Here is a 115,343-nt window from a genome sequence, read left to right on the forward strand (position 1 = left end):
ATCTTTTTCAATAATATCGTTTGCTTGTTTAATGACATAACTTAATGCCGTATCAACTACATCAGTTGATGTTAACCCGTAGTGTACCCATTTACGCTCTTCACCTAATGTCTCTGATACTTGTCTTGTAAATGCAACGACATCGTGTCGTGTTTCTTCCTCAATTTCTTTTGCGCGGTTAACATCAACCTTTGCATTCTGACGAATTTTCAATACATCTTCAGCAGGTATATCTCCTAATTTACTCCAAGCTTCACATGCTAGTATTTCTACTTCTAACCAAGCTTCATAGCGATTTTGATCCGTCCAAATATTTGACATTTCTTCTCTAGAATAACGTTCTATCATTAAAATAAGCTCCTATCTTGCGTAAGTTTTAGTTCACAAACTCCAAAACATGTACATTCTATCAAAAAATACAATTAAAGTTCGTGTTTATTCTTGTCACTATTAGTTTAACAGAATTGATCATAAATGTATAAGTCTTTTCTATCTTCTTTATAGAAATTTTAACACGTTTTATCAAAAGCCGTGCATAAAAACCTTATTCTCCTCAAGATTTATCATTTTATATTAATTTGCGATTATATGATAAAAAAATCGTTGACCTGAGATTTCTATCTCTGCCAACGATTACATTTATATATCTAACACTAAGTATCTGTTTTAAACGATTATTCTATTAATTTTCCAACAAATTGAATTTCTTGCCTGTATACTTCATATTTACCATCTTTATTTTCTTTATAAATTGGTTTTTCAAAGCGTTTAATAGGCATATATCCAGCATCTCGCATACGTTGCAAACAAGCTTGTATCGTTTCGTTTTCTTCTACTTTAAACTTTTGCTGCTTTTTCATATACTTTCCACTTTATCTGGATCATATTGTTTAAGTTTCTTGCTACGCACACCTTTAACCCAAAAACCACCGTGAATTGTTCTTGGTTCATATGCGATGATAAACGCTTTTTCATCAATTTGCTTAATGGTTTCTATCAATTTCAGCTCAAAACGTCTTGGTGTTAAAATTTGTAAAATTAACCTCGTACCATCTCTACCATAAGCAGTATTATGTGTAACACCATAACCTAAATCCCTCAATTGCTTTGGTAAATCTAATTCATATTCAGATGAAGTAACATTCACAACTGTATAGCCAAGCGCTAATTTCTCTTCAATTTTCATTCCTACAATAATACCGATTGAAAACCCAAATGCATATGCAAAGACATTTTGAATTTGATCTAAACTAGACATAACCATTCCCAAACCGATAACGTATACTAAAACTTCTAAGAAACTTACCACTGCTGCAACATAACGATAACCTTTGAGTGTTAAAATCGTTCTCATTGTCAAACAAGTTACATAAGCAACATTAATAATAAAAATAGCTAAAACCATTAACCATGGATTAGAAGTAATTACTGACATGTTCATTTCCCTTTCTTTCTCATTAAATTCAAATTATTTTATCAGTAACTTATTATTTTGTCACTAAAATCATTCGAAATCTGTTTGATTTTTCGGCCATGTATATCTTGTGTAAGCTAATTCTCTTTTATGTGCATTTTTAATATAATGATTTTCTATGATAGCTTTTGCTTCTTTTGGCACTTCTTTTCCTTCTAAATAATCATCTATACGAGCATAACTAACACCAAGTGCATCTTCATCTGGTAATTGTGGTTTGTTTTCTTCTAAATCAGCAGTTGGTACTTTTTCATATAAATGTGCTGGAGCATCTAAATATGCTAAGATTTGTCGCCCTTGACGTTTATTCAAACCAAATAACGGTGCGATATCTGCTGCACCATCGCCATATTTTGTAAAAAATCCAGTCAAGTTTTCCGCTGAGTGATCAGTACCCACAACAATTCCTTGTTGATTGGATGCAATCGAAAATTGTGCTTTCATACGTTCACGCGCTTTTTCATTCCCTTTTTGGAAATCCGTCAACACAATTCCAGATTCTTTTAGCGATTCTACACTTTGATCTACTGAAGGTTTAATGTTGACTGTAATTGTTCGATCCGGTTGTATAAACTTCAAAGCATCTTCAACTTCATCGGCATCTCTTTGTTCGCCATATGGTAATTTAACTGCAATAAATTGACAATCAATATCTTTTTCTTTTAATTCATTTATCGCAATTTGACATAGCTTGCCAGCTAAAGTCGAATCTTGCCCACCTGAAATACCTAAAACCAATGATTTAATAAATGAATGAGATTGGATATAATTTTTAATAAATTGAATAATATTACGCGTTTCTAATTTGCTATCAATGCTGGGCTTGACTTTCATTTCTCTTACGATAATATCTTGAATTTCACTCATTTTCTTCTTCCATCTCCTTCACATGTTCTGCCACTTCAAATATACGTTTATGTTTATTTTCCCAACATTCTGTACTTAAATCAACTGGGTACTCCTGAGGATTAAGATGACGCTTGTTCTCATCCCATAAGTACGAAAGACTTTTAGTCAAATAGTTTTGTGCTTCCTTTTCATTTGGTAAATCATAAACGAGTTCACCTTCTTTAAAAATATCATGGTGTAACGGCTTGGCTATAAAGGATTTTATAAATTTCATCTTATACGTATGTACAGGATGGAACAATTTAAGCGGAGACTCATCATAAGGATCTTCATGCGCTAACGTGATATAGTCTCCCTCAGCTTTGTTTGTTTTCTTATTAATAATACGATAGACGTTTTTCTTTCCTGGTGTAGTTACCTTTTCTGCATTGTTTGATAGCTTTATTCGGTCTACATAATTGCCTGAAGCATCTTCTACTGCCACAAGTTTGTATACTGCACCTAAGGCAGGCTGATCGTAACCAGTAATTAATTTAGTACCAACACCCCATGAATCAACCTTTGCACCTTGCGATTTCAAGCTTGTAATCGTTTGTTCATCTAAATCATTTGATGCAATAATTTTAGTTTCAGTAAATCCTGCATCATCTAACATGCGACGTGCTTCTTTTGATAAATAAGCGATATCACCAGAATCTAAACGTATACCAACAAAGTTAATTTCATCACCAAGCTCTTTAGCAACTTTTATCGCTGTTGGTACACCAGATTTCAAAGTATGAAAAGTATCAACTAAGAACACGCAATCTTTATGGCGTTCTGCATATTTTTTAAATGCAATATATTCATCACCATAAGTTTGAACCATTGCATGCGCATGCGTTCCTGATACTGGTATGCCAAAAAGTTTTCCAGCGCGCACATTACTCGTTGAATCAAATCCACCAATATATGCTGCTCTTGCACCCCACAAAGCAGCATCTGCTTCTTGTCCACGTCTTGTTCCAAATTCCATTAATGTGTCATTTGGCGCTACTTGTTTTATTCTACTTGCTTTCGTAGTAATTAGCGTGTGAAAATTCACGATATTTAACAACATCGTTTCAATTAATTGTGCTTGGATAAGTGGTGCTTCTACGCTTAATAAAGGTTCATTACCAAAACATAATTCTCCTTCTTGCATAGAACGAATATTACCAGTAAATTTCATATCTTTTAAATATTCTAAAAAGTCTTCTTGATAACCAATGGATTTTAAATATTTAATATCCGATTCTGAAAAATGAAAGTTATTGATATAAGCAATCACTCGTTTCAATCCATTAAACACTGCATATCCGCTGTTGAAAGGCATATTTCTAAAATATAAATCAAATACAGCATTTCTTTCATGAATCCCGTCATTCCAATAACTCTCCGCCATATTTATTTGATATAAATCATTTTGTAATACTAATGTATCATCCTCAAATTGGTACACCGCTATCTCTCCTATCGGCTTTTTCATTAGTTTAACACAAAAAATTAAACGTTTATATCTGAAATGAATTTATCCATATTACTTCAAACATAACGCATCATAATATTAAATATAATTTTGTTATATAATTATTATTTAGTTAGTAGTAAATTCAAAATAGTAGCGACAAAATCATGACAATTCTATAATTAAACATTAAAAATAGAAAAAATACCGTATAATGTGTGCGAGGTGTTTTATATGTTAAATGAAGCTAAATCATTTATTCAAACAATGTATAAAGAATTAAATTATAACGAAAATACTATTTTAAAACGAATTAATCAGATAGAAACACAAATAAACTTAACTGGTACGTATAAACATACTAACGAGGAACTTGTATATGGTGCTAAGATGGCTTGGAGAAATTCAAATCGTTGTATAGGCCGTGCATTCTGGGACTCATTAACCGTCAATGATGCAAGACATATCCAGACTGAACAAGAATTTATAGATGCAATAGAAAATCATATTCAATTCGCTACAAATGGAGGAAAAATAAAACCATGTATCACTATTTTTGATGCTCAACATCCTCCAAAAATATATAATAATCAACTTATCAGATATGCAGGTTATGAAGACGTAGGTGACCCTTCCGAACTAAAAATCACCCAATTAGCCGAACATTTAGGTTGGCAAGGCAAACATACAGATTTTGACATTTTACCTTTAATTTATAAAATTCCTGGTGAATCGTTAAAGTTTTACAATTATCAACCTGAAATGATAAAAGAAGTGCCTATTACCCATGATCATTTTCCAAAATTAGAAAAGCTTGGGCTAAAATGGTATGCCGTACCAATTATATCTAACATGGACTTAAAAATTGGTGGAATCACATATCCAACCGCGCCGTTCAACGGCTGGTACATGGTAAATGAAATTGCGGTGCGAAATTTTACTGATTCATATCGCTACAATTTACTAGAAACCGTTGCAGAAGCTTTTGAATTTGATACACTAAAGAATAATTCTTTTAACAAAGATAGAACCTTAGTCGAATTGAATTATGCAGTATATCATTCTTTTAAAAATGAAGGCGTATCAATGGTTGATCATCTAACTGCGTCAAAACAATTTGAAAGATTTGAAAAAAACGAACGGAAAAATGGAAGAGATGTAACCGGAAAATGGTCTTGGTTAGCACCATCTTTATCTCCAACTTTAGTATCTAATTACCATCATGGGTATAAAAATGAGATGAAAGAACCGAATTTCTTTTATAAAAAACAATCATCTGTTTCTGGGTGTCCTTTCCATTAATTTTTAACACATATATACAAGGGGTAACGTCACATGAAATTATATTATTTAGGTCCAAAAGGAACATTTTCATATTTAGCGGCAAAACAATATCTATCAGAATCTGAGTTCGAATATACGTCTAAATCTAATTTGTATGAAGTCGTTACTGCTGTCTCAGAAGATAATCATAGTATTGCTGTCGTGCCTATCGAAAATTCAATTGAAGGTACAATCAATATTGTTGCCGATGCCTTAACACAACAAAATATTTATGCACAGGGAGAAATACATTTAGATATACAATTTGCTTTATATGGCCCTGAAAATGCAACAGTCAATGATATATCAAAAGTTTATTCAATAAGCCCAGCAATTAGTCAAACGAACCAATATATACAACAACATAAGTTCACATATGATTATGTAGATAGCACGATACAAAGTTTAGAAAAAATAACCAACCAAGTGGGTGCAATCGCACCTTTAGGTAGTGGGGAAACTTATGGCTTTCAACCTATAGAACAAAACATTCAAGACTTCCCTCACAATGTCACACGTTTTTTAGTCGTAAGTAACCAGCCACAACATTCGGACAATGCTAGTGACACAATGTTACTCATTACACCACAATTTGATAAACCAGGCTTACTTGCAAGTATTTTAAACACTTTTGTGCTTTTTAACATCAACTTATCTTGGATTGAGTCTAGACCTTTAAAAACACAGCTGGGCATGTATCATTTTTTCGTCCAAGCAGATACTGGTTTAACAGAAGCGTTATCGAAAGTCATTAAAATCTTGAACACTTTAGATTTTCAAGTTACAATCATTGGATCTTTCAATAAGTTAAATCACGATTAATCAGAAAGTAAAATTCAAAAACTTATCATGATATGATACTTCAAAAATAATAGAGCCTGAGACATTTAATTGTCTCAGGCTCTATGACGCTTTGATTTATTTTAATGGTAATGGTTTGGTAATATCTATACCTAATACTGGTGGTACTAAGAAATAAACTACTAACACAATAACAATAATACTCAACAGGTTAACCCAAAATCCAACTGACGCCATTTTTTTAATGCTAATCCTTCCAGTTCCAAATACAATAGCATTTGGTGGTGTGCCAACTGGTAACATATAAGCACAATTAGCGGCCATAGCAGCAGGTACCATGAGTAGTAGCGGATGTACATTAACTGCAACAGAAAGTGTTGCAAGTATAGGTAAAATCATAGTCGCAGTAGCTGTATTCGAAGTTATTTCTGTTAAAAACAACACAAATATTGTTATGACAAGAACGATAATTAATGGACTAACGCCTTCAATCAACTTTAATTGTTCACCTAACCATTTCGCTAAGCCACTCTCTGAGATACCTTTAGCAAGTGCCAAACCTCCACCAAACAAAATGAGTACGCCCCATGGCAAGTCTTTGGCAACATTCCAATCAATAATTCGCGTATGTTGTTCTTTATTTTTAGCCGGTATTAAAAATAATAATACAGCTATAAACATGGCTATTGTACCGTCTGCCACTTCTGAGGTGAACGACCAATTTTTCAATAAGAATTCTCTACTAATCCATAACAAACTTGCTAATATAAAAATTGCTTGTACCACTTTTTCTTCGTATTTCATCTTTCCTAATTCATCTAATTTTTTCCTAATTAAGTTCTGACCGCCTGGCAGTTCTTTCATATCATGTTTAAATGCAACATAACGTAGATATAACCATACTAAAATCAATAGTACAATTACTGTAGGTACGCCAATGACCATCCATTTAGCAAAGCTTATTTCCTCACCAAATGCAGATTGATATTGGCCTTTAAGGATAATAAGTGGAGGCGTTCCGATCAAAGTTCCTAAACCACCAATGGTTCCTGCATACCCAATGGCTAACACTAGCGATTGTTCAAATTTACTGATGCTTGTAGCATTCATTTCTTCCCCTTTTAAATCATTTGCTTCTTTAATAATCGCTAAACCTATCGGTATCATAATCATCACAGCTGCAGTATTAGAAACAAACATAGATAAGAATCCTGTCGCTATCATAAAACCTAATAAAATCTTTCCAGTACTTGTACCTAGAATACTAATGATTGTTAAGGCAACACGTGTATGTAAATTCCATCTTTCCATAGCAATAGCTAATATAAATCCACCTAAAAATAGAAAAATAATATCATTACCATATTGAGCAGATACTTCTTCTGGGCTAAGTACATGTCCAACAGGCAATAAAATTAATGGCAACAAACTAGTTGCAGCAATTGGTATTGCTTCAGTAATCCACCAAATAGCGATCCAAATAGTAATCGCTAATACAAAAACGCCTTTATACGATAAATTTTCAGGTTCAAAAGTTAACAATGTCAAAATAAATAGTAGTGGCCCTAAAATCAACCCTGTAAGCTGTCCTGCATTATAAGATTTATTTTTTTTAGAAAAAAATGTTAAATACTGCGAACGCCTATATTCCCCTTTGTTTATATTATTCATAATGATTCCCCCCGATTTCAATTATTTTCTGAATCTTCTTACTTTATTACTCTTTAACATAATATAATTTCTATTAAATTACAATATGTTTTATATTGTGTTTTAATTCAGAACTACTAAAATAAAGAATCATTATTTTATATTTATTTTTTTAACGCTTATATTTTCCTGATTTGAGAGATACAAATCTTCTATATCTTTTAAATAAAGTCTTTGCTGCTTATTGTCATAATAATTCTGTGCTATAAATATATTGTTGTGTTTTACGTTATTATAGCTTTGCACTCGAATGGCATCTTTAGACATATGACCTATAAAATGATTATGATAAATATTTAAATTACTTCCAGATTGCGTTGGTCTTGCTTTACCTGTAAGATCTTGTGCATTTTTTCCATCTTTCACTGCTAAAAATCGAATCCCTCCTCCACAATTTTTAAATATATTATCATGGATAAAAGTATCTTTTGATTTTAAAGGTGTCAGTGCGTATTGGTTGATACCTTCAAATGTATTAAAACGAATGTGTATATTTTCGTAAAATTGATTAAACCTACTCGCATGAGATCCAATTGCTCTATTCCAAGCACCCATCGTTGGTGTCTTTGAATTTCCAAAATAACAATTTTCAATTATTACATTTTTAGTTATCGTACCATCCGTGGCACCAAATTTTGGGAAAGCGCCTTTTACTTGTATATCAATTTGTACCGCTTCTGAAAATAACCTTTCTCCTTTATCGTCTTTAAATCCTAAAAATTCGCAACCATTTATATATAGGCCATTAATGCCGCATGCATCTATTGCATGACCTCCAACAACATCTTTAAATGTTACGCCTAAAATTTGAATATTTTGAGCATGCCCCATGCACATTGCTGTATTGTTATATGGATACTCATAACCATTCATATCCAATGTTCCACCAGCAATGCAGATTTCACTATTACCTTCATATCCATAATAAGATTTCAGCCATCTACCATTTTTCAATAAAGTATCTTTGCCTACTCTTTTTAATACTGCTTCGTCGTCCATTATCAAAGTAGTTGAATCATATATTACCAACGGTCTACGAATATGATACTCTCCCTTGGGAATATAAATTGTTATGTTTTTATGTTTTCTAGCGTATTTTAACGCTTTTTGAATCGCGCGTGTATCTGCCCATCTATGCTTACCTTTTAGGCCGAACTGCATTGCATTAATTATCATTAGTAATTCTTCCTCCTCACTTAATACTTTATAATAAACTAATAGTTCGTTTTTCAAACGCTTTAAATGCACCTTTAATGATTTATGTACTTAGTATATAATAACTATAATCTTAATTTTGGGAGTGTTACATTAGATGAAAAATAGCGCGCTTATTATTGTTGACTATTCAAATGATTTTGTTACTGATAATGGTAAATTAACTTGTGGCCTTCCAGGTCAACAAATTGAAAGTTATATTGTTGAAAGAATTGAAGTATATAATAAGAAACAGGCTAATATCTTTTTTCTTATGGATTTACATTATGAAGAAAATAGCTATCATCCAGAAAACAATCTTTTTCCACCTCATAATATAATTGATACCACTGGAAGAGAACTTTATGGTAAAGTAAATGATATTTATCAAAATATCTTATTTAATGATCATGTGCATTATTTAGATAAAACACGTTATGATTCATTTTGTGGTACGCCCTTAGACATTATGTTACGTGAACGCAACATTACGCATTTAGAAATTGTTGGTGTATGTACAGATATTTGCGTGCTGCACACCGCAATCTCTGCTTACAATTTGGGATATGCTATTTCAATTTCTCATAAGGGTGTCGCTTCTTTTAATCCAACAGGGCATCAATGGGCATTAGATCATTTTAAAAATTCATTAGGTGCTGAAGTAGAATAACAATAGAAAATCATGATAAAATAAAATTAAATAAAAAATTAAGGAGAATTAAAACATGGCAAAAACTTATATTTTCGGTCATAAAAATCCAGATACAGATGCAATCTCATCAGCTATTATTATGGCAGATTTTGAACAACAAACAGGAAATACAGACGCAACACCTTATCGTTTAGGCGAAGTAGGACCTGAAACTCAATACGCATTAAATCATTTTAATGTAGACACACCAGAATTACTTAGTGATGATTTAAATAATCAAAATGTTATCTTAGTTGACCATAATGAATTCCAACAAAGTGCTGATACAATTGATAAGTCATCAATTCAACATGTCGTTGACCATCATAGAATTTCAAACTTTGAAACTGCAGGACCATTATATTACCGTGCTGAGCCAGTAGGTTGTACTGCAACAATCTTATACAAAATGTACAAAGAACGTGGTTTTGAAATCAAACCTGAAATTGCTGGTTTAATGATTTCTGCTATCATTTCAGATAGCTTACTATTTAAATCACCAACTTGTACACAAGAAGATATTGACGCTGCTGAAGCTTTAAAATCAATTGCAGATGTTGACTTAGAATCTTATGGTTTAGAAATGTTAAAAGCAGGTGCTTCAACAACTGACAAAACTGCATCTGAGCTATTAAATATGGATGCAAAATCATTTAATATGGGTGACTATATTACACGTATCGGTCAAGTTAATACCGTAGATATTGATGAAGTTTTCCAACGTCAAGAAGAGTTAGAAAAAGCAATGTTAGAAGTAAGTACAAATGAAAAATATGATTTATTTGTACTGCTTGTAACTGATATCATCAACAGTGATTCTAAAATTTTAGTTGTTGGTGCTGAAAAAGATAAAGTAGGCAACGCATTCAACGTTAAACTAGACAATAATACTGCATTTTTACCAGGTGTTGTATCTCGTAAAAAACAAGTTGTACCACAAATTACAGAAGCTTTAAGCTAATCTCATACTTTATCAATATATATAACGCTATATAGTAAAAACTTAAATAGTTTACTATATAGAAAAACTGGGACATAATAATAATTATGTTCCAGTTTTTTTATCCATCTTTTTAAACTATCTAAATCATCAATATACTAGGAGGAATAATATTTGAATTCAATAGAACAATCTTTCCACAATAGTAAACAATATTTTAATACTCATGAAACCAAATCACTTAAATTTAGAAAAAAACAACTCAAACAGTTAAGTAAGAGTATTAAAAATTACGAAAATGACTTACTTGAAGCTTTTCAAAAAGATTTAGGTAAAAATAAAGTAGAAGCCTACGCAACTGAGATTGGCTTTACATTAAAAAATATTAAATCAGCTCGTAAAGAACTAAAAAATTGGGCCAAAACCAAACAAGTCAATACACCCTTATTTATGTTTCCTACCAAAAGTTACATTATGAAAGAACCTTATGGCACAGTGCTAATTATTGGACCTTTTAATTATCCATTCCAATTGTTAATAGAACCGTTGATTGGTGCAATTGCTGCAGGGAACACTATAATACTAAAACCCTCTGAATTCACACCGAATGTATCTGATGTCATACAGCAAATCATTTCCGACGCCTTTGATCCTGAGTATATTAATATCATTCAAGGAAATGCTGATACAACTCAGTCTTTACTTCATTTACCTTTTGATTATATTTTCTTCACAGGTAGTGAGCAAGTTGGACGCATCGTATATAGCGCTGCAAGCAAAAACTTAACGCCTGTAACTTTAGAATTAGGTGGAAAGTCACCTGCAATCATTGACGAAAGTGCAAATATTAAAGTTGCAAGTGAACGTATTTGTTTTGGTAAGTTTACAAATGCTGGACAAACTTGTGTTGCACCGGATTACTTACTGGTAAATCGTAAAGTAAAAGATGAGCTCATCAGTGCATTAAAAAAGACAATAACTGAATTTTATGGTACAAATATTCAAGATAGTCCAGACTTTGGACGTATTGTAAACAAAAAACATTATCACCGTTTAAATGAATTGTTAAATATTCATCACCCTGAGATTACTTTTGGTGGTCAAACTGATATTGATGAAAATTTTATTGCACCTACTATCTTAGACGGTACTACTTTCGATTCAAAAATTATGGAAAATGAAATTTTCGGACCAATTTTACCTATTATAGCTTACGATGATTTTGACGAAGCAATTGATTTAATACGTACTAAACCTAAACCACTTAGCCTTTATTTATTTAGTGAAGATGAAAACAGTTCAGAGAGAATACTAAATGAATTATCCTTTGGTGGTGGTGCAATCAATGATACCTTAATGCATTTAGCAAACCCTAATTTACCTTTTGGTGGCGTTGGTGCTTCTGGTATAGGAAAATACCATGGAAAATATTCTTTTGATACTTTTAGTCATGATAAATCATATATTTTTAAATCTACAAGGTTGGAATCAAGCCTATTGTTCCCTCCTTACAAGGGAAAATTTAAATATATTAAAGCATTCTTCAACAAATAATATTTTAATATAGTAAATCCCGAAAACTAAGCTAAGTTTTCGGGATTTTTATCATTTATTTTATTTTAAAAACTGAACACAAACACCTTCTGGTGCATTTTTATGGTCATCTGCTTTCTCTAATTTTCCAGTAACTTTGTCTCTCTTAAATACAACAACTTCATAATCACCCTCTTGATGGGCGCAAACTAAGAAGTCATCTGATTCAGTAATATTAAAATCACGAGGAAATGCCCCTCCACTTACCACTATATCTACGAGTGAAATTGTTGAGCCATTGTCTCCAAGTTTGAAGATAGCAATACTATCATGTCCTCTATTACTAATATATAAGAACTTTTGATCGTGAGATAATCTTACTGCAGCTAACTTGGTTGCACCTTCAAAATTTTCGGGTATTGTTGCATGGCGCTCAATTTCTGAGAATTCACCATTTTCGTATTCCATAACACTTACAATATTTGATAATTCGTGTACAACATAAGCGATTTTCCCATTTTCATGGAAAGCAATATGCCGTGGTCCATCTCCTGGCTCAAAGTCATATACTGCATATTCACTGTATCCATTATCTCCAAATTCATACGTTACAATCTTATCTGTCCCTAAATCCATAGCCACCACATATTTTTCATCTGGTGTTATACCAAGGTAATGGACATGAGGTTGTTCTTGTCTTTCTAAAGGACCTGTTGGGTAATCATGTGTTAACTCTTGAATTAAACGAATAACTTCACCAGTAGTCGGATTCGCTTCATAAATACGAGCCAGTCCTGCACCATAAACTGCTTCAAAAATGTATTTTCCATTTGGCGAAACTGAAACATAACATCCGCTACCTTTTGTTGAAGCTAAACATTTATTAATAAGGCTAATTTTGCCATCTTGGTCTATTTTAAAACTTGCGATACCACAGTCTTCGCCTTCACGTGTGACAGCATATAAAAATGAGTCATGCTGATTCACGTATGTTGATGCTTCTAATTCATAACCTGTTTCTACCTCAACAATCGTTCCTGTTTGTTCATCTAATTCGAAACGGTAAATGCCCTTCCCCTCTTTTTTCGTATATGAACCGATATATCCTACTGTAGTCATGTAAACCCCTCCATATAATGATACTTTCATTTTAATAAATATTAATGCTAAATGACAATATAATGGTTTTAGTGCTAATACGCGTTTATACATCATCTCATTGTAACCTATATGACAAAAATAACTTTTACTTTTATTAAACTAATTTATCTTAATTAAACATATCATTTTCTAGCTTTCACTTTAATTATTATCTGCTTTCTTTTATAAATCAGGTCAGTTTTCAGACGTTACGCTAACATTTTATTAAATATTGAAAAATAACTTGCAATAATACGAACAAGTGTTCTATTATTGAATTGAGGTGATTAGATGCTTTCAAATGAATATAATAATAAAGAAACTGATTATAGAAAAATACCTAGAGAAAAATTAAATCCTAATATTCCACAAGGCCGCGGAATGGTTAAGTGGGCACCATTTGCAACGTTACCCGAACAATTTGAGGCAGTACAACAACATATCATTGATCAAAATAAAATTGACCGTCCTATTTTATCAGACGATCAATTAAATGAACTTAATATTCAACTACATCAAGCACTACATGCAAATATACCAGTGGATATCGAATATTATAAGAATGGTTGGCTAGAATATATCACATTGGAAATTAAAAATATTGATATGCTTCATATGAATTTGGAGGGATATCCACTTGCTACTTCAAACACAATAAAATTATCGCATTTTGATATCACAAACATAAACCTAAAGCATCAGCCAACATCGTACTAAAAGTCAGTTATTGCACACATGTCATTCGCAGTCTTTCGACTGCATATACCTCCGTAGCATCTGCTTTCGGCAGCTCTTTTACTTTGGTTCGCAGTCTTTCGACTGCATATGCCTCCGTAGCATCTGCTTTCGGCAGCTCTTTTACTTTGGTTCGCAGTCTTCCGACTGCATAAGCCTCCGTAGCATCTGCTTTCGGCAGTTCTTTTACTTTGGTTCGCAGTCTTTCGACTGCATATGCCTCCGTAGCATCTGCTTTCAGCAGTTCTTTTACTTTGGTTCGCAGTCTTTCGACTGCATATGCCTCCGTAGCATCTGCTTTCAGCAGTTCTTTTACTTTGGTTCGCAGTCTTTCGACTGCATATGCCTCCGTAGCATCTGCTTTCAGCAGTTCTTTTACTTTGGTTCGCAGTCTTTCGACTGCATAAGCCTCCGTAGTATCTGCTTTCGGCAGATGAACGGAGGCTAAAAAAAAATAGAACACTTAAAAGTGTTCTATCAATTACTTAATTATTAGATTCGATGTCTGAAACGATTTCTTTTGTTTTATTTTCGATATCTTCAAAGTCTTTTTTGAAGATATAAGCGAATACAACAGCACCTATTCCTGCTGCTAACGATACAGTAAGAATTGTACCGAATACAAATTTAAATAAACCTTTAATAAAATTCCACATTCTGTTTCACCTCAATAATTTATTAACATGTCTAACAATTATGATAGCATACTTAAAGACATCAATAAATATATACCCTTTTTCAAATAAATTATTCTAAGGATTCATAATATAAAATTACATTATAAATATACTAAATAACCATTATAACTTAAATAGTTTGAAAAGAATTGGAATTTAATAACCATTTGAAGTAAACATGATACTACTATAAAATAATCATTAGATATTAATTACCCCACCAAGTTGATAGAGCATCTCTTAATTGTCCATAGTAATTTAACATAATCATCACCTCATTCAACTAAATTAAGATTTAGTTTTAAAAGTTAATTTTATGATAACTTCCACAGAACAGTAATACAATTAACATGACGTTACAATGAGATAACATTATTGTAAGGTTACACTTAACATAGGAGTTTTTTTATGCAAAAAGTACAATCAGATATTTTAACGCACCGAGGATCACATTTTGATTTAGGCGTCAAAACTGCTAAATGGATGCAGCAAACACCAATGCTAAAAAATAGAGAAAAAGAATGGAAAAAACGCATGCCTAGATTTGATATAAATATTAAAGAAACATATGAAATTTTCCAAATATATGCCCCACAAATTTGGGAAGAAATAAAAGGTATGCAAGAAGTTTTGAATCTCCCTACCAAACAAATGATATTAAACTTCGGACATTACCGTTTTACACCATTAAAAAATAGCGGTTGCACTGTCTTTTTAGGAAATGATTACATGGTACGCAATTACGACTACCATCCTGCCACTTATGATGGACGATATTTATTATTTCAACCAAATGATGGTGGTTTAGCACAGGTTGGGCCAACTTCGCGTGTAACTGGAAGAATGGATGGAATGAACGAAGCTGGACTGTCTATGGGTTACAATTTCATGCACCGTAAACATCCTGGAGACGGTTTTGTATGTTATATGATAGGTAGAATTATTCTACAGTATTGTAAAACTGTACCAGAAGCAATACAACTATTAAAGGAAATCCCACATAGAAGTTCATTTAGCTACATTGTTATGGATAAAAATCTAGATCATGCAATTATTGAAGTTACACCCCGTTCAATTAACGTGCGCTATGACCAAACTTGTACGAATCACTTTAAATTATTAACACATGAAAATAGAAATTATACAGCAGAATCAGAGGCGCGTTTAGAACGGCTTATTAAACATAAACCAGCACACCTAAATAAAGCAGAAGCTTTTAAATTATTTAATAACCCTCAATATAACATTTATAGCAAGCTTTTTAGAAGTTGGTCAGGAACAATACATACGAGTATGTATGAACCACAGACTTTAACTGCATATATTGCAATCGGTGAAAATAAACATCCGACCAAAATAAACTTTGCAAACTGGCTTAATGGACAAGCTTTATCTACAGACACACTTTTTGGTCAATTAGATACCGAATTAACCTTTGCAACTTATTAGACTATACAAAAGGAGTGAAACAGAGAACTAATTTTATTAAAAAGATTTTATTGTCTCTCTCCTAGCAATGATGATTAAAATCGAAAAAAGTACAAAATGAGTACCTGGGCTGAATCTTATACATAAGGCTCACTAACAATATGAAAAAATCTGGGACGAGTCAATGATGTCCCAGATTCTATAAAAGTAATTAATCAATCACTATATCTCCGTCAGTGGTATATAACTCTAAAATATTATCCCCATTTCCTATTTTTTGATTCACAAAATGCTTATTGTTAACTTTTTCATCTCCATGAAATGGATATAACTTTAGAAGTGTATTTTTCGGCGCCGCTTTATAACTAATATTAATATCACCTTTTTTAGCAGAAGCCTTAAAATTTGAATCGATTTCTGTATTAGATAAGTTTATGCTTCCATTATTTACTAATAACACAGACGCTTGGATAAGAGTATTTTCACTATTTATTCTGGCATTTTCAGTTTTAATATTAGCATTATTTATTTCACTATTTTTAAACGTTATAGCTGAATTTAGTCCTTTATACCTTAACTTTTCAAACTTAGATTCATTTACAAACACCTTACCTCCATTTTTATGCTTTTTTGAAAAATCTGCATCATTTACATTTAATTGTTTAACCGTTATAGTGTTATATTTACTTGAAACATGCAGTTTATTTAATTTTTCTTCAGGTAAAGTGATAATTAAGTTATCCTCAAAGTTTCTAAAAGGATTGTAATTTAAACCATAATGGTTTTCTAGTTTTTCAGTCTCTTTCACTTTCAACGTTTTATCATGATTGCTAATATCAAGATTTCTTTTACCTTTATATCTCACTGACGTTTTATCTCCAGCTTTAATTAAAACTTTACAATTTTCAGTTAAAACATCTAAATTTTTAATATCTTTAGAATCTAATACTTTATTAACACTATTTAATTTTTCATTTTGCTTTTCAAAACCGAACCATGTAACACTTCCTAAAAGAAAGCACGTTATAAATAAAGTTAATCCACCTAAAAATAACCGCTTCATAAATCTACACTTCCTTTAATTGTTCGGATATTCCATCTTAAGTATTTTAAAATTAAACGATAAACAAGTTGAGCTAGTTTAGCTATAATTACAAATAAAACAATACCTAACCCTGTAAAAGAAAAAGCAAAAAAATAATTACTTATCGCAAGACTAATCATATGATTCAATAATCCATGAACAATTAACAATATAGGGCTAATAGTTAAGAAAAACGCAACGAGTAATAAGCCACACATAAATACAGCTAGTATTACCATAGGTATCAAAATAATAATTAATGACAAAATCCCCATACCTAGAGAAGCCATTATTGCTCTGACAATATTTTTAGTATTTGGTCTATACTCGGCAGATACAATAGCATTTTTTGCCATTATCTGTTTACCAATCTGCTTTGGCGATTCTAAAGCTCCAATGATTTGGTATTCATTTTTCCCATTGTTTTCTTGTTCAAAAAAATACTGCTCATATTCATACATCACTTTATCTCGTTCGTTTCGAGGTAGGTTTTCTAATTCTTGTTCTAACGCATTTAAAAATGTGATTTTATCCAAGTTATCTACCGCCATTCAAATTGTAAGATTTCATCGATTTCTATTTCAATTCAAAACATGGCAAACCGATAAGGCATGTCATTACCAAATTTAATAATACTAATTTCAACGCTCTAATTTCATCATTTCTATGTATAACAAACACTTTAATATATTCATCATCTAAATGTTGCGTTAAGATTATTAAGTAAACATAATCTAACATATCAAAGATTCAATGATTAAATATAATAAATTTAATGTTTAAATATTATTAGTTAAAAACTAATATCAAAAAGTTATGTAATCCAATGTTGTTTTACACTATTCATACTAAATTAATATAGCATAATCATTTAGTATTTTCATTTAAAACAAATATTAAAACTTATTACTTTTCTAAGTATTAAAAATTTTCTTTCATTAAAAATTGTTGCTATAATAATAGCTAATAAATTAAAGGGGGAAAAATAATGACAAGTTTAGAAACTTATTTCAAAAACAGTCAGCCACTTGATCAGTACATTGAGGATATGACTGAAAACCAAGAAAATTTACTTACAATTTATAAATCATTCTCACTTCCTCAAGATGATGAACGTCTTGAAAAAATCAAATCTTTACCTTACAGCAAAGTACTTGTAATAACAGAAGATTGGTGCGGAGATGCTATGATGAATCTTCCTATTCTAAAACATATTAGTGAAGCATTACACTTGGAAGTCAGAGTATTCCATCGCGATGAAAATACTGATTTAATAGATCAATACTTAACAAATGGCACGGCTAGATCTATTCCAATATTTGTCTTTCTAAATGATGATTTTGAACAACAAACTGTTTGGGGCCCTCGTGCTAGACAAGTCCAAAACTTTGTAGATGACACGCGCTCAAAATTACCTGGAAAAGACGACCCTACATTTAAAGATAAATCAGCAGAAACACACACAATTATTGCAAATCGTTACAAAACAGACTCACAAATGTGGAAACATGTTTACGATTCAATCTTAGATAAATTAATCACTAAATAATTAAACACGTATGAATTGGATGAGCTTTACTACAATTCATACGTGTTTTTATTGAAGTTTAATTTCTACTATTAAATATCTTTTTTAGATGCATAGAATAGATTAATAATAAATAAAATAACAATTGAAGCTGAGGTAATAAACCATTGCCAATTACTGAATGTATAATCTCCAGAAGTCGTTTTCGATGTTAAATAACTAAATGGAATATATTTTAATGAGTCTTGTATGTTATCTCCAATTTTTGGAATCATTGGTAAGAAAGGCTCTGCAAAAGGCACAATCAATACTAAGAAAATTCCTAATGTGAAAATAAGCGCTGTTTTAGGCACTACTAATGCAAATAAATATAATAGTAATCCAAAGAATAAATGGAACATTAGGAAAAACCATAGTAATTCAAAAATTTTATCCATTTTAATATTTTTACCATCTACAATACCTTGAACAATTAAAACAAATGCAACAAGAATAGCTGTTATTAATATAGCAATTAGTATAATAGAAACAACTTTTGCAACAACATAACCCACACGACTCGATGTTTTATTCATATATAATTGAATCGTACCTTGAGAAATATCACGTGTAATTGTTTTAATTACAAAAAGTAGACCCATAATAGAAAAGAACCAACTACCAATTGAAAGTAATGTATTACCATTCATTTCATCAGATTGTTGAACAAATAAAATTGTAAATCCAATCATTGGTAAAATCGTCAATAATAATGCTAAGTAAGTTAAAGGACTTTTAAATATACTAATCAAGTCATATTTTACGAGTTGTATACTGTTCATTATTGGCCACCTTTCTGATTGATATTAAAGTACGTATCACGTAACGAACTTTTACGTGTTTCAATAAATTCAGGGAAAATTTCTTTACTTGCTAACCCTCGTAATATGTCTTTATAGCTTTTTTGAGCCTTTAATATAACTTCTCCTGTTTCTTTTTGAGACTGTATAACATCAAAATGTTCATTTAAATAAGCTAATCCTGCCTCAAAGTCACCTGCTTCAAGATTCAATACCGTAGAATCTGTTGGAGCACCTTCTTTCATATCAACATCTTGTACAAATGTTCCATCTCTTAAAAAGACTGCTCTATCACAAATTAACTCTATGTCTTCAAGTTTATGACTTGAAATCAGGATTTTCATATCTAGTTCTTGAACAAGTGATTGTATCGTTTTTAAAACATCAATTGAACCGTCAGGATCCATTCCATTTGTTGGTTCATCTAAAATTAAATATTTGGGCTTATTCATTAAAGACACTGCAATAGCTAACTTTTGTTTCATACCCATTGAATATTTTTTAATTTTCTTTTTTATATAACCGCGCATTCCAAATGCATCGATAATTTGATCAGCATACTTTTTATCAAATCCTTTTCCTAACACATTTGCAAAAAGCTTCAAGTTATATAAGCCAGATTTATTATCGTATAATTTAGGATGCTCAATTAAATAACCTACGTTTTCTTTATTACTTAGTTGAACTTCACCTTTATAATTTACAATGTTGCCATTCATCACTTTCATTAAAGTGGTTTTACCCACTCCATTTTTACCTATTAAACCAACAATTTGACTATGGCCAAAATCAAAATCAATATGGTCTAATACATTATTACTACCATATGTTTTAGTAATTTGTTTTAACTGCATAATGCGCCTCCTTTAATGTTAATTTAGCTTTCTATATTGAATGATATAATTTATTCCTAAAAATATAACACTTAGTGACAAAAAGCCATAGTTAAAGAAATTTTTAAAATATTTTAAATGTTCAAAGTCATAATCAAATAGTAATGAACAACCAATAATGATAATTGCAATGACAAACGGTAAGAAAAATAACATCCCTAGCACATAAGGAATAAATGAAATATATTCTGCCTTTTGTTCTGTATAACGCTTAAAGCCTAATGGTATGGCAAAGAAGTTGATGGCAATATAAGAAAATGGCAATGTGAAGTTAATGTTAATTGTATTATTTGTATAGTTATCATTGGAAATACCATATAAAGATAAAATGCCTGCACCAATAAAAGTAAATACCAAAACAGTTATATAGTTCGCATTTAATAAAGATAATTTAGAAACCGGTAAACTAGCAAAAAAGTCGTAGGATTGTTTGTGTCCTAACTTTTTATTAAATCGAAAAACATGTCCTGAATCTAAAACTGAAATAACTACCAGTACCATAACAAGTGCAGAATAAATCACTTTATTCATCAAGGTGTCATGATTCAAAATTAATTGTAAAGGCGAAATAACAAGTAAAACTGCATATAAAACAATCGTCCATTTACGTAACTTAAGGTTTCGAATAAGTAAATTTTTCATCTTATACCTCCCGCGTTGTTAATTATTAGAAAGGTCCTAAACATTCTTTTGGGTACCTTTTTCGAGGTAAACCATTAAGTCTTCAATTGTTGGACTAGTGATTGCAACGGCGTTCCCAAATATTTCATAAAACACATTGGCTTGAGTTGTTAGTGCAGTATAACCCGTTTTATTACTTTCAAAGTATTGAGTTAATTGCCTTAACTCTTCATCAATTTGATCGGAATCACCTTTGACAATTTTAAACTGATTTAAAAGTTTATCTAAAAAATCATTCAAAATAACTTCTCCATCTTTAATATAGACTAAATAATCAGCAATTTTTTCCAAATCAGAAATAATATGCGTTGATAAAAAAACAGTCTTTTTCTCATCAATAAGTTCTTTTTGAATGATATCTAAAACTTCATTTCTAACAATAGGATCTAGGCCTGAAGTAGGTTCATCTAAAATAAATAATTCCGCTTGATGGCTAAATGCGATTGCAATAGATAACTTCATCTTCATTCCTGTAGAAAATGTTTTAATCTTTTTATTAAAAGGTAAACCAAACAACTCAACATAATATTTAAAAATATCATGACTCCAATAACTATAAAATGGCGCAATATAACTTTCTGTTTTCTTTATTGTCCATTTATCATTAAGATATAACTCAGAATAAATAAAACCAATTTTATCTTTTATTGCTACAGCATTATTTTTCATTTTTTGGTTAAAAACGAATATTTCACCATCATTAGGTTCAATTAAATCCATGATTAACCTGATAATTGTCGTTTTACCAACACCATTTGCTCCGATAAAACCAGTTACAAATCCTTGAGGGACTTTAAATGAAATATCATTTAATTGAAATTCTTTAAAATGATAATTAATGTTTTTCAATTCTATTGCATTCATTCGTCGTCCTCCTCATAAATCAACGCTAATATTTCTTGTAACTCTGATAAAGTCATCCCAATGGTCTTGGCTTCTTTACTCATTGATTTAGCTAAGGATTCTATAACTATAAATTGTTTTTCTTTTAAAATTGAACTGTCCTGCTCCTTCACAAATGTACCTTTTCCTCTTATAGTAAAAACAAAACCATCTTTTTCTAAATCTTCGTAGGCACGCTTTGTGGTGATTACACTGACACTTAAATCCTGTGCTAATTCTCTCATTGAAGGCAAATGTTCTCCAGGAGCAACGTATCCTTTTAAAATGTTCTCTTTTACTTGTTGTTTGATTTGCTCATAAATCGGCCTTTCACTACTATTTTTTAAAAGTATTTTCATTAACGTCCTCCCCTATAACTGTATATACACAATATATACACACTTGTAAAGTCAAAATTTCATTTTAAATAAAAATTTACAGTGATTGAAAATTTTGTTTTAAATATTAAAACCAATAACTATATCGTTTAAAATAAAAAAGGCTAACCCACATAAAAAATGGGTAGCCTTACTCTTAGTAAGAAAGAAATTGTTGTCTCTATCTTACTATTTATTTCCTTTTATGATTTTGGTTATTTCTTTTGCGTCTATCATTACTTCTATTTATAAATGCACAAATCATAAACATAATTGCTGCAATTAATAATTTTATACCTGAATTTTCATGTCCAGTAGCTTGTAAATAATAACCAACGACAAACAATACAATAGCAATAACCACAAATATTTTTGTTAAATGCTTCACTATACTCACCTCAAATAATTATATTGTATCAAAATTCACTCGCAATTTCTAAAACTCATTCGTACTATTTCTATTTAAATTTATTATTTTATTAATTTCCATTACACACAATAGAATATATTGTTTGCAGTTTACACTTGGCGGTGCTAAAATATAATTGTATCCACGAATTATACTACACAACCCCAAGTCTGCGCTATCAGACTTGGGGTTTTTTGTGTAAGGCCACCTATTTGTCTTTCCACTTATCTTCTAACCAAACACGGAATACAACAAGTAAGCCACCTGTTATTAAAGTTACTAATATTTCTTGCCACCACGTAATCATACTACACCCCCCACAAAAAAAGTACCATGTAGGATTTTGATGGCCTATCTATATTCTAACACAAAACAGAACACTTGTTCGTATAAAATGACCTTGAATTTATTTTTTTCTTATAAAATGTTTGCAACGCTTTAATTTTGACTGATTTCAAGATAATATAGTTATATCATTTAAAAAGTAAAGAGAGGTTAACAAACTATGAATCCTTTAGCTTTAGATTTAAACGAACAACTATCTAAATCCAATCCAGAAATTGCAGATATGCTTTCTGATTTAGGCAAATTAATGTATTATCCAAAAGGCATTTTATCACAATCTGCAGAAGCAAAAGCTACTAAGTATAATGCCACAATTGGTATGGCAACATATAAAGATAGTAAAATGTATGCTGAAACGTTAAATGATATGTTCAATCATTTAGAACCAAATGACATCTTTCCGTACGCACCTCCTCAAGGTTTAGAAGCACTTCGCGATTTATGGCAACAAAAAATGTTGAAAGACAATCCTGATTTAACTGCAAATCACATGACAAGACCTATTGTTACGAATGCATTGACACACGGTCTATCTATTGTGGGAGATATGTTTGTTGATAGCGGAGACACAATTTTACTACCATCACATAATTGGGGTAACTATAAATTAGTATATAGTACAAGACATAGTGCTGAAATTGAAACATATGATATCTTCGATGAGCATGGACATTTTACCACTGAACAACTTGTTCATACTTTAGAACAATATAACAAAGATAAAGTTATTTTAATCCTAAATTATCCTAATAACCCAACTGGCTATACGCCTACTAAAGATGAAGTAGCCGTTATTGTCGATGCTATCAAATCACTTGCAGAGCGTGGCACTAATGTTATTGCATTAATAGACGACGCTTACTATGGTTTATTCTATGAAGATGTTTACACGCAATCTCTATTTACTGCATTAACAAATTTACATTTGCCTAATTTATTACCTATCCGCTTAGATGGAGCTACTAAAGAATTCTTTGCATGGGGGTTACGTGTTGGATTTATTAGTTTTGGTGTGAACGATCCTATTACAAAACAAGTCTTAGAAGCCAAAGTAAAAGGGTTAATTAGAAGTAATATTTCTAGTGGACCAATGCCTTCTCAAAGTGCAGTTAAATATGTACTTGAAAACCATGATCAATTTGACAAAGAGATTCAAAAGAATATAGTTACATTAAATGCAAGATACCAAACTACAAAATCTGTTGTTTATGACGAAAAATATTCAACATATTGGCAACCCTATGATTTTAACTCTGGATACTTTATGGCGCTTAAAGTTAAAAATGTTAATCCAGAACAGTTACGTAAGCATTTAATCGAAAATTATTCTATCGGGGTAATTGCATTAAATGGTTCTGACATTAGAATTGCTTTTAGTTGTGTAGAAAAAGATGATATCCCTCATGTCTTTGATTCAATAGCTAAAGCCATTTCTGATTTACAAAATGTATAAAAAAGTCACTGGGACATAAAGTTCTTGGCCAAGTAAAAAAGGGCAATTTCTATTGAAATCATATAGAAATTGCCCTTCTCAATATTGTGTTAATTATAGTTAGCTCATTGAGCTACTACCTGGTTTGATATAGAGCCTTGTTTTTTAAAGTTTTTTAATGTGGAATTACATGTGAATGAGTTGTATTCTAGCGAGACGCTTGGGGGAACAGTATAAGCTGAAGATCACAGGATGAAGCTGCCCCCCTAAGAAAGCGAGTCAACAATACGAAATACTGAAGAATAAAGAAGCACGCAGATGGATTAAATTATATCATTAAATCATCTGTGTGCTATTTTTCTAGGATTTATATATCAGTATCTCTTTAATTTATTGTTGTTGTTTTAAAACACGAGACATTTCTTCAATTTTACCAGCATGTAAAGGAATATGAATGGCATTTAATACCAACAATTCGTCTAACGTATTACAACCTGCAATGGTTTCAGTTAATTCTGCTTGTAGTTCTTCATCTGAAATTTTTTGAGCACGCTCTGGTAAGGTTTGTAAATCGTTCAAGATTTCATCTATTTTTGGTACTGTTTCATCTCCCCAATTTTCTGGTGAGGATCCATAACCAAATAAACGTGTGTATTTCTCTACATCTACTGTATTTTTATCATATAAAGATAATGCAGATTCAAATATAGTTAAAACATGACCATATTGCCAATGTATTGTATTTGGGAATAAATCAATTTTATCGTCCAATACTTGATCATTACTCCAATTATCATAACCTGAAATTAAATAATTAACACCCATATCAATAACATCATATACTGATTTCTTTGTCATAATTTAATCCCCTCCACTCTTCAAATATCGTGCAACTTAAATATAATGTGGCTATAAAAACGTACATCCACTCTCTACCCTTTTATTTAATACTTATTCACATAAGTAAAATTATTATAAACAATGTATATTTTAATTATTAATATCTAATCCATCGATTCAAAATTTAGATATAATTTATAATCAAAAAGCATACACTGACACCTTTGTATTATCACTAGTAAATCTCCAGTTTAATAACACGTTTGTTTTGCTTTAACTTATACTATGATATATGAAAAAGACGTTTCTCAAAAAATTTGTTTAAATGAGAAACGTCCATGAGTATCTTCTATAAAGTTTGTTTTTAATTTTTATATTATTTCGTCATATCAACCAACTAAACATGGATGTGATAAATATTTTACATCATGCCTGGCATGCCACCCATACCTGGTTGTGGTTCATTGTTATTTTCTTCAGGAATATTAGCAACAACTGCTTCTGTTGTTAAGAACATAGCTGCAACACTTGCTGCGTGTTGAAGTGATGATCGTGTTACTTTAGTTGGATCTACAATACCAGCTTCAAGCATATTCACCCATTCATTAGTAGCAGCATTAAAGCCAACGCCTACTTCTGAATTTTTAAGTCTTTCAACTATAATTGAGCCTTCTAAGCCAGCATTTTCTGCTATCTGACGTACAGGTGCTTCTAGAGCTTTTAAGACGATATTAACCCCTGTAGCTACGTCGCCTTCAGCTTCAATTTTTGATACTTCATCAAAAATGTTCATAAATGCTGTACCACCGCCTGCTACAATTCCTTCTTCAACGGCAGCTCTTGTAGAGTTTAAAGCATCTTCAATACGTAATTTACGCTCTTTTAACTCTGTTTCACTTGCTGCACCAACTTTAATTACTGCAACACCGCCTGCTAATTTCGCTAAGCGTTCCTGTAATTTTTCTCTATCAAAATCAGAATCAGTTTCATCAATTTGTGCTTTGATTTGACTTACTCTTGCATCGATATTGTTTTGATCACCATCACCATCGACAACTGTAGTATTGTCTTTAGTAATTTCAGCTTTATTAGCAGTACCAAGCATATCAATTGTTGCATCTTTAAGTTCTAAGCCTAAATCGTCAGTAATCACTTGTGCACCTGTTAAAATTGCTAAATCTTCTAACATTGCTTTGCGACGATCACCAAATCCAGGCGCTTTTACTGCAACTGCTGTAAACGTGCCACGCATACGGTTTAATACTATATTTGTTAATGCATCGCCTTCAACATCGTCAGCTACTATTAAAATTGGACGATTAGCTTGAACTACTTGTTCCAATAACGGTAAAATATCTTGGAAAGATGAAATCTTTTTATCTGTAATTAAAATATATGGTCTTTCTAACTCTGCAACCATTTTATCTGAATCTGTGACCATATATGGAGATTGATAACCTCTGTCGAATTGCATACCTTCTACAACTTCTAATTCGGTATTAAAGCCACTTGATTCTTCAATTGTAATCACACCATCATTTCCAACTTTTTCCATTGCTTCAGAAATATATTTACCAATTTCTTCATCAGCTGCTGAAATAGAACCAACTTGTGCTATTTCATTTTTATTATCTACATTTTGTGAAATTTCATGTAAAGCTTCAATCGCTACTTCTACAGCTTTGTCAATACCTTGACGTAGTCCAACTGGGTTAGCACCGCTTGTAACATTTTTCAAACCTTCTTGAATCATTGCTTGTGCTAATACAGTAGCTGTAGTTGTACCGTCTCCAGCAATTTCATTTGTCTTGTTCGCTACTTCTTGTACTAATTTAGCACCCATATTTTCATAAGGATCTTCTAATTCAATTTCTTTTGCAATTGTTACACCGTCATTAGTAATTAATGGTGAAGTGTATTCTTTATCTAATACAACATTACGTCCTTTAGGACCAATTGTAACTTTGACAGCATTTGCTAATTTATCTACACCTCTTAGCATAGATTGACGTGCATCTTCAGAGAACTTTAAATCTTTAGCCATATTTCTTAACCTCCATGTTGTTAGTATATTTTATCGTAGTTATAATTTTTATTATTCAATAATTGCTAAAATATCATCTTCGTTTAGAATTAAATATGTTTCGTCCCCACGTTTAACTTCTGTGCCAGCGTATTGTTGAAAAACAACGTTATCGCCTTCATTCACTTCAGGAGCAACTCGAGAACCATCTTTTAAAATACGTCCTGCACCTACTGCAATTATCGTACCTTCATTTGACTTCTCTTTAGCGCTATCTGTTAATACAATACCACTTTTTGTTGTTTGCTCTTGTTCTATTTTTTGAATAATTACTCGGTTACCTAATGGTTTTAACATTGATTGTTCCTCCTTAGAATTGGAAATCTTTAGCACTTTATTACCTTGAGTGCTAATCTATTTTCTATAATAATCAAAGTTGGTCAATATTTCAAGTTAAAACCATCGTTGTATATTTTGTGTATGAACATAATTTACGCTAAAATAAGATATAAACTATTTTTGGAGGTTCATTATGTCTCGTTTGTGGGTATCCATATTGACATTAGTTATTTATGGTCTAGCACAATATGGTGTTTTATTTTTACATATGGCTGGTTTTTTCAGCAATTTAAGTGGTAAATCGTTAATGTTTACCAATATTTATACACAAGTGATTTTATTTATAATTGCATCCATCATTATCATTATAATCAATAATTTCATTGCTAATCCAACACAATTAGAACAACAAACAAAAGAGAAGAAACGCTACGCAATACTATGGGCACTCGTTGGATATGTTAGTGTTATGGTTTATCAAATCATTGCTAATTTAATTAATATGTTTGTATTAGGTGGACCGCAATCAAGTCCAAATACAGAAAGGTTAATGAAAGTCGCTCAAGATATACCTGTCTTCATTATTTTAATTTCAATTGTAGGCCCAATTCTTGAAGAATATGTGTTTAGAAAAGTTATCTTTGGTGAGTTATATCAACTTATGAAAGGTAATAAGACCCTAAAATTCATTGTAGCTTCGGTAGTAAGTTCTATTATATTTAGTGCTGCACACGGTGACCCAGCTTTCTTCATCATTTACTTTGGTATGGGAATGATTTTTTCAGGATTATATGCATTTACTAAGCGCATATGGGTTCCTATTGCTGTACATATGATGCAAAATGGTTTTGTAGTAATTATTCAAGTTTTAATTGGACCAGAAAAAATAAAAGAGTTACAAGAAACTACTTCATTTATTTTTAATCTTATTGTTTAACTAACATTTTATTATAAAATAAGAAAATAGTTACATTCTCAAAATAAAGGGTTAATCCATCTTATGAAATGGATTAACCCTTTTTATATTTTAGTTATTCATTATTTTTGTTTTTACGATGAACAAAGTAACCAACTACGACACCTACAAAGATAATAAAAATAGCTGTTATTAAAGCAAATAATATACGTTCAAATTTTATATCAATAGTATTTTTTGAATCTTTTTCTGCAGTTTCAGTCATTTCTTCATCGCCACTAGAGTGATACTCATATTTACCTGTAGCACTTTCCGTTTTGGGATTTTTCAAATCTGGCATAGAACCAATTTCACCTGTAATCAAAGCTAAAACTTGATTATCTAAATTTTTATAATAATCCTGCGATTTTAATGGGTTAAAATACTGAAATTTAAAATAATTCGTTCCTTTCTGTAACTCATTTAAAAAAGCATTATCATCAAATCGTTGTGGTCTTAATATGGATAAAATTTCTCTATTAGAAATTTTTTCTTCACCATTGTTTAATTGTTTTACTTGGTTTACAACAAAAGGATTATATTTAAATGAACCGGTAGACATTTGGTTAAATCTATTTAAAATTTGACGGTCACTTTTTGTATGCGTCGACGCTTGATTTGTATCTTCTTTAACTGCTAAATCTCCATAATTAAAATCACTTTGATATTTATTTGATTGTGCATTTTCACTTGACCCTTTTAAGTTCGGACGCGCAGAATATGATGGTTTGATTAGTTTTGTTGGTTGATACGCATCTCCATTACCACTCTCATGATTTCCATTACTTGGTGTATTGGGATAATGAGAGTTTGACGGTGGTGTCAAATTAGGTCGGTCAGGCTTTGTCGGTGTTCCTGTACCTCCATTTGAACCGGTTGTATTTCCATCGTTGGGTTTATCTGGTTTTGGCGATGAACCTCCATCTTCATTTGGTCGGTCAGGCTTTGTCGGTGTTCCTGTACCTCCATTTGAACCGGATGTATTTCCATCATTGGGTTTGTCTAGTTTTGGTGATGAACCTCCACCTTCATTTGGTCGGTCAGGCTTTGTCGGTGTTCCTGTACCTCCATTTGAACCGGATGTATTTCCATCACTGGGTTTGTCTGGTTTTGGCGATGAACCTCCACCTTCATTTGGTCGGTCAGGCTTTGTCGATGTTCCTGTACCTCCATTTGAACCGGATGTATTTCCATCACTAGGTTTGTCTGGTTTTGGCGATGAACCTCCACCTTCATTTGGTCGGTCAGGCTTTGTCGATGTTCCTGTACCTCCATTTGAACCGGATGTATTTCCATCACTAGGTTTGTCTGGTTTTGGCGATGAACCTCCACCTTCATTTGTATCAGGCGTGTCTCCTTCACTTGGTTCATCTGGTTTTAAAGATGTATCTTCATCTTTATCAGGTTGGTCAGGTTTTGATGTTTCTCCTGTATCACCGTCTTCATTTGTATCAGACGTGTCCCCTTCGCTTGGTTCATCTGGTTTTGAAGGTGATTCTTCATCTTTATTGGGTTTGTCTGGTTTTGATGTTTCTCCTGTATCACCGTCTCCATTTGTATCAGAAGTGTCTCCTTCGCTTGGTTCATCTGGTTTTGAAGATGTATCTTCATCTTTATCAGGTTGGTCAGGTTTTGATGTTTCTCCTGTATCACCGTCTTCATTTGTATCAGAAGTGTCTCCTTCGCTTGGTTCATCTGGTTTTGAAGGTGATTCTTCATCTTTATTCGGTTGGTCAGGTTTTGATGTTTCTCCTGTATCACCGTCTTCATTTGTATCAGAAGTGTCTCCTTCGCTTGGTTCATCTGGTTTTGAAGATGTATCTTCATCTTTATCAGGTTGGTCAGATTTTGCCGTCTCTTCTGTACCACCCTCTTCATTTGTATCAGATATGTCTCCTTCACTTGGATTGTCGGGTTGAATGTGTGTATCACTTCCATCATTGTTAGAAGCATTATCATTCAATGAATCATAGTTTTCATCTGATTTTAAATTATCATCTGTCAATTCATTTTTTATTATATTATTATTTTCAACGTTAGAGACAGAATTTTCTTTATCGTCTACGTTATAAAGGTTGGAAATTGAAGGTGCAAAATATGAACGTCTCAATTCATCAGTTTCAGCAAATTTATTCTTTGTGCCAGTCGATGTGTTATTATTTTGATCTTCAACAGCTTGAATTGGTTTAGATATTAAAGAGGCACTTATTGCAAAAGCGAAGCCAGAGATTAATACTTTATTCATTTTATACCCTTTCATTTTCTCACCTCCATATTAGTAATCCTTGCATTCATTATAATTATATTAGAAAGCTCACTTTTTTTCATTAAATAGATGGTTATTGAAAGGAAAAAGTAATAAATCTGAAATTTTTTGTAAAAACCCTATTTACAAACTCAGGTATAATTATTATACTAGATATATATTTTGAATTAATAAAGGAGCTACTATAATGGGAATTTTCTCTAAAAAATCAAAAGATTTAGATGCATTTCAAAATGCAATCGAAACAAGACGTACAATTTATAGTTTAGATAAAGAAATTTCAATTTCTGATAAAGAAGTTGAAAATATAATTGAACATGCAGTTAAACATGTACCATCTTCATTTAACTCTCAATCTACACGTATTGTTTTATTGTTAAATGATAACCATGATAAATTTTGGGAAATTACAAAAGAAGCACTGAAAAATACAATGGGACCTGATCGTGATTTCCAACCGACTGCTGATAAAATTGATAATTTTAAACATTCATATGGAACAATTTTATATTTTGAAGACGAAGAAGTCATCGAAGGCTTACAAAATCAAATGCCTAATTACGCAGAAAATTTTGCAATTTGGTCTAATCAGACAAACGCAATGCATCAATTCGCTATTTGGACAGCACTAAGCACTGAAGGTATTGGGGCTTCATTACAGCATTATAACCCACTTGTAGATGTAGCTGTTTCTGAAGCTTTTGATATTCCAAAAACATGGAAACTGATGGCACAAATGCCTTTCGGTAATATTCGTGAAGCAGCTAATGAAAAAGAATTTAATGATATAAGCAAACGATTCCTTATAAAAAAATAAAAGATTAAATATATGGAATGACATGTTATTATACATTCACCATCAAAAACGTGGACAAAAATGCATTCCTTTTCTATCAATGTTAGTATGATTGCCAAAATATGAGGCTTAGACTTCTGTGTCTTCGCCTCTTTTTTTCATATCTAGATATAATACAATTTATCATATTTTGAATTTTCTAAATATATTTAGTATATTTAGTCTAATACTAATTTAAGGGGTGAAATTGATGAATATAGAAATCTTTCAACTTAAAATTGAACCAGCAAATGTTTCTTTTAATGAAGCAACCATTAAAAATTGGTTCTCTAATTATGTGACGACTGACACAGATGTTGTTGTATTGCCAGAAATGTGGAACAACGGATATGCCTTACCCCAATTGAACAAACTAGCAGATCAACAATTATCACGAAGTTTTGAGTTCATTTCAAAATTAGCTATTCAGTATCAAGTAGATATTGTAGCAGGCTCTGTATCTAATATCATGAAAGAAAGTGTATATAACACTGCCTTTGCAGTATCTAAGCAAGGCTATTTAATCAATAGTTACGATAAGGTACATCTTGTACCAATGTTAGATGAACCACTCTTTATGAGTCCAGGCAATGCTGTTCCTGAACCATTTACACTTTCTAACGGAGTAAAAATTGCTCAAATTATTTGTTATGACTTGCGTTTCCCTGAGATACTACGTTATCCAGCACGTAAAGGTGCAGAAATCGCATTTTATGTAGCACAGTGGCCAAGTGTTAGATTAGACCATTGGATAGCATTATTAAAAGCACGTGCGATAGAAAATGATATGTTTGTCGTCGGTTGTAATACCTGTGGTGACGATGGTAAAACTGAGTATGCTGGTAACTCAATAATTATTAATCCAAATGGTGAAATTATAGATCAACTCAATGATAAAGAAGGAAGATTAAATTGTTCGTTAAATTTAGATGAGGTTTCTAAACAACGTGAAGCAATACCTGTATTTAAAAATTTGAGACCTCATCTTTATAAATAAACATAAAAAACCGTGAGCTTGGGAGGGACTCACGGTTTTTTGTAACTTATTATTAAGGGAATGTTTTATACAGTTATTTCTCTATCTATTTTTGGGGATGTTATTAATTATGAAAAAAATTAGTGAATTTACCGATTAAAATGATAAATTGAATGATGTTTCCGATAGCTTACATGTTTAAATTTTAAATTGTCTCTGTTATAGACAATGTTAAAATAGATTTGATTTGAGACTGGGAAAGGTCTACAAATACAAATTTAAGGGATTTGCTTAACGTATTAAGCGAGTTGTGTACTAATTTAGTACTATTTTACGAAACCACTAGCTATTACTGAAAAGGTTCTTGTCACAACATCAGCCTCCTCTTATCCGTATTCAAAGAAATGAAACCAACAACTAAACTTGTAACTCCAATAACTATACGAAGATACAGTCACAATTTAGTAAAGTCAATTAGACTCCTGCTCAAAAGCCTAATTAACAACATCATTTAAACGGTTAAGTCTAAATAATTTTATCACTTCTTTGTGATACAAGTATATTAAACCATGAATTTTTGAAATTGCGTTTAATAATTCCTAACTCGTTATATTTCATACTTATTTGTTAAGAATTATATGTTAAAATTAAAAAGATAAGAAATACAAACAGTTAGGAATACAAAACATACACTTAAGCAATGAGACGCCTAAAATATAATTAAAATTGTATAATACGGGTGAGGAGAGAATAGCCATGTTAAGGGGAATTGATAACAAAATTGAAAACTTAGCACGATATCTGCAACAAAGAAATAATCTTGATCATCTTGAATTCCTAAAACTCCGTTTAGGCATGCAAGTTTTTGTTAGCAATCTTGCGAAAACTATTGTAGTTTATGGCATTTCTATCCTTTGCCATATATTTTTATACACTCTAACTGTACACTTATCATATTACTTGATTAGACAATATGCACACGGTGCACATGCAAAGTCATCGCTTTCGTGCCATATTCAAAACATTGTCTTATTTGTTTTACTACCTTGGTTTATTGGGTATATAGAAGTGGACATTATCCTAATATATATGCTTGCTTTGTTAGGTTTTATCATTTTAGTTATTTATGCACCTTCAGCAACTAAAAAACAACCTATCCCTTTAAAACTTAGAAAAGGTAAAAAAATCAAAACAATTGTTGTAACTTTATTATTATTGTTTGTTTCACTAATCTTAAAGGAGCCGTATTCACAATTTGTGCTTTTAGGCATTACACTTATTGCGTTTGCCCAACTCCCAATATTTTTTCCAAAGGAGGATGTTTAAATATGCATATTTTTGAATCTATTATAAACTTATTCGTTAAATTCTTTAGTGTTTTAGGAGCAGTTTCAGGTGGTAAAGTTTGCAGTGCTTTTTTTGATGAGCCAGAAGTTCCAAAAGAAATAACAGATTTATACAAATAATCTATTCATTAGAAAGAGTGTATAAGTATGGTAGTTTTTAATTCGGTAGTACTAGCATCAATTCAAGCAGTACTATTATTTTTTAATATTAAGACTTTAACAAGTATCAAATATGGTTTTAGGGATTATATCGCAATGATTTGCATTATAATCCCTTCAACTGTTCTTTATTACTTTTTCAATGAAAAAGCGACCATTTTTTTATTAGTAGCTATCGTTATATTTATGTATAAAAGGAAACAAACCATTGGTGTCGTGGCAGCATTAATCAGTTTTTTCATCTTATATATGGCTAATTTTATTTCTATTTGGTTAGCTACTCAATTAATAGAAGTTATCACATTAAATTATATTTTCAGCTCATTCTATGCAGTGAGTTTTATCATAATTGCAATAAGTTTAGGATACATAATAAAATATTTTTTCATAAAAATGTCAACTTCATTTTTATCATTAAATAAAATATATCTTTCAATTGTATGTTTATTTTTACTCACAGTTTTACTGTTAATTTATTTTTATTTGCCAAATTCAATTTTGTCTTTTTCAGATATTAAATTTGTAGTAATCATGTATGCTGTGGTTATCATTACTACGGCTATTTTAATCATTACTATTTCCTTCAGCATTATACGTCAAATCCAATATAAACGTAATATTAAAGAAATAGAAAATTATTATAAATATACGTTACAAATTGAAAAGATTAATAATGAGATGCGTAAGTTTCGACATGATTATGTTAATATCCTTTCAACATTATCTGATTATATTCGAGAAAATGATATGGAAGGTTTACGCAAGTATTTCAATGAAGAAATCATACCTATGCAAGATAATATGCAAATGAAAACACTTAAAATTAATGGTATTGAAAATTTAAAAGTCCGTGAAATTAAAGGTTTAATCACAACTAAAATATTACAAGCTCAAGAAAAAAATATAAGATTAAGTATTGAAGTTCCAGAGCCAATTGAAAAAATTGATATGCCCATTATCAATTTGAGTAGAATTATTGGTATTTTATTAGATAATGCTATAGAAGCTTCAGAAAAAATAGAGGATGATCCTCTAATTCGCATTGCTTTTATCAAAAATGAAGACGATTCAGTTATGTTTATCATCATGAACAAATGTAAGCCTGATATGCCTAGAGTACATACTTTATTCCAAGAAAATTATTCAACAAAAGGAAAAAATCGTGGTTTAGGATTATCTAACTTAAAAGAAATAACCGATGCAACTTCCAATGTTTTATTAGATACAACTATAGACAATAACTACTTTATTCAAAAAGTAGAAATATTAAATTCTAATTCATAAGGATGTGTAAATATGAAAATATTCATTTGTGAAGATGATGTAAGACAACGTGAAAATATAGTTTCTATTATCAATAATTACATCATGATAGAAGAAAAACCAATGGAAATTGAAGTAGCTACGTCAGATCCTTATGAGGTATTGGAACGTGCAAAGGAACTTAAAGATATTGGTTGTTATTTTCTTGATATACAATTAGAGGCCGATATTAACGGTATTAAATTAGCAAGTGAGATTAGAAAATATGATCCTGTGAGCAATATCATATTTGTCACAAGTCATAGTGAGCTCACTTATTTAACCTTTGTATATAAAGTTGCTGCTATGGATTTCATCTTCAAAGATGATCCTGACGAATTAAAATCCAGAGTGATCGATTGCCTCGAAACTTCAGAAACTCGATTGAAATTACTTTCAAAAGAAAGCACGGTTGAAACAATCGAACTTAAACGCGGCAGCAATTCTATTTATGTACAATACGATGATGTCATGTTCTTTGAATCATCTTCGAATTCGCATCGTTTGATTGCTCACTTGGACAATAGGCAAATTGAATTTTATGGTAATTTAAAAGAAATTGATAATTTAGACGAGCGTTTTTTCAGATGTCATAATAGTTTTGTTGTCAATAGACACAATATTGAATCCATTGATTCTAAGTCACGTATTGTTTATTTCAAAAATAATGAACACTGCTATGCTTCTGTACGTAATGTTAAAAAAATTTAATACATAAACTAAAAGGCTGAGACTACAAAAATGTCTCAGCCTTTTAACATCACTCTTCAATTTATTGTGTGAAACTCATATATGCGTTCAGCTTAAATCAACCTTCAACACCCATTCAACCTTAATCACCTTAACTTGAGAGAATTATTGAAGTCCTTCCCTTTCTTTTTAATAATCAAGTAACACTTGAACTTCATCTAAAGTAGGTATACTCTCAATAGCGCCATATTTTGTAGTAACTTTTGCAGCAACGATGTTACTAAATTGAAGCATAGTTCCACCTTCTCGTTTTAATGCTTCTATCGGATTGATAATATCAGATGCTGCTAATCTATTAATTAATGCACCTATAAAAGCATCACCGGCACCAGTCGTATCTATTGCTTTCACTTTATAACCACCATGACTAAGCACGGTACCATCTTTGAAATGAATTTCAGCACCTTCTTTACCCTTAGTGTATATAACAGCTTCTACACTACCTTGGAATAACCAAGCGATTGCTTCTTTTTCATCTTTTTTTCCAGTGACGAATGACAATTCTTCGTCTGAAATTTTAAGTATATGTGCTGATGGCAAGAATTCACGAATTGCATTTTTACATTCCGCTTCACTTGGCCATAATGGCAACCGTACGTTAGGATCAAATATAATCGTACCATTTGCTGATTTCACTTTATTTATTAACGATTTATGCGCTTGTTTCATTGGACTATCTACGAGATCAACAGAACAAAAATGTAACATATCATTTTCTGTTACAGTTATTGCATCTATATTGCTAGGTTGATATAACATATCTGCTGATGGTTTACGATAAAATGAAAAATCTCGTTCTCCTTCTTTGGTTAAACTTACAAATGCTAAAGTTGTGTTCGCTTCATCTGTTCGTCGGATATAGTTTGTAGACACACCAATATTACTTATTGTTTCTACAATTAAATCACCAAAAGCATCGTTTCCTAACTGAGTGATCATAGCTGCTTGACCACCTAATTTTGTGGTTGTACAAGCAACGTTACAAGGTGCGCCGCCTACTTGTCTTGTAAACCCTTCTACGTCTTTTAATTTTGAGTCTTTTTGATTAGGAATAAAATCGATAAGTGCTTCGCCGATTGCAAGTAAACGTTTCATTTATTGTCCACCCTTTATATCATATTTTGTGAAATTGAGAAAGGCTTGCCCAGATTCAGTAGAAGCTTTAAATCCTATCGCATCATCATCTGTAAAAATTCTTGAAGTCATTACACGCTCACCATCATTACAAAATAATTCAATGCTAGATGTATCAACGAACATTTGTAATTGTGATAAAGGTGTATCCAAATAAGTGCTACGTGTTTTACCTTCTACTGGTTCTGGTAATGCGCCACTTTCACTACGATCTAATGTAATTTTTTTATTTTTTGTATTATAAGCGATGCGCAAAGATTGTGATTTTGAGGCTCTTATTTCAAAATATATTTCAGTAGCTTCGTTTTCCAAGATATCAATAATCAATTCAAATTGTTTACCTTCATATGGTTTTAAGAATCGCGTAAATTTATTAGCGTAACCTAATGCTGTTTCTTTATTCGTTCTTAATTGTTGAAGTGCTTTAATAGGACGTTGTTTTAAATTGCCTTGTTCAATTGTCAAAATACGCGGAATTGTTAAACAATGCGCCCAACCATCTGAATCTGTAGGATAGGTCACTTCTGGTAAACCCATCCAACCAATGAGTATTCTGTCGCCAAATTCATCTGTAAAAGTTTGAGGCGCATAAAAATCAAAACCATAATCTAATTCATGAAAATCACCATGATCCATAACAAGGTGATCTATGTCGTATTGCCCCATAATATAACCAGATTGGTAAATATTCCTAAATTTTTCACCCTCCGATTCAATACCTTGTGGACAAAATAACAGTAAATCGAAGCCATCTAAATTAAAATAATCTGGGCATTCCCACATAAAACCAAACGCCTCAAGCTTTGTTTTTATTTCTCCTTGAAATGTCCAGTTCACAATGTCTGTTGATTGGTATTGAAGTATTCTTCCATATCCTTCTTCATTTTGTGCAGCAATGACTGCATAGTAAATTCCATCTTTAACAAACACTTTAGGATCTCTAAAATGTTGTGTATATCCTGACGGCGGTGCTGCTATTACTGCTTTTGGAAATTTTTGAACCTCGCCATTATCGAGTACTTTAGCTATATGTTGTGTCGACTTTCTATTCCAATTTTCATCTCTATGATTTCCTGTATACATATAATACAAGTTATTGTGATATGTAAATGCGCTGCCGCTATAAACACCATGACTATCATTTTTTGTATCTGGTTTTAGTGAAATCCCTTGATCTTCAAAATTTATTAAATCTTTACTTTTATATGTATACCAATATTTCAAACCATGGACTGCTCCTAAAGGAAACCACTGGTGTGAGATGTAGTATTCTCCTTTATAATAAATTAGACCGTTAGGATCATTTAAGAGTCCTGTTTTAGGCTGTATATGAAATAATTGTCTATATTTAGATTGATTCACAAGCTCAGTTAATTCATCCATTACTTCTTGATCAATATCTTCGTAACGCTGATAACGTTCATCTCTTGTCCATTCACTCACTTTATTTCCTCCTATTATTTACTACTACTTTACGGATATTGTCCATCTCAATTCAACTCAGCATAACATTTATGCATCATTTGTTTTTATTTCATTCCTATTTAATTAGATTTGTCTTTTTATCGATTCAAAGCGCTATGGCTTCTCTTCTTCAATATCATTACACCTTGTATGATGTTTAATCAATATATGATTCCTATGACTAAGACCACATCAGATCAACAATGCTTAACATAAGTTCTGTTTCATCAACATTCATCCCTATAAATAGTTTCTAACTTAATATTAATATTAGTATAGCTTTATTAAATGCCTTAATTTAACTTTTCGCACATTATTTTGACATCATAAATGTTCATATAGACTGTAATTGAAATGATATTCTATCATCTGACAGACAATTCGCTTTGATATGTAAATCATTTTTACTATCTCTTCCAATCAATCTACTTGGCACTGTAAACATCCTCTATTTTATCATATTGTAATCCCTTTAAATACTATTAAAATCAAAGTCAACTTGCTTTATAAACACTTTTAACAATTGACAACTTTATGAATAACACTTTCAAAAAATCATCAATATACTTTGTTAGTTTTAAGAAAATTTATAAATAGTTCAACTCGGACTAACCTCGTTTAACCTTACAACGCGTGTAACTAAATGAGAAATTTTTATAGAACTAAATAAAGTCCGAAACATAAAATATGTCTCGGACTTTTTTTCTGTAGTCAGCCTTTAACGAAGTGAAATCACTTCATATAGCATTGTGTTTTATCTTATTCAGATATTCAAATTTAGTTTTATATCACTAAGCTTTCTGAACAGTGATTGTCCAAGAAGCATCATCAAGTTGTTCATAATTAGTAACTGGGTAACCTTCTTCAGCTGCCCAATTTGGAATTGCTTCAGTTGCTTGGGTACAATCAAAATCAATTTTTAATTCGTCCCCGTTCTCTAAAGTAGTCATTTTCTTCTGTGCTTCAATCAAAGGAAAAGGACAAACCATACCTACTGTACCTAATTCATATACCATAATGAAATCCTCCTAAAAATTAAAATTTACGTCGTCTGTGTTTGTGTAGAAACTTTTTGCGTTGTAGATTTTTGAGCTTTTTTCATTGGTTTGATAAATATGAAGTAACTCATAAACCAAGCACCTAATATCATTGATGCAAGCGCGATCCAACCTTTCCAAGACATTGTAGCTGTTTCAACTAAACCATTTCCGATAGAGCAACCGCCTGCTACTGATGCACCAAATCCCATACATACGCCACCAATAACACTATTGCGGATTGTTTTTTTATCTGGTAATCTCCACTTAAATTCTCTAGCACCTTTTGCTGCAATATAAGAACCAGCAAAGATACCTAAAACAAGAAAGACACCCCAATCTAATAGTTGGACATCACCAGTTACAAAGAATTGAACAATGTTTGCAGATGGTGTTGTAATGCCTAAACCGTACATTCTACCAGTAGATTCACTCACTGGCCAAGCCAATAATGCAATGAGTCCAACTGCAATAGCTGCAACAAATGGATGGTATTTTTTTCAAATAAATAATAGCGAATTCCTGTAAATTTTTGTTTTAACTTTGGTACGGCAATTTTGGGTTTTGGTTTGCGTAGTGTTTTTACAACAAATATGAGCGTTATCATTGTTAATAAAGTGACCCAAATCCATGTCGGAATACCTGTAGTTTGAGCCATACTTGTATTTACATTAGTAGGTTTATTGATACCGTCCATTAAAGGTAATAATAAACCAAATTTAGTAGCAGCTGATGTAAATGCATATGCAATAAGTGCTATCCAACTACCAATTAATCCTTCTCCTGCTCTATACCATGTGCCAGTTGCACAACCGCCTGCTAATATAATGCCAATACCAAAAATAAATGAGCCAATAACCGTACCTATGATTGGATATGTGGACTCTGGTATTTGCACTAATCCTGTTGAAGTTAAAACGAGTAGTCCGATACTTTGAACGGATATTGCTATTAATAAGGCATAAAACATTTTATTACTTTTTTGGATATACATATCCCTAAATCCACCAGCAAGACAAAACCGTGTACGTTGCATGACAAACCCCAAAAGTCCGCCTACGATTAAGCCACTGATTACTAACCACGTCATAACATTACCTCTTTTCCGATGAAATTAATATGAATTATCATATTAGATTTACAGTGAAATTTCAACCTTTCTGTTTTAAGTCTTATGAAAAGAAGTGCTATGAAAACTTGCTAGTAAAAAAACTTTGCATAGACAACTAAACATCAAAAATGTTTGCATCTATACAAAGTTAATATTAAAAATTATTATTTATTACTGTAATTTTTCATAAAGAAAAGTAAAGATTGTAGTTCAATCCCTAAATCAATATGATGAACTTGAACATCTGATGGCGTATAAACACGTGTTGGTGTAAAATTTAAAATCCCTTTAATGCCAGCTTCAACTAATGTATCTGCAACTTGTTGTGCTGCATTTTCAGGCGTTGTTAATATCACGACATCAATTTGCTCTTGCTTTAAGACATCGGTAATTTTCGAAAATGGGCTTACAACCACATTGCCTATTTGTGTTCCTATCACATCATCTCGTATATCGAACGCCTCTGTAATAGTCATTTCATCATGAATAGAAAAATTATATGTTAGTAATGCTTTACCTAGGTTCCCTACACCTACGATGGCTATTTTAATTTCATCATTTTCACTTATTTCATTTTTAAAAAAATGTAACAAGCTATCAATATTATAACCATACCCTTTTTTGCCTAATTCACCAAAATAAGAAAAATCACGACGAATTGTTGCAGAATCAATGTTCAAACCTTCACTAATTGTTTTAGAATTAACTCTGTCTATCCCTTTAGATTTCAAAGTATTGACGAATCTATAATATAACGGTAACCGTTTTAACGTGGCACGAGGAATCTTTTCGCTTTGGTTAGCCAAGATCTTGTCCTCCTATACTATAATGTCTAATTAATCTTATAATTACTACAACATTATACATTAATACATTATAAAAATAAACACTGGTAGTTTTAACAACACGCAGAATACGGTAGAATGATAATGAATAGAGAGGTGCAAAATCGGATGATATTATTACAATTAAATGACATTACTAAATCATTCGACGGAGAAGATATTTTTAACAATGTAGATTTTGAAGTGAAAACTGGTGAACGTATTGGTATCGTAGGACGTAACGGTGCTGGTAAATCTACATTAATGAAAATTATTGCTGGCGTCGAAGGTTATGATAGTGGACATGTTTCAAAAAGTAAAAATTTAAAACTTGGTTATTTAACACAACAAATGACACTCAACACAAACCAAACTGTGATTGAAGAAATGTCTAAACCTTTTGAAAATATGAAAAAGCTAGAAGCTGAAATGAAAAAAGAAACAGATTGGTTAGCACAACATGCAAATGCATATGATACAGACGAATATAAAAGTCATATCGATCGTTATGAATATTTATCCAATGAATTCGAACAACAGGATGGATATCAATATGAAAGTAAAATAAAAACCGTGCTCCATGGACTGAATTTTACTGAAGCGGATTTCAATCGCCCTATTAATGATTTTAGTGGTGGTCAAAAAACTAGGCTTTCATTAGCCCAAATGTTATTAAGTGAACCTGATTTATTATTACTTGATGAACCTACTAACCATTTGGATATGGAAACAACACAATGGTTAGAAAGTTATTTAAACTATTTTAAAGGTGCTATTGTTATCATTAGCCATGACAGATATTTTTTAGATAAAATAGTCAATCAAATCTATGATGTAGCCCTTGGCGATGTGCAACATTATATAGGTAATTATAAACAATTTATTGAAAAAAGAGATAAGTATTATGAAAAACGCATGCAAGAATATGAACGTCAACAAGATGAGATTAAACGCTTAGAAACTTTTGTTGAGAAAAATATAGCAAGGGCTTCAACTACTGGTATGGCAAAAAGCCGTAGAAAAATGCTTGAAAAAATGGAAAGAATCAATAAACCAATGATTGATGCCAAAAGTGCTAATATCCAATTTGACTTTGATAGAAATACAGGAAATGATGTTTTCCATATCAAAGATTTAGATATTGGATATGAGCAGCCAGTTACCAAAGGTATCAATATTGAAGTGACTAAAGGAGACCATATCGCCATTATTGGGCCTAACGGTATCGGAAAATCGACTTTAATCAAAACAATTGCAGGTATTCAACCGAAATTGAACGGAGAAATCACTACTGGTGCAAATTTAAAAATCGGTTACTATGATCAAAAACAAGCTGAATTCAAATCTAGTAAAACAATACTAGATTATCTGTGGGACCAATACCCTTCAATGAATGAAAAAGATATTCGCGCAGTACTCGGCCGATTTTTATTTGTACAAGAAGATGTTAAAAAAATCATTAATGACCTTTCTGGTGGTGAAAAAGCTAGATTGCAATTAGCTTTATTAATGCTTGAGCGTAACAATGTACTTATCTTAGATGAACCTACAAATCATCTCGATATAGATTCAAAAGAAATGTTAGAGCAAGCATTGGATCATTTTGAAGGTACGATTTTATTTGTTTCTCACGATCGTTATTTTATAAATCAACTTGCAAACAAAGTTTATGATTTGGACATTCATGGTGGCACAATGTATTTAGGAAATTATCAATATTTTATTGAGAAAAAAGAAGAAAATGAAGCAATTCAAGCTAAAAAGGAAAATGAAACTTCACATCAAACAAAACCAATAGAATCACAAAATGATCATTATACTGATCAAAAACTTCAAAAACGTGAACAACGCCAAATTGAACGACAAATTGATGAATGCGAAACTAAAATAGATAACTTTGAAACTAAAATCAATGAAATCAATGAAATGCTAACTCTGCCAGATATATACAGTGATCCAGAGGAAGCAAAGCGTTTAGCTAAAGAGAAAGAAAATAGCGAACAAGCATTAGAACAAGTTATGTCAGAATGGGCAGAATTACAAGAAAAGTTAATTTAAAGCATATTTGAACTAAAAGTACGAAAATGAAAAATTCATTTTTCGTACTTTTTTATTAACTTTTTACACATTAACTATTCACAACTTTAACCCTATCATCAAAGCTATCCACAGAGTTATCCTAGTTATACACAGGTAAAATGTTACTTTTTCGCCAATGAATATTCAGAAAACAATGTATGTCCACACATTTGCCCACGACTTATCAACAAGTTATACACTAATTGTTGATAAGTACGCACGTTCTCTATTGACATCTATAAATATTTAACTTAAATAGCGATTTGTATATCAATTTATTTCATGACATAATAAAGCATATTAATTTAGTATGAGGTGAAACTTATGTATCCTATTCTTTGGTTCCTAATCGCTTTAATAATTGGAACAACTCTTTTATTTATTATCACAACAATCATTGCCAATAAAAAGTTAATACATGATATCAAACCTTTATGGTCCTTAAGAAAGCCTTTAGAATCTTTTGTACGACCAAATCACAGGTATAGTTATCAATTCGATACATATAAACACCAGTTTGATGAAACAAATCTGATAGATGATAAAACTTACGCAGACTTGAATTTAAAAGCCCTTTTCGACAGCATGAACTTTAATTTTACTACTATTGGTGAGATGCGTTTATATGCAACTTTAAGGAAAATGTTCACCATTCATAATCAGATGTTAATTCAAAAATTTAAAAATGACGAACTTTTTCGACTAAAGATATCGACCCACCTTGCTAAAATCGGTAAAGCGATTTATCCAACGTTCCCTGATCAACTAACTACAGTGAAACGCAATCATCTGTATATGTTGACTACATATTTACCGTTAGTCTTTTTACTATTTGCATTTTTAAAACCTGAAATCGGTATTCTTTTAACTATACTTGTTGCTATATTTAATATGATTTTAAGTGGCGTACTCAAAAGGACATTTGATCAAGACTTAAATTCATTATTTTATACATCAAATGTTATTAAAAAGGCTTATGCAATTCACAAAATAGATGGTGCGCCTACCATTGATGTTGACTTTAGTCATTTTAAAGTTGCTCGTAGGCTAAGTGGTCTATTGGGAAGAGTTAATACAGCAGAAGATTCTATGATATTTGTATTCTTATTAAAAGCAATATTTATGTTGGACTACCATATCTTCCATTTAATACAACATAGCTTTAAAAAATATGAAGCTGAAGTTATGGCGTGTTATGAATATATAGGAAGTATAGACAATCACTATGCAATAGCATTGTGGAGAGAAACATTAACACAATATGCATTGCCTCAAGCAAGTAATGATGATTCAGTAGAATTTGAAGCACTTACACACCCACTGCTTGTCGATGCTATTTCTAATGATTTAGTAATTAATAGTCATATATTATTAACTGGTTCGAACGCGTCAGGCAAGTCAACATTTATGAAAGCAATCGCCTTAAATCTTTTACTAGCTCAAACGATAAATACAGTTACAGCAAAGTACTTTAAATATAAACCTGGCTTAATTTTCACCTCCATGGTGAACCAAGATGATATCTTGTCTGGCGATAGTTATTTTATGACAGAAATCAAATCTATTAAACGATTATTTGATTTAAAAACAGAGGATAAAATTTATTGCTTCATTGATGAAATATTTAAAGGGACTAATACAACAGAACGAATTGCCGCTTCTGAATCCGTGTTAAATTATTTAGGCAATAGCCAAAATTACGAAATCATAGCTGCGACCCATGATATTGAATTAGCTACATTATTAGAATATCAGTACAAAAACTTTCACTTTAACGAAACCATTTATGAAAATGAGATTGCTTTTGATTTTAAAATTAAACCTGGCAAAGCAGATACAAGAAATGCAATTGAATTATTAAGAATCTTAAAATTTCCTAATCAAGTATATACACGTGCTAAAACATCCTCCAATCAATTCCTTTAAGACTTAGACCAAATCATTTAACTACAAATGTGCTAATAAATACAGAAAAGGAACAATGAAGTTTATATTCGCTTCATTGTTCCTTTATTTGCTTTAACTATTTTATTCAGCATTAATCATCCAAGTAATACCGAAAGGATCATTAAACATGCCATATAATTCTGACCACTCCGTTTTACCTAACGGCATTGCCTCTTCACAACCAGCTGCTATTGCATTGTTAAAGAAATCGATGGCTAGTTGTTTATCCGCTTCATTACTGTGATCAAATGTAAATGTTACAATTGCACCACTATTATCGATTTTTTTATTTTTCCATGTGTCACTACAATAAAATGTTTCACCTAAAACTTTAAATGAAGCATTCATTGTAAAGTTTTTGTCTACTTGGAATTCTTCTGGCATATCTTTAAACATTTCATGGTCACCACCAATACGTTGAATATCTGTGGCACCTAAATTTTTTTCATAAAAGTCTAATGCTGCTAAACTATTTTCAAAATTAAAATACTGAACTGATTTCATTGATAAGCCGCCTCCTGATAATGTAATTCTAAATTTACATTATTCTATATAGTATGACTATACATTAAAATATATACCCCTTTTTTAATATTTAAACATTTGAACTTAATAATATTTATAATGTACATATTTTTTTATTTAACGAAATACATAGCATTAAACTTTTAAAAAAGAAGTAGAAACATCAAACATTGATTTAATATTCCTACTTCCTAATTTCATATATAATTAATCTAAGCTGTATCCATTTTTATAGAGATAATATCATATTAAGTTAATATTACACTAAATGAAGTGATTACATTTTTAAATGTTCATCCTATCACGTTTAATTGTTTATTGAAAATTGCTCTATATCCATATCATTAAATCCATTTAATGACATGTCACCAACAAATCCAGCTTGATATAAATAATGTGCTGCAGCACCAATCATAGCAGCATTATCTGTACAAAGTTTTGGGCTCGGTATTCGCAAATTAATCTCATGTTGCTTACAGGATTTATCAAGCGCTGCTCTTAAACCTTTATTACTGGCGACACCACCCGCAATAATTAACTGTTTCACATCATATGCCTCACAAGCTGACACTGCTTTGCCAACTAAAACTTCGACAACACTATTTTGAAAACTCGTTGCTACATCTTCAGGTTTTATTTCAGCTCCTTTTTGTCGTAAATTATGCAATTTATTTATGACTGCACTTTTTAATCCACTAAAACTAAAATCGTAACTATTAGCCTCTAACCAAACTCTCGGGAAATTATAGCTATCTTGACCTTTTGCAGCTAATCGATCAACTTGTGGCCCACCTGGATAGCCTAAACCAATCGTTCTCGCCACTTTATCATAGGCTTCGCCAACAGCATCATCTCTAGTTTCTCCTATGACTTCAAAATTCAAATGATCTTTCATGTATACTAGTTCAGTATGCCCACCTGACACGATTAATGCTATTAAAGGAAATTGTAATGGTTGTTCTAAATGATTCGCATAAATATGTCCTGCAATATGATGTACAGGTATCAATGGTTTATTGTAAGCAAAAGCTAACGCCTTAGCTGCATTAATGCCAACTAACAATGCACCTATGAGTCCAGGACCCTGAGTTACCGCTACTGCATCTATATCTTCCATGGATACATTTGCTTCATATAATGCTTGATCAATTGTCGTTGTAATACCTTCAACGTGGTGCCGGCTAGCGACCTCAGGTACCACACCTCCAAATCGCTTATGACTTTCAATTTGACTCAATACAATATTACTTAAAATTTCTGTGCCTTGCTTAATAATGCTTACACTTGTTTCGTCACAACTTGACTCAACTGCTAAAATCAATGTTTGATTACTCATTTAAATTCACCCACATCACTATTGCATCCTCACCTTCACCATAATAGTTCTTACGTTTGCCTCCGAATTGGAATCCCAAATTTGTATACACATGTTGTGCCACCACATTATCTATACGAACCTCTAAACTCATAATTTCACATTTGGTTTGTACATAATTCATCGCGTATTTTAATAATAATTGTCCTAATCCATAGCCTCTATATGATTCATCTATCGCAACTGTTGTAATCTGCGCTTGATCTATCACTATCCAAATGCCAATATAACCAATAATCACATTATTAAACTCAATTATAAAATAATGTGCAAACTCATTCTGTTCTATTTCATGATAAAAAGCATCGATTGTCCAACTACTGTCGTTAAAACTATTTCTTTCAATATCAAATACTTGAGGTACATCCTTCATAGTCATCAAGCGTATATTTAGTTCTTTTTCTGTTGGTTTAACCAATTTCTTTCGGCCTCTGACAATTTAATATAATTGGGTTTAAATTGATGTATATCTTCAGTAGTTTCAACTAAATGCTTCATATATTTTGCTTTTGGTATATTAGGTATGCAATCACTATCTAATAAATCTTTTACTTTTTCAGTGTCTATGCCAACAAATACATATGGTTTTCCCATTCTATGTAATAAGTTGAGAAGTTCTTGTATTGGTAAATATTGATCTTCTTCTACTTGGAGCAATTGGTTTCCATTATATCGATAAACTCCACTGTATACTGCTTCTCTACGTGCATCAAATATCGGCACCAAAAGTCGTTCATCGTCTTGAACAGTTGCAGCTAACGCTTTTAGCGAAGAAACACCATATAGTTCAGCATTCAATGCATAGGCCAAAGTTTTAGCAACCGTTACGCCAATTCTAAGTCCAGTATAAGAGCCAGGTCCTTGCGCGACAATAATCGCATTTATTTCTTCTTTTGCAATTCCACTCTCATGAAACAACCGTTGAATCGCCGGCATTAACTGAGTAGAATGATTTTGCTTCACGTTAGTATTGATTTCACCTAGAACTACATTATTTTGCATAACTGCAACAGACAACGGTTGATTAGATGTATCAATCAACAGATAAATCATGTTCAACGGCCTCCTTTAACTTTTTGTAATGTTGACCTACTGCTTTCATTTCTATATTTCTTGTCGTTTCATTTATGGTTTTAATATTTATAGTTAGGTGATTATTTGGTAAAAATGATTCGATAAATTCACTCCACTCAATCAATGTGACAGCTTGATCTTCAAAATATTCATCAAATCCCAAATCTTCTTCACTATCTTCTAATCTATAACAATCCATATGATGTAACTTAAATGCATTTCCTTGATAAGATTTAATGATGTTAAACGTTGGGGAATTTATATTGCGTTTTACGCCCATAGCTTTACCAATAAATTGCGTTAATGTTGTCTTACCAGCACCTAAATCACCATTTAATAAAATAATGTCCCCTGCAGATAAATGTTTCGCTAACAATTTTGCAAAATGTTCCATACTTTCTAAATCATTTATTTTAATCATATGTCTCTCCTTTTTTAACGACACTTCCAAATCGATTGGATTAGTGTCGCATATGCTTGTGCATCGCTCAAGTATTTCTATTTACTTCCAAATCAATAATGATGGATAAAAAATGTTTTAAATTCACTAACATTAAAAATGACTACTTTCTTATTGATTTTTATCAGCACTAAATGATCATCTATTACTTTAATACTTTATTATCATTAAATTAACTACTATAGTTTAACAAATTTTTTCTTATTTTACTTCAAACTAAAACAAGTTCCAACATTTTGAAATTATTTGAATTGATAGAAAATTTTAAAAAATCATTGACAGCACAAGTTCAATATAGTAAATTTAATTTATCGAATTTTTAGACAATTCAATTTAACACATTAACAGATAAACCATTCTAACGGAAAGGAGCATAATAAGATGACCAAATATACAATGCAATACCAACCAACAACTTCAAATATTTTAGTCATTTTATTATGCTATTAGGACTGGAACTTTAGTAAAGAATCTACTAAATGTTTAAGTCCTATTTCTAGTTGAATGGGACTTGAAAGCGTCCCAATTATTTATTGGGACGCTTTTTTATTTTCAAATTTATGGGGGAATTAATATGAGAAGCGATATGATCAAAAAAGGAGATCATCAAGCTCCAGCAAGAAGCCTTTTGCATGCAACAGGCGCTTTAGAAAACCCAACAGATATGAATAAGCCTTTCGTAGCTATATGTAATTCATATATCGACATTGTACCAGGACACGTTCACCTAAGAGAATTAGCTGACATTGCTAAAGAAGCCATTCGAGAAGCAGGTGCCATCCCCTTTGAATTTGACACAATCGGTGTAGATGATGGTATTGCAATGGGACATATTGGAATGAGATATTCACTGCCATCTAGAGAAATTATTGCCGATGCTGCAGAAACAGTTATCAATGCACACTGGTTTGATGGTGTCTTTTACATACCGAACTGTGACAAGATTACACCTGGCATGTTACTAGCAGCTGTAAGAACCAATGTTCCAGCTATTTTTTGTTCAGGTGGACCTATGAAAGCAGGTTTATCATCACAAGGTAAAGCATTAACACTTTCTTCAATGTTTGAAGCAGTTGGAGCATTTAAAGATGGTTCAATTTCAAAAGATGAGTTTTTAGATATGGAACAAAATGCTTGCCCTACTTGTGGTTCATGTTCTGGTATGTTTACAGCAAATTCAATGAATTGTTTAATGGAGGTTTTAGGCTTAGCTCTCCCATATAACGGTACAGCCCTAGCAGTAAGTGACCAACGTAGAGAAATGATTAGAGAAGCAGCATTTAAACTTGTTGATAATATCAAAAATGACATTAAACCAAGAGATATTGTTACTAAAGAAGCAATTGATGACGCATTTGCTTTAGACATGGCTATGGGGGGATCTACCAATACAGTACTACACACATTAGCGATTGCAAATGAAGCTGGCATTGATTATGACTTATCAAGAATAAATGAAATTGCGAAAAAAACGCCTTATTTGTCAAAAATAGCACCAAGTTCTTCCTATTCTATGCATGATGTACATGAAGCTGGTGGCGTTCCAGCTATCATTAACGAATTATTTAAAAAAGAAGGTACACTTCATCCAGACAGAATTACAGCCACAGGTAAAACACTTCGTGAAAATAACGAACACAAAGAGATATTAAATAGTGATGTAATCAGACACCTTGATAATCCATACGATAAACAAGGTGGCCTTTCAATCCTTTATGGTAACTTAGCTCCTAAAGGTGCGGTTATCAAAGTCGGTGGTGTTGATCCTTCAATTAAAGTCTTTAAAGGAAAAGCAATTTGTTTTGATTCACATGATGAAGCAGTTGAAGCAATTGACAATCACGTAGTACGTGAAGGTCATGTGGTTGTGATTAGGTATGAAGGCCCTAAAGGTGGACCAGGAATGCCGGAAATGTTGGCCCCTACATCATCTATTGTAGGAAGAGGGTTAGGTAAAGACGTTGCATTAATCACTGATGGTAGATTTTCCGGAGCAACACGAGGTATTGCTGTTGGTCATATTTCACCAGAAGCAGCGGCGGGTGGACCTATCGCTTTAATTGAAAACAACGACGATATCACAATTGATTTAACAAACAGAACATTAAATGTAGAAGTTACAGACGAAGTATTAGAATCTAGAAAACAAAACTTGAAACCATTTAAAGCAAAAGTGAAAACAGGTTATCTTGCACGCTATACAGCATTAGTAACGAGTGCTAATACTGGTGGTATTATGCAAGTACCTGAAGATCTCATTTAAGGAGTGAGTATGATGTCTAAACAAACTGAAATACTTGAATATGAAAAATCAGAAAATTTAGATTATTTTGAAACAGCAGAAGCAATTGAGCCCGAAGTTGAATTAGAAAAAGAAACAATTGATGAAATGAAATCTGGTTCAGAATTATTAGTAGATTCACTTGTAAATGAAGATGTAGATTTTATATTTGGTTACCCTGGTGGTGCTGTACTTCCACTATATGACACATTTTATGATGGGAAAATTAAACACATTCTAGCGAGACATGAACAAGGTGCTTCACACGCTGCTGAGGGTTATGCGCGTGTTTCTGGAAAAACTGGTGTCGTTGTCGTTACAAGTGGTCCTGGAGCAACAAATGCAATCACTGGTATTGCTGATGCTTATAGTGATTCACTACCGCTTGTCGTTATCACAGGTCAAGTTGCAACAGCTGGTATAGGGAAAGATGCTTTCCAAGAAGCAGACTTGCTTTCAATGACTACACCGATAACTAAACATAATTATCAGATTAAAAATGTAAATGAAATACCTAAAATAATCCATGAGGCATTTCACGTAGCAAACTCAGGAAGAAAAGGACCAGTCGTTATTGACTTCCCAAAAGATATGGGAATCTTATCTACTAACGCAGAAGTATCAAACGAATTGAACCTACCTGGTTATTCAGTTCCTAATCAACCAGACAAAACAGAAATTCAAAAATTACGTGATTATTTAAAATCTTCTAAAAAACCTGTGGTTTTATCAGGAGCTGGTGTAAATCACGCTAAGGCTAATGAAGTTTTCACTGAATTTGTTACACGACATCAATTGCCTGTAGTTAGTACTTTATTAGGGTTAGGTGCCATACCATATGAAAATCCCCTATTTTTAGGTATGGGGGGAATGCACGGATCATACGCAAGCAATATGGCATTAACAGATTGTGATTTACTTATAAACTTTGGCAGTCGTTTTGATGACAGACTTGCAAGTAAACCAGATGAATTTGCACCTAATGCAAAAATTGTTCATATCGACATTGATCCATCAGAAATAAATAAAATAATCAAAGTTGATTTAGGTATTGTTGCAGATTGTAAAGCAACTTTAGAAGCATTACTTGAATTCGACAGCTATTCAATCAACCATGATGACTGGTTAGAAACATGCTTTAACAATAAAGCAGAGCAACCTTTTGCATACAAAGAAGATCCAGATGGTACATTTTCAAAACCACAACGTACTATTGAATATATAGGAGAAATTACTAAAGGTGACGCAGTTGTTACAACTGATGTCGGTCAACATCAAATGTGGGTTGCCCAATATTATCCATTTAAAAATCACGGTCAATTAGTTACGAGTGGTGGCTTAGGAACAATGGGCTTTGGCATACCTGCTTCAATAGGTGCAAAATTAGCTGAACCTGATAAAACAGTCGTAGCTTTTGTTGGCGACGGTGGTTTCCAAATGACCAATCAAGAGTTAGCAATACTAGAAGAATACGATTTAGACATAAAAGTTGTAATTATAAATAACGGCACGTTAGGTATGGTTAAACAATGGCAAGATAAATTCTTTAACAAGCGTTTCTCTCATTCCGTATTTAATGGACAACCTGATTTCTTAAAATTGGGAGAAGCATACAATGTGAAAGGTTTCCTTATCGATGATCCAACACATTTAGAAGAACAACTAGACGCTGCTTTTGAACACAAAGGGCCTGCTCTCATTGATGTTCGTATCTCACCTATCGAACCTGTTAATCCTATGGTGCCTAGCGGTAAAGCTAATTATGAGATGGAGGGATTATTATGAGACGCACATTTAGAACAAAAGTTTTAGATAAAGCTGGTACTTTAAATAGATTAACGAGTATCTTTGTTCGCAGGCAATTTAACATTGTCACGTTATCAGTTACTCCAACGAGAGAAGATGGCGTTTCTAATATCACATTTGTAGCAGAAGTCCCAGATTCAGATGTTTTAAGAAACTTAATTAGCCAATTGGAAAAACAAATAAATATTATTGATGTAGAAGACATCACTGATACAAACACTTACAACAGAGAATTAGTGCTTGTGAAATTAGAAACACCAAGTAACCATCAAGATTTACAAAAAGTAATTAAACCATATGATGCGCTAGTCTCTATTTTAAAAAATGAGGATCCTTACACCTATCTTCAAGCCTCAGGTCCACAATATACAATGGATAATTTATTAGATGATCTATCATCATATAACATTGAACAAGTTTCAAGAACTGGTTCAGCCGGTTTAGTTTAAAACACAATTCATCAAACTATATTTAAAACATGGAGGATTTTATTATGACAACAGTTTATTATGACCAATCAGTAACGAAAGATGCATTACAAGGTAAAAAAGTAGCCATCATCGGCTATGGTTCACAAGGACATGCACATGCGCAAAACCTGAAAGATAACGGTTATGACGTGATTATTGGCATCAGACCAGGTCGTTCATTTGACAAAGCAAAAGATGATGGTTTCGAAGTATATCCTGTAAATGAGGCAGCAAAACAAGCTGATGTCATCATGGTATTATTACCAGATGAAATTCAAGGACAAGTATATAATGAAGAAATTGAACCTAATTTAGAGCCAAATAATGCACTTGTTTTCGCACATGGCTTTAATATTCACTTTAATGTTATTCAACCACCTGAAACAGTAGATGTATTTTTAGTAGCACCAAAAGGGCCTGGACATTTAGTTAGACGTACTTTCACAGAAGGTAGCGCCGTACCCGCCCTATTTGCAGTTGAACAAGATGCAAGTGGTGAAGCAACTGATTTAGCACTAAGTTACGCAAAAGGTATTGGTGCAACTCGTGCTGGGGTTTTAGAAACATCATTTAAAGAAGAAACTGAGACAGATTTATTCGGTGAACAAGCAGTACTTTGTGGTGGTACAACAAAACTAATTCAATCTGGTTTTGAAACATTAGTTGAAGCTGGTTATCAAGCAGAAATTGCTTACTTTGAAGTTTTACATGAAATGAAATTAATTGTTGATTTAATGTATGAAGGTGGCATGGAAAACATGCGCTATTCAATCTCAAATACAGCTGAATTTGGAGACTATGTATCAGGACCACGCGTAATCACTCCAGATGTTAAAGATAATATGAAAGCAGTACTTAACGATATTCAACAAGGAAACTTCAGCGATCGTTTCATCAAAGATAACGAAAATAATTTTGAAGAATTCCATAAACTACGTGAAGAACAACATGGACATCAAATTGAAGCGGTTGGTAGAGACCTACGTGAGATGATGCCATTTATTAAATCCAAGAGTATTGAAAAATAATTAGTTTTATGGTGATGCCTGAAGAATCAAGAGAAGTCCCCTAATTTAATTTTTAGGACAATTTTAGATTCTTCGGCTCATTCATCATATTGAACTAAAATCTATTTATTAGGAGATGTTTAAAATGACTAGCCATATTCAAATTTTTGATACGACACTAAGAGACGGAGAACAAACGCCAGGCGTAAACTTTTCCTTCGATGAACGCTTAAAAATTGCTAAACAACTTGAAAAATGGGGTGTTGATATCATCGAAGCTGGTTTCCCTGCTTCAAGTTCAGGTAGCTTTAAATCCGTAGAAGCGATTTCTAAAACATTAACAACCACTGCTGTTTGTGGCTTAGCACGTTGTGTCAAAAAAGATATTGATGCAGTGTATCAATCAACAAAAGAGGCAGTAAAACCTAGGATACATGTGTTCTTAGCAACTAGCCCTATTCACCGTGACTCAAAACTCATGATGTCCAAAGAAGAAGTGTTAGCATCAATCAAAGAGCATGTTGCTTATGCTACAGAATATTTTGACGTCGTTCAATTTTCACCAGAAGATGCTACAAGAACGGAACTACCTTTCTTAATCGAATGTGTTCAAACTGCAGTTGATGCGGGAGCAAGTGTCATCAATATACCTGATACAGTTGGATTCAGCTATCCTACAGAATATGGCAAAATTTTTAAAACACTCCAAGAAAGCATTAAAACGAATCATGAAGTTATTTATAGTGCACACTGTCACGATGACTTAGGCTTAGCTGTTGCAAATAGTATGTCTGCAATTGAAAATGGTGCAAAACGCATTGAAGGTACTTTAAATGGTATTGGTGAACGTGCAGGTAACACAGCCCTTGAGGAAGTTGCACTTGGCCTATACGTTCGACAAGATCATTATGGTAATCAAACACAAATAAATCTCGAAGAAACTAAAAATACATCTGATTTAATAGCACGATATGCAGGAATTCGAGTCCCAAGAAATAAAGCTATTGTCGGACAAAATGCTTTTAGTCACGAATCAGGTATTCATCAAGATGGTGTTCTTAAAAATCCTGAAACTTATGAGATTATGACACCACAATTAGTAGGCGTCAAAACAACTGAATTACCGCTCGGTAAATTATCTGGTAAACACGCTTTTTCAGAAAAATTAGTTGCATTGGGATATGATGTGGATGCCGAAGAACAAAAAGAACTATTTAAGCAATTTAAAACAATTGCTGATAAGAAAAAGTCTGTTACTGACAGGGATATACACGCTTTAATTCAAGGAACTGAACATGAACAAAATGCCATCTATAAAGTTGAAGCTCTGCAACTACAATTCGTCTCAAATGGACTACAAAGTGCTGTCGTAGTTATTCAAGATAAAGATGGAAATACGTATCAAGATTCAAGTATTGGTACTGGATCAATTGTTTCTGTATATAATGCAGTAGATCGAATTTTCAATCGCAAAACTGAACTTATAGACTATCGTATTGAATCTGTAACTGAAGGTACTGATGCACAAGCAGAAGTACATGTCCAAATTAAAATTGGAGATCAAATCGTTACTGGTGTAGGTATTGATCATGACATCTTATTAGCATCATGTAAATCATATGTTGAAGCACATGCTAAATACGTTTCTAATTCAGAAGTGAAAGAAGGTATTCACTCATGAGTTATAAGATTGTAGCACTTCCCGGGGATGGGATTGGACCGGAAATTTTAAATGGTTCACTAGAAATTCTTTCACAACTGAGTAATATCTATAATTTCGACTATGAAATAGAAACGCATGATTTCGGCGGTATTGCTATAGATAATCATGGTACGCCACTACCTGATACGACACTAAGTGCTTGTAAACAAGCAGACGCAATTCTATTGGGTGCTGTCGGTGGCCCAAGATGGACAGACCCTAATAATAGACCTGAACAAGGTCTGCTTGGTATTCGAAAAGCTTTAGGTCTATTTGCTAATATTCGCCCCACTACAGTAACGAGTGGTACCAGTCACTTATCACCTATTAAAAAAGAGCGTGTAGCTGGTACAGATTTTATTTTAGTGAGAGAGTTAACAGGTGGTATTTACTTTGGTGAACCAAAACATTGGAATGAGGATAAAGCTTTAGATTCCTTAACTTATACACGTACAGAAATAGAACGAATTGCAAGAGTTGCTTTTGATTTAGCTCAAAACCGTCGCAAAAAATTAACTTCTGTAGATAAGGAAAATGTACTTTCTTCCAGTAAATTATGGAGAAATGTAATAAATGATGTATCTAAAGACTATCCAGATGTTGAAGTTAATCATTTACTTGTAGATGCTTGTGCAATGCATATCATTACAAATCCTTCTCAATTTGACGTCATTGTAACAGAAAATTTTTTTGGAGATATATTAAGTGATGAGGCATCTGTAATTCCTGGCTCGCTTGGTCTTTCACCATCAGCTAGTTTTAGTGAAAAAGGACCAAGACTTTATGAACCCATTCATGGTTCTGCACCTGATATTGCAAATAAAGATATAGCAAATCCATTCGGTATGCTTTTATCAGTGGTTATGTGTTTAAGAAAAAGTCTTAATGCACCAGAGGCTGCTCATAGATTAGAATCAGTTATTTATCAACTTATCGAAGATGAAAAAACAACTCAAGATCTCAATGGTAAGTATAAAACAACTGATATTTTTAAATTCATTAAACAAAATCTTTAAAAAGGAGGAGATGTCATATGGGTAAAACACTATTTGACAAAGTTTGGAATAAGCATGTCTTAACCGGTAAAGAAGGTGACCCACAATTATTATATATAGACCTACATCTTATACACGAAGTCACATCTCCTCAAGCTTTTGAAGGACTTAGACTACAAAATAGAAAGCTGCGCAGACCTGATTTAACCTATGCGACGCTGGACCATAACGTTCCAACAGTTGATATTTTTAATATTAAAGATGAAATTGCTAATAAACAAATAACAACGCTTCAAAAAAATGCCAAAGAATTTGATGTGCATATTTTTGATATGGGTTCTGACGAACAAGGTATCGTGCATATGGTTGGTCCTGAAACTGGACTGACACAACCTGGAAAAACAATCGTATGCGGAGACTCTCATACAGCTACACATGGTGCTTTTGGTGCTATTGCATTTGGTATTGGAACTAGTGAAGTCGAACATGTTTTTGCAACACAAACACTATGGCAAACAAAGCCAAAAAATTTAAAAATTGATGTTACTGGTAAACTACCTACAGGCGTATATGCAAAAGATATTATTTTACATCTTATTAACCAATATGGTGTTGATTTTGGTACTGGATATGCACTTGAGTTTTCAGGTGAAACTATTCGTAGTCTATCAATGGAAGCAAGAATGACGATTTGTAATATGGCGATCGAAGCTGGTGCAAAGTATGGGATGATGGCGCCTGACGAAACTACATTTGAATATGTAAAAGGAAGACCTTATGCAACAAACTTTGCATATGATGTAGATGAATGGCGTGAACTTTACACAGATGATGATGCAAATTTTGATAAAATCATACGACTTGATGTTTCTGATTTAGAACCACAAGTTACCTGGGGTACTAACCCTGAAATGGGTGTTAGCTTTAATACACCATTTCCTGAAATTAATGATGTTAATGATGAACGGGCCTATAACTATATGGGACTAAAACCTGGCCAAAAAGCAGAAGATATTGATTTAGGTTATGTATTTTTAGGTTCTTGTACGAATGCTCGACTATCTGATCTAATAGAAGCAAGCCATATTGTAAAAGGAAATCAAGTGCATCCTAATATTACAGCAATCGTCGTTCCTGGTTCTAGAACAGTAAAGATAGAAGCAGAAAAATTAGGTCTTGATAAAGTGTTTAAAAATGCTGGATTTGAATGGAGAGAACCTGGTTGTTCAATGTGTCTTGGTATGAACCCTGACCAAGTACCTGCTGGTGTGCATTGTGCATCAACAAGTAATCGAAACTTTGAAGGACGCCAAGGCAAAGGGGCTCGAACACACTTAGTCTCCCCTGCTATGGCAGCTGCTGCAGCCATTAACGGGAAGTTTGTAGACGTAAGAAAGGTGGTTGTATAATATGGAAATCCAACCTATCACAACCTATACTGGTAAAGTTGTTCCATTATTTCATGATAATATTGATACTGACCAAATCATACCAAAAGTACATTTAAAACGAATTTCTAAATCTGGTTTTGGACCTTTTGCTTTTGATGAATGGCGCTACTTAGAGGATGGATCCGACAATCCAGATTTCAATCCAAATAAGCCAGAATACCAAGATGCCACGATTTTAGTAACAGGGGATAATTTTGGTTGTGGTTCGAGCCGTGAACATGCAGCTTGGGCAATTAAGGATTATGGTTTTGATATTATTATTGCCGGTAGTTATAGTGATATCTTTTATATGAACTGTACTAAAAATGCGATGTTACCTATCGTATTAAATGAAGAAGAACGTCAATACATTGCCAACGCAGGTAAAGTCACTGTTGATTTACCTAATCAAACTGTGACTGCGAATGATAAAACATTTCACTTTGATATTGATGAAACGTGGAAAAATAAACTTGTTAATGGACTTGATGACATTGCTGTAACACTACAATTCGAAAATGAAATTCAAACATATGAAACGTCAAAAGCTTTTTAACGAAACTTAAATAAAGGTGTGAAATTTATGGCTGTCAAAACAACTGTTTCTTCAAAAGATATAGATGAAGCTTTCTTACAATTGAAAGATGTTGTTAAAGAAACTCCTTTGCAAAAGGATCATTACTTATCGCTTAAATACGATTGTGATGTCTATTTAAAAAGAGAAGACTTACAATGGGTTCGATCTTTTAAATTAAGAGGTGCTTATAACGCAATTATAGCGTTAAATGAAAATGATAGACAAAACGGAATTACATGTGCAAGTGCAGGTAATCATGCACAAGGTGTTGCTTACACTGCCAACAAACTTAATTTAAATGCTGTTATATTTATGCCAGTAACTACACCTCTTCAAAAGATAAATCAGGTGAAATTTTTTGGTGGTAGTAACGCTGAAGTTGTGCTTACCGGCGATACATTTGATGATTGTCTAAAAGAGGCACTTACGTATACTCAAGATAATAAAATGAATTTCATCGATCCATTTAATAACATTTATACAATCGCTGGCCAAGGTACGTTAGCTAAAGAAATTTTAAAACAATCTAAAGAGGATAACATTCAATTTGATTATTTATTCGCAGCTATAGGCGGCGGTGGGTTAATTTCAGGGGTAGGCACTTACTTCAAAGAACATTCACCACAAACTTCTATCATTGGCGTAGAACCTGCCGGTGCGAGTAGTATGTATGCCTCTGTTGTACTAGAAAATCAAATAGTAACGTTACCTGAAATTGATAAATTTGTGGATGGTGCATCTGTAGCAAAAGTCGGTGAAATCACATATGATATTGCCAAAAATGTAGTAGATGACTATATTCAAGTACATGAAGGCGCTGTTTGTTCAACGATCTTGGACATGTATTCTAAACAAGCAATTATTGCGGAACCTGCTGGTGCTTTAAGTGTTTCAGCATTAGAACAATATCGTTCAGAAATTAAAGGTAAGACAGTTGTTTGTGTTGTAAGTGGCGGCAACAATGATATCAACCGTATGAAAGAAATCGAAGAACGTTCTTTATTATTTGAAGAAATGAAACATTACTTCATTCTCAACTTCCCACAAAGACCTGGCGCATTAAGAGAATTTGTAAATGACGTACTTGGACCAAAGGATGATATTACTAAATTTGAGTACCTTAAGAAAAGTTCTCAAAATACAGGAACTGTCATCATCGGCATACAATTAAATAACCATCAAGATTTAGATAACTTAAAGTCGAATGTCAATGAATTCGATCCTTCCAATATCTATATTAACGAAAACAAAATGCTTTATTCACTATTAATTTAAAAGTCTAGCTTATGCTAGACTTTTATTTTATATAAAGTACCACTTGCAGTTCTTCGAACTGGGAAGTTAAGCTCCTTTTACGTAAAAAAAAGACCCTTCCGGGTCTTGATTGCCTGTAAAGTCACACTTCTTAATTTTAATTTTTACGTTTCACACTTATATATCTTTATAAATTTATATGTTATTGAAATACTGTGACTTATGCATGGGCTTTAGCTCATGCATTCCTCTTTACCTGCTCTTGCGGAACGTAAGTCAGCTATCTTCGGCACTAAGAAGCTTTTCTGACTTCAGACAAGCGCTCGTAAAGTACCACTCTCAATTTATTGAGATAGCGGTACTTATGCATGAGTTTTTGCTCATGCATTCCTTTTACTATTTCACGCTTTCCTCACTCACTTACCGCTTGTAAGCTCATTTCGTCTCTCGTTTACTTCGTCAGCTTCAAACGCTTTCTTTTGTCAGTTTACAGTTCTTCGAACTGGGAAGTTAAGCTCCTTTTACGTAAAAAAAAGACCCTTCCGGGTCTTGATTGCCTGTAAAGTCACACTTCTTAATTTTAATTTTTACGTTTCACACTTATATATCTTTATAAATTTATATGTTATTGAAATACTGTGACTTATGCATGGGCTTTAGCTCATGCATTCCTCTTTACCTGCTCTTGCGGAACGTAAGTCAGCTATCTTCGGCACTAAGAAGCTTTTCTGACTTCAGATAAGCGCTCGTAAAGTACCACTCTCAATTTATTGAGATAGCGGTACTTATGCATGAGTTTTTGCTCATGCATTCCTTTTACTATTTCACGCTTTCCTCACTCACTTACCGCTTGTAAGCTCATTTCGTCTCTCGTTTACTTCGTCAGCTTCAAACGCTTTCTTTTGTCAGTTTACAGTTCTTCGAACTGGGAAGTTAAGCTCCTTTTACGTAAAAAAAGACCCTTTCGGGTCTTGATTGCCTGGCAACGTCCTACTCTTGCGGAACGTAAGTCAGCTACCATCGGTGCTAAGGACCTTTCCTGACTTCAGCCAAGCGCTCGCATCTTTCCTCAGTTTCACGCTTTCCTCACTCACTTACCGCTTGTAAGCTCGTTTCGTCTTTCGTTTACTTCGTCAGCTTCAAACGCTTTCTTTTGTCAGTTTGCAGTTCTTCGAACTGGAAGTTAAGCTCCTTTTATGTGAAAAAAAGACCCTTTCGGGTCTTGATTGCCTGGCAACGTCCTACTCTTGCGGAACGTAAGTCCGACTACCATCGGCGCTAAGGAGCTTAACTTCTGTGTTCGGCATGGGAACAGGTGTGACCTCCTTGCTATAGTCACCAGACAATGTCATGTATAAAATTTATACACTCAAAACTAGATTGTAAGTAAAATTTAGTTCAACCAACAAAACTTTTAAATTTGATTAAGTCTTCGATCGATTAGTATTCGTCAGCTCCACATATCGCTATGCTTCCACCTCGAACCTATTAACCTCATCATCTTTGAGGGATCTTATAACCGAAGTTGGGAAATCTCATCTTGAGGGGGGCTTCATGCTTAGATGCTTTCAGCACTTATCCCGTCCATACATAGCTACCCAGCGATGCCGTTGGCACGACAACTGGTACACCAGAGGTATGTCCATCCCGGTCCTCTCGTACTAAGGACAGCTCCTCTCAAATTTCCTACGCCCACGACGGATAGGGACCGAACTGTCTCACGACGTTCTGAACCCAGCTCGCGTACCGCTTTAATGGGCGAACAGCCCAACCCTTGGGACCGACTACAGCCCCAGGATGCGATGAGCCGACATCGAGGTGCCAAACCTCCCCGTCGATGTGAACTCTTGGGGGAGATAAGCCTGTTATCCCCGGGGTAGCTTTTATCCGTTGAGCGATGGCCCTTCCATGCGGAACCACCGGATCACTAAGTCCGTCTTTCGACCCTGCTCGACTTGTAAGTCTCGCAGTCAAGCTTCCTTGTGCCTTTACACTCTATGAATGATTTCCAACCATTCTGAGGAAACCTTTGAGCGCCTCCGTTACTCTTTAGGAGGCGACCGCCCCAGTCAAACTGTCCATCTGACACTGTCTCCCACCATGATTAATGGTGCGGGTTAGAAATCCAATACAGCGAGGGTAGTATCCCACCAACGCCTCCACGTAAGCTAGCGCTCACGTATCTAAGGCTCCTACCTATCCTGTACAAGCTGTACCGAATTTCAATATCAGACTACAGTAAAGCTCCACGGGGTCTTTCCGTCCTGTCGCGGGTAACCTGCATCTTCACAGGTACTATGATTTCACCGAGTCTCTCGTTGAGACAGTGCCCAAATCGTTACGCCTTTCGTGCGGGTCGGAACTTACCCGACAAGGAATTTCGCTACCTTAGGACCGTTATAGTTACGGCCGCCGTTTACTGGGGCTTCGATTCGTAGCTTCGCAGAAGCTAACCACTCCTCTTAACCTTCCAGCACCGGGCAGGCGTCAGCCCCTATACATCACCTTACGGTTTAGCAGAGACCTGTGTTTTTGATAAACAGTCGCTTGGGCCTATTCACTGCGGCTCTCCTGGGCGTGAACCCTAAAGAGCACCCCTTCTCCCGAAGTTACGGGGTCATTTTGCCGAGTTCCTTAACGAGAGTTCGCTCGCTCACCTTAGAATTCTCATCTTGACTACCTGTGTCGGTTTGCGGTACGGGCACCATAAATCTAGCTAGAGGCTTTTCTCGGCAGTGTGAAATCAACGACTCGAGGAAACAATTTCCTCTCCCCATCACAGCTTGACCTTATGAGTGCCGGATTTGCCTAACACTCAGTCTTACTGCTTGGACGTACAATCCAATCGTACGCTTCGCCTATCCTACTGCGTCCCCCCATCGCTTAAAACGATTCATGGTGGTACAGGAATATCAACCTGTTATCCATCGCCTACGCCTATCGGCCTCAGCTTAGGACCCGACTAACCCAGAGCGGACGAGCCTTCCTCTGGAAACCTTAGTCAATCGGTGGACGGGATTCTCACCCGTCTTTCGCTACTCACACCGGCATTCTCACTTCTAAGCGCTCCACATGTCCTTGCGATCATGCTTCAACGCCCTTAGAACGCTCTCCTACCATTGTCCTACGGACAATCCACAGCTTCGGTAATATGTTTAGCCCCGGTACATTTTCGGCGCAGTGTCACTCGACTAGTGAGCTATTACGCACTCTTTAAATGATGGCTGCTTCTAAGCCAACATACTAGTTGTCTGGGCAACGCCACATCCTTTTCCACTTAACATATATTTTGGGACCTTAGCTGGTGGTCTGGGCTGTTTCCCTTTCGAACACGGACCTTATCACCCACGTTCTGACTCCCAAGTTAAATTGATTGGCATTCGGAGTTTGTCTGAATTCGGTAACCCGAGAAGGGCCCCTCGTCCAAACAGTGCTCTACCTCCAATAATCATCACTTGAGGCTAGCCCTAAAGCTATTTCGGAGAGAACCAGCTATCTCCAGGTTCGATTGGAATTTCTCCGCTACCCTCAACTCATCCGCTCACTTTTCAACGTAAGTCGGTTCGGTCCTCCATTCAGTGTTACCTGAACTTCAACCTGGTCAAGGGTAGATCACCTGGTTTCGGGTCTACGACCAAATACTCAACGCCCTATTCAGACTCGCTTTCGCTACGGCTCCACATTCACTGCTTAACCTTGCATCAAATCGTAACTCGCCGGTTCATTCTACAAAAGGCACGCCATCACCCATTAACGGGCTCTGACTACTTGTAAGCACACGGTTTCAAGTTCTCTTTCACTCCCCTTCCGGGGTACTTTTCACCTTTCCCTCACGGTACTGGTTCACTATCGGTCACTAGAGAGTATTTAGCCTTGGGAGATGGTCCTCCCAGATTCCGACGGAATTTCTCGTGTTCCGTCGTACTCAGGATCCACTCAAGAGAGAACAGATTTTCGACTACAGGATTATTACCTTCTTTGATGCATCTTTCCAGATGCTTCGTCTAATCTATTCCTTTGTAACTCCGTATAGAGTGTCCTACAACCCCAACAAGCAAGCTCGTTGGTTTGGGCTCTTCCCGTTTCGCTCGCCGCTACTCAGGGAATCGATTTTTCTTTCTCTTCCTGCGGGTACTAAGATGTTTCAGTTCTCCGCGTCTACCTTCGATACGCTATGTATTTACATATCGATAATACGACATAACTCGTATTGGGTTCCCCCATTCGGAAATCTCTGGATCACAGCTTACTTACAGCTCCCCAAAGCATATCGTCGTTAGTAACGTCCTTCATCGGCTTCTAGTGCCAAGGCATCCACCGTGCGCCCTTAATAACTTAATCTATTTGCTTTCCAACTCGACAACCGTCGGTTGAAAACCCAAAATGTTATTAATCTGTGAGTGTTCTTTCGAACACTAGCGATTATTTCTTTTTGAATTCAAGCTTATTTAAAACTCTTATTCACTCGGTTTTGCTTGGTAAAATCATAAATTTTACTTACTTATCTAGTTTTCAATGTACAAATCATTAAAGAATACTCGAATGAGCATTCAAAACTGAATACAATATGTCAATGTTATTCCTTTATCATCTTCTATAGAAGATGTTCCGAATATATCCTTAGAAAGGAGGTGATCCAGCCGCACCTTCCGATACGGCTACCTTGTTACGACTTCACCCCAATCATTTGTCCCACCTTCGACGGCTAGCTCCATAGATGGTTACTCCACCGGCTTCGGGTGTTACAAACTCTCGTGGTGTGACGGGCGGTGTGTACAAGACCCGGGAACGTATTCACCGTAGCATGCTGATCTACGATTACTAGCGATTCCAGCTTCATGTAGTCGAGTTGCAGACTACAATCCGAACTGAGAACAACTTTATGGGATTTGCATGACCTCGCGGTTTAGCTACCCTTTGTATTGTCCATTGTAGCACGTGTGTAGCCCAAATCATAAGGGGCATGATGATTTGACGTCATCCCCACCTTCCTCCGGTTTGTCACCGGCAGTCAACTTAGAGTGCCCAACTTAATGCTGGCAACTAAGCTTAAGGGTTGCGCTCGTTGCGGGACTTAACCCAACATCTCACGACACGAGCTGACGACAACCATGCACCACCTGTCACTTTGTCCCCCGAAGGGGAAGGCTCTATCTCTAGAGTTGTCAAAGGATGTCAAGATTTGGTAAGGTTCTTCGCGTTGCTTCGAATTAAACCACATGCTCCACCGCTTGTGCGGGTCCCCGTCAATTCCTTTGAGTTTCAACCTTGCGGTCGTACTCCCCAGGCGGAGTGCTTAATGCGTTAGCTGCAGCACTAAGGGGCGGAAACCCCCTAACACTTAGCACTCATCGTTTACGGCGTGGACTACCAGGGTATCTAATCCTGTTTGATCCCCACGCTTTCGCACATCAGCGTCAGTTACAGACCAGAAAGTCGCCTTCGCCACTGGTGTTCCTCCATATCTCTGCGCATTTCACCGCTACACATGGAATTCCACTTTCCTCTTCTGCACTCAAGTTTCCCAGTTTCCAATGACCCTCCACGGTTGAGCCGTGGGCTTTCACATCAGACTTAAGAAACCGCCTACGCGCGCTTTACGCCCAATAATTCCGGATAACGCTTGCCACCTACGTATTACCGCGGCTGCTGGCACGTAGTTAGCCGTGGCTTTCTGATTAGGTACCGTCAAGACGTGCACAGTTACTTACACATTTGTTCTTCCCTAATAACAGAGTTTTACGATCCGAAGACCTTCATCACTCACGCGGCGTTGCTCCGTCAGGCTTTCGCCCATTGCGGAAGATTCCCTACTGCTGCCTCCCGTAGGAGTCTGGACCGTGTCTCAGTTCCAGTGTGGCCGATCACCCTCTCAGGTCGGCTACGTATCGTTGCCTTGGTAAGCCGTTACCTTACCAACTAGCTAATACGGCGCGGGTCCATCTATAAGTGATAGCAAAACCATCTTTCACTTTAGAACCATGCGGTTCTAAATGTTATCCGGCATTAGCCCCGGTTTCCCGGAGTTATTCCAGTCTTATAGGTAGGTTACCCACGTGTTACTCACCCGTCCGCCGCTAACGTCAAAGGAGCAAGCTCCTTATCTATTCGCTCGACTTGCATGTATTAGGCACGCCGCCAGCGTTCATCCTGAGCCAGGATCAAACTCTCCATAAAAAATTATGATGTTTGATTAGCTCATAAAATACTAATTTGTGTTATCAATAACACGTTGTTTTGATTCAACATTTAATGTTGAAATCGGAATTAACGTTGACATATTGCAATTCAGTTTTCAATGTTCATTTTAATATTTCATAATGGAGCGGGTGATGGGAATCGAACCCACAACATCAGCTTGGAAGGCTGAGGTTTTGCCATTAAACTACACCCGCATATTTTCATATAAATCATATGTAATGTATTTTGATGCGGCCGAGAGGACTTGAACCTCCACGGGATAAATCCCACTAGGCCCTCAACCTAGCGCGTCTGCCATTCCGCCACGGCCGCTCGGTTGACGCTAAAATTTTCCGTTCATCAAGTTAACGTACTCAATTTTAATATGTTTGAAATGTTTTGTCAATAAGTTTTTAAAATTTCTTTAACAAACTTAATAAGTCCTTCATTTGATTTCATATTATTTTCGCAACGTTTAATATAATATAACATAAATTATATATCGTCAACACTTACAAATAACTAATTAGAGTAAAATATTCATTTTTATTTATTTTATCTAATTAAATGCACAAATTTCATATATTTATATCGTCTTTTTAATATCAAACGTGTAAAGTGATTCTTAAATAAAAAAGAGCTGAAAAGTATCAGCTCTCTTGCTACTTAAATTCACTATTTAAAAATGGCTTTGTTCTATCAATTTCCCTTTGCAATGTCCACAAAGCATTTTATTTAAATTCACTTTTCTTATTCTAGCATATTTCACACCGCAGTTTGAGCATTTATAGATGTACCTAACTCGATTCTCATAGCTTTCAACTGCTGAACAAAATCTCGGGGCACCTGTTTGCGCACTGAGTAACTTGAAATCTTTATCTTTGTGTTTATATCCTTTTCCTTGTATATGAAGATGGTAATGACATAACTCATGTTTAATAATATCAATAACTGCCTTTTCACCGAAAGCGTCATATTGCTTTGCATTTATTTCTATATTGTGTGTATTCAATATATAACGCCCACCAGTTGTTCTAAGTCGTTTATTAAAATAAGCTTTATGTTTAAACGGTCTTTTAAAAATTGTGGTAGAAATAGACTCTGTCATGCTTTGTAATTTTTCATTATTCATGAGGATCAATCATAGTTAGTGATACTTTCCCTTTCTTGTCATCAATATCTAATATCCAAACATCAACAATATCTCCAACACTGACAACATCCATTGGGTTTTTAACAAATTTCTTAGATAATTTTGAAATGTGTACAAGGCCATCTTGTTTAACACCAATATCAACAAAGGCTCCAAAGTCAACTACATTTCTTACAGTTCCACTTAACTTCATATCTTTCGATAAATCTTCAATCGATAAGACATCCGATTTTAATATTGGTGTCTCAAATTCATCACGTGGATCTCTATTTGGTGCAATTAATGATTTGATAATATCTTCAAGGGTAGGTTCGCCAATGTTTAACTTTGTAGCCATGTCAGTCAAATCCACATGATTTAAAGCTGTTTTCAAATCAGCTTTTCCTAAATCATCTGCACTAAAACCAATCTCACTTAACAATTGATAAGTTGCTTGGTAACTTTCTGGATGAATTGATGTATTATCTAAAGGTTCACTACCATTGATAATTCTTAAAAAACCAATACTTTGTTCAAATGTTTTAGCGCCTAACCTTTTTACTTTGGCAATATCCTTATTGTGTTTAATAGGCCCATTTTCTTCACGGTATAAAATTATGTTTTGGGCTATAGTCGAAGACAGACCAGACACATATTGCAATAGTGAGCGTGAAGCTGTATTTACATCAACACCTACTTGGTTAACAGCTGTTTCGACAACAAAAGTTAACGCGCCCTCCAATGCTTTTTGGTTAACATCATGTTGATATTGACCAACGCCAATTGATTTTGGGTCAATTTTTACAAGCTCACTTAATGGATCTTGTACCCTTCTTCCAATCGAAACAGCACTACGTTCTTCTACTTGAAAATCTGGGAACTCTGAACGAGCGATTTCTGAAGCAGAATAAACAGAAGCTCCAGCCTCGTTAACAATTATAAATTGTGTTTTTAATTTATGTTTTTGAATCATTGAAGCTACAAATTGTTCTGTTTCTCTACTAGCCGTACCATTACCGATAGCAATTAAATCAATATCATATTTATTTACAAACTGAACAAACGTTTTCTCCGCGTCTTCCTTTTTATTTACTGGTGGATGCGGGTATATTACTCCTTTAGCTATAAAAGTGCCGAAAGGATTTATTACAGCCAATTTACAACCTGTTCTAAAAGCAGGGTCCACTCCTAGAATTTGTTTGCCTTTCATTGGTGGTTGTAATAATAAATTTCTTAAATTTTCGCTGAATACATCAATAGCATGTTTTTCAGCTTTTTCTGTTAGGTCACCTCTTATCTCTCTTTCAATCGAAGGCATGATTAATCTTTTCAAACTATCAGAAATTGCATTTTCAATAATTGTTGAACCTTCATGATGATGAATCGTTTCATGCTTACGAATAAAATTCTCAATGCCTTGAATATCCATTTCTATTTTAACTGTTAGTATTTTTTCTTTTTCTCCCCGATTGATTGCTAATGTTCTATGATTTGCAATTTTTTTAATTGGTTCTGAATAATCATAATACATTGAAAAAATCTCTTGGTCATCCTCAGCATTCTTTTTCTTTTGTGTAACAATTTTGCCATGCTGGAAAGTATCTTTAAGTATTTTAGTTCTATATTTAGGTTCATCTGAAACTTTTTCTGCAATAATATCTTGCGCACCTTGTATTGCTTGTTCTATATTTTTTATTTCTTCATTGAAAAATTGAGTTGCTTTTTCTTCTATTGTCATTTCTAAACTAGGATTTTTGAGCCACTTTGCAAAAGGTTCTAAACCTTTTCTTTTCGCTTCCGTAGCTCTTGTTTTCTTTTTCTGTTTATATGGTCTATATAAATCTTCAACTCTTTGTAGCTTTGTTTGCTTTAAAATGTCATTTTTTAATTCTGTAGTCAGTAAACCTTGTTCTTCTATATTATGTATAACTTCTTCTTTTCTTTTTTGAAGATTAACCATATATTGATATTCATCATTAATTTGTTTTATTTCTACTTCATCTAATCCGCCAGTCTGTTCTTTACGATAGCGTGCAATAAATGGTACCGTATTTTTTTCTTCAAGCAACGTTAATACTGCATTAATTTGTTTACTTGAAAATTTATATTTTTCTTTTATAGATTGTATTAAATTACTATCCATAGTATCCTCCACTCATAAATAAAAAATTTATTACTAATATATTCTAACATATAACGTTATCTTGATTCTTTTTCTAAAAATAATCGAAGTATAAAAAAGCAGAATTCATTAAATGAATTCTGCTTTAAGCATATATTTTATTGGTTTGCTGCTTCTTGAAGTTTCTTAATTGCTGTTCGTTGTAACCGGGATACATGCATTTGACTTAAACCTATTCTTTCACCTGTTTCTTTTTGACTTAAACCTTCAATAAATGTGCACTGTATAATCTCTCTTTCCCGTTCAGATAAAATTGGGAGTATTTTTTCTAATATCATACGCTTTTCAGTTAAATCATAATTATCATCTTGTTGCCCCATAATATCTAATAATGTAACAGTCGATCCGTCTTTATCCGCTTCAATAGAATGGTCTACACTTAATGCATTATAACTTTGACCCATTTCCATAGCTTCGAGCACATCTTCTTCATTGACTTCCAACCTATCGGCAATTTCAGCAATAGAAGGTGAGCGCTCTAACTCATTTGTCAATTCATCAGTCACTTTCTTAATACGGGGTCCGATTTCTTTAATTCGCCTAGGAACGTGCACACTCCACGTTTTATCACGTAGATAACGCTTAATCTCACCAATTACAGTTGGTACTAAAAAAGCTTCGAACTTTCTATCAAAAGATAGGTCGAATCGGTTAATTGCACCAATTAAACCAACCATACCAACCTGAACGAGATCTTCGTGATGAGATTGACCTTTTGAATATTTATATGCCAATGATTCAACCAACTTTTTATAATGTTTAACAAGTTTATCTTGAGCATCTGAATTCTCATTATTTTGATGCTCCATTATCCACTGGTTGATTTGTTCAGGTGATACGTCATTAACTGATTTCGACTCTCTCGCCATTATTTCGCACCTGCTCTTTTTTTATATACTTAATCATGCTAATGGTTACACCAGAGTTTTTATCCACTGTAACTTCATCCATTAAAGATTCAATTAAAAATAAACCAAGACCTCCCTCTCTAAGGAAATCTATATTTTCATTGTCTTTATATGGTCCTAATTTTGCTTTTGTTTCTTCATAATCGAAACTTTCCCCTTGATCGGAAATAACTATTTTAATTTTATCATCAAAAATTTCAAAACAAAGGTTAATCATTCCTACATCCGTAGCATCGTTTTTATATGCGTGTTTTACTGCATTTGTTACTGCTTCGCTAACTGCTATTTTGGCATCTTCTATATCGTCATATGACGCCCCAGCACGTGAAAATACACCTGATAGAGTCAAACGTATTAAGCTTACATACTCTGCTGATGCTGGTAAACGCATTTCTATATAGTCTTTTTTAAGTTGCATGTTATTCGACCTCCGTTCCTTCATTAACATGCATCAAATCTTTTAAACCTGTGATATCAAATAGTCGACTTATTCGATCTGAAGCACCTAATATATATAATTCTTTATCGTTTTGATTTAAAGCCTTTAAAGTTCCGACAAATAGTCCTAAACCGGTTGAATCCATATAACTAACATTTTCTAAATTTACATATATATCATGCGTTCCCTCTTGTCTCATCGGCATGAGTACTTCTTCAAGTTCTGGAACAGTATAAACATCTAATTCTCCGCCAACTTTAACTTCATAATGTGTATCATGTGATATTGTTTCAATATTTAGATTCATAAATTACACTCCTAAGCATAGTCTCATTAATAACCGTTATACCCTTTTATTTTAATCATTAATCTTATCTAATTCACTCTTTTTATTATCAATATTGTTAAATCGTCTCTTTTTTCTGGATTTTGAATTTTTAAAATTGCTTCATATAAAAGTTGAACAATGTCTTGTGGATGCATATGTTTATACTTTTTTATCATATCTAGTAAATAACTTTTATCTAAAAAGTCACCAGCTTCATTTCTTACTTCTGTGACACCATCTGTAAAAATGATAACTAAGTCATCTAAATGAACGGGTATTTCTTGTTGATTGTATCGTGTTTGTTGGCTAACACCTAAAACACGACCTCTCACTTTAATTTCCTCAAATGTTTCGGTTTCAGCTCTATAAATATACCCTGGCTCATGACCAGCAGAACTGCAATATAACAAGTGGTTTAATTCTTCATACAGTCCATAAAACATCGTTACGAACATATTTTGATTCACATTTTTTTCTACCACGCGATTCAATCGTTTAAGACCATCGCTTGGCAATTGGGAATGCCCATATGAATCCATACCAAATTTGATCATACTCATAGCTAAGGCAGCAGGTATACCTTTACCTATAACATCTGCTACTGCAAAACTCATCGTACCGTCTTTATGATCTATTAAATTAAAGTAATCGCCACTAACCTTTTGCGCAGCTACGGAAATTACACCGATTTGAATACTATCGAATTGAGGAATATCTGTCTTAAGCATCGTTTGCTGTAAACGGGATGCTAAGTCAATTTCTTTATCATGATATTGTAATCGATTTACAAGATCTTGATAATCTCTATAATTATAGCCAAATCCTTTTACTACTTCTTTAAGTACGTTGAATGTTTTAGAAATTTGTTCACTACTTAACTCTAATGCTTGAACATAATTTTTATGAATTTCAACGATATCTTCTGGTAGCAAGTCTTTTCTTTTCACTTCTTCGGTGAAGCCTTCACACTTTTTTAATAAATCTGTCTCATTTACTGTGTGTAGACTTTCGTCAATTAGCGCTTTATATTGATTTTTGAACTCTTTCACTCAGTATTTCCTCCTCAAAATGCAAATATAAATCGCATACATCGGTTTTAACAAGAATATATTCTGTTATATGTATGTGTATTAAATATTTAATCAAGCAATACAGTTTTGTTTCTAGCAAAGTGAGATGTTTTTAAATACATACTTTACGTTGATATCGAAAAAAGCTTTAGGATAACCTAAAGCTTTTCAACTTAAACATCCTATTCATAAATATTTGATTACAAACACACGCTTTATTTTCTCTGTTCTATTTCAAATTATCTTGGAATTAAGTGTTTGTTGCATGTATAAGGAATTGATGTCTGTTATTCGTTATTTTATTACGCTCACTTTTAAAAATTATGTTCTATGATTTCTAATATTATGTAAACCTAGGCTAATATCTATAGCATTATTAACTTCTTGCATTTTTTCTTCAGATAGATATGTCAGCTTTTCTTTTAATCTGTTCTTGTCTAACGTCCGTATTTGCTCTAATAATATAACAGAATCTTTGTCGAGTTTATACTTGCTTTTTTCTATTTCTACATGTGTAGGTATTTTAGCTTTATTAATCCTACCTGTAATTGCAGCTACAATTACGGTAGGACTATACTTGTTACCAGTATCATTTTGTATAATGACTACGGGCCTTATTCCCCCTTGTTCAGAACCCTGTACTGGTGACAAATCAGCTAAATAAACGTCTCCTCTTCTCATCATTCATTGTTATTCTTAGATATAATGTAGACTTCATTGCAATCGCAAGCTTCACATTCAAATGGAAATGCTTCCGCCGCAAGGGAGAGATTCAAGTCAGCCATTTGTGAATAGCCTTCTTTTAATAGTTGTTCAATACTATGATTTCTGCTTTGATTAAAACTTGCCATGAATAAAGACCTCCATGTGACTAAAATAGAATATATTGAGATTTCTTGTTAGATATATAATAACAAATTTTAAATACAGTGACTATACTATTTTAGTAATTCATTAAGGATTTCTAGGTCTTGAGTACCATAATAGATACGTGGCAATCTCCTATTTAAGCGACATAAAACTTCATAATTGATAGTATGTTGTTGATATGCCAGCGCTTCCACAGATTGTTCACTGTCTGAATGATGATCCAACAATATCACTTTATCACCAGTTTGAATTTCTTCTGGAATTTTAATAATTATTTGATCCATGCAAACTTTTCCAATAATTTCACATTGTTTGCTGTTAACATTTACATTAAATCCGGTCATCATTCTTGGAAATCCATCTGCATAACCAACAGGAATAATACCGATTTTTGTAGGTTCTGTCGCTGTATAAATACTGCCGTAACTCACAGATTCGCCTGGTTGCAAGACTTTTGTTTGTACAATTTCACTAATCCATTGCGCACTTGGTTTTAAATGTATTTTCACACTGTCTTTAACATAACTTGAAGGATAATAACCGTATAATGATATACCCACCCGCACTGAATTACAGAATTGGCTATCTTTCATTAATGCACCTGCAGAATTTTGCGAATGTATATACTGTGGCTTTTCTTCTTCATTGACAATTGATTCAAATAAACTTTGTTGCTGATTCATTGATTCTCCAGGTTCATCTGCACATGCAAAATGCGTAAACACCCCTTCAAATACTAAATGATCATGGTTATGGATTAACTCAATAACTTCTTTATATTCCGCTGCATCTTTAATACCTAATCTTCCCATGCCAGTATCTATTTTTACATGTAACCATAAATCTTTGTCGTTATCTTCTGGAATTTCTTTTAACGCTTCAACTAACCATGCTTTTGATGGAATGGTGATTGCTACGCGATGTTGTATGGCTTTATTAATATTATATGTAGGTATAACGCCTAATATTAAAATTTTAGCATCTATACCGTGCATTCTTAATTCTATCGCTTCATCCAAAGTTGCTACGCCAAAAAAATCAGCGCCATGATCCATAAGGTAACGTGCGATTTTCACGCTGCCAAGACCATAAGCATTCGCTTTTACGATTGGCATCACCGTTTTATTTGGGTGTAATTTTTGGAAAACTTGAAAATTTGCCACAATTGCATTTAAATCTACGTTTAAATATGTGGATCTATAATACTTATCAGTCATTAAACGAGACCTCCATTTCAAAAATAAAGTTACACTTTGACATACATTAAATTAATTTTATAACAATTAAATAAAGATAGCCAAAACTTTATATTAAAATCGTTTTTTATTTTTCTATAATGACTTGGCTCATTGCGTAATGTTCTGTGTGTGAAATACTTACATGAACTGTAAAACCATCATAATGTATACATGGTTTTCCAAGTTCATCATTAAAACAATCTATTTCATTTAATGCTATAGTTTTTCCAAGTCCTGTACCGAGCGCTTTGCTAAAAGCTTCTTTACAGGTAAATCTTCCCGCTAAAAATTCTATTTTACGCGTTTCACTTTTAAATTGATGAAAGTGTTGTTGCTCATTTTTTGACAATACACGTTCTACCAATTTGTCTTGTCTATAGTAAAGTTTTTTTATTCTAGCTATTTCTATTAAATCAACGCCTATACCATGTATCATTAGCTACTCCTGCCTTTCTATGACAAGTTTTTTATTATAAATTCTGTGGCATAGAATGATTACCTTTTTTTATTTCTTGTTTCAATGTATTTGCTTTATTTTTGTCAATTAGCTTTATTTCAGTATTTCCACCGGCTGTCGACAAGGTTAAACTCGCCAAATTATATTTTCTCATTAAGATACCTTCATGGGTATCGACATTTTGAATACGAAACAAAGGAATTTTCACTACATTAATAAACCACAAGCCATTTCTAACCGTGATTTCTTGATTTTCTAACTTATATCTAAATATTTTATATTTATAAATCGGTCTAATCATACCACCGATAATGATAACAATGAATGCAATTATGATATTAATCGTCCATAACCAAAACATGACTTTAGAACTTATGAAATGTAACCATACCTTATCTATTACTGTAATGATTGATAAAGCCAAAATTAATAAAACTGCAGTAATTATTGAAGCAATACAAATGACTGTTTTGCCTGATGGATCCATATAATTATATTCATTCATCAAAATCACCTCTCAAATACCATGATTTCAGTTTTTCCACATGACTAACTTCACTATATTTTAACCCTATTTCTGCACTGCCAGCCGCTTTAGCAATGATAAATTTAAAGTTTGCTAGGTTACTTCGAATAAGAAACGGATTTTCTGACATTTCCATACCTAACAATTTGTTGTGTTTAAAATATGTGTTTTTAAATCCAAACATAGTTACATTCCGCACAACTAATTCATCGTGATTTAAGTTTAAACCAGAGGATTTAATAACGATAAAACTGTGAAGAATCATTATTAATATTAGGCACCCTGCAATAACAAATGACCAAACAGACCAGTAATAAGTAGCAATCGTAGCACCGATAAGTAATACTAGTGATTCTCTCCAAAAATACCTATGAAATCCCCTCCAAGGCATGCCTAGTTTTGGTTCAGTGAATTTCATGTCTGGTATCAGGTGCTTTATCAGATAAAATGCTTTTTGCCTCTTAATAAATGGTAAAATCATTACATTGCCGCCTAGAGTAACATCATCCTTATCAACACCATCCATATCACTCGTAATTACAAAATGAATTGAAGTATAGCCAAATAACTTTCTTATAAATGATTGACGTTCTACAATCGCTTGCACACGGTCAGTTGGTACAGTAATACTTTTGACATTAAACAAACCATATTGAATATTTAACTGTGTACCTTGTTGCTTAACCGTATAATTAAAATTTCTAACTATTTCTATGATAGTGCCAAAAATATAACTCACTACAATGACCAAGACAACAATCATTAAAATAATCATAAAAGCAGTCTGAAAAATTTCAGAAAATGTATTGGTAATTTTATGCCAAGGTAAAATATCACTTAATGCAAACATGACTGGTGACAATGTTGCAAAAGCTACACCAATGACACCACTTGTTAAAGCCATAAATAAAAGTTCTTTAAAATTTAATTTATAAATATTCATAGCTGGCGACTGCATTTTTTGTTCTTTTTCAGCATCCTGCTCTGCAAAAGAATTATTGTAGTCAACGATTTCGCTATTTTGAGTCAGTTTTTGCTGTTTTTCTTTTAATGTTTGCTGTATAAAATCACTTTGATTTTTGGATACAGTGTCTAACTCTATACCATCACTAGGCGTTTTAATTTGAAGTATTACCCCACCCACAATTTGATTAATAATACCTTGTGAAGTATCTAACGTTTGAATTCTGCGTATATTTAACTCTTTCCTTTCTTTACTAAAAATACCAGTGGCTAAAATAAAATGATCATTTTCAATCCAATATCTAGTGTTATAAACCTTTAATATTTGTATTATAAACGAAATCAGAAAGATAATAGTAATAATGCCTGGATAGATATATGATTTATAATCCGTAAAATCAAAGTTGCGTAAATTAAACACTAAAAAAATAAAAATCAAAATAATATTTTGTTTAATCGCCTCTATTATTCCAGTTATGTATGAAATTGGATGTAATTTTTGAGGACTATACATCATAATCAGCTCCTCGTAAGTATTTTAAAATATTATCTTCAAATACTTCAATTTCCTTTGTTAACATCAACGGGAAATCAAGTGAGTGGCCAGCTGTCACCAAAGTTAGCCTTGATATATGTAATTGTTTTAATAATGGATTGCTTTTTCTTTTTAAAAATTGCGTTCGCTCATATTTAACAATTTCATTCTTTTTAAAAAATATTCCTGTTTTGATTTCAATATATTGGTCTTTGACGCAGTAAAAAGTATATTTATACTTCAACCAAGGTCTCAACAGCATATATATTACATCAAAAATCGTTATTGCAATAAATATGTAAATTAAAAAATGCCACCAATTATAATGATTCCATAAAAATACTAATGCAATCATAAATAATAAACTAACAATCAATTCAAGAGCTTCTAGTATGTAATAATATCTCATCGCTTGTTTAGGGCTGCGCCTAAATTGTTGGTCGTTAGTCATAATTACACTCCTCCATAAATTTTTTCAATTCATTATAACATAGGGACATGTTTGCTTCATTATCGTCGTAGAAGGCAATGATTATTCTAATATTTTTATCATCACTTTAATTTTCCACTTTTCTAATCACTTTTATGTGATTGAATCGATTTTAGATATAAAAAAATCACTCCAATAAATTGGAGTGACTAAACCTAAAATTCATATATGATAAAGTATTTTATTTTTTATGGTCTGCGAATGTGCGACCCTTCATTGATTTTTTGTTGTTTCTATCTGATGATCTATCATTTTTCTTTTTATTGTTGAAGCCGCCTTTATTTGGACGACGATTTCTGCTATCGAATTTGCCGCCACCACGTTTATGGTTTCCACCTCGTTTTGGTCCACCTTTACCTTGGCGACCTTTTCCTCGAGATAATGGCTTTTCAAATGTTAATTGAACATCAACTTCATCGTTTGATTCAACTAACTCTTGCAATAATGCTGCTACTAAATTTACGTCATTATATTCTTCCAGTAATTCTGTTGCAATACGTTCTAGTCTTGGTTCGCTATCTCTTGACATCCAGTTTTGAACTTTACCTTTAATGTCGTCTTCACGTGCTTTAAGCACTTCTTTACGATGCGGTGGTCTCAATGCAGTCATTTGTCGTTTGTTCGTTTGTTCAATTTGACGGATATAATCCATTTCAATTGGGTTAACAAAAGTAATTGCTACACCTTTTTTACCGGCACGACCCGTACGGCCAATTCTGTGAGTATAACTTTCAGTATCTTGAGGTATATCAAAGTTATAAACATGGCTTACACCTGATATATCGAGTCCTCTTGCTGCAACATCTGTAGCAACTAAGATATCTAATTGGTCGTTCTTAAATTTCTTCAATACTTCTAAACGTTTAGCTTGTGTGATATCGCCATGTAAACCTTCAGCTTTATATCCTTTTGAAATTAACGCACTTGTTAGTTCGTCAACACGACGCTTAGTACGACCGAAAACAATTGCTAACTCAGGTTGATGTACATCTAAGAAATTTGTAAATGTATCAAATTTTTCTAATTCTTTTACAATTGTGTAATATTCATCTATTTGAGGATCTGACATTTCATTATTCATAGTTTTAACAATTTCTGGTGATTTCATAAATTGTTGTACCAATGTTTGAATAGCTTTTGGCATTGTAGCTGAAAATAACATTGTTTGACGTTGTTCTGCTGGTATTTTATCCATAATAAATTTCATATCATCAATAAAGCCCATATTCATCATTTCATCTGCTTCATCTAATATTAATGTATGAATAGAGTTTGTTTTTAACGTACGACGATTTAAATGATCAATAACACGTCCAGGTGTTCCTACAACAATTTGTGGACCTTTTTTAAGTGATTTAATTTGACGATCTATTGGCATTCCACCAAATACAGTTACTATTTGTACATTTTGGCCGGTCGCAAATGCTCTAAGTGATTCAGCAACTTGCATCGCCAATTCTCTAGTTGGTGCTAATATTAATGATTGAACTCCATCTTGTCCTGCCACTTTTTCAATAAGTGGAATACCAAAAGCGCCTGTTTTTCCTGTACCTGTTTGCGCTTGACCAAGAACATCCTTACCTTCTAAGGCAAGAGGGATACTCTCTTTTTGTATAGGAGTGGCCTCATCGAACCCCATTGATACTAGGGTTTCTACCGTTTTATCTGAGATCCCTAATTCTTTAAAATTTTGCAATATAATTCTCCTTTATTTATCTGTATTTCTCTACATATATGTTCATCTAAGTTTCTTCAACTTCTTTATAGTACCACCTCAAGTCTATAATCGCAATAAACCAAATTTATTATAATGACATAATTCCCCTCATTAATAATCAAATTAAACTGAGAAAATACTGTGATATATAGGTTGTAAGCGTTTAATTATATTTACCAGTATTTATTTTTGTTTACGAAAAAAATTGTAGATTTATTTATATTGATAATTATTAGTAATTTTTAAAAATAGTAACTTAAATGAACTAATTCAAGTTACTAACTATCAAAATCTCTATTTTATTTATAACAAAATAAAACACCACTTTCCCACTAATAAAAGTGATATGAAATGTGGTGTTAATAATTTTAAATTAAGGCATCTACAACTTCTTCTAATTGCATCCCTCTTGAACCTTTAATTAGTATTTTATCTTGTGGTTCAGTATTTGATTTTAATGACTGGATCAGTGCAGCTTTATCTGTAAAATGTTCTGCATATTTTACAAACGCTTTGCCTGTACGATGAATATGACCCGCTTCTGTTCCATAAGTATATAACGCATCGATTTGTTTATTAACTAAATAATCACCAACCGCTTCATGCATTGTTTGACTATTAGGCCCTAATTCTAAGACATCACCTAACACAAGTATCTTGCGGCCTCCCATACTGCTGAGTGTATCAATAGCGGCTTTCATACTAGTTGGACTAGCATTATAAGCATCATTGATAACAAGCGTACCGGAGTCGGTATGGTGTTGTTCCATTCTCATACCTGTAAGTTGAACCGCTTGAATATTTTGATGTATCGTTTCATAACTCAAATTAAGTCTTTTACCAACAGCAATAGCTATAGTTGCGTTTTTCATATTATGTTCACCTAAAATTGGTAATTCATAATGCTCATTTTCATTAATATTAAAAACAATACCAGTATCATCTATATTGTCAATTTTACAAACTAAATCATTATTTTCTTTTTTACCTATACTCATTAAATCTATATCTACTAATTTATCGACATGAGGCTTTAATAATGGCTCATCTCCATCGTAGATAAATAGACCTTGAGGTTTAAGACCAAATGAAATTTCAGCTTTAGCTTTCGCTATACCTTCACGCGATCCTAAATCTTGCATATGTGATTCGCCAATATTAGTAATAATTGCAATATCTGGGTTAGCTAATTGTGATAATGCTTCAATTTCATGAAAACCAGACATACCCATTTCTAATATAGAAATTTCAGTATCTTGATCTAATTGCAAAATGGTTAACGGCATACCGATTTCATTATTATAATTTCCTAGTGTTTTTTTTACTTTAAATTGAGGCTTTAATACACTTTCTATCATGTCTTTAGTCGTTGTTTTACCATTAGAACCTGTAACAGCGATCACAAATGGATTAACAAATGCCAAATAGGCTTTGGCTAACTGCTGCAATGCTTCCAATGTGTCATCTACCCAAATAATAGGGCCAGAAATTTGAGGGGCTAAAACACTGTCCTTCTGACAAAATGCCGCTCCCGCACCATCTTCCAACGCTTGATTCACATATTTATGTCCGTCGACATGTTCTCCTTTAAAAGGAATAAACAAATTTTGTTCGTCGATTTTTCTTGAATCTATAGAAACACCTTTAATTGTGTAATCTAAATAGTCATTATCAATCTCGCATGGAATCCAGTCTTGAATTTGTTCTAAAGTTACTTCAATCATGATTTAACCGCCTCAATCAATTTTATATTTATTTTTCTTTTTATCTTCATGTTTTTCTTTTGCTAATTCAATTAATTTACTTATGAGTTCTGCATAACTTACGCCCATGTTTTCCCATAAACTTGGATACATACTATAAGCTGTGAAACCAGGCATAGCATTTGTCTCGTTTATAAAAATTTGATTATCTTCCGTTACAAAGAAATCAGCGCGCAATAATCCTGAACAATCTGTTGCTTTAAATGCTTCTACAGCCATATTTCTTAAAGTCATTTTTACATCATCATTCAAGTCAGCTGGAATATCCAATTTGATTTTTCCATCTTTATACTTAGCTTTGTAATCATAAAATGCCACATCTTTAACTACCTCTCCCGGCCAAGTCGTTTCTGGGTAGTCATTACCTAAGACAGCCACTTCAATTTCTCTAGCATTGATGCCTTGCTCAATTACTAATTTACGATCAAATTGAAATGCTTCTTCTATACCTTGTTTCAACTCTTCCTCATCGTTACACTTACTAATACCTACGCTTGATCCTAAATTTGCAGGTTTCACAAATACAGGATATTCTAACTTGTCATGTACTAATTTCAAAATATTATTTTCGTATTTTTGATATTCGCTTCTTAAGAAACTTACATATGGTAATTGAGGTAAGCCTCTATGCGCAAAGAGTTGTTTCATCACAAGCTTATCCATTGAACTTGAGGCTGCTAGCACACCATTACCAACGTATGGAATATCTAACACTTCAAATAAACCTTGAATTGTTCCATCTTCACCATTCGGTCCATGTAGTAATGGGAAAACCGCACTATATGCTATGCCAAGGCTGCCTTCATTTAATAATTTAGAGATTTCTCCGGCAGGAACATCTGCTAATCGTAACGCATCTATGTCATCTATAGGATCTACGATATTTTCTTTCTTTTTCCAATCTCCATCGTTTGTTATGTAAATAATGTCCACTTGATATTTTTCTTTATCAATCGCATTTAAGACATTTTGTGCTGTTAATATTGATACATCGTGTTCAGCACTTTTCCCTCCATATACGATACAAACATTTTCTTTAGCCATATTTTAGCCTCCATATAGAATTCTTAAACTACATCATATCACGATTTATTAGCATTTTGCATTTGTTATGTAGTTGTAAAATAATTGTTTTTTATAAGTATATTGAAGTTTTTAAAGTATTTAAAGTGAAAACTTCAATGACACTTAAAATAATTATTTAAGTTTTACATACCCTACTTCTAGCAAAATCGTATAAAGTTCGGTAAAATCTATATATACTACAAGTAATTGAAATAATAGTTTTCCAAAGGAGTAAGAAATGAATACTTCACGTCAATCAAAAAATAATCATTGGATCCGAAAAATAGACTGGATTTTAATTGGCTTCATCGCATTACTAGCAATCATAAGTATTACGTTTATTAGTTCTGCAATGGGCGGAGGTCAATATAGCGCTAACTTTAGTATACGCCAGATACTATATTATGTTTTTGGGGCGATTATCGCATTTCTAATAATGCTAATTTCACCTAAAAAACTTATGAAATATACATATTTACTTTATATTATACTTTGTTTCTCATTGTTGTTATTACTAATTATTCCAGAAACACCTATCACACCGATTATAAATGGGGCAAAAAGTTGGTATACGTTTGGACCAATTAGTGTTCAACCATCCGAATTTATGAAAATAGTTATGATTTTAGCTTTGGCCAAAATTGTAACTAAACATAACCAATTTACATTTAACAAATCTTTAGAAACTGACTTTAAATTATTCTTTAAAATTATCGGTATAGCTTTTATCCCTATGGTACTTATATTATTGCAAAATGATCTAGGTACAACACTGGTTATCTTTGCGATTATTATCGGTGTTATGATAATCAGTGGAATCACTTGGAAGATACTAGCACCTATATTAATAGGGTCAGTCGTTATTGCTTCTACGGTGATATTATCAGTGATTTATAAACCTTCTATTTTAGAAAATAGTTTCGGCATTCAACCTTACCAATTAAGTCGTATCAATTCGTGGCTTGATCCCTATACTTATAGTAGTGGTGATGGATTTCATTTAACTGAGTCACTTAAAGCGATTGGTTCTGGACAACTATTTGGTAAAGGGTTCAATCAAGGTGAAGTTTATATTCCTGAAAACCATACGGATTTTATTTTCTCAGTTATTGGAGAAGAATTTGGTTTTATTGGTTCAGTCATTTTGCTGTTGATTTTTCTTGCATTTATTTTTCACTTAGTAAGACTTGCTACTAAAATTGAATTACCGTTTAGTAAAATTTTCATCATTGGATTTACTACAATGATACTATTCCATATCCTAGAAAATATTGGTATGACCATTCAGTTATTACCAATTACGGGTATACCATTGCCATTTATTAGTTATGGTGGTAGCTCATTATGGAGTTTAATGTGTGGTATTGGCGTGATATTATCAATTTATTATCACCAATCTAGACAATATACAACGCAAAACAAATAGCTACTTGTTTTGCATTGACATATTTAAAAAGCGTTGAAAACTCTTAGATCAAAAAGTTTTCAACGCTTTTGTTTTTTATAAATTTATCGTTCAACACGGCACACTAAAATGGAATGAGTAGAAAATCAATTTATTTAATAAGGCTTCACCGTACCATCCCTTCAAGTCAAGATTAACTGCTGCTTTAACAATAAGAGGCTGAGACAATCAATGTCTCAGCCTCTTAAATTTGCATATATGCTTTTAATCTTTGTATGGGTAACGCACTATTTCAATTCGTTAGCGGTTTTCACAGTCGTTGGTAAAGTATGCATAACTTCTAATCTTGATTTAGTTTTCTTTATGTTTACCCCTAATGATGATAATAGTTTAACTACATTTTGAATCTTTTCGTTATCTTTACTCATATCATCACTCCTAAATTCTAGCTTCTATTATATCTTACCCTATTTATTTCCGAATTACTACATGTTATTGAAATTTTCTTTATCTTATAAAATAATTTTTGTTTTATTACGTAATTTTAAAACATTCACTTATAATTATTATAAGCAATAAAAACAAAAACAGAATATAAATCAATACCAGTCAGTCTATTGATTGTTTCACCCTGTACTTTATAACATGATATGAGAAAGATAACATTTCAATGACTGAAGTCGATTTAATACAAAATTTCAAATCCTAAATCATATAAGTCTTTTTCTAAATTGTTTAAACTTGCTGGTGTTTCAAATTCTATAAACACTTGTCCTTTTTCAATTTCAACTGAAACATGATTCACACCGATGATTTGTGATAATGTTCTTTCTATTTGAAGCTTATCTTGTTTATTATCTATTTTACGTAAATAAATCGTTTGTGATTCCATTGGCGTCACCTGTTCTAATCTTTCATTAACTTTTGGAAAGTTACCAACAACTCATCCATTGCTTCTTGTTGCTCACCTTGGTTCACTTTATCCATAATACAACTTTTCATATGGTGATCTAATAATTTCGTAGCAACACTATTAAGTGCTGATCTTGTCGCTCTAATTTGTGTAAGCACATCATCACAATATACATCTTCATCAATCATACGATTGATCGCTCTTACTTGTCCTTCAATGCGATTTAAACGAGATTTTAAATTTGATTTAATTTCTTCAGAATGATGCGCTTTTTGCATTTCTGCCATAATCCAACGCCCCCTCTTAATATACATTTATAATATACCCCTATCAGGTATTAGTCAAGTGATAAAAACGTGGTACCATGTTACAATGATGAAGAATTTATCAATTGTAAATTAATTGAATAGCAATTTGGAGGTTTAATATGATAGATATTTTTGCTATAACTTACAACCATACAAACGTCATCATTAATGTTATTCTGATTGGCGCATTTATATTAAACCTAATCTTTGCATTTACAATTATCTTTATGGAGCGACGATCTGCTGGTTCTGTTTGGGCATGGATATTGGTTTTGGGTCTTATACCTATTTTAGGTTTTATCGTGTATTTACTTTTTGGTCGCCAAATCCAACGCGAACATATCTTTAGTTTAGATGAAGAAGATAAAGTCGGCATTGAAATGATTGTAAATGAACAACTAGAAGCCTTGAAAAATGATGATTTTTCTAAAGGCAATCATCAAATCGTAAAATTTAAAGATATGGTTCAAATGTTATTGTATAATAATGCGGCTTTCTTAACTACTGATAATGATATAAGCATCTTTATAGACGGAAAAGAAAAGTTTGATGCACTCATTGAAGATATATATAATGCCAAAGATTATATACATATTCAATACTATATTTTCCGTAATGATTATCTAGGAAAACGAATATTAACTGCATTAGAACATAAGCTTGACGAAGGTGTCGAAGTAAAAATGCTTTATGACGATATGGGTTCTAGAGGTTTATCTATAAAAGACTTTAAAGCTTTTAGAAAAAAAGGTGGACTCGTTGAAGCATTCTTTCCATCTAAATTACCATTAATCAATTTGAGAATGAATAATCGAAATCATAGAAAAATTGTTGTTATCGATGGACATATTGGTTACGTAGGTGGATTTAACGTCGGTGATGAATATTTGGGACTTAAGAAAAAATTTGGATACTGGAGAGATACACATCTCCGTATCGTTGGTGATGCCGTTAACGCTTTACAACTTCGTTTTATGCTTGACTGGAACTCACACTCAACACGTGATAATTTAAGATATGAAGAACGTTATTTTCCAGACGTAGATTCAGGTGGTACGACGGGTGTGCAAATTGCTTCTAGTGGTCCTGATGAAACGTGGGAACAAATAAAATACGGTTATTTAAAAATGATTGCTTCAGCAAAGCATTCTATTTATATACAATCGCCTTATTTTATTCCCGATCAAGCATTTTTAGATGCTGTTAAAATTGCTTCTTTAGGTGGCGTGAACGTAAATATCATGATACCTAATAAACCGGATCATCCTTTTGTTTATTGGGCAACATACAATAACGTTGCTTCTTTATTAGATGCTGGTGTGAATATCTTTCACTACAATAATGGTTTCTTACATTCTAAAACACTCGTCATTGATGATGAAGTTTCCAGTGTTGGAACAACAAATATGGATCACCGCAGCTTCACATTAAACTTTGAGATAAACGCATTCATCTATGACCCACATATTGCTAAAGCTTTAAGAATGGCTTTTGAAGAAGATTTAAATGTTTCTTATAGATTAACTAAAGCACTATATGAACAAAGAAGTTTATGGGTCAAATTTAAAGAAGGCATTTCAAGATTATTATCTCCGATTTTATAGAATCATTATCAGTCCGAGACTTATCATATGTCTCGGACATTTTTAATCTTAGTAATTATAAACAACCGAATTAAAAAATGTATTTCTACGCTTATAAAAGCTTAAAGTATATACATGTTGTTTGTCACTCTAGTAAAAACACTTAATACTTTCATCTTAAAAAGATTGTTGATCACCCACTATTTAAACACATCAATGTATTTTTTATAATTTTATAACAATTAAATCTCAAACAATAATTTAGTTTAGTTTTTTCTCAAAATGGAGGCAACTTGATATGACTAATGAAGATATAATCACTAAAGCGCAAAACTACATGAAACATTTTCATAAAGATGATACAACCGGGCACGATATTGCACATATACAACGCGTAACAAGATTAGCAGAATATATTGCTAACAATGAACAACAAGGGCATTTACTCACCATACAATTAGCAAGTATTTTACACGATACTATCGATAACAAACTTACAAATACTAAAGAAGCAAAAGTAAAGTTAGCACAATTCCTCAATGGTTTGGAACTTGATCACGTAATACAACAAAATGTGTTACATATTATTGAACATATCAGTTATAAAAATGGTAAAAATGATCATGTTAAATTATCGATTGAAGGACAAATTGTTCGTGATGCAGATCGTTTAGATGCGATTGGTGCAATTGGTATAGCACGCACATTTCAATTTGCAGGTCATTTTGGTGAACCTATGTGGATTGACCAACAATCCAATAATATAAAAAAATCTAATCAATCATATTTTGATTGGAAACCTTCTGCAATAAAACACTTTTATGAAAAATTATTTAAACTTAAATCACTCATGCACACTCAAACAGCAAAAAATTTAGCGCAACAACGACATGAATTTATGAAAAATTATGTCGATACTTTTTTCAAAGAATGGTATTTTTAATAATTCAAGTATGTTTGTTCCAGACTTTGTAGACCACCTTTATATATTGGATAGCTACGGCGCTTTCGAAACTAAGATACATTTATTTTAAATATAAAAAAATAGAAGCACTTGAGATAATCATCTCAAGTGCTTCTAAACTTTATACCTGCTATATATTATGTACCAGGTCTATCATTTAAATTAATGATGTAATGCATTATTTCTTTTTAGATTTCTTAGGTGCTACTTGCGTGTTTTTACCTTTGCTAGCTTTTTCAGAATTATTATTCTTCATTGCTTCAATCATTGGAGCAACTTCTTTTTTAGCAAGATTAGAATAATACATGTTGGCAACTTGAGTTTGTACAATCAAAAATGCCGCACTGACTGACCAATAAAGACCTAATGCTGACGCAGAACTTAAAGAAATCCAAACAATCATAATTGGAGAAATAATCATCATCATATAACCCATTTGACGTTGTTCATTTGGCATACTCTTACTTGATACAAAAGCTTGTAAGAAGTATAAAATACCAGCGATAACTGTAATCCAAATATCAGGTTGAGACAAGTTAAACCAAAGGAAATTTGGGTGTTCCGTAAATCCACCACTTGACGGGTATTTTAATACGAAGAATAAGCCCATAATGATTGGCATTTGAATTAAGATTGGTAAACAACCTAACATGCTCTTCATTGGATTCATATCGTATTTTTTATATACTTCCATCATTTCTTGGTTTGCAGCCATTTTTTCTTCTTGCGTTCTAGAACGCTTAACTTTTTCTTGAACTGCATCAATATCCGGTTTTGCAACCTTCATTTTTTCTCGCATCATATGACTATTTTTATAGTTTGATAACATGAAAGGCAATAATACAACACGTATTGCCAATACAAGTACTACTATTGCTAAACCATAATCATTGTTGAAACTTGTTCCCAACCAATGAATTAACTTGTCCATTGGTTCTACAAACGTATTAAAGAAAAATCCATCTCTATTTTCAGGTTTAGAGTAGTCACAGCCTGCTAAAAGGACCATTACACCTAATAATAAAGGTAGTAGCGCTTTCTTTTTCATTTTTCCACCTCTAATGATATATTCACATAAAATTTATTTTATCATACTCAAAGGAAAGTAGAAAACAAAAAAAGAAATTTTCCGCATTATTCAACAGTTTGTAAAAATTGTTGTACAGTTTCTTGGATATTTGAACTTTTCGAGATTGCAGAAATAATTGATAATCCATCTGCACCATGATTCATAATGATTTGAGCATTTTTTGTATTAATACCTCCAATTGCAACGATTGGAAAATCTTGAACTTTAGTTCTTAATGTTCGAATCATTCCTGGGCCCACTGGAGCTTTAGCATCTGATTTTGAGCCCGTATGATACATCGGTCCAACACCGATATAATCAATATTGGTTAAGTCCGATACTTGATATTCTTCTAAATCACTTACACTAAGACCTATTATTTTATTACTAAATGTACTGGCGAATGCATCAATATTGGCATCATTTTGTCCTACATGTATTCCATCAGCATCTATTGCTTTTGCTAAGTCTACATCATCATTAACAATAAAAGGAACATGATAACTTTTACATAAAGATAATAATTTTTGTGCAAGTTCAATTTTGGCATTTCCAGTTAATGAACCATCCCCTTTTTCTCGAAATTGGAACATTGTAATTCCTGATTCTAAAGCTTCAGTCACAACATCTATAATTGATGTTTGTTTTGGTATATCTTGTGTACCACAAATAAAATATAGCTTTAAATACGCTTTGTTAAACATAATTACACCTCTTGCTTATTTTGATATTGTATATCAGTTTCAAAGGTCATATTATACAATGCATTTAACAATTCTACTTTAAAACTACCAGGTCCTGCTGAATTTTGTTCAGCTTTTTCTGCAGCGATATTATATAGAGAGACCGCTTCTATTAACGCATTTATAGATGGGGTTTCTGAGTCAACAAAACTTGCTACTATTGCTCCTAATAAGCAACCAGCACCAGTTATTCTTGCCAACAATGGAGATCCGTTAGATAGTTTAAATATGTGTTCATTCTGAGCAATAACATCCTCTTTGCCAGTTATGACAATAGACGTATTAAAGTGTTTGCGTGCTTCTTTTGCAATTGATACTGAATCTAAACTACTATCGCTGTCAGTTCCCTTCATTTTAGTATCGCTATTAATTAACGTTAAAATTTCAGAAGCATTTCCTTTAATAACAGTAACTTTTATTTCATTGAGAAACTTTTTGCAAAAATCTTTGCGGTATTGTGAAGCACCTACAGCAACAGGATCAAATATAATCGGTTTGCCAAGATGATTCGCTGTTTTGGCGATTTTTAAAATATCTTGTTCTCTTTCTTTTGTTAACGTACCAATATTTATTAACAAAGCGTTTGCAGCTGTCAGCATATCATGTGCTTCTTCAGGCGCCTCACTCATTGCTGGACTAGCACCAAGACTTAACAAACCATTTGCAGTAAAATTTTTAACTACATCATTTGTATAACAAATGACAAGCGGTTGATCCGCCCTTAATTTTTCTAAATTATTCATCATCTAAACCAACTTCCTTCATATATGCAAAATGGTTTACTGGACCTCTACCTAAACCAATTTCTGGTGTATGTTTAATACTAAGTGAAATAAATTTCTTCGCTTTTTGAACTGCATCGAACATCGATTTACCTTTTGCTAACTCTGCAGTAATAACAGCTGAAAAAGTACATCCTGTACCATGTGTATGTTTTGTATCATATCTAGGTTCTTCAAAGGTAAACACATCATCTTGTGTAAATAAATAGTCTATAGCTGTATTTTTATCACTTGAATGTCCCCCTTTTATAACAACACCCTTGCTACCAATTTCATTGATAAATATATTGCCAGCTTGATAAATCGACTGTTGGTCATGAATTGTAATACCTGTAATTTCTTCAGCTTCTGGTAAGTTAGGCGTCGCTATTGTAGCGTAAGACAATAAAATATTTTGTAAGTTTTCTTTAGCATCATCATCCATCAAAGAATCACCACTTTTTGCTAACATAACTGGATCGATAACATATGGAATATTGTTGTATTTTTTTAAATACATTTGAATAATCTCCATCATTTCTTTAGATGCAATCATCCCAGTTTTCAAAGCATGTGGTAGTTCATCTGAAAATACACTTTCCATTTGCTCTTCTAACCAATGTGAATCTAGATTATGAATATGTTGTACGCCTTTAGTATTTTGAGCCACAATGCTTGTTATTGCAGCCATACCATATACACCACATGCATGGAATGATTTTAAATCTGCCATGACACCTGCACCACCGGTAGGATCAGTTCCAGCAATCGTTAACGCAATCTTAGGTTTATTCATTATTTTGACCTCCGTATAACCAATTTTCTTGTATATATGCCATATTAAAGAAATTTCGTTCATGTATCGTACTTTGTAAGAAACAAGATTTTATTGCTTCTTTTTCTTCAACTGCAAGATTTTGCGTTAATCGGTCCATTAATTCATCAAAAATATTTACCAATTCATCCATTTCCGTACTATAAAATTCAAACCATTTTGATAAAATTGAGTCTTTATTTAATTCACTGTCTTTCAACGCTTCTTTAGCAATCACTTGATACACATATGGACAAGGTGCCATTGCTGCAATTGTATATGCAGCATTTTCTTTTGAATAGGCATTGAAATACATATGTTTGATATAATGATCTCCACTTGGTGGCCAAACTTTTTCTTGAACGATTTCACTATAGTTTTGTTGTACATATGTTGCTAAGATTTCGTGTGCTTCTACTTCACCATCAACTATAAATTGTATTTGTTCTACTAAAAATTGAACCTCTTCCAATCTACTCATTTTTGGTATTAACAATGCATATATATTTGCAAATTCTTTTAAATAAGAAGCATCTGCTCTCAAATAAAATTTCAAAGCCTCTTCAGAAATCGTACCATGCAACATTTCTTGGATAAATGGATCATTATAGATATCCTCAATAATTGGTTGTGAAGCTTTTTTTAATTCCTGTGAAAATAACAAATTTAGCCCTCCTAATTAAAAAAACTACATCCCACGTAGGAATGTAGTTTATTAATATATATTAGAGCAATTTCCCAAATATTAATGAATGCTACTTTCCTACGTTGGTCTTAACCAAATCAGGTTATAAGGGTCTGAATTTCTCATCTCAGCCATAAGGCTCCCCTAGTAGTTTCTTTATTATGTATTTATATAAAACATATCAAAGTACATCAACTATTGCAATAAAATGGTTTATATAAACATTCTAGTAATACAAAAACCTTTAATATGATTGTACTCCCAACAGTTATAAACTAAGTTAAATGTACATATGATTAGCTTTATATACTCTAGATGCATATTATTTATAAGAAAAAATATGCAGGACTTTGGCTATCGTTCATGCATAATTAGCACTAACTTAATATAACAATAAAAAGCTGAGACAATTAAATTGTCTCAGCTTTTCCAAAAATAAACTTTATTGTATTTTGTTATATTATGCTGTAACCCATTGTGAAGGGCCAACTTCATCATATAATTTTTGAGCTGCTGCATCTTGAACTGCTTCTGGTGCGTTAGCAGCTGGTTGACCTTGATATTCAGCTGGAGCTACTGAATCCCATGTACTTTGTAAGAATTGGAACTTACCTGAAGCACCTGATGATGGGTTTGTAGCATGAATATCGCCACCTGATTCACGTTGTGCAATTTGTTGTAAGTGTGCATTCACACCTGATGAGCTAGTTGAAGCTTCATTTGAGCTTGATGATTGAGTTGAAGCTTTTGTAGTTGCTTCTTGTTGTGGTTGTTGTGTTTGTTCAGTTTGTGGAGCAGCTTGTTGAGCTGGTTGTTCAGTTTGTGCTTGTTGAGGTTGTTCAACAGAAGTTGTTTGTTCTGATGATACATCTTCACTAGAACCTCCACCAAAACTCCATGACCATGTTTGGCCATCTGATTCAAAATTATAATTTGTACCATTATAATTAAAGTTATAGTTATATGCACCCTCTTGTACAGGTGATGCATTTAATTGTTCTGGATTAGATTGTGCTAAGTTTGCTAATTCTGCTTTGTCAACACCTTGTTCAGCTGCGTCTGCTGAGTTTCCTGCTGCAAATCCTGTTACGCCTAAACCTACTGCTAATGTTGAAGCTAATACTGTTTTTTTCATTTTTAAAAATTCCTCCTATAAGGTAAATAATTTTTTCGTTATGATTAATTTGCAAGTACAACTATAACATCTTAAAAACAGTAGTAGGTTACAGCCAAATAAAAAAGTACACCCTTTCTTTACATGGTGATTACATTTATAAAATAGAATATAAGCATCATCAACTATGTTGAAAACTGCTATGAAAGTTTATGTGACTATTTAACAAATATAGTGAGTGTAATAAAATTGTAATTTATCAGATTATTCTGTATTATTTCGAGATAAATTTCTACCTTCTTATAAAAGTACATTTTCCTATAAAGTATGTATTTTAGCTATTCCTATTGTCTATTGTTAATTTAATAGACAATAAGAATAGCCTGATAGAAGTATAATTAAATAGTAGGATTAAATATATTAGATTTGATGGGTTAAATTAACGGGGAGTTGGGAGTGCTTGAAATATTATACAATTTCATAAATTTCGTTTTCTTCAAAATCAAATTGACTTATAAGATCTGGGTTTTGATCTATTGGAAGTGGATCAAAAAGTGTTTCATCTTCATTTTTAGAACGTGGGGACATAAATTTAATAGTTTCAATAAAAATTTCTGATACAAAATGCATCTGTCCTTCTTTTTCAAATTTTCTCGATTGCATTTGTCCAGTTATACCAACCAATGAACCTTGATTGATATATTTTTCGACATTATTAGCAATTTTTCCGAATGCCTTACAAAATAAATAATCACAAATAACTTTTTGATTTTTATCTTTATAATTTCTTGGGACGGCTACGCAAAATGTAGCTAGTTTATTACCTTCCTTCTCATAAATTTTAGGGTCCTTTGTTAGTCTCCCTACAATGACAATACTGTTAATCATATGTCACCTCCTCTATAAGTAAATCATAAAAAATTCACATGATTCCGTCAAAATACAGTTTTTATAATTTCAAAAAGTAAATGACTACAAAATTCTACTTTTTTCACCTTTATCATAGAAAATTACGTTATAATGATAATATAAATACATTTTATGTAGAGTTTAAATTAATTAAATGGATGTGAGACGATGAAAACATTTAAAGCTGTTCGATTTCAAATCGTATCAGAAAATGGTGGTTTAACTGAGTACGAATTAGAAGATGGTGTCATCATCAATAAGGAAAACAGTGGCACTGGCTGGTTGCTTGAAATCGTCATTTCAGATTATCATTATGAAACTATGAAAACATATATGGATAACGAAACATTATTAGACATACGTGTCGTTATCACTAGACCTGCTAACGATCCAGCTTTATTTGATGCAACCATTAAACATATCATTCAATTAGAAAATACAATTTCTGTTGTTTGTGAATGTCACATTTACACATTAAGACAAGTTTATGCTGAAAGTTTATTAGAACAATTAATAGATGAAGGTTTATCTGGTGAAGACTTGAAGAAATCCTTTAATAGAATGATGCAATCTAAACCAAGACTGAAGGATGAAAAAGTAGATAAATAAAAAATAGTGTTACAGCCCGTTTTAAACAGTCTGTAACACTATTTTTTATTATTTGTCTTGTAAAGCAAATGTTAACTCACAACTACATGCTAACTGTCCATCTACTGTTGCCTTAGCACTACCTTTACCAATAGGGCCTCTGAGCTTCGTGATTTCAACTTCTAAGCGCAAAGTATCTCCAGGTGTTACTTGTTTTTTAAAACGACATTTATCGATACCAGCAAATAGTGCAAGTTTTCCCTTGTTTGCTTCGCTATTTAACATAGCGACTGCACCTGTTTGTGCTAAAGCTTCAGTAATTAATACGCCAGGCATTACTGCATATTCTGGAAAATGACCTTGAAAGAATGGTTCATTACCTGAAACTTGTTTAATTGCTACACATCGTTGACCTTCATCGTATTCTACAACACGATCAATCAATAAAAATGGTTGCCTATGTGGAATAATCTCTTTTATTTGGTTGTAGTCAAAAATTGTTTCCATAATTTGCTTCCTCCAACTTTACTTCTCTCTGTTTCCAATTTATTAATATAATATATTATAACATTAATCTTGTATTCTTTTGATGTCAGCACCTAATGCCTTTAATTTACCATGCAAATCAACATACCCTCTGTCTAAATGCTTTAGTTCAGTAACATATGTTGTTCCTTCAGCTACTAGTCCCGCTAAAATAAGTGCTGCTGCTGCACGTAAATCCGTTGCTTTTACTTGAGCGCCTTGAAGTTGACTTTTACCTTCAATTTTTGCACTTCTTCCTTCAACAGTGATTTTAGCATTCATTCTTTTAAATTCACCGACATGCATGAATCGATTTTCAAACACAGTTTCCGTTACTACTTTATGTCCATTTGCAGTTAATAATAACGCCATCATTTGTGATTGCATGTCTGTAGGAAAACCAGGATGTGGAAGTGTTTTGATATCTACCGGTTTCAATTCGTTTTCAGCACTTACACGAATAGCATCATCAAGGTATTCTAGATTAACTCCCATTTCTTCTAATTTATAAACTAGACTCGTCATATGTTCTTTGATTGCACCGTTAACTAAAACATTTCCTCTTGTAATTGCACCTGCAATTAATAATGTACCTGCTTCAATTCTATCAGGTATAATTGAATGCTCGACGCCATACAAGGCTTCAACACCTTCAATCGTAATGGTGTCAGTACCAGCACCTAACACATTTCCGCCCATTTCATTAATATAATTTGCTAAATCAACAATTTCTGGTTCACGTGCGACGTTTTCTAAAATAGTTTTACCTTCAGCTAATGAAGCAGCCATGATAATATTTTGAGTCGCACCTACGCTAGGAAAATCTAAGTGAATCGTTGTACCTTTCAATCCATTAGTAGTGTTTGCGTATATAAAACCACCATCCATATGGATTTCAGCACCTAGTTCTTCAAAACCTTTAATATGCTGTTCTATCGGTCTTGAGCCAATTGCACAACCACCCGGTAAAGCAACTTTGGCATGACCTAATCGTGCTAGTAAAGGTCCCATTACAAGTATACTTGCTCTCATTTTACTTACATATTCATATGGTGCTTCTTCATTTAATTGTTTTGTTGCATCTACTGTAACTTCTTCTTGTTCTTTATTATAAGAGACCTCAGCATTTAATGTAGATATTACATTATTAATTGTTTCTACATCACTAAGTGCTGGTACATTTTTTAATTTGCTCACGCCTTTTGATGCTAATAGTGATGCTGTTAATACTGGTAATACTGCGTTTTTTGCACCCGAAACTTTCACTTCACCAGTTAATTTTTTACCACCATTAATTTCTATCTTATCCATCTTAAATCCTCCACTTAACTACTTATATATTGCCTAAAATTTTTATTCAAACTTACTATTAAATTATATCGATAATCATACGTAATATACAATTATTTGAATTATTGTACCAAATATTTTATTTGTGTAGAAAATTGTAATAAATCTACAATAAAATTACTGACCGAAGTTCCAATTAATATTGCTAAAAATATCATACAAATTTGAACTTGTACTGGAAAACCTTTTTTAAAAAATTGCTCTAATCTCACTGCATTCAATGCCCAATAAGCAATACAAATACAAAGGACATGTAGTATGAGATGTACAATTGAAAATTGTCCTAAATATTCCATAAGCCATTCTCCTTGATAAACACTATTTATATATTTTACACGAAACACTAAACAAAAGATACTTAATAATTAGATTACTGACTTTTAAATAATAAGCGTCAATTTAATATTATTTTCCCATTATATATATCATGTATGCATAACTATTAAAATTAAATATTTTTACTTACTTTACTTCTAAACGATTAAAAGTATATGTGAAAGTAAAACTTTTACTTTTTTATTCATACTACACTCTTAAATCTTTGGTACATTATTATAATTCACTTGTGATTTAAGAAAGTTACTATAATCCATATTTTGAATTAATGTTTCATTGCTAAATTAACGCTAAAAATTTAATTTTGACATGTTTAATTAGAAAAGAAAAAGTCGACAAAGTAAAAACTTTGTCGACTTTTTTAGATATTCGTCATAGTATATCTTTTATTCATTATTGTAATTGAGCGACACGAAGACGGTTATTAGCACGATCTAATGCGCGTTTGGCTCTATTTATGTCACTGCTATCTTCTTCATTGTTTAAATGAGATTCTGCTCTTGACTTAGCTAATTCTGCTCTAGCGACATCAATTTCATTCGCAGGCTCTGCAGTTTGAACAATGATTGATAATTTATCTTGTCTTACTTCAACAAAACCTTCACTCACTGCAATATATTCTGAACCACCGTCAAAATTAATTTTGGCATAGCCAATTTCAAGTGCTGCAACTGTTGGAATATGTCCATACATGACACCGATTTCTCCAGCAGTAGTTTGTAAAACTGCCAGAGTGACATCTTCTCGGTCGTAAACAGAACCATTAGGAGTGACAATATTTAGGCTTAATGTATTCATTATCCATACCTCCTAATTTTAAACTTCAACACCCATATCTTTAGCTTTTTCAATTACTTCATCCATGCTTCCAACTAGACGGAATGCATCTTCTGGAATATGATCGTAATCACCATTTAATATTGCTTTGAAGCCTTCTACTGTTTTTTGAACAGACACATAAGATCCTTTTTGCCCAGTAAATTGTTCAGCTACGTGGAAGTTTTGAGATAAGAAGAACTGAATACGACGCGCACGTTCTACAGTTTGTTTATCCTCTTCCGAAAGTTCATCCATACCTAAAATAGCAATAATATCTTGTAATTCTCTATATTTTTGTAAGGTAGATTGTACTTCACGTGCTACTTCATAATGTTCTTGACCAACAATTGATGGATCAAGCGCTCTAGAAGTAGATGCTAATGGGTCAACTGCAGGATAAATACCCATTTCAGTTAATTTACGCTCTAAGTTTGTAGTTGAATCTAAGTGCGCAAATACTGCAGCTGGTGCTGGGTCGGTATAATCATCGGCTGGCACGAATACTGCTTGAATTGACGTTACAGAACCTTTAGTTGTAGAAGTAATACGTTCTTGTAATTGTCCCATTTCCGTTGCTAATGTAGGTTGATAACCAACGGCTGAAGGCATACGACCTAATAGTGCAGAAACTTCTGAACCGGCTTGCGTAAATCTAAAGATGTTATCGATGAATAGTAGAACGTCTTGTCCTTGTTCATCACGGAAATACTCAGCCATAGTTAAACCAGAAAGTGCTACACGCATACGAGCACCAGGTGGTTCGTTCATTTGCCCAAAAACCATCGCTGTCTTTTTAATAACACCACTATCACTCATTTCAAAGTATAGGTCATTACCTTCACGAGTACGTTCACCTACACCTGCGAACACTGATATACCACCGTGTTCTTGAGCGATATTATTGATCAATTCTTGGATTAATACAGTTTTACCAACACCTGCACCGCCGAATAATCCAACTTTACCACCTTTAATATAAGGTGCTAATAAATCAATAACTTTGATACCTGTTTCTAATATTTCAACTTTCGTAGATAATTGATCAAATGCAGGTGCTTCTCTATGAATTGGATCACGACGTACTGAGTCATCTATGTCTTCATTTAAGTCTATCGTATCACCTAATACATTAAACACTCTACCTAACGTTTCATTACCAACTGGAACGCTAATGCTGTTTCCGCTGTCTCTTACTTCTGTACCACGTTTAACACCATCAGTTGAATCCATTGCGATTGTACGTACTACGTCATCGCCAAGTTGTAATGCAACTTCTAACGTTAATTCAACAGTACCTTCTTCTCTTTCTATATCGAGAACTAAGGCATTATTAATTTCTGGAACTTCATTGTGCTCAAAGCGAACATCAATTACTGGACCCATAACTTGTGTTACACGGCCTAATCCCATGCTATTTTCCTCCTTTAATCATTATTCAAGTGCAACTGCGCCACCAACAATTTCAGTAATTTGTTGAGTGATTGCTGCTTGTCTCGCTCTGTTATATTCGATAGATAAATCATCAATGATATCTGTCGCATTATCAGATGCATTTTTCATAGCCGTCATACGTGTTGCATGTTCACTTGCTTTTGCATCTAAAATCGTTCCATATATTAAACTTTCAACATATTGAGGTAAAATGACACTTAAAATTGCTTCTTTGTCTGGTTCAAATTCATATGAAGACATTTGACCATGTCCTAAGCTTGAATCTTCTGGAGACAATGGAAGCACAGTTTTCATCGACGGTGTATTTTCTAAAACACTGACGAAATGACTGTAATAAATTTTCACCTCATCCACAATCTCATCGTTATACAAATCTATTGCTTTTTTAGCAATTGCTTGTATTTCTTTAAATGAAGGTTGATCAGGAACTTCTGTTAAAGAATCATGAATGTCATATCCTTTATTTTTAAGAAAATCAACACCTGTTTGGCCTAAAACTAAGATGGAATATTCATCACTACTACTATGTTTGCGTTCAATATCTTTCATTAGATGTTTCAACACATTCGCATTGTATGCACCCGCAAGGCCTTGGTCACTAGTAATTACGATATAACCACTTTTCTTCACTTCTCGTTGTTGTAACATTGGGTGATGTGAATTTTTGTCCGCTCCAGCAACAGCTGTAATTGCATCTTGCATTTTAACCATATATGGTCTGAACTGATTCGTATTTTTTTCAGCACGACGCAATTTCGAACTAGAAACCATGTTCATTGCTTTCGTAATCTGTTTCATCTTTTTTGTTGATTTTATTCGTGTATCGATTTCTTTAAGAGATGCCATTATCTCACCACCTTTTATCTACATTAACTATTATGCTTCTTCTGATTTGCTAAAACTCTTCTTGAATTCATTAATCGCTGATTCAAATGATTCATCATTAGGTAAAGCACCCGTCGTTTTGATTTCATTTAATAAATCAGATGCATTCGATTTAGCCCATTGATTCAACTCGTCTTCAAAACGTGTGATATCAACTACAGGGATATCATCCAAATGTCCTTTTGTTAAAGCATAGATAATTAAAACTTGATTTTCTACAGGTAGTGGTTTGTTTTTATCTTGTTTTAATATTTCAACTGTACGTTTACCACGTTCTAATTTTTTAGCAGTAAATTCATCTAAATCAGATCCAAATTGCGCGAATGATTCTAATTCACGATATGATGCTAAATCTAGACGTAAAGTTCCAGCAACTTTTTTCATTGCTTTAATTTGCGCAGAACCACCGACACGTGATACTGATTGACCTGCATTAATCGCTGGTCTTACACCAGAGAAGAACAAGTCAGATTGCAAGAATATTTGTCCATCAGTAATAGAAATTACGTTTGTCGGAACGTAAGCGGCAATGTCGCCTGCTTGTGTCTCAATAATAGGTAATGCTGTGATTGAACCGCCACCTAAATCATCATTTAGTTTACCCGCTCTCTCTAATAATCTACTATGTAAGTAGAATACATCACCAGGATAAGCTTCACGGCCTGGAGGTCTACGTAATAATAATGATAGTTCACGATAAGCTGCTGCTTGTTTTGTTAAATCATCATAAACGATTAAAACATCTTTGCCAGCAAACATGAATTCTTCAGCCATTGCTACACCAGAATATGGCGCGATATAAAGCATAGGCGCTGGATCTGCTGCTGAAGCAGAAACAATAATTGTATAATCTAATGCACCTTCTTGACGTAATTTTTCAACATTTGCACGTACAGTTGAATCTTTTTGTCCGATAGCAACGTATATACAGATCGTATCTTGATCTCTTTGGTTCAAAATCGTATCAATGGCAACCGTCGTTTTACCCGTTTGACGGTCTCCGATGATTAATTCACGCTGTCCACGGCCGATTGGTACAAGCGCGTCAATTGCTTTTATACCAGTTTGTAATGGTTCATCTACAGATTTACGATCCATTACACCAGTTGCTTTCTTCTCTACAGGACGTGTTTTTGTAGTATTGACTGGTCCTTGACCATCAATTGCTTGTCCTAATGGGTTAACGACACGACCAAGTAACTCCTCACCAACTGGTACTTCCATGATACGTCCAGTTCGTTTTACTTCGTCTCCCTCTTTAATATCCGTGTAAGGCCCTAAAATTACTACACCGACATTGGATTCTTCTAAGTTTTGTGCTAAACCTAGAACGCCGTTATTAAATTCAATAAGCTCACCAGCCATAACGTCATTTAATCCGTGGATTAAAGCGATACCATCACCAATTTGCAGAACTGTACCTACATCAGTAACAGCCATTTCTGACTCATAATTTTCTATTTGTGAGCGAAGTAATGCACTGATTTCTTCAGCTTTAATGGCCATCTATGTCACTCCTTCGATTTTTATTTCACTCTAATAAATTGCTTTTCAAGTTTGGCAAGATCATTTTTAATACTTGCATCCATCACTTTCGTACCAACTTTAACTCGGATACCACCGATAAGATCTGGATTTATTTCATTTGTAATCATTAGTTTTGATAGTTTTGTACGCGATCTAATAATTGAATCAATACTTGCTATTTCATCCTCAGATAGTTCATACACTGATTCAATAATCGCAAAGTCTTGATTGTGATACGCATTATATAAAGTTTCAAAAGCTAAGAATATTTCATGAGTATATGTAAGGTGACGATTACTTGCAAGCACCATAAACATATTTTGTAAATATTGATGTGCGTGTCCAAAAATAATAGCAACAAAACGTTGGCGTTGTGCTACATCTTTTTGTGGGTCTGTATCTAATTCTTTTAATTTTCCTACTTCAGGTCGCACTGCTTCGTCAATTGTTGAAAACTCTTCATACATTTGATCAAGTAACGCTTTTTCTTTAGCAGTATCAAATAACGCTTTTGCATATTTTTTTGCTACATTAGCCATTATTTATCGCCTGCCTCTTTAATGTACTTTTCAACTAATTCTTTTTGATCTTTTTCTGAAATTTCTTTTTGCAGTACTTTTGAAGCAATGAGTACGGAAAGCTCAGAAACCTGATTATTAATATCTGCAAGTGCGCGTTCTTTTTCACTGTTAATTTCATTTTGTGCTGTTTCAATCATGCCATTAGCTCTAATATTGGCTTCATGAATAATTTCTTCGTGTTGTTTACGGGCTTGTATTTTAGATTCTTCTAAAATCTTATGAACCTCTTCTTGTGTTTCTTTTAGTGTTTGTTTGTTTTGTGCTTCTAATTTTTGAGCATTTAATTTAGCTTGTTCAGCATCGTCGATATCTTTATTGATATCGCGTTCACGTTTGTCCATTACTTCTTTAAGTGGGCCCCATGCAAACTTTTTCAAAAGTAAGAGTAATATGGCGAAAGTAGCAATCGTAACAATGATTGTTCCCCATTGTACACCACCGCCACTAGCCGCACCTAGAACGAACATATTAGTCGTAGCAGTCACTTTCATAGACACTCCTTTCATCCAGTATAATCATAAGGTATTTTGATAAAAACGAACGGCGAGAGCCTAGAAGACTTCGCCATAAAGACTAGTTTACTTATAGTGACATGAAAGCGATAACTACACCTATAATTGGTAGCGCCTCAACTAATCCGATACCGATAAACATAATACCCATTAATTGACCACGTGCTTCTGGTTGACGAGCGACACCTTCTACTGTTCTTGAAACGATAAGACCATTACCAATACCTGCACCAAGTGCTGATAAGCCGATTGCGATTGCTGCTGCGATTAAATTCATTTAAAAATCCTCCTAATTTGTTCTTTTTATTTTTTAATTTAATGACTCTTTTGTACTTTATGTGACATATATACCATCGAAAGCATTACAAATATATATGCCTGAATCGTACCAATAAAAATTGAGAACCCTTGCCATACGATTAGGCCAGGTAATCCAATTAACCAACCCCATGCTGGGAAGTCGAATACTAAACCTGCTAATAATCCTAGTAATAATTCACCTGCAAAAATATTTCCGTAAAGTCGTAGTCCTAGCGTCAATGTTGAAGTGAACTCTTCAAACACATTGATAGGCAATAGGAATATCGGCTTTGTATAATTTTGAAAATACCCTTTAGTGCCAACCATTTTAACCCCATAATAATGTGTTAATAATATTATAAGCGTTGATAATGTTAATGTCACAGTTGGATCGGCTGTGGGAGATTTCCACCACAGGGTGTGTCCCGAAATTAATTGGAACGGTAAACCGAGCATATTACTAACAAATATGAAAAAGATTAATGTAACGGCTAAGAAATGGAACTGACCGCCTTTTGACCAAGCCATGTTACTTTCGATAATCCCTCTTACGAAATCAAAAACCCACTCGATAAAGTTTTGTTTGCCTGTTGGACGTTTCTTGAGGTTACGTGTACAAATAATAGCTATTACAAAAACAATAAACGCCGTAATCAACATCATCATAATCGATGATAGATTAAACACGATGTCTAGACCGAACACATTCCAACTGACTAGAGGGTCTTTATGATCCATGCTTTCTCACCTCTTTCATTATAAAATTTATTTCTTGTGTAAAAATGGTTTGAAAACAATTAAAACATAAGAAATCATTAAACCAACAACTACTCCAAAAATGTTTATATGGTCCTTATAAAAATACCATGTCGTACAAGCTAATATCACAACCAAATATCTCCAAATGTTGCCCGTTGAAATATGTATGTTATCCTTTTCTTTTGCTTCCGCCAAATAATATTCAAAAGTAAAAGTATTGATTAGCGATCCGATCATTCCAATTATAAGACCTAATATAAATGCAGAGTATGTGAAAATAAACACAATTACAAGTACAATAATACAATATATATAGTATTGCATGTACTGTTTAAAAATGATGTTGAAACGTTTCATTTCAGTGCCTCGCTTCACCTTATCTTTCTTATATGAAAACCATTCCAATCATACAATTTTAATAATAATATAGGGTACTTTACGTGTCAATTCTATTCAAATTGTAATTCAATTTTTTACAAGAATGTCACAAAAATGACACATAAATACAAAAATTATTTGAAAGAAGAAGGTTTTTTATCAATTAAACCAAAAAAATATTTAATATTTTGACAAATTCTATATGATGCATTGCCGTCTCCATATGGATTTTGAGCTGTACTCATGATCTCATACAAATTTTCGTTATCTAATAGTTCTTTTGTTGCTGCGAATATATTCTTTTCATTTGTGCCTACAATTTTTAATGTACCTGCCGCTACACCTTCTGGTCTTTCTGTAACATCCCTCAAAACGAGTACTGGTTTACCTAAAGAAGGCGCTTCTTCTTGTACACCACCAGAATCAGTTAAAATTAAATAAGACTGATGTGCAAAATTATGAAAATCAACAACTTCTAAGGGTTCTACAAGCTCAATTCTCGTGTGATTTGATAAATAATAATCTGCAATTTCTCTTACTTTAGGGTTTTTATGTATTGGGTAAACGACAACAACATCCTCGTATGCTTCGACGATATCTCGTACTGCTTTGAAAATATGTGCCATTGGTTCCCCAATATTTTCTCGTCTATGCGCAGTGAGTAGAATAATTCGTTTATCTTTGTGCTTGGCTATAATTTCTGATTGATAACCATTATGAATTGTCGTTTTCATTGCATCAATAGCAGTATTACCTGTTACGACAATTGAGTCTTCTGGTTTGTTTTCAGCAATCAAATTATTTGCAGCATTATTGGTAGGAGCAAAGTTTAAATCGGACATTACTCCTACCATTTGTCTATTCATTTCTTCAGGAAATGGAGCATATTTATTCCAAGTTCGCAAACCAGCTTCGACATGCCCGATTGGGACTTGATTATATAATGCTGCAAGACTTCCAGCAAATGTACTCATGGTATCACCATGAACAAGTATCATATCTGGTTTCGCTTCTTTTATAACATCCTCTAATCGTACGAGTATGCGTGAAGTTATATCAGACAATGATTGTCCCTGCTTCATAATGTTCAAATCATAATCAGGTGTGATGTCAAAGCTTTTCAACACAGAATCTAACATTTCTCTATGTTGTGCCGTCACTACAACGATTGGTTGTAATTCAGCGTCTTTCTCCAATTCTAAAACGAGTGGTGCCATCTTTATAGCTTCAGGCCGTGTCCCGAATACAGTCATAACTTTTTTCATACTACTCCACTCCTGGGTCAAACTATTTTGTACCGAATAAACGGTCACCAGCGTCACCTAATCCAGGTGTAATATAAGCATGGTCATCTAATTTCTCATCTAATGCTGCGATATAGATATCGACATCTTCATGTGCTTCTTGTAATTTTTCTACACCTTCTGGTGCTGCAATTAGACACATAAATCTGATATGCTTGGCGCCACGTTTTTTAAGTGAATTAATCGCTTCAATTGCGGAAGCACCAGTCGCTAGCATTGGATCAACTACGACAATTTCTCTTTCTTCAATATCTTGTGGTAATTTCACAAAATACTCAACCGCTTCTAGCGTTTCAGGATCTCTATATAAGCCAACATGACCTATTCTTGCTGCCGGCACAAGATTTAAGATACCTTGTGTCATGCCAAGACCTGCTCTTAAAATGGGAATAAATGCTAATTTTTTACCAGTTAAACGCTTAGCTATCATTTTAGTAACAGGCGTTTCAATTTCTACATCTTGTAACTCTAGATTTCTTGTCACTTCGTAAGCCATTAACATGCCTACTTCATCTACGAGTTCTCTAAATTCTTTTGTACCTGTATGTACATCTCTAATGTAACTTAATTTGTGTTGAATAAGTGGGTGATCAAAAACATGTACGTTGCCCATAATTACTTCCTCCAATTTAATTATATAAAGGATGTTTCGTAGTTAATGCTTTAACTCTTTCTTGTCCTTCTTTTAATGTTGTTTCGTTTTCAGGATCTTTTAACACTAAGCTTATAATTTTAGCTACTTCTTCAAATGCCGCTTCATCAAAACCACGTGTAGTAGCTGCTGGTGTACCAAGTCTTAAACCACTTGTTACAAAAGGTTTTTCTTGATCAAATGGTATTGTATTTTTATTACAAGTAATACCTATTGAGTCAAGGGCTTCTTCTGCTACTTTACCAGTAATATTGACTGATCCTTTTACATCTACGCATACTAAGTGATTATCAGTACCGCCAGATACTACTCTAAATCCTTCTTTGTTTAGTGTATCAGCTAATACTTTTGCATTTTTAATAACTTGTTGTTGATATGTTTTAAAATCATCTTGTAGTGCTTCACCGAACGCTACTGCTTTGGCAGCAATAACATGTTCTAAAGGGCCACCTTGAATGCCTGGGAAGATTGTTTTGTCAATTTGCTTTTTGTATTCTTCTTTACATAAAATCATTCCACCACGAGGGCCACGTAATGTTTTATGTGTTGTTGTAGTTACAAAATCAGCATATTCTACTGGACTTGGGTGTAAGCCTGCAGCGACTAATCCAGCGATATGAGCCATATCTACCATCAATTTAGCGCCTACTTCATCAGCAATTTCTCTAAAACGTTTGAAGTCTATTGTTTTTGAGTATGCAGAAGCCCCAGCAACGATTAACTTAGGTTGGTGCGCTTTTGCTACTTTTAATACTTCGTCATAGTCTATTTGTTCGCTTTCTTTGTCGACACCATATTCGACAAAGTTATAAAATTGACCACTAAAGTTTACTGGCGCACCATGAGTTAAGTGCCCACCATGACTTAAATTCATACCTAATACAGTATCTCCGTGTTCTAATGCCACGAGATAAACAGCCATATTTGCTTGTGAACCAGAATGTGGTTGAACGTTAACATGTTCTGCACCAAATAATTGCTTTGCTCTCTCAATAGCTAATGTTTCAGATACATCGACATATTCACAACCACCGTAATATCTTCTGTTCGGATAACCTTCAGCATACTTATTAGTTAATACTGAACCTTGAGCTTCCATAACTGCTTCCGACACAAAGTTTTCTGACGCAATTAACTCTATATTGTTATTTTGACGGTTGAACTCGTTTTGAATCACTTCATAAATTTCTTTATCTTGATCTTTAATAAATGACATTAGTAAACCCTCGTTTCTGTATTAGTTGTATTTTGCTCTTTCGCCACCAATTTTTTTAGGTCTTGAAGAAGCGATTGTAACAATTGCTTCGCCAATTTGCTTCACGCTTGTACGTTCGGGTATTGCTACATGTTTGATATGCATACCAATTAATGTTTGACCAATATCTATACCTTTCGGAACAGTTATAGTTTCAACCACCATAGGCGCTTCCATATGCTGATATGCATACGTAGCTAAACTACCTCCAGCATGGACATCGGGTACAACGGTTACTTCTTCCATCGTTGCGGGGTCGAAGTTAGCTTTTTCAATCGTAATTGCTCTATTGATATGTTCACAGCCTTGAAATACAAAAGAAACGCCTGTTTCCGTTTCAATCTCTTTTAATGCTTCAAATATATCTTTAGCTACTTCCATTGAACCGACGCTACCTATGCGTTCGCCAATCACTTCTGAAGTAGAACAACCTACAATACAAAGCTCATCCTTTTTAAAGAAAGATTTAGACTTTAGTTCATCTAACAATGCTCTTAAATCTTCCATATTAAACACCCCTTATTTATTTTGATAAAAAAGTAAGCCAAAATACATAAGTCCAATCTGACAAATTTAATTGCTAGCACATTTGCTACACGTAATTATTATAACGTATTTAATGACTTACTCATACTAATTTCACATATTTATTTACTCTAATATTTTATTTTTTAATTTTTCAATCAATGAATTTAATTCATTATAAATTTCAATATAATCTGATTTAGTTCCTCCAAATGGGTCAGAAACATCATCACCATGCAATACATATTCACTTAAAGTAAATATATGTGTATTTACGCCATACGTTTGTTTAATCGCATCTCTATGACTCCTTGACATTGTCAAAATAAGATCTGCATGCATGTCCATCTCAGTGAATTGTTGCGCATTGTCAGGTATTGGCAATTGTTTTTCTTTTAAGATAGCACGCGTATGTTCTGAGGTAGGTGCGCCATCTAATGCAAATAAACCACGCGAAGCAACTTCGATGTCAGGTATTTTAGCTTTTGCAATACTTTCTGCCATTGGACTTCTACAAGTATTACCAGTACAAACAAAAACGATTTTCATAATTTTTCTCCTTTAACGACGGTAAAGTTTGCCGCCTTTTGCATTCGATTCATAATAGCAACTGCTTCGCCATTATTTTCAAATCCAAATATATAAGCTTCTTTTATCTTTTTATTTTTGTCTATATCGTGCAGTATTTGATACAAATTATGGTTTGCCCCTTTAATATCTCTTTCATTTTCACACAGTGGAATGAAAGTTGCGTTTTTTGGAATATATTTACATTTATCTTTCGGGAATATAAACGCAACATCACTCCAATCTTTACATGAGGATGGTTGTTGATGAACGCCGTATACAATCGTTATTGGCGTATCTGGCGCATAATGTTTATATTTCATTCCGGGGGCTATAGGTTTTTCTTGATTTAAATCATCTTTTGCTGAAATAGAACCTGGCAAAACATTTTCAATCATCGACTTGGTGATAGATCCTGGACGAGCAATTTTAAATGGGTATTGCGTGCAATCTAACACGGTACTTTCTAAACCTTCTTCACTTTGATCACCATTAACAATACCATCAATGCTTTGGTTTAAATCATGATATACATGTTCAAACTTAGTTGGAGAAGGTCTACCACTTAAATTAGCGCTCGGTGCGGCAATCGGTATGTCTACAAACTCTAATATTTTTCTCCCAATCACATGACTTGGCATTCTAACCGCTATGGATGAAAGTCCACCACTTACACTTTCACATAAATATCCTTTTTTTAATGGTAAAATAAACGAAATTGGTCCTGGCCAAAATTGATTCATCAGTATTTTAACTTCTTGTGAAATATGCTTCGTAAATACATCTAGTTGCTTAACATTATGTATATGCACGATGAGTGGATTATCTGAAGGTCTACCTTTTGCAGCAAAAATATTTTTTATAGTTTGTTCATTTCTTGCATCACCACCTAAACCATATACAGTTTCAGTTGGTATAGCGATGAGTCCACCAGCTTCAAAAATTTTTTTTATCTCATTAAAAGCATCTACATTTGCATCTTCTGTCACATGATTTCTTAAATCCCATATTTTTGTTTTCATTTATACTCACCCTTTCATCTTAATTTCAATTTTAAAACAAAATAAGAAGTTATGCACCTTCATGACATATCATGTTAGGTACACAACTTCTTAAATTACCATTTAAAAGAAACCATTCTATCATTATCATTAATATCTTTTATTATTTGGACACTTACAGCAGGATATTTTTTTTCAATTTTGCTTTTTAATGTAGCTCCTTGTTTATAACCAATCTCAAACACAACAATTGCATTAGGTAATAATACGTCTGGTAATTGATCTAAAATCTTTTCATAAACTTGAAAGCCGTTGTTTTCAGCAAACAAAGCACTCATAGGTTCATATTGTAAAACAGTATCATCCATTAAAGCTTTTTCGCTCTCAGCGATATAGGGGGGATTTGAAATCAATCCATTCACTTTAATATGCTTTTCTATTAATGGATTTAAGGTATCGCCTTGTAAAAATATAACATCTACATCATGATACTCAGCGTTTTCTTTTGCCACAGATAAGGCTTCATCATATAAATCTGTAGCTATAACATCCAAATTTTGATTCATTTTTTTTAGTAAAATAGGTATGTTACCACTACCTGTTCCAATATCTACAACTTTATCTCCCGATTTTACCAAATTATAAAAATGTAGTAATACTTCCTCGGTTTCTGGCCTTGGAATTAAACAATGCTCATTCACTTTAAATATTTCACCATAAAAAGTTTGCGTTCCTACAATATATTGAATCGGTTCGCCTTGTAACATCCTTGCTTCCGCATTATCAAACAACACGTTGTGTGCTTCCGTCATAACTTCATCTGCGTGTAGCAAATAATCTAATTTTTGCCATTGAAATAAATCAAGCATTAACCATTCAGCTCGTGTTACTTCAATACCTTTAGTTTCGCATTTGTCTTGTGCGATTTTTAATCGCTCTCTATAATTCACCATCATTCAGTTCTTTCAATTTATCAGTTTGTTCAGCTAAAGTTAGTGCATCAATAATCTCATCTAACTTACCTTCCATAACTTGCTCTAATTTCTGCAATGTCAATCCAATACGATGATCCGTTACGCGACTCTGTGGATAATTGTATGTTCTAATTCTCTCTGAGCGATCACCTGAACCGACAGCTGATTTACGTTGTGCAGCATACTTTTGTTGTTCTTCTTGTAATTTCATATCAAATAAACGTGCTTTTAACACTTTCATTGCTTTTTCACGGTTTTGAATTTGAGATTTTTCAGATGATGTAGCAATGACACCTGTCGGTATATGTGTAATTCGAACGGCAGAATCAGTAGTATTTACGTGTTGTCCACCTGCACCACTAGAACGATACGTGTCTACTTTAATATCTTCATTTCGAATCTCTATCTCAACATCTTCAACTTCTGGTAATACGGCAACAGTAGCAGTAGACGTGTGAATACGTCCTCCAGACTCAGTTGCTGGTACACGTTGTACACGATGTGCACCATTTTCGTATTTCAATTTACTGTAAGCGCCTGTTCCTGAAACAGAGAAGCTAATCTCTTTGTAACCGCCATGATCACTTTCAGTAGCTTCTACGATATCAGTTTTATAACTATGTGCTTCTGCATATCTAGAATACATTCTAAATAAATCACCAGCAAATATTGCAGCCTCATCCCCACCAGCTGCTGCACGTATTTCAACTATTACGTCTTTTTCATCGTTAGGGTCTTTTGGAATTAATAAGAATTTTAATTCTTCTTCCAGTTCTGGAATTCTTTGGCTCAATTCTTGTTTTTCGTCTTTAAGCATTTCAACTTCTTCATCGTCTTTTGTTTCCTGTAACATATCATCTATTTCAGTTACATCTTCTTTAACCTGTTTATATTCACGATATACTTCAACTGTTTTTTGCAAATCAGCCTGTTCTTTTGAATATTTCCGTAAATTGTCTGGGTTATTTACGACTTCAGGATCACTTAACATTTCATTTAATTGCTCATATCTTTCCTCTACAATGTCTAATTGATCAAACACTACATTTCCTCCTTCTCATGATTACTTGGTGCAACAATATGATGTGCTCTACATCTAGGTTCATAGCTTTCGTTAGCGCCAACGAGAATCACTGGATCATCTATTTTTGCTGGATTACCATCAATTAATCGTTGTGTACGGCTTGATGACGAGCCACATACTGCACATACAGCTTGTAGTTTAGTCACTTCTTCACTTACTGCTAATAAATGCGGAATTGGTTCGAATGGTTCACCTCTGAAATCCATATCTAAACCTGCAGTAATCACTCTATGCCCCTTTTCAGCTAATTCTTCAACAATATGGACAATATTATTTTCGAAAAATTGAACTTCATCAATTGCTATAATATCAAAATTTGTTAAATCGTGTTTATAGATCTCAGCTGCTGTCGAGATATTAATTGCCTCAATTGCATTGCCGTTATGCGACACAATCTTATCTTTATGATAGCGATCATCTATTGCTGGTTTAAATACAACCACCTTTTGTTTAGCATATAGTCCACGTCTTAAACGACGAATTAATTCTTCAGATTTACCACTAAACATACTTCCAGTTATACATTCTATCCACCCGGAATGATAAGTTTCATTCATTATGCGTTCCACCCTTTTTCAAAACATAATCGGTTTATTATATCATATTTTCCAACTTAAAATATCAATTTCTCATAAGATATTTGTAATTTAATATGTAATCAAAGTGCTCAAACAACTGTGCAATTCTGTTCAAACCTTCACATCGTCCATGTTAAATAAAAAAGCATTCTCATAAAATGAGAATGCCTTATGACAACAATTATTCGTTGCTTGATTTGAATCCGAATTTCTTGTTGAAACGTTCCACACGACCATCCGCAGCAGCGAATTTTTGACGTCCTGTGTAAAATGGATGTGAATCAGATGAAATATCTAAACGAATAACTGGGTATTCATTTCCATCTTCCCATTCCATTGTTTCTGATGAAGATTTTGTTGAACCACTTAAGAATTTAAAGTCTGTAGTTGTATCTAAAAAGATAACTTTGTGGTATTCAGGATGAATATTTTGTTTCATTTTTTTCAGCTCCTTTGCCCTGAACCATCTGGAACAGAGTTGTTTGTGAGTTTTTTTACCCAATACTTGATAATTATAATTGTTATAAAACTAAAACGCAACCCTAAATCACATATTTAAATGTTAAGCTGCTTTAAATAATTGGCTTACCAGTTTTAGTACTTTCTTTGGCAGCTTGTTGCAATTGTTCAAAGAATTCTTGATTCGTTTTTGTACGTTTTAATTTTCTTACAAATCTTTCTGTGAAATCAAGTGAATCTGTGAACATGTTACGTAGTTGCCAAAGTGACTCTAAATCTTTTGGCGGTATTAGTAATTCTTCTTTACGTGTAGAACTTCGACCAATATCAATAGCTGGAAAGACACGGCGTTCAGCCAGTTTGCGATCAAGGTGTAATTCCATGTTTCCTGTCCCTTTAAATTCTTCATATATCATGTCATCCATACGTGATCCTGTATCTACTAAAGCAGTAGCTAATATCGTCATACTTCCACCAGCTTCAATATTTCTCGCAGCACCAAAGAATGCCTTAGGTTTGTGTAATGAAGCTGGATCTAAACCACCTGAAAGTGTGCGTCCGCTTGGCGGGATAACCAAGTTATATGCACGTGCAAGTCTTGTAATAGAATCCATAAGAATAATGACATCTTTACCTATTTCTACTAAACGCTTGGCACGTTCTAATAGTAATTCTGCTACTTTGACATGGTGCTGTGGTGGTTCATCAAATGTTGAATGAACGACTTCTGCTGATTCTACAGAACGCTCAATATCAGTTACTTCTTCTGGTCTTTCACCCACAAGTAGCACAAATAATTCTGCATCAGGTTTATTGCTTGCGATGGCATTTGCAATTTCTTTCAATAATGACGTTTTCCCAGCTTTTGGTGGGGCAACAATCAAACCACGTTGTCCTAAACCTATTGGCGTAATTAAATCCATAATACGTGTAGAATAATTTTCTTTTGTTGTTTCTAGCTTGATGCGCTCTTCTGGATATAATGGTGTTAATGCTTGGAAATGTGGTCTTTTCTTAACTTCTTCTGCATTCTCATCATTAACAAAATCTACTTGTAGCAAACCATAATACTTTTCATTATCCTTTGGTTTCCTTACTTTACCAGTTACTTTGTCGCCTCTTTTAATTTCAAAACGACGTATTTGGCTAGCAGAGATATAAATATCTTTTTCACCTTTTGAATAATTGACAGTCCTTAAGAAGCCATAACCATCTTGTTGGATATCATCTAAGATACCTTCCATATAATAGTTGCCATCTTTTTCCATCTGGGCTTCCATAATTGCAAGAACTAACTCTTTTTTATTTAATTTACTATAGTTTGTTAATTTCAGTGATTTTGCTTTTTGAGTGAGATCTTTAGTAGTGTAATTTTTATATAACTCGTGGAACGATTCGTACTGAGGTGATGTTCGTACTTTATCAGGCATTATCTTGCACCCATTTCATAAAAAAGTTTTAAATAACATAGAGGGCTACGCTATTTACCTTTATAACTATAGCAAATATTTTATTTAATTACAAAATGTATTTCAATTTTTGAAATTTATTAATACTGCTTTAAAGCTAATTAGTTAATAAAACAGTATGTTAAATTGTAATGCTTTAATTTATAATTCAAAATTTCTAAAAATAATTAGAGCTAAGCATAGGTATCTCTGGTTCAATCATTAACATCAATTGTCATTGAGAAATATAAAAACTGACCTTTGCATATCGTAATAGACTTATATTAGGAATTGGAGATTGTCGTTTCGTTAAGTAATTTAAGTTAAACATTCATTTTTGGCGATTTTATAATGTCCTTACACCGAAGAAATGGTGGTTATGAGAGGCTACAGGCTCAAATCATATCCTCACGCATGCATGTTAAAAATCGGAAGATTAAAAAATGACTAATCCATAAGCATACGGATTAGTCATTTTTAAGCTTGAGATTATTTGTCACAGTATATTTTTATTACAACTTATAATTTTATTTTGTATTAAATTACGCGTTAAAATATCCTGCAATAGATTTAACTTCTAAGAATTCTTCTATGCCATAATCTCCCCATTCGCGTCCTAAGCCTGATTGTTTATAGCCACCGAATGGTAAGTCTGGTTTTCGTCCAGCTTCATTTATTTCAACTGTTCCAGCCTCAATTGAACGCGCAACTTTATGCAGTTTTTCTTTGTCTTGTCCATATACATAACCAGCTAAGCCATATTTCGTATCATTTGCAATTTCAATTGCTTCGTCTAAATCGTTGTAAGTGATCACAGACATAACAGGACCGAAAATTTCTTCTTGTGCAATTGTCATATCATTTTCAACATTATTAAAAATAGTTGGTCTTGCAAAATAGCCTTTTTCCAAGTTTTCAGGTTTTCCAGGACCACCGTATAATAATTCGGCACCTTCTTCTACACCTTTATCAATGTATGATTGAACTTGATCAAATTGTTTTTTACTAATAATTGGTCCTACTTGTGTACCTTCTTCACGAGGATCACCAACTTTAACTTGGCTAAATTTTTCTTTAACAGCTGTTAAGAATTCTTCTTTTATACTTGCTGGTACCAATGTTCTAGTTCCTGCAGTACAAACTTGTCCTGTATTATTGACGACTTTACCAGTTGCTGCACTTGCAGCACCATCAATATCAGCATCATCTAAAATAATATAAGGAGATTTACCTCCTAATTCTAATGATACTTTTTTGAAATCTTCAGCTGCTTTCTTCATAATGCTTGCACCAGTTGGACCAGATCCAGTAAAGGACATCATTCTTACTTTTGGATGTTCACTTAGTGGATTTCCAACGCCTTGGCCATCACCATTCACTAAGTTAAATACACCTTTAGGTACGCCAACTTTATCAAATATTTCTGCTAAAATGATGGCTGCAAATGGTGTTTCTTCTGATGGTTTTAATACAACTGGGCTTCCTGCCGCAAAAGCTGCTGCTAATTTTAATGAAGTTTGGTTAGTTGGGAAATTCCATGGTGTAATTAATCCAGCAAC

Annotated in this window: 113 protein-coding genes, 2 tRNA genes, 3 rRNA genes, 1 pseudogene and 1 riboswitch (2 of these 120 only partly in view); of the genes and pseudogenes, 31 read left to right on the plus strand and 88 right to left on the minus strand. The window is 33.3% G+C overall.

Annotated features, from left to right (window positions below):
- The 5 genes from purB to MUA21_RS08325 form a co-directional block, all read right to left on the minus strand.
- Positions 1-348, minus strand: the beginning of a protein-coding gene (gene purB, locus MUA21_RS08305) for an adenylosuccinate lyase (protein WP_064209727.1). The gene continues 948 nt to the left of window position 1, outside the view; the window shows 348 of its 1,296 coding nt (coding positions 1-348); the start codon lies at positions 346-348; the stop codon falls past the left edge of the window.
- A 326-nt stretch (positions 349-674) separates the two neighbouring features.
- Positions 675-860: an NETI motif-containing protein gene (locus MUA21_RS08310; RefSeq protein ID WP_046207974.1), complete on the minus strand. Its 186-nt coding sequence runs from the start codon at positions 858-860 to the stop codon at positions 675-677.
- Entirely contained in the window at positions 857-1,435 is a 579-nt protein-coding gene (locus MUA21_RS08315) for a DUF2179 domain-containing protein (RefSeq protein WP_019469590.1), read from the minus strand. The genes MUA21_RS08310 and MUA21_RS08315 overlap by 4 nt, the downstream gene beginning before the upstream one ends.
- Positions 1,436-1,504: 69 nt before the next feature.
- On the minus strand, positions 1,505-2,341 hold the full coding sequence (gene nadE, locus MUA21_RS08320; protein WP_262561052.1) for an NAD(+) synthase: 837 nt from the start codon (positions 2,339-2,341) through the stop codon (positions 1,505-1,507).
- Positions 2,334-3,803 carry a nicotinate phosphoribosyltransferase gene (locus tag MUA21_RS08325; protein WP_262561053.1) on the minus strand — a complete coding sequence of 490 codons (1,470 nt, stop codon included), beginning with the start codon at positions 3,801-3,803 and terminating at the stop codon, positions 2,334-2,336. The genes nadE and MUA21_RS08325 overlap by 8 nt, the downstream gene beginning before the upstream one ends.
- A 240-nt stretch (positions 3,804-4,043) precedes the next feature.
- Here MUA21_RS08325 and MUA21_RS08330 point away from each other — a divergent pair, with 240 nt between their 5' ends.
- Complete coding sequence (locus tag MUA21_RS08330; protein ID WP_107525773.1) at positions 4,044-5,111, plus strand: nitric oxide synthase oxygenase; 1,068 nt, start codon at positions 4,044-4,046, stop codon at positions 5,109-5,111.
- A 33-nt stretch (positions 5,112-5,144) separates the two neighbouring features.
- Positions 5,145-5,954, plus strand: coding sequence for a prephenate dehydratase (locus MUA21_RS08335; RefSeq protein ID WP_262561054.1), 810 nt, complete (start codon positions 5,145-5,147; stop codon positions 5,952-5,954).
- A 96-nt stretch (positions 5,955-6,050) separates the two neighbouring features.
- Here MUA21_RS08335 and MUA21_RS08340 read toward each other — a convergent pair whose 3' ends face one another.
- Positions 6,051-7,604: an SLC13 family permease gene (locus tag MUA21_RS08340; protein ID WP_046207979.1), complete on the minus strand. Its 1,554-nt coding sequence runs from the start codon at positions 7,602-7,604 to the stop codon at positions 6,051-6,053.
- Positions 7,605-7,736: 132 nt separating this feature from the next.
- A complete protein-coding gene (locus MUA21_RS08345; RefSeq protein WP_107525774.1) occupies positions 7,737-8,819 on the minus strand; it encodes a glycosyl hydrolase family 28-related protein in 1,083 nt (360 codons plus the stop codon).
- Positions 8,820-8,955: 136 nt separating this feature from the next.
- On the opposite strand from MUA21_RS08345, the gene MUA21_RS08350 reads away from it, so the two are divergent.
- From MUA21_RS08350 to MUA21_RS08360, 3 genes are all read left to right on the plus strand, one after another.
- Positions 8,956-9,507, plus strand: a complete 552-nt coding sequence (locus MUA21_RS08350; RefSeq protein ID WP_262561055.1) for a cysteine hydrolase family protein — start codon at positions 8,956-8,958, stop codon at positions 9,505-9,507.
- A 55-nt stretch (positions 9,508-9,562) separates the two neighbouring features.
- A complete protein-coding gene (locus MUA21_RS08355) occupies positions 9,563-10,489 on the plus strand; it encodes a manganese-dependent inorganic pyrophosphatase (protein WP_046207982.1) in 927 nt (308 codons plus the stop codon).
- Positions 10,490-10,642: 153 nt separating this feature from the next.
- The gene (locus MUA21_RS08360; protein ID WP_046207983.1) at positions 10,643-12,022 is read left to right on the plus strand and encodes an aldehyde dehydrogenase; all 1,380 of its coding nucleotides are present in this window, start codon (positions 10,643-10,645) and stop codon (positions 12,020-12,022) included.
- Between the two features lie 60 nt (positions 12,023-12,082).
- Here the strand turns inward: MUA21_RS08360 and pglS are convergent, their stop codons facing one another.
- Positions 12,083-13,120, minus strand: a complete 1,038-nt coding sequence (pglS, locus tag MUA21_RS08365) for a 6-phosphogluconolactonase (protein WP_262561058.1) — start codon at positions 13,118-13,120, stop codon at positions 12,083-12,085.
- Positions 13,121-13,432: 312 nt separating this feature from the next.
- Between pglS and MUA21_RS08370 the strand changes: the two genes are divergently transcribed.
- A complete protein-coding gene (locus tag MUA21_RS08370; protein ID WP_262561059.1) occupies positions 13,433-13,858 on the plus strand; it encodes a YolD-like family protein in 426 nt (141 codons plus the stop codon).
- Between the two features lie 7 nt (positions 13,859-13,865).
- Here the strand turns inward: MUA21_RS08370 and MUA21_RS08375 are convergent, their stop codons facing one another.
- Positions 13,866-14,339 (minus strand): hypothetical protein, encoded by a 474-nt coding sequence (locus MUA21_RS08375; RefSeq protein ID WP_262561060.1) that lies wholly within the window; start codon positions 14,337-14,339, stop codon positions 13,866-13,868.
- A 22-nt stretch (positions 14,340-14,361) separates the two neighbouring features.
- The gene (locus MUA21_RS08380; protein ID WP_019469577.1) at positions 14,362-14,532 is read right to left on the minus strand and encodes a hypothetical protein; all 171 of its coding nucleotides are present in this window, start codon (positions 14,530-14,532) and stop codon (positions 14,362-14,364) included.
- A 429-nt stretch (positions 14,533-14,961) separates the two neighbouring features.
- On the opposite strand from MUA21_RS08380, the gene MUA21_RS08385 reads away from it, so the two are divergent.
- Positions 14,962-16,002, plus strand: a complete 1,041-nt coding sequence (locus MUA21_RS08385; RefSeq protein WP_046207986.1) for a C45 family autoproteolytic acyltransferase/hydrolase — start codon at positions 14,962-14,964, stop codon at positions 16,000-16,002.
- 190 nt (positions 16,003-16,192) lie between these two features.
- Here MUA21_RS08385 and MUA21_RS08390 read toward each other — a convergent pair whose 3' ends face one another.
- Entirely contained in the window at positions 16,193-17,044 is an 852-nt protein-coding gene (locus MUA21_RS08390) for a DUF4097 family beta strand repeat-containing protein (protein WP_107525779.1), read from the minus strand.
- Positions 17,041-17,601 carry an HAAS signaling domain-containing protein gene (locus MUA21_RS08395; RefSeq protein WP_107525780.1) on the minus strand — a complete coding sequence of 187 codons (561 nt, stop codon included), beginning with the start codon at positions 17,599-17,601 and terminating at the stop codon, positions 17,041-17,043. The genes MUA21_RS08390 and MUA21_RS08395 overlap by 4 nt, the downstream gene beginning before the upstream one ends.
- Before the next feature lie 452 nt (positions 17,602-18,053).
- On the opposite strand from MUA21_RS08395, the gene MUA21_RS08400 reads away from it, so the two are divergent.
- The gene (locus MUA21_RS08400) at positions 18,054-18,614 is read left to right on the plus strand and encodes a thioredoxin family protein (protein ID WP_107525781.1); all 561 of its coding nucleotides are present in this window, start codon (positions 18,054-18,056) and stop codon (positions 18,612-18,614) included.
- A 71-nt stretch (positions 18,615-18,685) separates the two neighbouring features.
- On the opposite strand, the gene pmtD is transcribed toward MUA21_RS08400, so the two are convergent.
- The 7 genes from pmtD to MUA21_RS08435 form a co-directional block, all read right to left on the minus strand.
- On the minus strand, positions 18,686-19,414 hold the full coding sequence (gene pmtD / locus MUA21_RS08405; protein WP_046207990.1) for a phenol-soluble modulin export ABC transporter permease subunit PmtD: 729 nt from the start codon (positions 19,412-19,414) through the stop codon (positions 18,686-18,688).
- Entirely contained in the window at positions 19,414-20,286 is an 873-nt protein-coding gene (pmtC, locus tag MUA21_RS08410) for a phenol-soluble modulin export ABC transporter ATP-binding protein PmtC (protein WP_046207991.1), read from the minus strand. The genes pmtD and pmtC overlap by 1 nt, the downstream gene beginning before the upstream one ends.
- Before the next feature lie 18 nt (positions 20,287-20,304).
- Complete coding sequence (pmtB, locus tag MUA21_RS08415) at positions 20,305-20,967, minus strand: phenol-soluble modulin export ABC transporter permease subunit PmtB (RefSeq protein WP_262561066.1); 663 nt, start codon at positions 20,965-20,967, stop codon at positions 20,305-20,307.
- Positions 20,968-21,003: 36 nt separating this feature from the next.
- Positions 21,004-21,870: a phenol-soluble modulin export ABC transporter ATP-binding protein PmtA gene (pmtA, locus tag MUA21_RS08420; RefSeq protein ID WP_262561067.1), complete on the minus strand. Its 867-nt coding sequence runs from the start codon at positions 21,868-21,870 to the stop codon at positions 21,004-21,006.
- Positions 21,867-22,247 (minus strand): PSM export ABC transporter transcriptional regulator PmtR, encoded by a 381-nt coding sequence (gene pmtR / locus MUA21_RS08425; protein WP_046207994.1) that lies wholly within the window; start codon positions 22,245-22,247, stop codon positions 21,867-21,869. Before pmtR ends, pmtA begins: the two co-directional genes overlap by 4 nt.
- Before the next feature lie 211 nt (positions 22,248-22,458).
- Positions 22,459-22,653 carry an SE1626 family protein gene (locus MUA21_RS08430; RefSeq protein WP_046207995.1) on the minus strand — a complete coding sequence of 65 codons (195 nt, stop codon included), beginning with the start codon at positions 22,651-22,653 and terminating at the stop codon, positions 22,459-22,461.
- Positions 22,654-22,882: 229 nt separating this feature from the next.
- Positions 22,883-22,978 carry a Trp-rich small protein gene (locus MUA21_RS08435; RefSeq protein WP_225309943.1) on the minus strand — a complete coding sequence of 32 codons (96 nt, stop codon included), beginning with the start codon at positions 22,976-22,978 and terminating at the stop codon, positions 22,883-22,885.
- A gap of 201 nt (positions 22,979-23,179) precedes the next feature.
- Between MUA21_RS08435 and MUA21_RS08440 the strand changes: the two genes are divergently transcribed.
- On the plus strand, positions 23,180-24,472 hold the full coding sequence (locus MUA21_RS08440) for an aminotransferase class I/II-fold pyridoxal phosphate-dependent enzyme (RefSeq protein WP_262561068.1): 1,293 nt from the start codon (positions 23,180-23,182) through the stop codon (positions 24,470-24,472).
- Positions 24,473-24,841: 369 nt separating this feature from the next.
- Here the strand turns inward: MUA21_RS08440 and MUA21_RS08445 are convergent, their stop codons facing one another.
- From MUA21_RS08445 to groES, 3 genes are all read right to left on the minus strand, one after another.
- Positions 24,842-25,309, minus strand: a complete 468-nt coding sequence (locus MUA21_RS08445) for a bacillithiol transferase BstA (RefSeq protein ID WP_064209736.1) — start codon at positions 25,307-25,309, stop codon at positions 24,842-24,844.
- Between the two features lie 403 nt (positions 25,310-25,712).
- Positions 25,713-27,335, minus strand: a complete 1,623-nt coding sequence (gene groL / locus MUA21_RS08450) for a chaperonin GroEL (RefSeq protein WP_046207998.1) — start codon at positions 27,333-27,335, stop codon at positions 25,713-25,715.
- A gap of 51 nt (positions 27,336-27,386) precedes the next feature.
- Positions 27,387-27,671 carry a co-chaperone GroES gene (groES, locus tag MUA21_RS08455; RefSeq protein ID WP_019469562.1) on the minus strand — a complete coding sequence of 95 codons (285 nt, stop codon included), beginning with the start codon at positions 27,669-27,671 and terminating at the stop codon, positions 27,387-27,389.
- A 175-nt stretch (positions 27,672-27,846) separates the two neighbouring features.
- Between groES and mroQ the strand changes: the two genes are divergently transcribed.
- Positions 27,847-28,590, plus strand: coding sequence for an intramembrane glutamic endopeptidase MroQ (gene mroQ / locus MUA21_RS08460; RefSeq protein ID WP_262561069.1), 744 nt, complete (start codon positions 27,847-27,849; stop codon positions 28,588-28,590).
- Positions 28,591-28,684: 94 nt separating this feature from the next.
- Here the strand turns inward: mroQ and MUA21_RS08465 are convergent, their stop codons facing one another.
- Complete coding sequence (locus MUA21_RS08465) at positions 28,685-30,868, minus strand: SdrH family protein (protein ID WP_262561070.1); 2,184 nt, start codon at positions 30,866-30,868, stop codon at positions 28,685-28,687.
- A gap of 193 nt (positions 30,869-31,061) precedes the next feature.
- Between MUA21_RS08465 and MUA21_RS08470 the strand changes: the two genes are divergently transcribed.
- The 6 genes from MUA21_RS08470 (at position 31,062) to agrA (ending at position 36,203) form a co-directional block, all read left to right on the plus strand.
- Positions 31,062-31,691 carry a nitroreductase family protein gene (locus MUA21_RS08470; protein WP_046208001.1) on the plus strand — a complete coding sequence of 210 codons (630 nt, stop codon included), beginning with the start codon at positions 31,062-31,064 and terminating at the stop codon, positions 31,689-31,691.
- A 229-nt stretch (positions 31,692-31,920) separates the two neighbouring features.
- Positions 31,921-32,706, plus strand: coding sequence for a carbon-nitrogen family hydrolase (locus MUA21_RS08475; RefSeq protein WP_073345982.1), 786 nt, complete (start codon positions 31,921-31,923; stop codon positions 32,704-32,706).
- 735 nt (positions 32,707-33,441) lie between these two features.
- Positions 33,442-34,011, plus strand: coding sequence for an accessory gene regulator AgrB (locus tag MUA21_RS08480; RefSeq protein WP_262561072.1), 570 nt, complete (start codon positions 33,442-33,444; stop codon positions 34,009-34,011).
- A 2-nt stretch (positions 34,012-34,013) separates the two neighbouring features.
- Entirely contained in the window at positions 34,014-34,151 is a 138-nt protein-coding gene (gene agrD, locus MUA21_RS08485) for a cyclic lactone autoinducer peptide AgrD (protein ID WP_107525789.1), read from the plus strand.
- A 27-nt stretch (positions 34,152-34,178) separates the two neighbouring features.
- Entirely contained in the window at positions 34,179-35,474 is a 1,296-nt protein-coding gene (agrC, locus tag MUA21_RS08490) for a quorum-sensing sensor histidine kinase AgrC (protein ID WP_107525790.1), read from the plus strand.
- A 12-nt stretch (positions 35,475-35,486) separates the two neighbouring features.
- Entirely contained in the window at positions 35,487-36,203 is a 717-nt protein-coding gene (gene agrA / locus MUA21_RS08495; protein ID WP_046208006.1) for a quorum-sensing response regulator AgrA, read from the plus strand.
- Between the two features lie 168 nt (positions 36,204-36,371).
- Here agrA and MUA21_RS08500 read toward each other — a convergent pair whose 3' ends face one another.
- From MUA21_RS08500 to MUA21_RS08520, 5 genes and pseudogenes are all read right to left on the minus strand, one after another.
- Entirely contained in the window at positions 36,372-37,337 is a 966-nt protein-coding gene (locus MUA21_RS08500; RefSeq protein WP_262561075.1) for a carbohydrate kinase family protein, read from the minus strand.
- Entirely contained in the window at positions 37,338-38,819 is a 1,482-nt protein-coding gene (locus tag MUA21_RS08505; protein WP_107525792.1) for a sucrose-6-phosphate hydrolase, read from the minus strand.
- Positions 38,820-39,631: 812 nt separating this feature from the next.
- Entirely contained in the window at positions 39,632-39,856 is a 225-nt protein-coding gene (locus MUA21_RS08510; RefSeq protein WP_019469551.1) for a sulfurtransferase TusA family protein, read from the minus strand.
- Positions 39,857-39,882: 26 nt separating this feature from the next.
- Positions 39,883-40,967, minus strand: a pseudogene (locus MUA21_RS08515) (YeeE/YedE family protein).
- Between the two features lie 185 nt (positions 40,968-41,152).
- Positions 41,153-41,794 (minus strand): redox-sensing transcriptional repressor Rex, encoded by a 642-nt coding sequence (locus MUA21_RS08520; protein ID WP_107383585.1) that lies wholly within the window; start codon positions 41,792-41,794, stop codon positions 41,153-41,155.
- A 147-nt stretch (positions 41,795-41,941) separates the two neighbouring features.
- Here MUA21_RS08520 and abc-f point away from each other — a divergent pair, with 147 nt between their 5' ends.
- Positions 41,942-43,870, plus strand: coding sequence for a ribosomal protection-like ABC-F family protein (gene abc-f / locus MUA21_RS08525; RefSeq protein ID WP_046206526.1), 1,929 nt, complete (start codon positions 41,942-41,944; stop codon positions 43,868-43,870).
- A gap of 345 nt (positions 43,871-44,215) precedes the next feature.
- Positions 44,216-45,817 (plus strand): MutS-related protein, encoded by a 1,602-nt coding sequence (locus tag MUA21_RS08530; protein WP_262561076.1) that lies wholly within the window; start codon positions 44,216-44,218, stop codon positions 45,815-45,817.
- Positions 45,818-45,919: 102 nt separating this feature from the next.
- On the opposite strand, the gene MUA21_RS08535 is transcribed toward MUA21_RS08530, so the two are convergent.
- From MUA21_RS08535 to tsaE, 5 genes are all read right to left on the minus strand, one after another.
- Positions 45,920-46,342 (minus strand): VOC family protein, encoded by a 423-nt coding sequence (locus tag MUA21_RS08535; protein ID WP_064209770.1) that lies wholly within the window; start codon positions 46,340-46,342, stop codon positions 45,920-45,922.
- A gap of 328 nt (positions 46,343-46,670) precedes the next feature.
- The gene (tsaD, locus tag MUA21_RS08540) at positions 46,671-47,699 is read right to left on the minus strand and encodes a tRNA (adenosine(37)-N6)-threonylcarbamoyltransferase complex transferase subunit TsaD (RefSeq protein ID WP_107526303.1); all 1,029 of its coding nucleotides are present in this window, start codon (positions 47,697-47,699) and stop codon (positions 46,671-46,673) included.
- Positions 47,692-48,117 carry a ribosomal protein S18-alanine N-acetyltransferase gene (gene rimI / locus MUA21_RS08545; RefSeq protein WP_397610387.1) on the minus strand — a complete coding sequence of 142 codons (426 nt, stop codon included), beginning with the start codon at positions 48,115-48,117 and terminating at the stop codon, positions 47,692-47,694. Before rimI ends, tsaD begins: the two co-directional genes overlap by 8 nt.
- Before the next feature lie 11 nt (positions 48,118-48,128).
- Positions 48,129-48,791 carry a tRNA (adenosine(37)-N6)-threonylcarbamoyltransferase complex dimerization subunit type 1 TsaB gene (gene tsaB / locus MUA21_RS08550; RefSeq protein WP_107526304.1) on the minus strand — a complete coding sequence of 221 codons (663 nt, stop codon included), beginning with the start codon at positions 48,789-48,791 and terminating at the stop codon, positions 48,129-48,131.
- On the minus strand, positions 48,772-49,233 hold the full coding sequence (tsaE, locus tag MUA21_RS08555) for a tRNA (adenosine(37)-N6)-threonylcarbamoyltransferase complex ATPase subunit type 1 TsaE (RefSeq protein WP_107526305.1): 462 nt from the start codon (positions 49,231-49,233) through the stop codon (positions 48,772-48,774). Before tsaE ends, tsaB begins: the two co-directional genes overlap by 20 nt.
- A 613-nt stretch (positions 49,234-49,846) precedes the next feature.
- Here tsaE and ilvD point away from each other — a divergent pair.
- The 9 genes from ilvD (at position 49,847) to ilvA (ending at position 60,815) form a co-directional block, all read left to right on the plus strand.
- The gene (ilvD, locus tag MUA21_RS08560) at positions 49,847-51,535 is read left to right on the plus strand and encodes a dihydroxy-acid dehydratase (protein ID WP_262561077.1); all 1,689 of its coding nucleotides are present in this window, start codon (positions 49,847-49,849) and stop codon (positions 51,533-51,535) included.
- 12 nt (positions 51,536-51,547) lie between these two features.
- The gene (gene ilvB / locus MUA21_RS08565; RefSeq protein ID WP_262561078.1) at positions 51,548-53,338 is read left to right on the plus strand and encodes a biosynthetic-type acetolactate synthase large subunit; all 1,791 of its coding nucleotides are present in this window, start codon (positions 51,548-51,550) and stop codon (positions 53,336-53,338) included.
- Positions 53,335-53,808: an acetolactate synthase small subunit gene (gene ilvN / locus MUA21_RS08570; protein ID WP_046206534.1), complete on the plus strand. Its 474-nt coding sequence runs from the start codon at positions 53,335-53,337 to the stop codon at positions 53,806-53,808. The genes ilvB and ilvN overlap by 4 nt, the downstream gene beginning before the upstream one ends.
- 44 nt (positions 53,809-53,852) lie before the next feature.
- Positions 53,853-54,857, plus strand: a complete 1,005-nt coding sequence (gene ilvC, locus MUA21_RS08575; RefSeq protein WP_262561079.1) for a ketol-acid reductoisomerase — start codon at positions 53,853-53,855, stop codon at positions 54,855-54,857.
- A gap of 124 nt (positions 54,858-54,981) precedes the next feature.
- Positions 54,982-56,517: a 2-isopropylmalate synthase gene (locus MUA21_RS08580; RefSeq protein ID WP_064210002.1), complete on the plus strand. Its 1,536-nt coding sequence runs from the start codon at positions 54,982-54,984 to the stop codon at positions 56,515-56,517.
- Positions 56,514-57,554: a 3-isopropylmalate dehydrogenase gene (gene leuB, locus MUA21_RS08585; RefSeq protein WP_262561080.1), complete on the plus strand. Its 1,041-nt coding sequence runs from the start codon at positions 56,514-56,516 to the stop codon at positions 57,552-57,554. The genes MUA21_RS08580 and leuB overlap by 4 nt, the downstream gene beginning before the upstream one ends.
- 17 nt (positions 57,555-57,571) lie before the next feature.
- Positions 57,572-58,942 (plus strand): 3-isopropylmalate dehydratase large subunit, encoded by a 1,371-nt coding sequence (gene leuC, locus MUA21_RS08590; protein WP_262561081.1) that lies wholly within the window; start codon positions 57,572-57,574, stop codon positions 58,940-58,942.
- Position 58,943: 1 nt separating this feature from the next.
- Entirely contained in the window at positions 58,944-59,519 is a 576-nt protein-coding gene (gene leuD / locus MUA21_RS08595) for a 3-isopropylmalate dehydratase small subunit (protein WP_262561083.1), read from the plus strand.
- A 27-nt stretch (positions 59,520-59,546) separates the two neighbouring features.
- Positions 59,547-60,815: a threonine ammonia-lyase IlvA gene (gene ilvA, locus MUA21_RS08600; RefSeq protein ID WP_046206540.1), complete on the plus strand. Its 1,269-nt coding sequence runs from the start codon at positions 59,547-59,549 to the stop codon at positions 60,813-60,815.
- Between the two features lie 1,207 nt (positions 60,816-62,022).
- Here the strand turns inward: ilvA and rrf are convergent.
- The 21 genes from rrf to MUA21_RS08705 all read right to left on the minus strand — a co-directional run bounded on the left by rrf (position 62,023) and on the right by MUA21_RS08705 (position 82,636).
- A 5S ribosomal RNA gene (gene rrf / locus MUA21_RS08605) occupies positions 62,023-62,137 on the minus strand.
- A 77-nt stretch (positions 62,138-62,214) separates the two neighbouring features.
- Positions 62,215-65,135: ribosomal RNA gene (locus MUA21_RS08610) — 23S ribosomal RNA — on the minus strand.
- A gap of 283 nt (positions 65,136-65,418) precedes the next feature.
- A 16S ribosomal RNA gene (locus tag MUA21_RS08615) occupies positions 65,419-66,971 on the minus strand.
- Together the 16S, 23S and 5S rRNA genes with 2 tRNA genes alongside form the textbook arrangement of a ribosomal RNA operon.
- 144 nt (positions 66,972-67,115) lie before the next feature.
- Positions 67,116-67,189: transfer RNA gene (locus MUA21_RS08620), tRNA-Gly, on the minus strand.
- Between the two features lie 35 nt (positions 67,190-67,224).
- A tRNA-Leu gene (locus tag MUA21_RS08625) sits at positions 67,225-67,307 on the minus strand.
- Positions 67,308-67,653: 346 nt separating this feature from the next.
- The gene (locus MUA21_RS08630) at positions 67,654-68,106 is read right to left on the minus strand and encodes a SprT family protein (RefSeq protein WP_107526307.1); all 453 of its coding nucleotides are present in this window, start codon (positions 68,104-68,106) and stop codon (positions 67,654-67,656) included.
- The gene (locus MUA21_RS08635) at positions 68,099-70,249 is read right to left on the minus strand and encodes a Tex family protein (RefSeq protein WP_262561085.1); all 2,151 of its coding nucleotides are present in this window, start codon (positions 70,247-70,249) and stop codon (positions 68,099-68,101) included. The genes MUA21_RS08630 and MUA21_RS08635 overlap by 8 nt, the downstream gene beginning before the upstream one ends.
- A gap of 137 nt (positions 70,250-70,386) precedes the next feature.
- Positions 70,387-71,157: an RNA polymerase sigma factor SigB gene (gene sigB, locus MUA21_RS08640; protein WP_262561086.1), complete on the minus strand. Its 771-nt coding sequence runs from the start codon at positions 71,155-71,157 to the stop codon at positions 70,387-70,389.
- The gene (gene rsbW, locus MUA21_RS08645) at positions 71,132-71,614 is read right to left on the minus strand and encodes an anti-sigma B factor RsbW (RefSeq protein WP_107526309.1); all 483 of its coding nucleotides are present in this window, start codon (positions 71,612-71,614) and stop codon (positions 71,132-71,134) included. Before rsbW ends, sigB begins: the two co-directional genes overlap by 26 nt.
- Before the next feature lies 1 nt (position 71,615).
- Positions 71,616-71,942: an anti-sigma factor antagonist gene (locus MUA21_RS08650; RefSeq protein ID WP_046207788.1), complete on the minus strand. Its 327-nt coding sequence runs from the start codon at positions 71,940-71,942 to the stop codon at positions 71,616-71,618.
- A 68-nt stretch (positions 71,943-72,010) separates the two neighbouring features.
- On the minus strand, positions 72,011-73,012 hold the full coding sequence (locus MUA21_RS08655) for a SpoIIE family protein phosphatase (protein ID WP_046207787.1): 1,002 nt from the start codon (positions 73,010-73,012) through the stop codon (positions 72,011-72,013).
- A gap of 342 nt (positions 73,013-73,354) precedes the next feature.
- Positions 73,355-73,717, minus strand: a complete 363-nt coding sequence (locus MUA21_RS08660; protein WP_019468010.1) for a type II toxin-antitoxin system PemK/MazF family toxin — start codon at positions 73,715-73,717, stop codon at positions 73,355-73,357.
- On the minus strand, positions 73,714-73,884 hold the full coding sequence (gene mazE, locus MUA21_RS08665) for a type II toxin-antitoxin system antitoxin MazE (RefSeq protein WP_046207786.1): 171 nt from the start codon (positions 73,882-73,884) through the stop codon (positions 73,714-73,716). Before mazE ends, MUA21_RS08660 begins: the two co-directional genes overlap by 4 nt.
- Positions 73,885-73,971: 87 nt before the next feature.
- Positions 73,972-75,120 carry an alanine racemase gene (alr, locus tag MUA21_RS08670; protein WP_064209856.1) on the minus strand — a complete coding sequence of 383 codons (1,149 nt, stop codon included), beginning with the start codon at positions 75,118-75,120 and terminating at the stop codon, positions 73,972-73,974.
- Between the two features lie 106 nt (positions 75,121-75,226).
- Positions 75,227-75,577 carry a holo-ACP synthase gene (gene acpS / locus MUA21_RS08675; RefSeq protein WP_046207784.1) on the minus strand — a complete coding sequence of 117 codons (351 nt, stop codon included), beginning with the start codon at positions 75,575-75,577 and terminating at the stop codon, positions 75,227-75,229.
- 34 nt (positions 75,578-75,611) lie between these two features.
- Complete coding sequence (locus MUA21_RS08680) at positions 75,612-76,103, minus strand: PH domain-containing protein (RefSeq protein WP_107526312.1); 492 nt, start codon at positions 76,101-76,103, stop codon at positions 75,612-75,614.
- Positions 76,096-77,601, minus strand: a complete 1,506-nt coding sequence (locus tag MUA21_RS08685) for a PH domain-containing protein (RefSeq protein WP_262561087.1) — start codon at positions 77,599-77,601, stop codon at positions 76,096-76,098. The genes MUA21_RS08680 and MUA21_RS08685 overlap by 8 nt, the downstream gene beginning before the upstream one ends.
- Positions 77,594-78,073 carry a PH domain-containing protein gene (locus MUA21_RS08690; protein WP_073346060.1) on the minus strand — a complete coding sequence of 160 codons (480 nt, stop codon included), beginning with the start codon at positions 78,071-78,073 and terminating at the stop codon, positions 77,594-77,596. The genes MUA21_RS08685 and MUA21_RS08690 overlap by 8 nt, the downstream gene beginning before the upstream one ends.
- Positions 78,074-78,293: 220 nt before the next feature.
- Positions 78,294-79,808 (minus strand): degradosome RNA helicase CshA, encoded by a 1,515-nt coding sequence (gene cshA / locus MUA21_RS08695; RefSeq protein WP_107526314.1) that lies wholly within the window; start codon positions 79,806-79,808, stop codon positions 78,294-78,296.
- A 389-nt stretch (positions 79,809-80,197) separates the two neighbouring features.
- A complete protein-coding gene (locus MUA21_RS08700) occupies positions 80,198-81,553 on the minus strand; it encodes a UDP-N-acetylmuramoyl-tripeptide--D-alanyl-D-alanine ligase (protein ID WP_107526323.1) in 1,356 nt (451 codons plus the stop codon).
- 12 nt (positions 81,554-81,565) lie between these two features.
- Positions 81,566-82,636: a D-alanine--D-alanine ligase gene (locus MUA21_RS08705; RefSeq protein WP_262561088.1), complete on the minus strand. Its 1,071-nt coding sequence runs from the start codon at positions 82,634-82,636 to the stop codon at positions 81,566-81,568.
- A 259-nt stretch (positions 82,637-82,895) separates the two neighbouring features.
- On the opposite strand from MUA21_RS08705, the gene MUA21_RS08710 reads away from it, so the two are divergent.
- On the plus strand, positions 82,896-84,083 hold the full coding sequence (locus MUA21_RS08710; RefSeq protein WP_262561089.1) for an FtsW/RodA/SpoVE family cell cycle protein: 1,188 nt from the start codon (positions 82,896-82,898) through the stop codon (positions 84,081-84,083).
- Between the two features lie 266 nt (positions 84,084-84,349).
- On the opposite strand, the gene MUA21_RS08715 is transcribed toward MUA21_RS08710, so the two are convergent.
- The 3 genes from MUA21_RS08715 to csoR form a co-directional block, all read right to left on the minus strand.
- A complete protein-coding gene (locus MUA21_RS08715; RefSeq protein WP_099091318.1) occupies positions 84,350-84,490 on the minus strand; it encodes an Lmo0850 family protein in 141 nt (46 codons plus the stop codon).
- A 257-nt stretch (positions 84,491-84,747) separates the two neighbouring features.
- The gene (gene csoZ, locus MUA21_RS08720; protein ID WP_262561090.1) at positions 84,748-84,954 is read right to left on the minus strand and encodes a putative copper chaperone CsoZ; all 207 of its coding nucleotides are present in this window, start codon (positions 84,952-84,954) and stop codon (positions 84,748-84,750) included.
- Between the two features lie 14 nt (positions 84,955-84,968).
- Positions 84,969-85,262: a copper-sensing transcriptional repressor CsoR gene (gene csoR / locus MUA21_RS08725; protein ID WP_107526320.1), complete on the minus strand. Its 294-nt coding sequence runs from the start codon at positions 85,260-85,262 to the stop codon at positions 84,969-84,971.
- Positions 85,263-85,402: 140 nt separating this feature from the next.
- Between csoR and cls the strand changes: the two genes are divergently transcribed.
- Both cls and MUA21_RS08735 read left to right on the plus strand, forming a co-directional pair.
- Positions 85,403-86,887 carry a cardiolipin synthase gene (gene cls / locus MUA21_RS08730; RefSeq protein WP_046207774.1) on the plus strand — a complete coding sequence of 495 codons (1,485 nt, stop codon included), beginning with the start codon at positions 85,403-85,405 and terminating at the stop codon, positions 86,885-86,887.
- Positions 86,888-87,164: 277 nt separating this feature from the next.
- The gene (locus MUA21_RS08735) at positions 87,165-87,809 is read left to right on the plus strand and encodes an HD domain-containing protein (RefSeq protein ID WP_262561092.1); all 645 of its coding nucleotides are present in this window, start codon (positions 87,165-87,167) and stop codon (positions 87,807-87,809) included.
- A gap of 199 nt (positions 87,810-88,008) precedes the next feature.
- Here the strand turns inward: MUA21_RS08735 and yidC are convergent, their stop codons facing one another.
- The 7 genes from yidC to MUA21_RS08770 all read right to left on the minus strand — a co-directional run bounded on the left by yidC (position 88,009) and on the right by MUA21_RS08770 (position 93,904).
- Entirely contained in the window at positions 88,009-88,878 is an 870-nt protein-coding gene (gene yidC / locus MUA21_RS08740; protein ID WP_046207772.1) for a membrane protein insertase YidC, read from the minus strand.
- An 86-nt stretch (positions 88,879-88,964) separates the two neighbouring features.
- Positions 88,965-89,603, minus strand: coding sequence for a thiamine phosphate synthase (gene thiE / locus MUA21_RS08745; RefSeq protein WP_262561093.1), 639 nt, complete (start codon positions 89,601-89,603; stop codon positions 88,965-88,967).
- 2 nt (positions 89,604-89,605) lie between these two features.
- Positions 89,606-90,385 carry a hydroxyethylthiazole kinase gene (thiM, locus tag MUA21_RS08750; RefSeq protein WP_262562253.1) on the minus strand — a complete coding sequence of 260 codons (780 nt, stop codon included), beginning with the start codon at positions 90,383-90,385 and terminating at the stop codon, positions 89,606-89,608.
- Positions 90,378-91,199, minus strand: coding sequence for a bifunctional hydroxymethylpyrimidine kinase/phosphomethylpyrimidine kinase (gene thiD / locus MUA21_RS08755; protein ID WP_107526316.1), 822 nt, complete (start codon positions 91,197-91,199; stop codon positions 90,378-90,380). The genes thiM and thiD overlap by 8 nt, the downstream gene beginning before the upstream one ends.
- Entirely contained in the window at positions 91,192-91,881 is a 690-nt protein-coding gene (gene tenA / locus MUA21_RS08760) for a thiaminase II (protein WP_046207769.1), read from the minus strand. Before tenA ends, thiD begins: the two co-directional genes overlap by 8 nt.
- Before the next feature lie 79 nt (positions 91,882-91,960).
- Positions 91,961-92,058: riboswitch (TPP riboswitch) on the minus strand.
- Positions 92,059-92,362: 304 nt separating this feature from the next.
- Positions 92,363-93,037, minus strand: a complete 675-nt coding sequence (locus tag MUA21_RS08765) for a transglycosylase family protein (protein WP_075100255.1) — start codon at positions 93,035-93,037, stop codon at positions 92,363-92,365.
- A 447-nt stretch (positions 93,038-93,484) separates the two neighbouring features.
- Entirely contained in the window at positions 93,485-93,904 is a 420-nt protein-coding gene (locus MUA21_RS08770) for a single-stranded DNA-binding protein (protein WP_073346080.1), read from the minus strand.
- A 189-nt stretch (positions 93,905-94,093) separates the two neighbouring features.
- Here MUA21_RS08770 and MUA21_RS08775 point away from each other — a divergent pair, with 189 nt between their 5' ends.
- Positions 94,094-94,534, plus strand: coding sequence for a YwpF-like family protein (locus MUA21_RS08775; RefSeq protein ID WP_046207766.1), 441 nt, complete (start codon positions 94,094-94,096; stop codon positions 94,532-94,534).
- A gap of 48 nt (positions 94,535-94,582) precedes the next feature.
- Here MUA21_RS08775 and fabZ read toward each other — a convergent pair whose 3' ends face one another.
- The 24 genes from fabZ to MUA21_RS08895 form a co-directional block, all read right to left on the minus strand.
- A complete protein-coding gene (gene fabZ / locus MUA21_RS08780) occupies positions 94,583-95,020 on the minus strand; it encodes a 3-hydroxyacyl-ACP dehydratase FabZ (protein WP_046207765.1) in 438 nt (145 codons plus the stop codon).
- A 63-nt stretch (positions 95,021-95,083) separates the two neighbouring features.
- Entirely contained in the window at positions 95,084-96,349 is a 1,266-nt protein-coding gene (murA, locus tag MUA21_RS08785) for a UDP-N-acetylglucosamine 1-carboxyvinyltransferase (protein WP_107525987.1), read from the minus strand.
- A gap of 101 nt (positions 96,350-96,450) precedes the next feature.
- Positions 96,451-96,684 carry a DUF1146 family protein gene (locus MUA21_RS08790; RefSeq protein ID WP_046207763.1) on the minus strand — a complete coding sequence of 78 codons (234 nt, stop codon included), beginning with the start codon at positions 96,682-96,684 and terminating at the stop codon, positions 96,451-96,453.
- A gap of 433 nt (positions 96,685-97,117) precedes the next feature.
- Complete coding sequence (locus MUA21_RS08795; RefSeq protein WP_019468303.1) at positions 97,118-97,522, minus strand: F0F1 ATP synthase subunit epsilon; 405 nt, start codon at positions 97,520-97,522, stop codon at positions 97,118-97,120.
- A gap of 18 nt (positions 97,523-97,540) precedes the next feature.
- Positions 97,541-98,953 (minus strand): F0F1 ATP synthase subunit beta, encoded by a 1,413-nt coding sequence (atpD, locus tag MUA21_RS08800; RefSeq protein WP_107525989.1) that lies wholly within the window; start codon positions 98,951-98,953, stop codon positions 97,541-97,543.
- A 21-nt stretch (positions 98,954-98,974) separates the two neighbouring features.
- A complete protein-coding gene (atpG, locus tag MUA21_RS08805) occupies positions 98,975-99,841 on the minus strand; it encodes an ATP synthase F1 subunit gamma (protein ID WP_046207762.1) in 867 nt (288 codons plus the stop codon).
- A gap of 30 nt (positions 99,842-99,871) precedes the next feature.
- Complete coding sequence (gene atpA / locus MUA21_RS08810; RefSeq protein ID WP_262561096.1) at positions 99,872-101,386, minus strand: F0F1 ATP synthase subunit alpha; 1,515 nt, start codon at positions 101,384-101,386, stop codon at positions 99,872-99,874.
- A gap of 20 nt (positions 101,387-101,406) precedes the next feature.
- Entirely contained in the window at positions 101,407-101,946 is a 540-nt protein-coding gene (locus tag MUA21_RS08815; RefSeq protein WP_070039515.1) for a F0F1 ATP synthase subunit delta, read from the minus strand.
- On the minus strand, positions 101,946-102,473 hold the full coding sequence (locus tag MUA21_RS08820; protein WP_026034759.1) for a F0F1 ATP synthase subunit B: 528 nt from the start codon (positions 102,471-102,473) through the stop codon (positions 101,946-101,948). Before MUA21_RS08820 ends, MUA21_RS08815 begins: the two co-directional genes overlap by 1 nt.
- Positions 102,474-102,570: 97 nt before the next feature.
- Complete coding sequence (atpE, locus tag MUA21_RS08825) at positions 102,571-102,777, minus strand: F0F1 ATP synthase subunit C (protein ID WP_002482721.1); 207 nt, start codon at positions 102,775-102,777, stop codon at positions 102,571-102,573.
- A 38-nt stretch (positions 102,778-102,815) separates the two neighbouring features.
- Positions 102,816-103,538, minus strand: coding sequence for a F0F1 ATP synthase subunit A (gene atpB / locus MUA21_RS08830; protein WP_019468297.1), 723 nt, complete (start codon positions 103,536-103,538; stop codon positions 102,816-102,818).
- A 27-nt stretch (positions 103,539-103,565) separates the two neighbouring features.
- The gene (locus MUA21_RS08835; RefSeq protein WP_046207759.1) at positions 103,566-103,916 is read right to left on the minus strand and encodes an ATP synthase subunit I; all 351 of its coding nucleotides are present in this window, start codon (positions 103,914-103,916) and stop codon (positions 103,566-103,568) included.
- 155 nt (positions 103,917-104,071) lie between these two features.
- On the minus strand, positions 104,072-105,202 hold the full coding sequence (gene wecB, locus MUA21_RS08840; protein ID WP_046207758.1) for a non-hydrolyzing UDP-N-acetylglucosamine 2-epimerase: 1,131 nt from the start codon (positions 105,200-105,202) through the stop codon (positions 104,072-104,074).
- A 22-nt stretch (positions 105,203-105,224) separates the two neighbouring features.
- The gene (upp, locus tag MUA21_RS08845) at positions 105,225-105,854 is read right to left on the minus strand and encodes a uracil phosphoribosyltransferase (RefSeq protein WP_019468295.1); all 630 of its coding nucleotides are present in this window, start codon (positions 105,852-105,854) and stop codon (positions 105,225-105,227) included.
- A 16-nt stretch (positions 105,855-105,870) separates the two neighbouring features.
- Positions 105,871-107,109, minus strand: a complete 1,239-nt coding sequence (gene glyA, locus MUA21_RS08850; protein ID WP_046207757.1) for a serine hydroxymethyltransferase — start codon at positions 107,107-107,109, stop codon at positions 105,871-105,873.
- Between the two features lie 21 nt (positions 107,110-107,130).
- Positions 107,131-107,655, minus strand: a complete 525-nt coding sequence (locus tag MUA21_RS08855; protein WP_046207756.1) for a TIGR01440 family protein — start codon at positions 107,653-107,655, stop codon at positions 107,131-107,133.
- A 144-nt stretch (positions 107,656-107,799) separates the two neighbouring features.
- Complete coding sequence (locus MUA21_RS08860) at positions 107,800-108,222, minus strand: low molecular weight protein arginine phosphatase (protein WP_046207755.1); 423 nt, start codon at positions 108,220-108,222, stop codon at positions 107,800-107,802.
- Entirely contained in the window at positions 108,219-109,262 is a 1,044-nt protein-coding gene (locus MUA21_RS08865) for an L-threonylcarbamoyladenylate synthase (protein ID WP_262561098.1), read from the minus strand. Before MUA21_RS08865 ends, MUA21_RS08860 begins: the two co-directional genes overlap by 4 nt.
- Positions 109,263-109,357: 95 nt before the next feature.
- Complete coding sequence (prmC, locus tag MUA21_RS08870; RefSeq protein WP_064209841.1) at positions 109,358-110,194, minus strand: peptide chain release factor N(5)-glutamine methyltransferase; 837 nt, start codon at positions 110,192-110,194, stop codon at positions 109,358-109,360.
- Complete coding sequence (prfA, locus tag MUA21_RS08875) at positions 110,181-111,257, minus strand: peptide chain release factor 1 (protein ID WP_073346097.1); 1,077 nt, start codon at positions 111,255-111,257, stop codon at positions 110,181-110,183. The genes prmC and prfA overlap by 14 nt, the downstream gene beginning before the upstream one ends.
- The gene (locus MUA21_RS08880) at positions 111,257-111,856 is read right to left on the minus strand and encodes a thymidine kinase (RefSeq protein WP_046207751.1); all 600 of its coding nucleotides are present in this window, start codon (positions 111,854-111,856) and stop codon (positions 111,257-111,259) included. Before MUA21_RS08880 ends, prfA begins: the two co-directional genes overlap by 1 nt.
- A 202-nt stretch (positions 111,857-112,058) precedes the next feature.
- Positions 112,059-112,316 carry a type B 50S ribosomal protein L31 gene (locus tag MUA21_RS08885; RefSeq protein WP_019468287.1) on the minus strand — a complete coding sequence of 86 codons (258 nt, stop codon included), beginning with the start codon at positions 112,314-112,316 and terminating at the stop codon, positions 112,059-112,061.
- Between the two features lie 133 nt (positions 112,317-112,449).
- Positions 112,450-113,766, minus strand: a complete 1,317-nt coding sequence (gene rho, locus MUA21_RS08890; protein WP_046207750.1) for a transcription termination factor Rho — start codon at positions 113,764-113,766, stop codon at positions 112,450-112,452.
- A 560-nt stretch (positions 113,767-114,326) separates the two neighbouring features.
- Positions 114,327-115,343 carry the 3' portion of an aldehyde dehydrogenase family protein gene (locus MUA21_RS08895; RefSeq protein WP_046207749.1) on the minus strand. The gene runs 414 nt beyond the window's last position, so the window shows 1,017 of its 1,431 coding nt (coding positions 415-1,431); the start codon falls outside the window, past its right edge; its stop codon occupies positions 114,327-114,329.

The organism is Staphylococcus ureilyticus (genome assembly GCF_025558845.1).
GTDB classification, from domain to species: Bacteria; Bacillota; Bacilli; order Staphylococcales; family Staphylococcaceae; genus Staphylococcus; species Staphylococcus ureilyticus.

What these genes read in the sequence shown, in the direction of transcription:
- MUA21_RS08310 (WP_046207974.1), bottom strand. Translation starts at nt 860, where the DNA reads ATGAAAAAGCAGCAAAAGTTTAAAGTAGAAGAAAACGAAACGATACAA.
- MUA21_RS08315 (WP_019469590.1), bottom strand. Translation starts at nt 1,435, where the DNA reads ATGTCAGTAATTACTTCTAATCCATGGTTAATGGTTTTAGCTATTTTT.
- nadE (WP_262561052.1), bottom strand. Translation starts at nt 2,341, where the DNA reads ATGAGTGAAATTCAAGATATTATCGTAAGAGAAATGAAAGTCAAGCCC.
- MUA21_RS08330 (WP_107525773.1), top strand. Translation starts at nt 4,044, where the DNA reads ATGTTAAATGAAGCTAAATCATTTATTCAAACAATGTATAAAGAATTA.
- MUA21_RS08335 (WP_262561054.1), top strand. Translation starts at nt 5,145, where the DNA reads ATGAAATTATATTATTTAGGTCCAAAAGGAACATTTTCATATTTAGCG.
- MUA21_RS08340 (WP_046207979.1), bottom strand. Translation starts at nt 7,604, where the DNA reads ATGAATAATATAAACAAAGGGGAATATAGGCGTTCGCAGTATTTAACA.
- MUA21_RS08345 (WP_107525774.1), bottom strand. Translation starts at nt 8,819, where the DNA reads ATGATAATTAATGCAATGCAGTTCGGCCTAAAAGGTAAGCATAGATGG.
- MUA21_RS08350 (WP_262561055.1), top strand. Translation starts at nt 8,956, where the DNA reads ATGAAAAATAGCGCGCTTATTATTGTTGACTATTCAAATGATTTTGTT.
- MUA21_RS08355 (WP_046207982.1), top strand. Translation starts at nt 9,563, where the DNA reads ATGGCAAAAACTTATATTTTCGGTCATAAAAATCCAGATACAGATGCA.
- pglS (WP_262561058.1), bottom strand. Translation starts at nt 13,120, where the DNA reads ATGACTACAGTAGGATATATCGGTTCATATACGAAAAAAGAGGGGAAG.
- MUA21_RS08370 (WP_262561059.1), top strand. Translation starts at nt 13,433, where the DNA reads ATGCTTTCAAATGAATATAATAATAAAGAAACTGATTATAGAAAAATA.
- MUA21_RS08380 (WP_019469577.1), bottom strand. Translation starts at nt 14,532, where the DNA reads ATGTGGAATTTTATTAAAGGTTTATTTAAATTTGTATTCGGTACAATT.
- MUA21_RS08385 (WP_046207986.1), top strand. Translation starts at nt 14,962, where the DNA reads ATGCAAAAAGTACAATCAGATATTTTAACGCACCGAGGATCACATTTT.
- MUA21_RS08390 (WP_107525779.1), bottom strand. Translation starts at nt 17,044, where the DNA reads ATGAAGCGGTTATTTTTAGGTGGATTAACTTTATTTATAACGTGCTTT.
- MUA21_RS08400 (WP_107525781.1), top strand. Translation starts at nt 18,054, where the DNA reads ATGACAAGTTTAGAAACTTATTTCAAAAACAGTCAGCCACTTGATCAG.
- pmtD (WP_046207990.1), bottom strand. Translation starts at nt 19,414, where the DNA reads ATGAACAGTATACAACTCGTAAAATATGACTTGATTAGTATATTTAAA.
- pmtC (WP_046207991.1), bottom strand. Translation starts at nt 20,286, where the DNA reads ATGCAGTTAAAACAAATTACTAAAACATATGGTAGTAATAATGTATTA.
- pmtB (WP_262561066.1), bottom strand. Translation starts at nt 20,967, where the DNA reads ATGAAAAATTTACTTATTCGAAACCTTAAGTTACGTAAATGGACGATT.
- pmtA (WP_262561067.1), bottom strand. Translation starts at nt 21,870, where the DNA reads ATGAATGCAATAGAATTGAAAAACATTAATTATCATTTTAAAGAATTT.
- pmtR (WP_046207994.1), bottom strand. Translation starts at nt 22,247, where the DNA reads ATGAAAATACTTTTAAAAAATAGTAGTGAAAGGCCGATTTATGAGCAA.
- MUA21_RS08440 (WP_262561068.1), top strand. Translation starts at nt 23,180, where the DNA reads ATGAATCCTTTAGCTTTAGATTTAAACGAACAACTATCTAAATCCAAT.
- MUA21_RS08445 (WP_064209736.1), bottom strand. Translation starts at nt 25,309, where the DNA reads ATGACAAAGAAATCAGTATATGATGTTATTGATATGGGTGTTAATTAT.
- groL (WP_046207998.1), bottom strand. Translation starts at nt 27,335, where the DNA reads ATGGCTAAAGATTTAAAGTTCTCTGAAGATGCACGTCAATCTATGCTA.
- groES (WP_019469562.1), bottom strand. Translation starts at nt 27,671, where the DNA reads ATGTTAAAACCATTAGGTAACCGAGTAATTATTCAAAAAATAGAACAA.
- mroQ (WP_262561069.1), top strand. Translation starts at nt 27,847, where the DNA reads ATGTCTCGTTTGTGGGTATCCATATTGACATTAGTTATTTATGGTCTA.
- MUA21_RS08465 (WP_262561070.1), bottom strand. Translation starts at nt 30,868, where the DNA reads ATGAAAGGGTATAAAATGAATAAAGTATTAATCTCTGGCTTCGCTTTT.
- MUA21_RS08470 (WP_046208001.1), top strand. Translation starts at nt 31,062, where the DNA reads ATGGGAATTTTCTCTAAAAAATCAAAAGATTTAGATGCATTTCAAAAT.
- MUA21_RS08475 (WP_073345982.1), top strand. Translation starts at nt 31,921, where the DNA reads ATGAATATAGAAATCTTTCAACTTAAAATTGAACCAGCAAATGTTTCT.
- MUA21_RS08480 (WP_262561072.1), top strand. Translation starts at nt 33,442, where the DNA reads ATGTTAAGGGGAATTGATAACAAAATTGAAAACTTAGCACGATATCTG.
- agrD (WP_107525789.1), top strand. Translation starts at nt 34,014, where the DNA reads ATGCATATTTTTGAATCTATTATAAACTTATTCGTTAAATTCTTTAGT.
- agrC (WP_107525790.1), top strand. Translation starts at nt 34,179, where the DNA reads ATGGTAGTTTTTAATTCGGTAGTACTAGCATCAATTCAAGCAGTACTA.
- agrA (WP_046208006.1), top strand. Translation starts at nt 35,487, where the DNA reads ATGAAAATATTCATTTGTGAAGATGATGTAAGACAACGTGAAAATATA.
- MUA21_RS08500 (WP_262561075.1), bottom strand. Translation starts at nt 37,337, where the DNA reads ATGAAACGTTTACTTGCAATCGGCGAAGCACTTATCGATTTTATTCCT.
- MUA21_RS08510 (WP_019469551.1), bottom strand. Translation starts at nt 39,856, where the DNA reads ATGGTATATGAATTAGGTACAGTAGGTATGGTTTGTCCTTTTCCTTTG.
- abc-f (WP_046206526.1), top strand. Translation starts at nt 41,942, where the DNA reads ATGATATTATTACAATTAAATGACATTACTAAATCATTCGACGGAGAA.
- MUA21_RS08530 (WP_262561076.1), top strand. Translation starts at nt 44,216, where the DNA reads ATGTATCCTATTCTTTGGTTCCTAATCGCTTTAATAATTGGAACAACT.
- MUA21_RS08535 (WP_064209770.1), bottom strand. Translation starts at nt 46,342, where the DNA reads ATGAAATCAGTTCAGTATTTTAATTTTGAAAATAGTTTAGCAGCATTA.
- tsaD (WP_107526303.1), bottom strand. Translation starts at nt 47,699, where the DNA reads ATGAGTAATCAAACATTGATTTTAGCAGTTGAGTCAAGTTGTGACGAA.
- rimI (WP_397610387.1), bottom strand. Translation starts at nt 48,117, where the DNA reads ATGACTATGAAGGATGTACCTCAAGTATTTGATATTGAAAGAAATAGT.
- tsaB (WP_107526304.1), bottom strand. Translation starts at nt 48,791, where the DNA reads ATGATTTATCTGTTGATTGATACATCTAATCAACCGTTGTCTGTTGCA.
- tsaE (WP_107526305.1), bottom strand. Translation starts at nt 49,233, where the DNA reads ATGATTAAAATAAATGATTTAGAAAGTATGGAACATTTTGCAAAATTG.
- ilvD (WP_262561077.1), top strand. Translation starts at nt 49,847, where the DNA reads ATGAGAAGCGATATGATCAAAAAAGGAGATCATCAAGCTCCAGCAAGA.
- ilvB (WP_262561078.1), top strand. Translation starts at nt 51,548, where the DNA reads ATGTCTAAACAAACTGAAATACTTGAATATGAAAAATCAGAAAATTTA.
- ilvN (WP_046206534.1), top strand. Translation starts at nt 53,335, where the DNA reads ATGAGACGCACATTTAGAACAAAAGTTTTAGATAAAGCTGGTACTTTA.
- ilvC (WP_262561079.1), top strand. Translation starts at nt 53,853, where the DNA reads ATGACAACAGTTTATTATGACCAATCAGTAACGAAAGATGCATTACAA.
- MUA21_RS08580 (WP_064210002.1), top strand. Translation starts at nt 54,982, where the DNA reads ATGACTAGCCATATTCAAATTTTTGATACGACACTAAGAGACGGAGAA.
- leuB (WP_262561080.1), top strand. Translation starts at nt 56,514, where the DNA reads ATGAGTTATAAGATTGTAGCACTTCCCGGGGATGGGATTGGACCGGAA.
- leuC (WP_262561081.1), top strand. Translation starts at nt 57,572, where the DNA reads ATGGGTAAAACACTATTTGACAAAGTTTGGAATAAGCATGTCTTAACC.
- leuD (WP_262561083.1), top strand. Translation starts at nt 58,944, where the DNA reads ATGGAAATCCAACCTATCACAACCTATACTGGTAAAGTTGTTCCATTA.
- ilvA (WP_046206540.1), top strand. Translation starts at nt 59,547, where the DNA reads ATGGCTGTCAAAACAACTGTTTCTTCAAAAGATATAGATGAAGCTTTC.
- MUA21_RS08630 (WP_107526307.1), bottom strand. Translation starts at nt 68,106, where the DNA reads ATGAATAATGAAAAATTACAAAGCATGACAGAGTCTATTTCTACCACA.
- MUA21_RS08635 (WP_262561085.1), bottom strand. Translation starts at nt 70,249, where the DNA reads ATGGATAGTAATTTAATACAATCTATAAAAGAAAAATATAAATTTTCA.
- sigB (WP_262561086.1), bottom strand. Translation starts at nt 71,157, where the DNA reads ATGGCGAGAGAGTCGAAATCAGTTAATGACGTATCACCTGAACAAATC.
- rsbW (WP_107526309.1), bottom strand. Translation starts at nt 71,614, where the DNA reads ATGCAACTTAAAAAAGACTATATAGAAATGCGTTTACCAGCATCAGCA.
- MUA21_RS08650 (WP_046207788.1), bottom strand. Translation starts at nt 71,942, where the DNA reads ATGAATCTAAATATTGAAACAATATCACATGATACACATTATGAAGTT.
- MUA21_RS08660 (WP_019468010.1), bottom strand. Translation starts at nt 73,717, where the DNA reads ATGATGAGAAGAGGAGACGTTTATTTAGCTGATTTGTCACCAGTACAG.
- mazE (WP_046207786.1), bottom strand. Translation starts at nt 73,884, where the DNA reads ATGGCAAGTTTTAATCAAAGCAGAAATCATAGTATTGAACAACTATTA.
- alr (WP_064209856.1), bottom strand. Translation starts at nt 75,120, where the DNA reads ATGACTGATAAGTATTATAGATCCACATATTTAAACGTAGATTTAAAT.
- acpS (WP_046207784.1), bottom strand. Translation starts at nt 75,577, where the DNA reads ATGATACATGGTATAGGCGTTGATTTAATAGAAATAGCTAGAATAAAA.
- MUA21_RS08680 (WP_107526312.1), bottom strand. Translation starts at nt 76,103, where the DNA reads ATGAATGAATATAATTATATGGATCCATCAGGCAAAACAGTCATTTGT.
- MUA21_RS08685 (WP_262561087.1), bottom strand. Translation starts at nt 77,601, where the DNA reads ATGTATAGTCCTCAAAAATTACATCCAATTTCATACATAACTGGAATA.
- MUA21_RS08690 (WP_073346060.1), bottom strand. Translation starts at nt 78,073, where the DNA reads ATGACTAACGACCAACAATTTAGGCGCAGCCCTAAACAAGCGATGAGA.
- MUA21_RS08700 (WP_107526323.1), bottom strand. Translation starts at nt 81,553, where the DNA reads ATGATTGAAGTAACTTTAGAACAAATTCAAGACTGGATTCCATGCGAG.
- MUA21_RS08705 (WP_262561088.1), bottom strand. Translation starts at nt 82,636, where the DNA reads ATGGCTAAAGAAAATGTTTGTATCGTATATGGAGGGAAAAGTGCTGAA.
- MUA21_RS08710 (WP_262561089.1), top strand. Translation starts at nt 82,896, where the DNA reads ATGAATACTTCACGTCAATCAAAAAATAATCATTGGATCCGAAAAATA.
- MUA21_RS08715 (WP_099091318.1), bottom strand. Translation starts at nt 84,490, where the DNA reads ATGAGTAAAGATAACGAAAAGATTCAAAATGTAGTTAAACTATTATCA.
- csoZ (WP_262561090.1), bottom strand. Translation starts at nt 84,954, where the DNA reads ATGGAATCACAAACGATTTATTTACGTAAAATAGATAATAAACAAGAT.
- csoR (WP_107526320.1), bottom strand. Translation starts at nt 85,262, where the DNA reads ATGGCAGAAATGCAAAAAGCGCATCATTCTGAAGAAATTAAATCAAAT.
- cls (WP_046207774.1), top strand. Translation starts at nt 85,403, where the DNA reads ATGATAGATATTTTTGCTATAACTTACAACCATACAAACGTCATCATT.
- MUA21_RS08735 (WP_262561092.1), top strand. Translation starts at nt 87,165, where the DNA reads ATGACTAATGAAGATATAATCACTAAAGCGCAAAACTACATGAAACAT.
- yidC (WP_046207772.1), bottom strand. Translation starts at nt 88,878, where the DNA reads ATGAAAAAGAAAGCGCTACTACCTTTATTATTAGGTGTAATGGTCCTT.
- thiE (WP_262561093.1), bottom strand. Translation starts at nt 89,603, where the DNA reads ATGTTTAACAAAGCGTATTTAAAGCTATATTTTATTTGTGGTACACAA.
- thiM (WP_262562253.1), bottom strand. Translation starts at nt 90,385, where the DNA reads ATGAATAATTTAGAAAAATTAAGGGCGGATCAACCGCTTGTCATTTGT.
- thiD (WP_107526316.1), bottom strand. Translation starts at nt 91,199, where the DNA reads ATGAATAAACCTAAGATTGCGTTAACGATTGCTGGAACTGATCCTACC.
- MUA21_RS08765 (WP_075100255.1), bottom strand. Translation starts at nt 93,037, where the DNA reads ATGAAAAAAACAGTATTAGCTTCAACATTAGCAGTAGGTTTAGGCGTA.
- MUA21_RS08770 (WP_073346080.1), bottom strand. Translation starts at nt 93,904, where the DNA reads ATGATTAACAGTATTGTCATTGTAGGGAGACTAACAAAGGACCCTAAA.
- MUA21_RS08775 (WP_046207766.1), top strand. Translation starts at nt 94,094, where the DNA reads ATGAAAACATTTAAAGCTGTTCGATTTCAAATCGTATCAGAAAATGGT.
- fabZ (WP_046207765.1), bottom strand. Translation starts at nt 95,020, where the DNA reads ATGGAAACAATTTTTGACTACAACCAAATAAAAGAGATTATTCCACAT.
- murA (WP_107525987.1), bottom strand. Translation starts at nt 96,349, where the DNA reads ATGGATAAGATAGAAATTAATGGTGGTAAAAAATTAACTGGTGAAGTG.
- MUA21_RS08790 (WP_046207763.1), bottom strand. Translation starts at nt 96,684, where the DNA reads ATGGAATATTTAGGACAATTTTCAATTGTACATCTCATACTACATGTC.
- MUA21_RS08795 (WP_019468303.1), bottom strand. Translation starts at nt 97,522, where the DNA reads ATGAATACATTAAGCCTAAATATTGTCACTCCTAATGGTTCTGTTTAC.
- atpD (WP_107525989.1), bottom strand. Translation starts at nt 98,953, where the DNA reads ATGGGATTAGGCCGTGTAACACAAGTTATGGGTCCAGTAATTGATGTT.
- atpG (WP_046207762.1), bottom strand. Translation starts at nt 99,841, where the DNA reads ATGGCATCTCTTAAAGAAATCGATACACGAATAAAATCAACAAAAAAG.
- atpA (WP_262561096.1), bottom strand. Translation starts at nt 101,386, where the DNA reads ATGGCCATTAAAGCTGAAGAAATCAGTGCATTACTTCGCTCACAAATA.
- MUA21_RS08815 (WP_070039515.1), bottom strand. Translation starts at nt 101,946, where the DNA reads ATGGCTAATGTAGCAAAAAAATATGCAAAAGCGTTATTTGATACTGCT.
- atpE (WP_002482721.1), bottom strand. Translation starts at nt 102,777, where the DNA reads ATGAATTTAATCGCAGCAGCAATCGCAATCGGCTTATCAGCACTTGGT.
- atpB (WP_019468297.1), bottom strand. Translation starts at nt 103,538, where the DNA reads ATGGATCATAAAGACCCTCTAGTCAGTTGGAATGTGTTCGGTCTAGAC.
- MUA21_RS08835 (WP_046207759.1), bottom strand. Translation starts at nt 103,916, where the DNA reads ATGAAACGTTTCAACATCATTTTTAAACAGTACATGCAATACTATATA.
- wecB (WP_046207758.1), bottom strand. Translation starts at nt 105,202, where the DNA reads ATGAAAAAAGTTATGACTGTATTCGGGACACGGCCTGAAGCTATAAAG.
- upp (WP_019468295.1), bottom strand. Translation starts at nt 105,854, where the DNA reads ATGGGCAACGTACATGTTTTTGATCACCCACTTATTCAACACAAATTA.
- glyA (WP_046207757.1), bottom strand. Translation starts at nt 107,109, where the DNA reads ATGTCATTTATTAAAGATCAAGATAAAGAAATTTATGAAGTGATTCAA.
- MUA21_RS08855 (WP_046207756.1), bottom strand. Translation starts at nt 107,655, where the DNA reads ATGGAAGATTTAAGAGCATTGTTAGATGAACTAAAGTCTAAATCTTTC.
- MUA21_RS08860 (WP_046207755.1), bottom strand. Translation starts at nt 108,222, where the DNA reads ATGAAAATCGTTTTTGTTTGTACTGGTAATACTTGTAGAAGTCCAATG.
- MUA21_RS08865 (WP_262561098.1), bottom strand. Translation starts at nt 109,262, where the DNA reads ATGAAAACAAAAATATGGGATTTAAGAAATCATGTGACAGAAGATGCA.
- prmC (WP_064209841.1), bottom strand. Translation starts at nt 110,194, where the DNA reads ATGGTGAATTATAGAGAGCGATTAAAAATCGCACAAGACAAATGCGAA.
- MUA21_RS08880 (WP_046207751.1), bottom strand. Translation starts at nt 111,856, where the DNA reads ATGAATGAAACTTATCATTCCGGGTGGATAGAATGTATAACTGGAAGT.
- MUA21_RS08885 (WP_019468287.1), bottom strand. Translation starts at nt 112,316, where the DNA reads ATGAAACAAAATATTCATCCTGAATACCACAAAGTTATCTTTTTAGAT.
- rho (WP_046207750.1), bottom strand. Translation starts at nt 113,766, where the DNA reads ATGCCTGATAAAGTACGAACATCACCTCAGTACGAATCGTTCCACGAG.